The organism is Embleya sp. NPDC050154, from assembly GCF_044460165.1.
In the GTDB taxonomy this organism is placed as follows: domain Bacteria; phylum Actinomycetota; class Actinomycetes; order Streptomycetales; family Streptomycetaceae; genus Embleya.
This window is the reverse complement of the sequence record NZ_JBITJP010000019.1, coordinates 1-111,954: the sequence shown is the minus strand read 5'-3', so window position 1 is coordinate 111,954 and position 111,954 is coordinate 1. Positions and strand designations below refer to the sequence as shown.

The following is a 111,954-nucleotide window of genomic DNA, read 5'->3' as shown; positions in this document are numbered from 1 at the left end:
TAGCCGTCCTCGAGGGTGACCAGGTTCGCGGCCACGTCCCGGATCGGTTCGGTGAACCGGAAGTGGCCCTGGGCCTGCCCGATCTCCAGGATCGAGCCGTACATGGCGACCTGTCGGTCGTACAGGCTCTGCGCCAACGTGGCGTATTCGCTCTCGTCGCGAGCGGCGGCGCTGAACTCGTACAGGACGACCGCGAGTTCGTCCTCCGGACCGGCCGGCAGGCCGCGCCGTGCGCAGGCCACGAGCTTGTCGCGGGCGTCGGGCAGCCGGGAGGCGGTGTCGGTGCGGGACGTGTAGAAGCGGTCCGCGGCCTGTTGGTACACCTGCCGCAGCAGGTCGCCCAGGTCGCTGAAGTAGTAGCTGACCGACCCCCGGGCGACGCCCGCCACCTCGGCGATGTCGGCCACCCGCAACTGGGCCAGACCGTGCCGGCCGACCGCCGCGGTGGCCGCGTGGACCAGTTGCTCACGTCTCGCCGTCTGGTTCCTCGGTCGCGCCATGCATCGTTCCTTGTCCTGATTGCCAAATTATAGGGTGCCCATTGACGTGGAAGTCTTCCATAACGTTGACTCCGGCGTCAAAGAACTGACAAGGGAGCCTCATGGCCGATTCCGATGGCAGTCAGACGCCCGCCGGCACCTCGCCGGCACAGCCGGCGGCCTACGCCCAGGACCTGTCCCGCTCGCTCGGCCTGCGCGAGAACATGTTCATCACGCTGTCCTCGATCACGCCCGCGTCGAGCGTCTTCATCATCATGCCGTCGGCGATCAGTGGGCTCGGTGGCGCCGCGGCCCTGGCGTTCGCGCCGGCGGCCGTCGCCGGGATGCTGATGGCCCTGTGTTAGGCCGAGTTGTCCAGCGCGTTCCCGATCACCGGCGGCGAGTATGCCTTCGCCGCGCGCACCCTCGGCCGGTCCACGGGCTTCGCGCTGTTCGCGCTCGGCCTGCTCGGCGGAGTCCTGACGGTGGCGGTGATCGCGCTGGGCACCGGCGACTACCTGGGTGTGGTGTGGGGCTCGCTCGGCGGAAAGCGGACCGGGCTCGCCGTCATCGCCTTGGCCTCGCTCGTCGCCGTCCTGGGCATTCGCCTCGACGCCTGGGTCACCGGGGTCTTCCTGGCGGTCGAGCTCGCGGCGATCGCGGTGCTCGCCTGGCTCGGCCTGGTCCACGTCGAGCAGCCGGTGTCCACGCTGTGGACGGCGCACGCCCTGGGGGAGGGCAACATCCTGGTCGGCGCCTCGGCCGGGCTCGTCGTGTCCTTCGCCGCCACGGCACTGTTCGCCTACAACGGCTACGGCACCGCCGTGTACTTCGCCGAGGAAACCCGGCAGGTCTCCTCGATCGGCAAGGTCGTGATGTGGTCGCTCGGCATCACCGTGGTCGCGGAGTGCCTTCCGCTGGTGGCCGTACTCCTGGGCACGCCGAGTACGAGCGAACTCATGGCGGCCCCGTCCCCGATGAACTACTTCCTGCTCGAACGCGGCGGCGACGCGAGGAACACCGTCGTCAGCCTGGGCATAGCCATCGCCATCGTCAACGCGGTGATCGCGATCATGCTGCAGGTCGGCCGCCTGCTGTACTCCTCCGCCCGCGACCGGGCCTGGTCCGACGTGGTGGGCAGGCCGCCGGCCGCCGTGCACCCGCGGCTGCGCACTCCCGTCCTGGCCACCCTGGTGATGGGCGGCGCCGCGATCGTGGTCGCGTGGCTCGTCCCGCTCGACACCCTGATCCTGGCCACCGGAGCGAACCTGGTGGTGCTGTACATCTTCGTCGCCGTCTCCGCGCTGTACGGCCGGATCAGGGGGACCACCGCCCACGCGACCTACCGGATGCCGGCCTGGCCGTGGGTACCGCTGGGCGTGATCGGCGTGATGGCCTACGTGCTGTACGAATCGATCGACGCCGACCGGCGCCCGGTCGGGATCGCCGTGGCCATGGTCGCGGCGGGCTACCTCTACTACTACGCCTACCTGCACCCCAGGCGCGGGCACCGCTGGACCATGCCCGATCCCGTCCGCGACGCGACCGACCCGGCGATGCGCTAGCGAATCCCGCCCGGACGGAAGGACAGCCGGCCCCGCCTTTCGCCCAAGCCGGCCCCCCTGGCCGACCGGCCCGGCGGGGTTGCCACGCGCCCGACTTCCGCCGCGCATGTCGGTATCCTGACCGTGCGGCGGTCCGGTGGGCGGCCGCACGGCGGTGGGGCCCGCCGTACCCGAACCGCGACCCGGTCGCCAACGGTCCCTACCTGACCTTCCCCGTGCGTGCCCGCGCGCCACGGGGCCAAGTCGATCAGGTGGGAGCCTGAACGCCGTGCATCCTGACCAGCGCCCCGATCAACACGCCGAACCCGCCGCGCCGGGCGGGTGGCAGGCCGAGCCGGTCGACCCCGACACCGCGATCGACCCGTGGCCGCCGCCCGGGCCGCGCCGCCGGCAAGCCGAGATCCTCGCCGCGATCGCGACGGGCGGTGTGATCGGCGCGTGTGCCCGCTATGGCGCGACCCTGATCTGGCCGACCGCACCGGGCACGTTCCCGTGGACCACCTTCTGGATCAACGTCACCGGGAGCGCCCTGATGGGCGTGCTCATGGTGCTGATCACCGAACGCGCCACCGCCCACCCCCTGGTGCGGCCCTTCCTCGGCACCGGCGTCCTCGGCGGCTTCACCACCTTCTCCACCTACGCCGTCGACGCCCGACACCTGATCGACGACGGACGCGCCGGCGTCGCGTCGGCCTACCTCGCGGCAACCCTCGCCGCCGCCCTGTTCGCGCTGTGGGGTGCGGCCGGCCTCACCCGATGGCTCGCCCCGCCCCGCGCCGCCCGGAAGGCGGGCACGGCGTGAACTGGCTCATGGTCATCACCGGCGCCCTCGTCGGCGCGCCCCTGCGCTACCTGACCGACAAGGCCATCCAGGCCCGGCACGAAGGCGTCTTCCCGTGGGGCACGCTCGCGGTGAACCTGGCCGCCTGCACCGGGCTCGGCTTCCTGACCGGCGCCGCCACCGCCACCACCGTGCCCGCGGCCCTCCAACACCTGATCGGCCCCGGGCTGTGCGCGACGCTCAGCACGTACTCCACCTTCTCCTTCGAGACCGTCCGCCTGACCGAGACCGGCGCGAAAGCGTTCGCCGCCGCCAACGTGATCATCGGCATCGCGGCGGGCCTGGCCGCGGCCTACCTCGGTGCCACCCTGGCCGAAGCGACATTCACCTGACCCGGTGCGCCGACCCGGTGGCGCCGTGCGCGGTGCGGTTTCCGCCTCCGGGCGTGTCGCCGCCCCGGTCACACGGGACGTGTCCTCGGTCCGCCGGGCCGGCGAAGGGCCTCGTTTCGTCAGGATCGGGTTCGGCGTGACTCGGCGAGGAGCAGGCCCAGCAGATAGAGGCCGCCGAGGGATCCCGTGGCCACGCCCACCGGCAGCACGCCGGCGGTGAACAGGCGCTGTACGGCCAGGTCGCTCGCGGTGAGCAGGACGGCTCCCATGAGGGCGGCGTTGACCAGTCCCGGGCCGGGGGACCGTACCAGGCGGCGGGAGAGTTGCGGGGCGGCCAGCGCCACGAACCAGACCGGGCCGGTGGCGGCGGTGGCGACCGCGGCCAGTGCGACACCGACCAGCAACATGACTGGCTTTCGGATGCGGTGGATTTCACGTCTTGTCGACTCATGTGCAGGGACGCCCGACGCTCGACGCCCGGGACGAGGGTGGGGCGATGATGCGGGCATGGGTATCTCCGAGGCTCGTTGCGATGTGCTGGTTGCCGGGGCGTACTTCGCCGATCTGATCTTTCGTGAGCTGCCCCGGACGGTGGCCGTGGGGCGTGAGACGTTCGCCGGCGGGTTCGAGATGTTGCCCGGTGGCGCCTTCAACCCGGCGATGGCGCTGCACCGGCTGGGGGACGACGTGGTGTGGGCCACCGACTTCGGGAACGACGAGTTCAGTCGGCACGTCCTGGCCGGGGTTCGGGCCGCGGGGTTGTCCGAGTCCGGATTCCGGCACCATCCGCAGCCCGTGCGCAGTGTCACGGTCGCGCTCTCGTACACCGCGGACCGGGCCATGGTCAGCTTTCAGGACCCGGTGACACCGCGCCCGGTGGACGAACTGGTGCGCGTGCACCGGCCGCGGGTCCTCGTACTGCCCGAACTGCGGTATGGCCCGGGGGTCGTGGAGACGCTGCGTGCGGTGCGGGAGGCGGGCACGTCGATCTTCATGGACTGCCAGGATGTTCCGGTCACGCTGGAGACGCCGACCGTGCGTGAAGTCCTGGCGTGTGTGGACGTCTTCGCGCCCAACGTCGACGAGGCGCTGCGCCTTACCGGTGCCGCCACGCCGGACGACGCGGCGACGTTGCTGGGCGAGCTGGTGAGCACGGTCCTGATCAAGCGCGGGAAGCACGGTGCGATCGCGCTGCGGGCCGGGAATCGGATCGCCGTTCCCGCCGCGCCGGTTCGCGTCGTGGACACCACGGGTGCCGGCGATTGCTTCAACGCCGGGTTCGTGCACGGCCTGCTCGCCGGCTGGGATCTGCCCCGATCTCTGGCAGCGGCAGTGGCCTGCGGATCGGCGGCGGCTACGGCTCCGGGATCGGGCGGGGCCCTGGACGCCGACGAACTGTCCGCGTGGCTCGCCCCGGCTGAGCCGGTGCCGCCGCTCCGAGGGACGCAACTTGAGCATCACCCCTGGTAGTTGCGGTACTCCCCACGGTTGCGCGCGCGTGTTAGCGTTTCGAGGTCGTCGGTCGACCACATTCTCCGGCTCATCGGGCGGAGCGCGTTTTGCACGTGGGTCGATCGACATTCGTTTGTGTGTGGGGTGTTCGTGGCGTGCTCATCGGTCCGTCGGGGGGTGTGGTGAGAGTCCTGGTCACCGATCTGGACGGCACGTTGTTGGGCGGTACGGACGCCGAACGCCTGCGGCTGCACGGGATCCTGTCGCGTCATCCCGAGATCACGGTGGTCTTCGCCACCGGCCGCGGACTGGCCTCGGTGCGCCAGGTGCTGGCCGACCCGCTCGTGCCCAGGCCACGGTGGGTCGTCGCCGACGTCGGAGCCAGCCTGGCCGACGGCAGGGACCTGAGTACCGTCGCGGATCTGCAGTCCCGATTGCGCGCGGGCTGGCCCGGTGCGGCACGGGTGCGCGACGGGCTCTCCGGATTCCCCGCTCTGAGGTATCAGGACGGGGTAGCGCAGGAGGGACGGTGTTCCTTCGAACTGCCTCCCGGGGAGTTGACCGATGAACTCAGCGCGGCGGTGGCCGCGTTGGGGTGCTCGTGGGCGTACTCGGCCGATCGCTACTTCGACGTTCTGCCCCCGGGGGCGAGCAAGGGCGCGGCGGTGGAGGCCCTGGCGCGCTCGTTGCATTGGGAACGGGCGGACATGCTGGTCGCGGGCGACTCGCTCAACGACCTGTCGATGTTCGGAATCGGCGCGCACGGTGTGGTGGTCGGTGGCGCCGAGCCCGCCCTGGAACGGGCGGTGGCCGGCGACGAGAGGGTGTACCGCACCGAACAGCACGGCGCGGCCGGGATCGTGGCCGCGTTGCGGAACCTGGGTTGGGTGGAGCCGGAACACGCGTTGGTCGTGGGCTATCACCGACCGCCCCGGATATGGACCTCCACGGGGTGGTGCGCTCCGGTCAGCCCGAACGGGATCCTGCCGACGTTGTGTTCGGTTCTCGGTGCGGAACACGGGGACAGCTCCCAGGTGTTGCCGGCGCTGTGGGTTGCGGGGGCGGTGGGGGAGGGGGACCATCTGGCCGGTGCCGGTGCCGGTGCCGGTGCCGGTGCCGGCGTTGGTGTGGGTGTGGGTCCGGGTTCGGGTTTCGGTCCTGGGGGCGGAGACGACGATCTCGGTCTCGCGTTGTCCTTGCAGCGGTTCGAACCTGCGGCGTGGTCGGCCTACTTCCACCGGGCCTGCAAGGAAACGTTGTGGCCGGCGCTGATGTCGCAGCCGGAACGCGTGCGCTTCGACAGTGCCGCCTGGGTCGAGTACCGAACCGTCAACCGCCGCTTCGCCGAACACATCGCGGCCCGGGCGGCCGAGCGGGCGACCGTGTGGCTGCACGACTACAACCTGTGGCTCGTACCGGGACTCCTGCGCGCGTCGCGGCCCGACCTGCGGGTGGGCCTTTTCCATCACACGCCGTTCCCGCCGGCCCGGATCTTCGACTCGCTGCCGGTAGCGGCCGAGGTACGAACTTCGCTGACGGCACTGGACTGGGCCGGGTTCCAGACCGAGGGATTCGCCGCGAACTTCCGGGCCACACTGGGCGATGCCGGTAGGGCGCCGCGGGTGGGTGTGCATCCGCTGGGTGTCGACCGCGCGGCTATCGACGCGATGGTGCGGTCGCGCGGGCCGCAGGCTCCGTCCGCCGTGGGTCACTTGGTGCTTTCCGTCGAGCGCTTGGACTACGTCAAGGCCCCCGAGCGCAAGGTCGCCGCCGTCGCCGCGCTTCTGGCCTCCGACCCGGACCTGCATGGTCGCTTCCGGTTCCGTCTGGTCTGCCCGCCGCCCGAACCCGGCATCACCGCCCACGATTCGACCCGCGTCGCCCTCGAACGTCGCATCGCCGACGTGAACGCCCGGTTCGGCACCGCGACCTGGCAACCGGTCGAATACCTCCCGTACAACCTCTCGTTCGTCGAGGTCGTGGACCACTACCTCGCCGCGGACGTGTTCTGGGTGACGTCGCTCCAGGACGGGATGAACCTCACCGCGAAGGAGTATGTGGCGGCCCAATCGGCCGCGGGCGGCAACGGCGTGCTGGTGCTGTCCCGCTACGCCGGAGCAGCCGAGGAACTCGCCCACGGCGCCCTCCTCACCGACCCCCGCTCGCCGGCCGACCTCGTGTGGGCGCTCCGACGGGCACTGCGAATGCCCCGCCGCGAACGCCGCACCCGCATGATCCACCTGTCGACCGCCCTCGGCCACGACCACCCTCGAAACTGGGCGGCCGGGATCATCGCGGCCATAGAGACCGACGACGCCGTCGACGCGAACTCAGGCCCTGTCGCCGCCGCGCCCGCAAGCATCGCGTAGCGCCGCAGATGGTCGGCGCGCGTCCCTGTGGGTGAACGTCCGCCCTGTGTGCCGTGGGGACGGTTCGTGCATCGGCGCACCTCGACCGGTTCGGTGCGCGCGAGATCGGCGCAGGCGGCCGTCGGTGTCGTGAACGCCTGTCGGGTGTGGGCAAGTTGGACCCCGCCTGGCCGGTTGAGTTCGTGTGCTCAGCACCAGGAGAGCGAGACGCCAGTGGATAGGCAGATTGTATGGTTAACAGGCCCATGCGTGACATCACCGGAATCCATGGGCTCAGGCAGACCTTCACCCTCGACAGGTTGAAAATCAAGGTGGATCCGCAACAGTCGTGGGCGCGGGTGGGGGTTCGCGCCGATCCCGCACGGGGCGGCCGGTGAATCGGTCGGGTCATTCCTCGTAGGGATCCTCGAGGGTCGGGACGCACGGTGACAGCAGCGGCTCGGTGTGCTCGGTCACGTTTCCGCGAGCGAGCCCCAGGACGCGGAACTCGTTGTCGTGAGCGGGGTCCTCGTCGTCGCGGATGTGCACCGGAACGGTAAGTCCGTTGATGATGGCGGCAGTTGCGCGCGGGCCGCCCAGGTTTTGTCGGTGCCTTCGGGTGAGGGGGCTTCGGCCCGGTTTCGATGCCGGTGCTCAGTCGGTGCCGGGGGAGTCGGTCGGCGTGGTCTGGGCGAGGAGTCCGTCGACGAGGGCGCGCAGTCCCTGGGGGTAGCTGTCGCGGGCGCCCTCCTCGGCCCACAGGTGGGCGACGGCGGCGAGGTGGGGGACCCGGGTGGCGTCGAAGATTTCGCGGTAGGCGGGGTGCTCGTTGTTCTCCCGGGCCCGGGCGCTGTGGGCGCGGACGAGGACCTCGCCGATGGTGTAGTACCAGATGTCGCGGAACACGCGGACGGTCTGCGCGGGTGTGCAGCCGTGGTCGCGGGCGCCGCCGACGATGGCGTCGACCATCCACAGTGCCGATTCGTCGAGGAGGCCGACGAAGCCGTCGGCCGAGAGGATCTCCGCGGCCCAGGGCCAGGAGGCGAGCGCGTCGTGCATCGCGGTGGCGGCCGTGAGGATGCGCTCGCGCGGGTCCTCGGGGAGCGGTGGGCGTTCGATCTCGTCGATGTAGCCGTTGAGCAGCAGGACCAGCAGGTCGTCCTTGCCGCGGATGTGGTGGTACATGGTCGTCGCCCCGATGCCGGTCTCGGCGGCGAGCCGGCGCACGGTCAGTTTCTCCCAGCCGTCCCGGTCGATGAGCCGGCGCGCCGCCGTCAGGATCTGCGCGCGGGAGGTCACGGGCGGGCGGCCGGTGCGGCCGTGCGGTACGGGCGACGGGAGCGGTGAGGGCATCGCCCCATCATGCCGCTCCACCCTCTTGCGCCGCGAAACCGGTGCGGGGTCGGCCATGGGCGGTCGGCCGTTCCCGGGTCGACAGCGGCCTGCCTCGATGTTACTTTCGGAACATGTTCGAAAAGACATTCGGCGGCACGGGGGACGGAGTTCGCGATGACGAATAGGACGAATGCTTCGAGTGGCCGGCCGGGGCTCACGCTCGCCGTGGTGGCCGTCGTGCAGTTCATGGTGTCGCTGGACCTGTCCGTCGTGAACGTCGGACTTCCCGAGATCGCCGCCGGTCTCGGCTTCGGTGCGGTGGGCCTGACCTGGGTGATCCACGCCTACGCCCTCACGTTCGGCGGGCTGCTCCTGCTGGGTGGCAAGGCCGCCGACCGGTACGGCCGCAAACGGGTGCTGCTGCTCGGGCTGGGCCTGTTCGGCCTGGCCTCGCTTCTCGGTGGCTTCGCCCGGGAGCCCGGCCAACTCGTCGCCGCCCGAGCCGCACAGGGCATCGGGGCCGCCGCGCTGGCCCCGGCCGCGTTGGCGCTGCTGACGGCGACGTTTCCCACCGGCAAGGCCCGCGTCCGGGCCTTCGGGGTATGGAGCGCGACGAACGCCGCGGGGGGCGCCTTCGGCGTCCTGATCGGCGGCCTGCTCACCGAGTACGCCGGCTGGCGCTGGGTGATGTTCGTGAACGTGCCGATGGCGGCCTGCGCGCTGGCCCTGGCGTGGCGCGGCATCACCGAGAGTGCGCCGACCTCGCGAGGAGGGCGCCCCGACGTACTCGGTGCCGTCCTGGTCGCGGCGGGCATGACCCTGCTGGTGTTCGGTGTCGTGCGCACCGATCGGTATGCGTGGACCTCGCCGGTCACCCTGACCACCCTGGCGGTCGCCGTCGCGCTGCTGGTGGCGTTCATCCAGGTCGAGCGGACCACCGCGCGTGAACCCCTGATCCGACTCGGCCTGTTGGCCAATCGCGCCGTGGCCGGTGCGAACGCCTACAACCTCCTGGTGGGCGCGGCCATGGCCTCGGCCTTCTACTTCGCGTCCCTCTACCTGCAACGAGTGCTCGGGACGGGCGCGGCGCTGACCGGGACCATGTTCCTGCCGCTCGCCTTCGGCGTGATCGCCGGTTCCGTGGTCGCCGTCAAACTCGGCTACCGCTTCGCTCCGCGCCACCTGTTGGTGGCCGGCGGACTCCTGACCGCGACCGGACTCGCATGGTTCGGCCGGATCGGCCCCGACGGCAGCTTCGCCGGCGACGTCCTGGGGCCCTCGATCGTCGCCGGCCTCGGCTTCGGGTTGTGCCTCGGACCGGTCGTCTCCATCGCCACCGCCGGCGTCGCGCCGCACGAGGCCGGCACCGCGTCGGGCCTGCTCGCCAGTTCACGCCAGATCGGCGCTTCGCTCGGACTCGCCGCCCTGGGCACCGCCGCGCACGAGCGCACCGGTGACACCGGTACGCGCGAGGCCCTCAACGACGGATACGCGCTCGGCCTGACCCTCGGCGCCGTGCTCCTGGTCGTCGCCGCCGTCATCGCCCTCACCGTCCTGCGTCGGACCAGCCCGCCGTCACGAGTCGACCAGGTCGACCGAACCGACGACCGCGATCCCGTCCCCGCACGGGACTGACCGGAGGCGCGACGCGTCGAGAAGGGACGGGGAGTCGGATCCCCGTCCCTTCCTGATTGTTCGGCATCGAATCAATTGCTCAGCATATCTTGACCATTTGCGGCACGGGGGGCCGGCTGGGCCGCCGCCGCCCACGTGCCCAACTCGGCCGATGCGCACGGCGGGTGCGCGTCCGCGTGGGTGTTGTCCCGGTGTTCCGGTCCTGTTGCGCCGCCGCATGCACCCCTACGCGAGAGGATCGACATGCCGAAGATGCCTCATGGCGTACGCGTCGCGCTGGACGCGGAGTTGGCCGCCGCCCGCGCCGCCGGGCCGGGAACGCGGGGGTGGGCGCATCTGGAGCGGGCGCACATCCTGTCCCAGCCGTGGGCGTGGCCACACGTGCGTGCGCACGGAGCGATGCTCGCCCGCGCGGTGCGTACCCGCGACCCGCGCGAGGCGGTCGGCCAACTCGTCCGGCTCGCGGTCGCCGCGCCCGGGTCGGCCACCGGGCGCTACCCGGTCGGGAACACCGGCCGGGCGAACGTATCCATGAGCGCTCCGATGTCGACCCCTGCGGACCTCGCCGACCTGTTCGCCGCCGCTGTCGGTCTGGCGCGCACCCGCCCGCGATGAGCCCGCCCGTGCCGCCGACCGTGAACGGCCGTTTGTCCGGGGCCTTCGTCAACTCGCTTGCGCCGCCGCGCGGTTACAGCCGTCGGCGTTTTTCCTGGTGGTGCGAGAACGTGTGGTCGTTCGGGCGTGGTGGGTGAGATTTTGCGGTTTCGACTTGGACGCGGGATGCCCGGTGGGCGAGTTATGGGGTGAGAGGCCCTCGGGCCTCGTGGACGCCGCCGGGGACAAGCGCTTCGTCCCCGGCAGGGTCCGCGCCGGACTTCACGGAAGGATGCGCTGCCTTGAACGAAATTCTCGGCCCCGAGGCCAGACAACTGTGGCTGGTCATAGGCGTGCTGGTCGTCGTCGTGCGCGCGCCGCTCGGTGCCCTGATGCGCGGCACGGCGTTCCCCGAGCCGAACCACCGTTGCGGCTCCGGGCATCGCCGGACGCGCCCCGCGCGCGGCAAGGGCGGCGGACGATGACCGAACCGCTGCGCCCCGACCAGGCCCGAGTCGTGGAAATGGACCCGGTGGACCTGGTGGACCTCCTGCGCGTCGACTTCGTGGCCTTCTGCCACAGCCACCACCCGACCCTGACCCGCTTCGCGTACGACCACCTCGGATCGCGCCCCGAGGCCGAGGACATCGTCGCCGAGGTCCTCCTGGCCCTGTACCGGCGCTGGGACGACGTACTGCGCGAGCCCGCCCCGCCGGTCAAGCGCGCGTTCCGCATGCTGACCGACGCCCTCGAGGACCGTCGCCTGCGCCGCGACCTCGTCCGCGACTCGCTCGACCGCGACTCGCTCGGACGATGGCGTCCCGCCCCGGGCGGCCCGGTCCTCGACGCGCCCAAGGACTTCGTACGGTTCTGTCGCGAGCACCAACAGACGCTGACCGACCACGCCTGGAAACAACTGGGCTGTCCGCACGACGCCGACGAGGCGGTCGCCGACGTCCTGCTCGCCCTGTCCCGACGCTGGCCCGAGATCGTCCGTCATCCCGGGCCGCCGCTCGCGCTCGCCTACGAGATCCTGCGCCGGCGCGTCGTCGACATCCGCCGCCGCCGCGGGCGCAGCCTCGAGGTACCGATCGACTTCACCGCTCCCGGCGCCCCCGACGTCGCCTCCACGACCACCGCGGACCCGGCCGCCCTCGTCCCGCAGCTGGACACCCTCGACCGCACCATCGCCGCCATGCCCGCCAAACGCGCCACCTGCGCCCGCCTGCACCTGGTGATGCAACTGCCCCTCCAGGACGTCGCCGACTACCTGGGAGTGACCATCTCCACCGTCCGCAGCCACGTCCACGCGGCCCGCAAACAACTCGCCGGCGCCCTCGACCGAACCCGGCACGCCCCACCGGCCCCCACCCCACCGACCCCCACGCACCCTCGGGAACCCAACGCATGAACGACCTGACCCCGCTCGACCGCGCGCTCCAACAGCGCCGTCGCGACATGGACACGGCCTTCGCCGACTACGACCCCGCCGCCGCCACCCGCCGCCTGGCCGACCTCATCGTCCAGGAGGAACTCGTGGCCGCACTGGTCCGGCCCGCCGGCATCGGACGCCCGCGCGGCGCGGGTTTCACGGACGCCCACGCCGCGCAGAACGCCGCCGCGGCGGAACTCGAACAGTTCTGCCAGGCGATCGTCGCCCGACCGACCACCGGCCCCCTCCTCGGGGATTTCGTGCAAAGGCGCATTCCCGCGGGGGCGCTGGTGTTCGGATGTCTGCTGTACCTCACCGGGCGGCCCGCACCCGCCGCGTTCTGGTGGAGGTACGCCGCCGGCGCCGACACCGTCGAGGCGATGCGCCTGCTCACCCTGCACCATCGGGTCGAGGGCGAACCCGAGGACGCCCACCACTGGGCCGGCCGCCTGCACGCGGCCACGCCCGCCCCGGTGCCGGCCGAGATCGAGGGCGCGGGCGATCCGCAGGCGTACGTCGCGCGTGTGGAACCGGGCATCGAGGAGGTCGACGATCCCGACCTCGGCGAGATCTGCCGACCCAACGACCGCTTCCCCCGTCTGCTCGCCGCCGCCGGACACGTCTAGGCAGGTTCGGGGCGGGTTCGGGGGATCTCGACGCGGCGCGGGCGCCGCGCGGTCGCGGTGCCGGACGATACGGCCGCGCCGGGATCCCCCGGACCGGAGTCGGCCGACACCTCGCCCCGCCGACGCGGTGGGCGGTACCCGGAACCGCGCCGGGTTCCGCCCGCCACGTCCGCCATGCCCCGCACGCCCACCCGCCGCCAGGAAGGTCGCTTCCGCCATGACCCGCACGCACCGAGCCCTCGCCCGCCCGCGCCTGGCGACGCGATCGCACGGACTCCACCTCGTAGTCACCCCACGCGGTGAACTCGACGTGGCCACCGTGCTCCCGCTCACCCGCGCCCTGGACGCCCTGACCGGAATCGACCGACCCCACGTGATCGTCGACCTGGGCGAGGTGACCTTCCTCGGAGCCCGCGCCATTTCCGTGCTGGCCCGAGGCCGCGAGCGCGCCCACGCCCGCAACGGCGACCTGCGCCTGTTCCGGGTCGACCCGTTCGTCCGGCACGTTCTGCAACTTCCGGGCCTGCGAGCGGACTTCGACATCATCGACGCTCTTCCCGCGCTGCCGGGCGAGTCTTGACAGGGAGATCCGTGACCACGCGGGCCGGTACCCCGCGCACGGCGCCGGCCCACGCGGCGGGGTGTCGGCGGTGTCCGGGAAAACGACGAGGCCGGGGCGCCCGACGGCACCCCGGCCTTGCAAGTCGAGGGCGAGGAAAGCGAAGGGACTGGTTCAAGGAGTGAGAAGGAAGTCCGTTCATGGCCTCGCCGAGGCCAACGCTAGCACTACGCGGGGATCAGGTCGCGCAGGTTTTCCGGGGTGAAGATCCGGGAGTCCGGGTGCAGGCCGTCCGGGCGGGCCAGGCCGATGTAGGTGACGGGGCCGTCCGGGATCGTCTCGGGGTCCCACAGCGTGGTGGTCGCGGCTCGGTCGGCCATCAGGTCGGCGAGGTATTCGATGGTGAGATGCTCGCGCTCGAGCATGCCGCGCAGCAGGGTGGCGACGGACACCCGGTTCCCCTCGACCGTGTTGGAGTCGGGGGCGCCCTGGAGGTACAGGTGCAACCACTTGGCGCGCCAACGGCCGTCGCTCCCGCGCAGGAACGCCAGCGGCAGCGCGACCCGGCCCGGGCCGCGCAGGTCCGACTTCATCCGCACGGTGCGCGGCTCGAAGGGACGACCCTGCTGCTCGGCGTCGCGCAGCATGAAACCGAAGAACGACTCCTCGACCTGCTCGAAGCCCTCCCCCGAGTAGATGTCGACCTGCGGGACGATGTAGCTGCCGGTGACACCGCCCAGGCGCAGGTTGATGAACTCCGAGGCGCCGTCGGGCGCGTCGGTGATGTCGCCGGAGTGCTCGCCCTCGTACGAGGTGAGGGCGGTGAAGGACAGCCAACCGACCGTCGCGTACGCGTCGTCCAGCATCAGCGCCGACAGGTCGTAGTCGGTGCTGTGTCGGGTCTGCTTCCAGTACACGAAGAACCGCAGCAGTTCGCCGTCGACGGGGGAGAGCGAGCCGCGGGGCAGTACGCCCAGACCGGCGGCCGTCGCCTTCCCGCTGAGCGGGAGCGCGACGTCGAGGATGTCCGGGTCGATCAGCAGGTGCCCCGGCTCGGGGAGGCGGCGGCGCGTCTCGGCGTCCAGAGCGGCGATCAGCCGCTCGCGCTCGGGCGATGGCACCGGTGCGCGGGTGTCGGCGGCCGCCCAGGCGCGGCCGAGGCGGTTGACGAAGATGCGGCGTGCGGTGCTCTCGTCGCTGCGGTTGTGGAAGTGCTCGCGGACCGACAGCAGGACGCGCCCGGACACCCGCGCCGCGAGTTGCTCCGCGGCGGCCACGACGGCGTCGCGCTCCTCCTGGGTGCCGCACGTGCGCAGCAGGCGGTCCAGGGCGCGAAACAGCCTGCCGGGAGCGGCCGTCAGCAGGCGCGTCGCCCCGGTGACGTCGCCGGCGCGGAGCAACTCCTCGACGCGGCTGTCCAGGGACGGCGCCTTCAGTTCGCCCCGGGCCACGGCGAACACGTCGGCGGCGTGCGGCCAACGGGGGTACTCGTGCGGGTGCAGCCGCTCGCCGAGGCGCTTGAAGGGCTCGCGGTGCGCGGTGACGTCGGCGAGTTTGGCTGGGGTGGCGGCGACGAGCGTGTCGAGGGCGGCGAGCAGGGCCCGGCGTACGGGACGGGACAGGGCCTTGAACCGGGTCGGTTCCACGAGGGTCACGTCGCCGTCCGCGAGCGCGCAGGCCAGGCGGAGCACGTCGGTGACGGTGTCCACGAGGAGGTCCGCGCCGATGTCGAGACGGGCACGGTTGACGACGGCGCGGTTCTCCCGGATCGGGATCGCCTCGGGCCTCGGGCCGTTGGCGCAGTGCGCGGCGAGCACACCCAGGTCGCGCAGACCCTCGTCGCCCAGGGGGGTGGTGCTTCCCGCCAGGGCCAGGTAGAGGGCGGTGACCTCCTCGTCCGGGGCGCCACCGAGGTGCAGGATCGTCAGGCGGTCGCCCGCGGCGGCGATCAGCTCGTCGTGGGCCGCGAGCATCTCGGCATACGTGTGCCGGTAGTTGCCGTACGACGGCAGGGTCAGCAGGTCGACCACGCCGGTGCCGAGCCGGGCCGGTACGTCGTCGTGCGACGCCTCGTCGGCGAGCGCCTCGACTATGCAGCGTGTCCAGAACTCGACGGTGTCCGGCACGTTGGCCGGGAAGTCGATGAAGTAGCTGTTGTGCTCGACGTGGTCACCGACCATCTCGCGGACGGTCTTCAGCGTACGCGTGGCGATGTCGAGGACCGTGTCCTGGGCCAGTCCCGACAGCCGTTCCAAGAGATCCGCCGACATCTTGAAGCCCACGGTCAACAGCGCGGCGTCGAATTGCCGTGCGGCGACGTCGCCTTGCCCGGTGGGTCCGGAGGGGACCGGGAGGCGGCGGGCATGTCGGACGATCAGGGCTTCGAGAGAGTGGGCCATCCGGCATGGTCCCAGACCGCGCCGAGCGCCCGCACTCGGGTTTCCGGGCGCCGGCGGGCCGCGGCCGGGCCCGGCGTAGACTCCCCGGCCGAGTCGGAATGCCTTGGAGGCGCTTGTGATATCCCGCCCGTTGGCGGTGTTCGACCTGGACGGCACCGTGGCCGATACTCGTCACCGGTTGCACCTCGTCGAGTCGCGTCCGCGTGACTGGACGGCGTTCTTCGCGGCCGCGGCGCACGACGCGCCGCTCGCGGAGGGCGTCGCGCTCGCGAGGGACAGCGCCGAGACACACGAGGTGGTGTACGTCACCGGTCGCCCGGAGCGCTGCCGCCGCGACACCGTCGCCTGGCTGGACCGGCACGGCCTGCCTTCCGGCCGGCTGCTGATGCGCGCCGACCGGGACCGCCGTGCGGCCCGTGTCGCCAAACCCGAATTGTTGCGCAAACTGGCTCGGGGTCGGACCGTCGCCATGGTCGTCGACGACGATGCCCAGGTCTGCGACGCCTACGAGGCCGCGGGATTCCGCGTGGTCCGGGCCGACTGGATGCCCACCTCGGCGATCCTGCGGCAGGCCCAGAACGACGAAGGCCGCACCTGATCCTGTCCCGCGAACTCCCCACCGCAGCAAGGCTTTGGCGCCGCCGTCGCGTGAATTGGATATCCGTTGGAGGCGGGCAACGGGAAGGATGGGCCCGACCCGTTTCTCCCTTCGACCAAAGGAATCACCAGTGAGCAAGCTCGGTCGGAGCGCCGCCGCGGTAGTGGCGTCGGTGTCGCTCTTCACGGGTGTGGGCGTCGCGCTCGCGCCGTCCGCATCCGCCGCGAGCCACCCGGCGTGCTACCGGGATCTCAGCGATCACACCGCCAAGATCACGGGCAACAACGTCAGCCTGCGCAAGGCCAAGGGCACCTGGAACCCGATTCTGCGGGTGCTGCAGAAGGGCGCGAAGGTCACCGTCTACTGCCAGGGCGTGGTGTACCGGGACGGCGACGCCGAGGCCAGTGAGTGGTACTACGTCAAGCACCAGGCGTCGGGTATCAAGGGTTGGGTTTCGATCAAGTACGTCCGCTGACCGACCGTCCCGAACGCGGCCGCGTGCGGCCGGCCACCCGATCCCGGCACCCGGGATCGGGCCGCCGAAGCACGGTCGGCGCTCTCGCGCTCGGTCGAGACGGGGGAGCGACCTCGTCCGAGCGCGGGAGGCGGTCGGCCGCACTCCACCGGCACCGAGTGTGGGAGGCAGTCGGCCGGCCCCACCGGTACGCGGTAATTCGGGCTCTCCGCGGTGGCGCGACCCGGCCCTCGCTCAAGCCCCGTGTGGGCCCGGTCATCGACTCCCGGCCGCCGCCCCCTTGCCCCCGTCCGACCAGAGCTCGTACTGGACCAGGAGCAGCCAGGCGCTGAACCACGGCTCCTGCGGCAAGCCGGCGGGGGCGCTCGGACCGCCTTCCAGATGGCTCCGGTACGCGTGCGCGTACGTGTCCAGGACGAGATCCACCGCCGCGTCCCGATCACCGGCCAGCCGTACGGCGGCCAGGTACACCCGCTCCACGCTCCGCAGCGCCGCGTCCGTGAACTCGTCGGGTTCGTACGGGTCGCCACCGGAGGGCGTGGGCGGGTGAGGGAGTGCGGATTCGACGATTTCCAGGCTCATGACAGCTGCTCCCGAGGTGGTATGCCAACACCTCAACCCTCACGCCTACGACGTCGTCGATCAACGCCCGATGCCCGCCTCATCGTTTATCCCCACTCAACGAACCCCGCCTCCCGAAGCCCCGCCATCCGACGGGCGGGGTCGGTGGTGCGGTGGTGTGGTCGTGGGGGCGGGGTTCGGGGGATGCGGGGGCGGGGGTCAGGAGCCGGTGCGGGGAGGGTTGGGTTCCGTCGATCGGGGGGTGTCGGGTTCGGGGTGGTCGTTGGGGTCGGTGAGTTCTTGGAAGAGGGAGATGTGGAGGTCGGCGGGGGCGTCGAGTCTGGAGTTCAGGGAATTCCAGGGGGTGAGGGTGGGGGGTGCGATCTGGGTGGCGCCTGCGGCGACGAGGTGGGTCGTCGCGGTGCGGGTGTCGTCGACCTCGAAGGCGATGCGAATTCCGGGTGCGACCTGACGGCCGACCTCGACGTCGTCGATCATTCGCTTCTGTTCCGGGTTCGCGATCTCCAGGGTGGCGCGGCCCGCGTCGAGGATCGCGACGCGGGCGCCGCCGTCCCCGGAGAAGGCGGCCTGCTCGGGCAGGCCGAGGGCGTCACGGTAGAAGGCCAGGGCGGCCTCGAAGTCGTCCGCCTCGACGACCAGGCGTAGTTGACGTACCTGCGGTGTCTTCGGAGCCTCGGGGGGCGTCATGTTCTCTCCTGGGATGAGTCGACGGGATGTCTCGCCGCACGCCGAGCCGCCGTACGGGTCGACGTGCGACCCGGATGGATCGAATGCATCGAACGGCTCCACTATCGCGGTATCCGTCTCGGAGTCGGGCATTGATCCCGTGTCGCGCGACGGCTACGGCAGACGGCGTCCGGGGCGGGCGGCCCGGCGTTCGTCGGCGTCGAAGCGGGTCAGGGCGCGTGCTCCCGGTTCGAGCGCGCGGATCAGGGCACGAAGGTGCGCGCCGGGCAGGCCGCCCACCGCGTCGGCGATCTCCTCCGCCGCGTCGCGGGTGATCTCCTCCACCACGGCGTCGGCGGGGGCGCGTGGCCCGAGCTTGCTCACCGCCGCGGCCGCGCGAGTGGGGGTGAGCAGGGCCGCCGCCCGGACCAGGAGCCACGCGGGCACGCCGGTCGCGCCCTCGGGCGGCGCGAGGTACGGGCGGGAACCGGCGAAGCGCTCGTCCTCGGCGAAACCGTTCTGCTTGACCTTGGCCACCGGGCGGGCGCCGGAGCCCTTCGTTCCGGCGTCGCCGTGCTCCCACCAGTCCCCGGCGGGCTTGAGTACGTACCCCTCGGCGAGGTTGCCCACGAGTGCGGGCAGCCCGAACAGGCCCGGAACCAGGCTGGGATACGCGCACGGCAACCGCTGGAGCGAGTTGAGCGAACCGTGCGCGAGAGTCGGTACGCAGCGCAGCCCGGCCCCGGCCGCGGCATCGCGCAGAGCACGCTCGGAGATCCAGCAACGCCCGTTCTCGGTCTCGACCGTCGTGTCGAACAGCAACCAGTGCAGATCCGGTGTGTACCAGACGCCGGTCTGCACCGGCTCGACCGCGGAATCCGCGGGAACATCCGGATGCGGGTAGTGCCCGCCGGCCAGTTCACCATAGATGGTCACCAAGGCCGCGTCGCCCCACACACCGCGCAGCTCGGCGGCGAATCGTGCGGCGGACACCGACAACCCCGGCCAGATCCTGCTGACGCCGAAGAAGTCGTCGAGCAGGTCGTCGGAGAGCAGTTCGCGTCGCTTCGCGGGCCGGACCCCAAAACCGTCGCACACCACCGCGAAGTGCGCCCCGTGCACCTTCTCCTGCGCGAGCCATTCCCGACCCCCGGCCATCCCGAGCCGCGCCTTCGCGGAGATCTTGGGGTAGGGAATCCAAACGGAACTGTCGGACGCGGCCTCGGACATGTCGAAATCCTCCGGCGTACGCCCGATCGCGGGCAACAGGGTTTCCGGGCGGCGGCGGTACGACGACAAGCACCGGGTGCGGGCAACGATCCCACCGGTTGCGCCGCGTACGTGGCCGACGTCTGCGGCCATGAGGACTCGCGTCCCCGCGTCTCGTACCGCGCCCGCGCCCGTTGCCCCGCGCCCGTTGTCCCTGCGCCCTGTGCCCTGCGCCCTGTGCCCTGGGCGCGACGCCCCGGCCGCGCGTGGCGACCGCCGCGGGGGCACCGGACGCCGGCGCCTCTCGGGGGTGCCCCCGAGGCGGCACCGATCCACGGCCGTCGTATGTGAGACAAGTCATCTGACGGAGCGTCAGTTCCAGAGTGGCGGCCCTTGATCACGTGCACGGTACATGCGTGACTGTGATCGATAGTCGATCGATGACGGGCGCGGCTCGCCGAGTCTCAGGAGCAGCATGGAACAACCCCGTGACCATTCCGCGTCGCCCCCGACCGGGCCCGACGCCGGGCCCGAGGCCCACCCGGCCACACTCGGGGCGCGAGTGCGGCGGCGACTGCTGGTGCCGGTGCTCGCGTTCGGTGGTGTCCTGATGGCGCTGATGCAGACCGTCGTGGTGCCCATGCTGCCGGACCTGCCCCGCGCGACGGGTTCCTCGCCCTCGACGGTGAGCTGGATGCTCACCGCCACCCTGGTGACCGGCGCGGTGCTCAATCCGGTCCTGGGTCGGGCCGGGGACATGTACGGAAAGCGCCCGGTGCTGATCGGCGCACTGGTGACGATGACCGTCGGGTCGGCGCTGTGCGCGCTCACGTCCGACATCCGGGTGCTGATCGCCGCCCGTGCGATGCAGGGCGCGGCCGCCGCGGTGGTGCCGCTGGCCACCAGCATCCTGCGCGACGAACTCGCGGGGCACCGCATCGGATCCTCCGTCGCGCTGATGAGCTCCACCGTCGGCATCGGCGCGGCGCTGGGCCTGCCGCTGGCCTCGGTGGTGGTCGAACACGCCGACTGGCACGCGCTGTTCTGGGTGACCACCGCGCTGGGCACGCTCACCGCGATCGCCTCGTGGTGGGTGGTTCCGAACTCCCCGGTGCGTACCCGCGGCCGCTTCGACGTCGCGGGCGCGGTGCTGCTGTCGGTGGGTCTGGTGGCGCTGTTGCTGGCGCTGTCCAAGGGCGCCGTCTGGGGCTGGGGCAGCATGCCCGTGGCCGTGTCGGCGGCCACCGGCGTGGTGGCCCTGGGCCTGTGGGTCTGGCGCCAACTGCGGGCCCGTGAACCGCTGGTGGACCTGCGGCTGGCCGGACGCCGTACCGTGGCGCTGCCGCACACCGCCGCCCTGCTCACCGGCTTCGCGTTCTACGCGAACTGGTTGGCCACCGCGCAACTGGTCCAGGCCCCCACCTCGACCGGGTACGGCCTGGGCGCGTCGGCGCTGACCGCGAGTCTGTGCCTGGTGCCCGGAGGACTCGTCATGGTCTGCATGTCCTCCGTCTCCGCGCGACTGTCGGCCGCCCGGGGCGGCCGCTGGACGCTCCTGGCGGGATCCCTGGTGATCGCCGGAGCGTACGTGTTCCGGATCTTCACCAGCGGCACCCTGTGGACCATCGTCCTGGGCGCGACCCTGTGCTCGGTCGGCACCGGGCTGGTGTACTCCGCGCTGCCCACCCTCGTCCTGCAAGCGGTGCCGCAGGAGCAGACCGCCTCCGCGACCGGTCTCAACGTCCTGATGCGCACGATGGGCCAAAGCGTGTGCAGCACCACGGTGGTGGCCGTCCTGGCACAGTTCACCACCGACGTGCACGGCACCGCGTACCCCACCCTGCACGCCTACCTCATCGTCTTCGCCCTGGCTGCGGCGGCGGCCCTGGCCGCCGCCTGCACCGCGGCGGCACTTCCCGGAAGGCCCTCGGCGAAATCGGTCACCGACCCCGCACCCTCCGCCGCGCCTGCCGCCGGACCCGCCACCGGCACTGCTCGCGCGCGGGTCCCGGTGGCGTCGGCGCCGCCGAAGTGGCGTTCGGCACCGGCCTATTGACCGCTCGACCGCGCGACCGCCCGGCCGAGGGCGTGCGAAGGCCCCGGCGCATCGGGTGTCCCGTCCGATCGGACGGGGCCGGACGATGCGCCGGGGCCGGTCACGCGATGCCGCGCGAGCGGCGCGCCGGGGTGGTCACGACAGGGTCAGCGTGATCGTCCCGCCATAGGTGCCCGGTGCCGCGTACGCCGGTACGGTCAGCGCCAAGGCGGCGTCCGCGGTGAAAGTGCCGCCGGTCGGGCCGGCGCCCGGAGCCTGCGTGCACAGGGTCGCGCCGGACCCGATCGGGCCGGTCGATCCCGAGGACACGGTGGACGGGCTTCCCTGGGCCGCCGCGCAGGACGGCGTCCAGGCCACGTTCGCGGCCGGGATGGTGCCCCGGTCCGACGTCAGGTCGGACACCGACCCGGTCAACTGCCAACCGAGTTCGCTGCCGCGCGCGTCGACCACGGTCACCCGGTTCAACGCCGCGTGCATGGTCTGCACCCGGCCATTGAGGGTGGTCGTACCGAAGTCGATCCCCGCCGCGGTCTGGGTCATCGTCAGGCCGCCGGGGGTGATCGTGCCGGTGAGTGACTGCTCCAGGCCGCCGCCGCCGTCGGTCACCGTGAACGGCACCGACATGCCCTCGTCCTCGAAGCCCGCGACGGCGCGAATCGCGGCGTCCTCGGCGGCCCCGATCACGTACTCGGCGGCGAACTTGCCGTCGGGAGAGGTCATGACACTGATCGGGACGTCGGAGATGTTGCCGTCCGCGTCCACACCGCTGATCTGGAGTTCGTAGTTGGGAACCCAGTCGTGGCCCTCGAGCCTGACCACGGTGCCCACCGGACCCGAGGTCTTGTCGGCCGTGAGCACCCGTTGCCCCGGCACGAACGCCTTGATGGAGAGGGTGTCCGTCGCCTCCTTGGAACCGTCGGAGACGCGCACGACGTAGCGGCCGTCGTCGATGCCGAACGGGTACAACATCGCGGTCCCGGTCAGGTTGCCCTGGGCGTCGATGGCGAGCGTGTTCATCAGGAACTTGCCCGCATCGCATCCGCTGCCGTTCGCGTCGCACAGCGCCACCTGCGGAGTGCCGTTCGGCGCGAACCTGCTGCCGGTGAGCGTGATGGTCGAACCCGAGTAGACGTCACCGTCCGGTGCCTGGAGAACCGGCAGCTCCACCTCACCCGGCTCCACCGTGATCGACGCACCCACCGGCACCGTGGTCGTGGGCAGGCACCGGGTCTCGGAGTCGAAGCCGAACGCCTTGGTCCACGTCGAGTGCTGAAGCGGCGTCAGGTTCACGGTCCCGGCGTCGGTGAGGGTGACGGTGCCCTTCATGTCGGTGACGATCAACTCCTGGCCGAGCGGGGTCTCGGGATTCTTGCGTTCACCCTCGACGTCCATCTCTCGGATCTGCGCCCCCGACAACCCGATCCTGCCCTTCGGCAGCGTCGAGTCCTTCTCCACCTTGGTCACGATCGGCGTGTTCGGCGGCACGACGCCGTACGACAGCCACTTCCAGTTCACCGTGATCGTCTCGCCCACCTTGTACGTGGGTTTGACCGGGTCCACGGAGATGTCGACCTTGGTCTGCGACGGGTCGATCGGAAGGTCCGGCAGCGTCTGGTTCGTGCATTGCGACGTGTACTCGATGGGCGCGGCATGCGCGGCCGGCGCCAGTGCCGCGATCCCCGCCATTCCCAGCATCCCCGTCACCACGACGGCCGTGGCCCTGTGGGGAATCAATCTTCGTAACCCCAAAACCGTGCTCCTTCGTGAACTGATCCCCACCCGCCGGGGACGAGTGGGAGATCGCTTCCGCAAGTCGTCCCGGCTCCGGGCCACGCGCGATCGACATCCGTCGGATGCGGGGCGGCATGCGAAGGTCCAATGATGCTGGGGAATCTGTACGCAAATCGCTCGGAAATCAATAGCGGTGAACAGTCGATTCAGGTGACACGTGTCGACTCCGCGCGTGGTCTCAAATCCAAGATCATTCACCGGCGCCCGGATTTCACCGTCGTTACGGTTTCCTCTCGAAGGGTCTTGACCTGCGGGCGATCCTTAGGGAGCTTTGCTTTGTCGCATTCGCCGAACGGCCGGCAGGATACGCGACCGCACGGCTACGTCCGGGCTGCCCGGCCCGGTTCTCACGAATGGCAATCACTGCATCACGTTCGGCGCTCGGGGCCACGTGTGCGTTGCGCAGTCCCGCGCTTCGAGGTCGATGCGGAAGGGACTACTTCTCATGTCGAAGATCAGAAGCGCGGCCATCGCGGGGGTGTGCGCGATCGGCGCCACCGCCGCCATGGTCACCCCGGCCTCCGCGGCGGGTACCGGCAAGGCGACCTACGACTGTGGCATCTACGGCAGTTCGGTCGGCGCCACGTTCAACCGCAGCGCGACCAACCTGCTCACGCTGACGGCCAGCATCACCTACTGGGTGCCGACCGCCATCCCGGCGGGTGGCATCACGGGAACGCTCACCGGCAACCAGAGCGGCCTGGCCAACCCCACGGCGATCAGCGCGGGGGTGCACACCAGCATCGTCCTGCAAAAGGCGGCCAGTGTGGGCATCCCCAGCGCGCCGAGCAGCATCGTCATGACGATCACGCCGCCCGGGCTGACCGTCACCTGCACCCTGAAGGCGTCCCCGGCTCCGACCGGCTTCCCGATCTGATCGACTTCCGATCCGGTCACGATCCAAACGGACCGGACGCGGTCGAACGGGACACGCGTGCACGGTTGAACATCACGCGCGTGCGGACGAACCGAACCGGTTCGGTCGCCGGCCTCGGGTACCCGTGGTGGATGCTGTCCGTAGTGCAAGTACGGACAGAACCACGGGCACCCTCGGCCCCGGCCGAACCGCCACGCCAAGGCACCGCCCGGGACGCGGTGGGGCATACGGGAGTACGAACGTACAACACGCCCCGGTGCCCCACGCAAGCCTGGGAACACCGGGCCGAGTTCCCGCCCGAAGGCGGGGGCTCGGCCGCGTGCGGATACGCCGGGGACGGGCAATCGGTGATCGCGTGTCGAGGTCGAGCGCGAGTTGCGTGCCAGTCGAGTGCGACCCTCGGCGCGAACCGAGTCCGAACCGGGTGTGCGCCGACTCCGGGCCGGGCCCGATCCGATAGCGAGACGATTCCGAGTCGATACCGAGCCGGTACCGAGCCGATTCCGACAACAATCGAGCAGTATCAAATCGAGATCGTCCTCTTCGAATTGCGACGTCTTCGTGGTCCGCCTTCATTCGATGATCCACGGTGCTTCCGATGGCATATGCAAGCACACAATCGGGTTCTCCGAATATCGGACCGGAGGGGTGGTGTTCTCACCCGATCGGCGGAGTAACAATCAGTTCGGCGGTCATAACTTGGAGTGAGTGATTGGTGGACGCTCAGCTCTGGGGGTTTGACATGCCGACGAATCCGATCGAAGTGGGCTCCGGGGACGCGCGCTACGACGCCCTGCGCCGCGGGTTCAATCAGCGCTGGATCGCCCGGCCGGACTATGTGGCGGTGGCCACGACGGCGGACGACGTGGTGGCGGCGCTGAGAAAGTTCCTCGCCGACCCGGCCAATGCGGGTCGGCGGATCACCGTGCGCTCCGGTGGCCACTGCTACGAGAACTTCGTCTCGTCCCCGGACGTCGCGGTCATCATCGACGTGAGTGGGATGAATCGCGTCTACTTCGATCCCCGGGAGAACGCCTACTGCATCGAGGCGGGGGCGACGAACTGGCACAGCACCACCGGGCTCTACGCCTCTACCGGCATGGCGCTGCCCGGAGGTTCCTGTTACTCGGTCGGGCTCGGCGGCCACGTGTCCGGCGGCGGATACGGCCTGCTCTCCCGCTTGTTCGGCCTGACGGTCGACTACCTGTACGCGGTGGAGGTGGTCACCGTCGGGGACGACAGGCAGCCGAGGAAGACGATCGCCCGCAAGGACGCCGCCGAGGAATCGTTGCGCGACCTGTGGTGGGCGCACACCGGCGGGGGAGGCGGCAACTTCGGGGTGATCACCCGGTATTGGTTCCGCGACCTGCCGCAACCACCGGCCCGCGTGCTGCTGCGCTCCGTCGCGTGGAAGTGGTCGGACTTCGAAACGCATCCCGAACTCTTCACATCGCTCGTCCGGCGTTACGGGCAGTTCTTCGAGGCCGAGGCCGCGGGCACACTCCCGGCCGCCTTCGGCGACTACACGTACCGCGACATGTTCACCCTGCTCAAGCTCACCCACATGAGCAACGGCAAGGTCGGTCTGACGATCCAGCTCGACGGCACCAGGGCGGACTCCGTCGATCGCCTCGCGGCCTTCCTGAACTGGATCACCGAGGGATTCACGACGCCGGAGGGGCCGCTCGTGGAGGAGTCCGTGCTGGACCGACAGATGGGTGAACACCCGGCGCAGGCAGCGCTGTTCGTCCCCACCCGGCTGCCCTGGCTGACCGCCACCCAGAGCCTGAACGATTCCGGCCCCAACCGTTGCGGCAAGTACAAGTCCGCATACATGACGCGGGGCTTCACCGACGAACAGATCGACGCGATCCACGAGCACCTCACCGACCCGGACTACTGCAACCCGGATGCCTTGGTGCAAGTCGACTCCTACGGCGGGGCGATCAACGACGTGGCCCCCGACGCGACGGCCGTGCCGCAACGCTCCTCGATCCTCAAGCTCCAGTACCAGGTGTATTGGGCCTGGGGCACGGACGCCAACAGGGACGGCGTATTCGACTACCAGGACGCCGAAATGGACCCGGAGATCGCCGGTCCGCATCTGCGCTGGATCCGCAACCTCTACCGGGCGGTCTATCGGGACACCGGCGGAGTGCCCGTGGTGCCCGACCCGGCACTGCCCGAGACCCTGACGGCGAACACGGACGGCTGCTACATCAACTACCCGGACGTCGACCTCTCGGACCCGACCCTCAACGAGTCGCGCGAGCCGTGGCACCAGCTCTACTACAAGGACAACTACCGGCGCCTCCAGAAGGCCAAGAAGCACTGGGACCCGCACGACATCTTCCGCAACGAGCAGTCCATCCGGCTGCCACAGGCCCCGTAGACCCCGCAGGCCGAGGCGCCCGCGGCCTCGACGCGGCCGCTGATCCGGTCGAGGCCGCCGCCGGCGACGTGCGCGCGGGCCGGGGGAGTCGGCGGCACGTCGCGGGCGGGGGCGGCGAGAGAAGTCGATACGGGACGTCGGTGCGGCAGCCGCGCGAGCCCGGATCGGTCCGCGAGGACGGGTGTCGCCGTCCCGCCGCGCGCATGCGGCGCCGCCCCCGTCCCGACACGGCGAGATCATCGGTGATTGACTACGTCGCGTGGACATCGCGCGAGCGTTCCTTCATGCACGGAGGTGTCGATGAGGGGTTCCGATCGGGCTGCCGGCTGCCGATGTGCGTTCTCCCGACGGGATGGCCTGTCGTGAGTGTGGGAGCCGGCGTGCCGGCGGAGCCCGGACCGGTTTCGACGACCCGGGTCGCGCCCCCCTTCGACCCCGAACTGAGCGCGGCACTGGCGGCCTTCGGTGACGAGGGCAGGGAACCGCTCACCCCGGAGAACCTCGCCGCCCGGCAGGAGCGGGATGCCGCGACCCGGCCCAAGCCGACGGCCCGGGACCTCCGAGCCGACGGCCGTTTCGAGGTGGACGAGTTGCGCGTGCCCGGGGCGTCGGGCGGACCGGACGTCACGCTGGTGAGCGCACGCCCCGCCGGGATCGACGGGCCGCTGCCGCTGCTGTACTACATGCACGGCGGCGGCATGATCATGGGCAACGCGTGGTCCGTACTGCCGCAGTTGCTTGGCGAATGGGCGCTCCCGCTGGGGCTGGCCGTCGTCTCCGTCGAGTACCCGTTGGCGCCGCGGGCGCGGTACCTCGCCCCGGTGGAGGACTGCCACGCCGGGTTCGTCTGGGCGACCGCGCACGCGGCCGAACTGGGCATCGACGCGAGCCGCGTCGTCATCGGAGGAAAGAGTGCCGGTGGTGGACTCGCGGCGGCACTCGCCCTGCTCAACCGCGACCGGGGCGGGCCGACACCGATCGGGCAACTGCTGCTGTGCCCGATGCTCGACGACCGCGCCGACACCTTCTCCGCTCACCAGATGGCCGGCATCGACACCTGGGACCGAACGTCCAACGTGACCGCGTGGCAGGCGCTGCTGGGCGACCGGTACGGCGCCGCGGACCTGTCGCCCTACGCGGCGCCCGCCCGCGCCACGGATCTGTCCGGGCTGCCCCCGGCCTACATCGAGGTCGGGTCGGCCGAGACGTTTCGGGACGAGGACGTGGCCTATGCCAATGCGATCTGGCAGGCGGGCGGTCAAGCCGAACTGCACGTGTGGCCGGGGGCCTTCCACGGGTTCGACACGTTCGTGCCGGAGGCGGCGCTGAGCCGGGACGCCCGCGACGCGCGAATGCGTTGGCTTCGGCGTGTGCTCGTCCAGTCCGCGTCCGCGTCCGCGTCTGGGGCCGGGGCCGGGCTCGAAGGCGAGACCGAGGCCGGGTGAGGCGGAGCCCGAGTCCGATGTGGGCGGTGGGCGCGTCTGCCGAACGCGCGGCGGCGGCCGGACGATCGGGGTCCTGAGCGCGCCGGACGGGCCCTGCCCTGAGTGCGCCGGACGGGCGGGGACGCCGATGACCGGCGCGAGGGCCATGTGCCGCGCGCGGCTCTGCGTTCGGGAGAATGCGTGTCGGGGGTCTCGCTCACGCGCCCCGGTCGGTGCCGGTGATGTCGTTGCCGAAGGCGGCGGCGAGTGCTTTCGCGATCAGGTCGGGCAGTTCGGTGCGTCCGTCGTCCTCGGCCCAGCGCACCAGTGCCGTGTGCATGGCGGCCAGGCAGGCGCCGGCCGCCGCCTGGGCCCGAAACGCCGAGTCGGGGTCGCCGGCCTCGTCTCCGAGGGCGTCGACGATCGCCTGTTGGAGCGCGTAGTGGTTGTCCAAGTGTCTGGCGCGCAGGGCGGGCGTCGAGATCATCAGCCGGAGGCGGGCGAGCAGGAACCGCTTGTTCGCCGACGGATCGTCCCCGTCGCCGCGACCGGTCAACGTCGTGGCCGAGTCGACGAGTGCGGTGCCGATGCGGTGGACCAGGGGTTGTGCGGAGGGCGACGCGAGGATCCGTTCGGCGACGAGCAGGCCGTGGTGGTCGGCGAGCACGAGGTCTTCCTTGGTGGGGAAGTGCCGGTACACGGTCATCGGCGACACGCCGGCGGCTTCGGCGACGTCGGTCATGGCTGTGGCGTCGTATCCGCGCTCGGTGAACAGCCGTACCGCGTGCGCCTGGATCGTGCGCTGGGTCTCGGCTCGTCGTTGCGCTCGCAGGGTTGAGTGCTGGTCGGCCATGTGGTAGACCCTACCTGAGTGGTAGTGACTATCAAGTCGGTGGTTGCTACCAAGTCGGTAGTGACTATCCAATGATGGTTGCTGACATCACGGGGAGAACGGCATGACTGATCCGACCGGAAAGACGGCTCTGGTGACCGGGGCGTCGCGCGGCATCGGACGGGCGATCGCGACCCGGCTGGCGGCGAAGGGGACGGTGGTCGCCGTACATTTCGGCACGGACGAGGACGGCGCGCGGGCGACGGTCGACGAGATCGAGCGCGGCGGCGGGACCGCCTTCGCCGTAGGGGCGGAGTTGGGTGCCGACGACGACGTCGAGACGTTGTTCGCGGGAGTCGAGGCGGGTCTGGCCGGACGGCCGCTGGACATCCTCGTCAACAACGCGGCGGCCGCGCCCGCCGGCCCGATGGGAGTCACGACGCGGGCCGAGTTCGACCACCTCTTCGCGGTGAACGTGCGCGCGCCGTACTTCATCATCCAGCGAGCACTGCCCCTGCTCCGCGACGGTGGGCGCATCGTCACCATCTCGTCCGTGGCGACCCGGATGGCCAACCCCGGCCAGACATCCTTCGCGATGACGAAGGGCGCGGTCGAGACGATGGGCATGACGTTGGCCAACGAACTCGGGACCCGCGGAATCACGGTGAACGCGGTTGCCCCCGGCGCCACTCGGACGGCGAGCAACACATCGGTCTTCGAGGCGCCGGGCCTGGCCGAACTCATCGCCGCGAGCACGGCACTCGATCGGCTGGGCGGGCCCGACGACGTCGCCGACGTGGTCGTGTTCCTCGCCTCCGACGCCGCGCGCTGGATCACCGGACAGGTCATCGACGCGAGCGGTGGCCTGTTCCTGGGGCCGCGCGCCTGATCGCCGGTCGTCGACGCGAACTCTCCTGCGACGGACGCGACTTCGTCCGCGTGATCCGCCGCGGCGGGCTCGTGGGCCGCCACCGGGAGTACGGCGCGAACCCGGTCCGGTTCGTCGAACGCCTGGGTGCGAGGCAACCTGGAGTGGGGCGGAAACTCCCACCGCCATCTGATCGCGGACAAAGTCGGGGCTTCGATCCTGTCGGATCGCGACGCTGCGGGAAAGGGCCGGGCACGGGCGCGGACCGCGCCCGCGAAACTCGCCCCGAGCGGGGCACGCCGGCAGGGCCGGGAACCACCGACCACAGCAAGGGGATTCGTCGTGCTCGAAGGAATCGTGATCGTGTCCGGAACCGGGACCGGCGTCGGAAAGACCTTCACCACCGCGGCCGGATTGGGCACGCTCAACGACACCACGCTGACCTTGGAGGCGCCGGCCGCGCGAGACGTACGCTGTGCCGGAGCCGTGATCGGGGCCTGGCCGACGGAACCCGACCTCGCCGCCCGTTCCAACCTCGCCGATCTCACCCACACGATCGGCGAACCGCCGGCCGGCGCCCTCGCGCAGGGTGCCGCGACGGCGCCCGACTTCCGGCGGGTCGCCGAGGTGGGACTGGCACCACGTCTGGGCGGGACCCTGGACCCGGCCGACTTCGTCCGACGCAACCGGGAACCGGTCGGCGTCGACGCGCCGTGACGCGGGCGCAGCCGGTACCGCCGGCCCGCGACGGGTGGTTGTGAGGCCGGTCACAGGTCGCCCGTACGTGTCACAGCCGAGGGGGGAGGGCTGTCCTAGAGGCCATGACGAACTCGGAACAGACCACAGTGTTGATCACCGGCGCCAACAAGGGACTCGGCTTCGAGGCGGCTCGGCGCCTCGGGGAACTGGGTTGGACGATCTTTCTCGGCTCGCGTGACGAGGGCCGGGGACGGGCGGCCGCCGACAAGCTGACCGACGGCGGCGCGAAGGTGGTCATGGTCCCGCTGGACGTGACCTCGGACGAGTCGGTCACCGCGGCCGTACGGCTCGTTCGAGAGCACACCGACCGGCTCGACGTGTTGATCAACAACGCCGGCGCGCCAGGGAGGGGCATCGCGCCCGCGGACGCGACGGTCGAGGAGATCCATTCGGTCTACGACACCAACGTCTACGGACCGATCAGGGTCACCCAGGCGTTCCTGCCCCTGCTGCGGGCGGCGGAACAGCCGCGGGTGGTGATGGTGTCCAGCGGCGGCGGTTCCTTCGCGGTCGTGACCGATCCGGCCCAGCCCTTCTCGAAGATGCACGAGCTGGCCTACAGCTCGTCGAAGGCGGCGCTGAACATGCTCACCGTGCGATACGCACAGGCACTCCCGGGGATCAAGTTCAACGTCGCCACTCCCGGCGAGGTCGCCAATCGCAAGTTCGCCGCCACCGACATGAATCGTCACACCGGCGAGCTGACGGTCACCGAGGGCACCGACTCGATCGTCAGGCTCGCGCTGCTCGACGCCGACGGCCCGACCGGGACTTTCACCGACCGGCTCGGCCCCGTGGCCTGGTGAGCGCCACGCGACCTGCCCGGGGTCGACGCCGGACGGCCGGCACGTGCAGCCGGCATCGACCCCGGGTCGTTGCACCGCGGGTGATCGAGCCGCGTACGTCATGATCATCGGGCCGGCCGGCTTCGGATAGCCTGCCGAACGTCGCGCGCGATCGGAAGCGCCGTCGAGCCAGGGGGTGTGGAGATGAGTCGCGAGACGCCGGTCGGCGCGCGGGAATCGATGTCCGGGTCGGCGGACGAGGCGGACGACGCGGACGTGGCCCGGTACCGGCCGCTGCTGTTCTCCATCGCCTACGGGATGACCGGTTCCGTCGGCGACGCCGAGGACATCGTGCAGGACGCCTTCCTCGGCCTGACCCGGGCGCGCCGGGCCGGAACCACGATCGTCGATCCGAAGCCGTACCTGACGACGGCGGTGACGCGGCTGGGCATCAACCACCTGGGTTCGGCGCGGGTTCGGCGGGAGAGGTACGTGGGGGAGTGGCTGCCCGAGCCGGTCGTCACGCCCGCCGACGGAGCGGGTCCCGCCGAGCACGCCGAGTTGGCCGACTCGCTGTCGATGGCGTTCCTCGTGTTGTTGGAGTCCCTCTCTCCGGTGGAGCGAGCGGTGTTCATGCTGCGCGAGGTGTTCGGTTACGGCTATCCGGATGTGGCGGGGGCGACCGGCAAGACCGAGGTGAACTGCCGGCAGATCTTCACGCGCGCCCGGCAGCGCATCGCCGCCGCGGGGCGGGTGCGGGACAGCGTGCCGCCCCCGGCGCGGCGGGCCGAAGGCCGGGAACTGGCCCGCAGGTTCTTCGAGGCCGCCGACGGCGGCGACATGGACGCGCTGCTCGGCATGCTCGCACCGGACGTGGTGTTCCATGGGGACGGCGGCGGCAAGGCGCAGTCGATCGGCCGGCCGCAGACCGAACCGGGGCGTGTCGCACAGTTGCTCGTCGGCGGATTCCGTCGGGTTCGGATGCTCGGCGTCTCCGTCCGAGCGGTCCGGGTCAACGGCCGGCCCGGGGTGGTGATGTACGACGCCGAGGAACGCGTGGCCAGTGTGGTCGAGTTGCACATCGTCGACGGTGTGGTCCGGGCGATCCACTCGGTGGTCAATCCCGACAAGCTCGGCCACCTCGGACCGGTGTCCGATGTGGGGCTCCTGCCGAAGCGCGCCGGCGCCGGCGAGGGTGCCGACGCCTGAACCCGATCCGACCGTCCCACGTCCCATGTTCGCCGCGACCGCGAGCGGTCGCCCGTGGCGTCTCGCGACGCCACGGGCGACCGTCCTACCGGGGTGCGACCACCCACGCGACGTCCGGCAGGTAATTGGGGGCGGAGGTGAAACCGGAGAGCTTCTTGCCGTTGAAGGCGTAGATGCCGTCCATCCGCATCACGGACACGAACCAACCCTGGTCGACGACATAGCGCAGTACCTCCTCGTAACGCGCCCCCTGCCGGTCGGCGGGCGCCGCGGCGGCCTCGGTCAGCCGGCGGGTGAGCTCGGGGTCCTCGGAGGCGAACGGGTTGAACGCGGTGGCGTGTGGCAGCAGCCAGTCCAGCGACATCAGATAGGTGGGGGCCGCGCCGTAGCCGAAGGCGAGCACGGGGAACTTCTTGGAGGTGGCGTTGGCGAGCCACTGGCCGACGCTGGTGTCGGTGGTGACCTTGGCGTTGACGCCGATCTGTTTCCATTGCTCGACCACGGCCTGGGTGACCAGGTCCATGCCGAGCAGGTTCGTGGTCTCCATGTCGAACGAGAAGCCGTTGGGGTAACCGGCCTCGGTCAGCAACTGTTTGGCCTTCGCCGGGTCGTACGGATAGCGCCGATCGGTCTCCGCCGAGAAGCCGTCGGCCCCGGGCAGGGCGACCTGGGTGGTGGGCTGTCCGTACTGCCGGACCAGGGCCTTGGTGATCGACTCGCGGTCGACGGCGTGGTTGAGCGCCTGTCGGACCCGGACGTCCTTGAGCGGCGGCGCCACCGTGCCGGCCCGGTCGACCAGGTCGACGCCGAGGGTGAACAGTGGCGTGTTGCTGATCTCCAGGCCGCCGGATTTGGCGGTGTCGACCTGGCCGGCGGTGATGTTCAGGACGTCGGCCTGGCCGGTCTTGACCGTCTGGAGGGCGGAGTTGGGGTTGGGGATGACCTTGATGACCACCGTCTTCCAGTGGATCCTGCTCTTGTCCCAGTACCGGGCGTTGGGCGTGTACGTGTAGTGGTCGCCCGAGACCGTGCGGCCCGCGTCGAGGACGTAGGGGCCTGCGCCGAACGAGGCGGTACCCATCTTGGCGGGGTCCGCGAGGCCGGCCGGGCTGATCACCGAACCGACCAGGGACACGTGGTCCAGGAGCCGGGGCAGCACCGGGTTCGGGGTGGCGCAGTGGATGCGCACGCTCAGCGGGCCGGTCGCGGTGATCGACTCGATCGACGACAACCAGGAGACGTTGAGCCCGTTCTTGCGGGTGTAGTTCAGCGACGCGGCGACCGCCTCGGCGGTCAGCGGCGTGCCGTCCGCGAACGTCACGCCCTCGCGCAGCTTGAACTCGAAGTCGGTGTTGCCGGTGCCGACATAGCCCCATTCGGTGGCCGGCGCGGGTTGGGTCCTGCCGTTCGGGTCGAGCCGCAGAAGCGTGTCGTAGGTCAGGTTCACGAACCAGTTGTCGGAGCCGACATTGGCCTTGGCCGGGTCGAGGCTGGCCGGCGGGCCGAGCGAGACGAGGGTGAGCGTGTCGCCCTTGCTGCCGGAACTGCCCGTAGACGAGCCGCCACAACCGGCGGCGACGAACACGAGCGCGGCAACGGCCGCTACCGCATGGGCTATTCGGAGTCTTCGCAAGACGATCCCTCTCTCACGTGGTGACCGGTGGGAACCGGGTGCCGCTTCGCCGAAGGGTTCACGGCGACGGGATGGGGGTGCAGTTCGGCACTGCGGTGGCACGCGGCCGTGTGTGTCCGACGGGCCCGGGAGGGGCAGCGGTTCGGGGCGGACGGTGTGGCAGATGTCCACCGCGTGCGCGCAGCGGTGCGCGAAGACGCAGCCGGCCGTCGAGGGCGGGCGCGCCGGCTCGGCCGCGACGCGGCGCTGCCTGCGGGCGCGTTGCGCGCGCGGGTCCGGGGCCGGCACGGCGGCCAGCAGGGTCTGTGTGTAGGGGTGGACGGGGTCGGAGTAGACCTCGTCGGCGGTGCCGGATTCCATCACCCGGCCGCGGTAGAGCACGATGATGCGGTGCGACAGGTGCCGGACCACGGGCAGGTCGTGCGCGATGAAGAGATAGCTGAGCGCGAACTCCCGTTGCAGGTCCCCCAGAAGATTCATCACCTGGGCCTGGATCGACAGGTCGAGCGCGCTGACCGGTTCGTCGCAGATCACCAGCCGGGGCGAGATCATCAGGGCTCGGGCGATCGCGATCCGCTGGAGCTGCCCGCCGGAGAACTGTCCCGGGTAGCGGTCGGCGGTGTCGGCCGGCATGCCGACGCGTTCGAGCATCGTCGCGACGCGCTCGTCGATCGCGGCCCGATCCGACCGCCGCTGCGCCACCAGGGGTTCGGCCAGGGTCCGGCCGATGGTCCGGGCGGGGTTGAGCGAGGAGTACGGGTCCTGGAAGACCACCTGCAGGCGGTCGGCCAGGCCGCGGCGCGTGGCGCGGGCGGCGTGCGTGATGTCCGTGCCCTCGAAGTGCACCCGACCGGAGTGGATCGGGTTCAGGCCCAGGACGGCGCGCCCGATGGTGGACTTGCCGGAGCCGGATTCGCCGACCAGGCCGACGGTCTCACCTTCGCGGATGCTCAACGAGACGCCGTCCACCGCGCGCAGCGGAGGTGTGCTTCGGCCCTGGCGGAACTCGACCGCCAGGTCGCGGATATCGAGGACGAGGGGTGGTGTCATCGGCGGGATCCCTCCGTGAGCAGGTGCTCGGCATGCACGCATCGGGTGAGCCGCTCGGGTGCCGGTTCGACCAGGGCCACCGGCTCGCGCGTGCACGCGTCGCTCACGCGCGGGCAGCGTGCGGCGAACGCGCAGCCGTGCGGCCGGTTTCCGGGCGCCGGGACGGATCCGGGGATGGTCGGGAGCGGGCCGCGGGCGCCCGCGTGGTGGGGGTTGGCCGCCATCAGCCCGGCGGTGTAGGGATGCAGCGGTACCTCGAACATGGCGTCCACGCCTGCCTGTTCGACGACCTGGCCGGCGTACATGACCACCGCGCGTCGGCACAGGTCGGCGACCACACCCCAGTCGTGCGTGACGATGAGTACGGCCATTCCGGTCTCGGCCTGGAGGGTGCGCAACAGATCGAGGATCTCCGCCTGGACGGTGACGTCCAACGCGGTGGTCGGCTCGTCCGCGATCAGCAGCCTGGGTTCGCCGGCTGGCCGAACAGGGTCACGTTGCCGGGTCGCCGCCGAAGGCCGCGATGTTGTCGCGGACCCAGGCGAGCGCGGCGCGTTGGTCGAGCAGGCCGAGGTTTCCGGAGTGCCGGTAGCCCTCGCCGAGCAGTTCGCCGAGGTGGAGGAACCCGAACGCGCCGAGGCGGTAGTCGACGGTGACCACCACCACGTCGTGCCGCGTCGCCAGGCGGGCCCCGTCGAACACCGGGTCGCTTCCACTGCCGGTGAGGAAGGGTCCGCCGTGCAGCCACACCATCACCGGCCGCCGCGCGGTATCGGGGCCGGGTGTCCACACGTTCAGATTCAGGCACTCCGCCTCGTCCTGAACGAACGGCGGATGGCCGAACATGCGTTCCAGGACGGCGTCGTGATTCTGCGGCGCGGGCCGGACCGTACGCCCGGGCGTCGCGAACCCCGATCCAGGGCTCCGGGGGCTGCGGCGGGCCGAAGCGCCGCGTGCCGATCGGCGACGCGGCATAGGGAACGCCCTTGAAGGCGTAGGCATTTCCGTGCGCGGTGCCACGGATGGCGCCGTGCGTGGTCGACGCGATCACGTCGGGAGGAGAATCCTGCATGCCGATGGTTCCCTTCGGTCCGCGCCGGACACCCGAGCGGCGTCCGACGCGGAGGTCGATATGCCGTTGGCATGACGACAGTCAAGGAAACTCGATCGATTGTCTCGGGATGTGAATGCGCGAAGACGGCCGCCCGGTCGCCGCGCCGGCCCCCGGCCGCGCGTGGGGCGAGCGCGTACTCCGGCGTCGTGGGGGCGCCGCGGCTCCGCGGGATGGCGATCGGTGTGGGTCGGCGCCCGGTGCGAGGGCTGCGATTCCCCCGGCGTGGGAACGGCCGAGCGGCCGACCGCCGGTTGGGCGGGTCGGCCGCTCGCGCGGGAGGTTACGCCTTGACGGACGGCTCGGTGGCCTCCCGTCGGCCGCCCAGTGGAATCACCAGCGGTACGCCCGACACCGGGCACGGGATGACCGACGTGCGCAAGTCGAAGACCTCGTGGACCAGTTCGGGGGTGACGATGTCGGCGGGAGGACCCGCGGCCACGACGCGGCCGGCGCGCATCGCGACGAGATGGTCGGCGTAGCGGCACGCGTGGTTGAGTTCGTGCAGGACCATGACGACGGTGCGTCCGTCGGTGCGGTTGAGGTCTGCGACGAGTTCGAGCACGTCGACCTGGTAGGCGAGGTCGAGGTAGGTGGTGGGCTCGTCGAGCAGGAGCACGTTCGTGTCCTGGGCGAGCGCCATCGCGATCCACACGCGTTGCCGCTGGCCGCCGGAGAGTTCGTCGATCGAGCGCTCGGCGAGCGCGGTGGCGCCGGTGACCGCGAGGGCACGATCGACCACGGCCTCGTCGGCCGAGGACCACTGCCGCCACCAGCGCTGGTGCGGGGTACGGCCGCGGGCGACGAGATCGCGTACGGTGATGCCGTCCGGCGCGGTCGGCGTCTGGGGCAACAGGGCCAGGCGCAGGGCGAGTTCGCGACCGGGCAGGTCGGCGATGTCGCTCCCGTCCAGGTGCACGACACCCGCCGCGGGCTTGAGCAGGCGGGCCAGGGCGCGCAACGCGGTGGACTTGCCGCACGCGTTGGGGCCGACGAGCGCGGTGACCTTGCCGGCGGGGATGTGCAGATCGAGGTCGTCGGCGACGACGCGGTCGCCGTAGCCCAGACGCAGGCCGTGGCCGGACAGCCCCATGGTGTCGAGTGCGCTGGTGGTCACGTCAGCCTCCCTTTCCGGCCCGGTTGGTTCGGGCGAGCAGCCACATCAGGTACGGGGCGCCGACCGCGCCGGTGACGACGCCCACCGGCAGTTCGGTCGGCGAGAAGGCGAGCCGGGCGGCGAGGTCGGCGGCGAGCAGGGTCGCGGCACCGACCAGTCCGCTCGCGATCAGCGGGATGCCGGCGGTGCCGGCGAGTCGGCGGGCGATCTGTGGCGCGCCGAGCGCGATGAAGGCCACCGGTCCGGCCGAGGCGGCGGCCACCGCCGCCAGGCACGTGGCCACCACGAGCAGCGCGATTCGGGCGCGGCGCAGCGGCATTCCGAGGCTGAGCGCGGTGTCGTCGTCGAACTGCAGGAGTTGGTACGGGCGGGCCAGCGCGAGCGTGAGCGGCACCAGGACCAGCAGCGCGACACCCACCCAGCGCACGTGCGCGTAGTCGCGCCCGTTGAGGCTGCCGGTGAGCCACACCATGGCCCGGGATGCCTGGTCGATGTCGGCCCGCGCGAGCATCCAGCGGGTCAGGGCCATCAGCACGCCGTGCATCGCCAGGCCGACCAGCACGAACCGGTAGCCGGTGATGGTGCCGCCGCGATAGGCCATCACGTAGATGAAGACCGCAGTGAGCAACGCCCCGGCGAGCGCGCCGAAGGGGACGGCACCGAAGGACGCGGCGCCCGCCGAGGTGACGCCGCCGATCAGGATCGTGCAGACCGCGCCGGCGCTCGCCCCGGCGGAGATGCCGATCAGGTCCGGGCCGGCCAGCGGATTGCGGGTGACGGCTTGGAAGATCGCGCCGGACAATCCGAACGCGAGGCCGACGAGCAGTGCGGTCAGGGCGCGCGGCAGTCGCAGTTCGCGCACGATCAGGTCGGCGTCGCCGGAGCCGATACCCAGCAGCGAGTCGACGACGTCGGGGATCGGGATGGAGTACGTACCGATGGACACCGACGCCACCAGGCCGCACGCGATGATCGCGAGCAGCGTGCCGGCCACGATCGCCACGCGCGGGCGAACGGACATGCCGAAGGGGCCGAGTTCGACTCTCATCGGGCGTGCTCCTTGAGCTTGCCGCGCTTGACCAGCGCGATCAGGAACGGCGCGCCGAGGATCGCGGTGACCACGCCGACCTCGAGTTCGCCGGGGCGCGCCACCACCCGGCCGATCACGTCGGCACCGATGGTGAGCGTCGCGCCCGCGAGGCCGGAACAGGGGACGAGCCAGCGGGCGTCCGGGCCGGTGAAGGCCCGGACCACGTGCGGAACGACCAGGCCGACGAAGGTGATCGGGCCGGCGGCGGCGACCGCGGCGCCGGCGAGCAGGATGACCGCGAGGGCGCCGAGCGCGCGGGTGGTGCCGACCTTGACGCCCAGGGTGGAGGCGAGGTCGTCGCCCAGGGCGAGGGCGTTGAGCCGGCCGCACAGACCGAGGGCCAGGATCAGCCCGACGGCGACGAACGGCAGGAGGTGGACGCCGAGATCGGTGTCGCGTCCGGCCAGCGAGCCGACCGCCCAGAAGCGGTACTGGTCGAGGGTGCGGACGTCCAGCAACACGAGAGCGTTGGTGAACGCGTCCAACAGCGCGGTCACGGCGGCGCCGGCGAGGGCGAGTTTGGCGGGGGTGGCGCCGCCGTATCCGGTGCCGCCGACGACGTAGGCGAGCAGGCCCGCGAGCGCGCCGCCGAGGAAGGCGAACCACACGTACTGGTAGGGGCTGGTCAGTCCGAGCAGGCCGATGCTCGCGGCGACCGCGCAGGCCGCACCCGCGCTGACCCCGATCAGACCGGGGTCGCCGAGCGGGTTGCGGGTGATGTCCTGCGCGACCGCGCCCGCCACACCCAGCGAGATGCCCACCAACAGGCCCAGGAAGGTGCGCGGGACGCGCAGGTCCCGAACGATGATCGCGTCGCCCTCGCGGCTGCCGCCCAGCGCGTGGAAGACATCCGCGAGCGGGACGTTCTTGGCGCCGATGGCGAGCGACGCGAACAGGACGGTCGCCAGGGCGGTGAGCAGTACGGCCGTCACCGTGAGGCGGCGGCCGGCGCCGTGGCGCTCCGGCGCCGGTGGTCGTTCGGGTGCCGCGCGTGGGACGGCGAGATCGATGTTCGAAGGCACGAACGTAAGGTAAGGCACGCCTAAAATCCGGAAAACACGACCCTGTCGCTTGTGCCCGGATAGGCAAGGCTAACCTCATCCCCAATTCCCGGATGCGGATGGCCTCGCGCTGCGCCGTGCCCGGACATCCTGCCGAATCGCTCATCCATGGAGGGCACATGCTCACGCTCGGACGCCGCAGACGGAGCGCTCGTCTCGGCCTTGCCGCACTGGCCATCGCGCTGACGGCGGGCCTTGCCGCGTGCGGCGAGGACTCCGACGACAAGGCCGCGGGCACCGACAAGCCCGCGGCGGCGTCCTCCGGCGCAGCCGCCTCCACGGCCTCCTTCCCGCGCACCATCACGCACGACAAGGGCACCACCACGATCAAGGAGAAGCCCAAGCGCGTGGTGGCGCTCGACAACAGCCTCGTCGAGGCGGTCGCCGCCCTCGACGTTCCGCTGGTCGGCGGCATCGGTTCCTACCGCGACCAGAAGGGCTTCCCGCCCTACCTCGGCGACGCGGTGAAGAACACCAAGGACGTCGGCCCGCTCGACAGTCCCAACCTCGAACAGATCGCGCTGCTCAAGCCCGACCTGATCGTCTCCGCGACCGTGCGACACGACCAGTTGTACGCGCAGTTGTCCAAGATCGCGCCGACCGTCTTCGTCAAGACCACCGGTCCGATCTGGAAGGAGAACGTCAAGCTGGTCGGCCAGGCGCTCGGCGAGGACGACAAGGCCAAGGCCAAGCTGACCGCGTACGAGACGCGCGCCAAGAAGGTCGGCGACGCGATCAACGCGAAGGCGAACAAGCCGACGGTGTCCATCGTGCGCTTCGTGGACGGCCCGACGCGCATCTACCTCGGCAAGACGTTCAGCGGCATCATCCTGAGCGACATGGGCCTGACCCGTCCCGAGAACCAGCGCGACCCCGAGAAGTTCAACATCGAGGTCAGCGAGGAGCAGATCGGGCAGGCCGACGCCGACTACATCTTCCTGACGTCCTTCTCGGGCGGCGAGGAGCGCAAGGCCAAGTTCATGGCCAACCCGCTGTGGCAGCGCCTGAAGGCCGTGCAGGCCGGGCACGTGTACGAGGTCAAGGACGAGAGTTGGATGACGGCGGTGTCCCTCCAGGGCGCGGACGTGGTCCTGGACGACCTGGCCCGCACGTTCGGGGTCGACCCGGCGAAGTAGAGCCATCGATCCGGGCGCGGCGTGCCGATGCGTTGTGCGTCGTGTCGCGCGTTGCGCGTCCGCGACGGTGTGGCAAGGGAAGGCGTCGACCGCGGTGCGGTCGACGCCTTCCGACATGTTCGTCGTGGGCCGGGGTGCACGTGCCCGGCGCCGGGGTCGCCCGGCACGGGCGCGGGACGCGGGGGCACGACGGGCCCGCCGGGTCAGGCGTCCCGCTTCTCCAGGAGGAGGGCGCCCAGGAGCAGCAGGAGCAGGGTCTCGGCGACGAAGACCGCGAAGCCCGTCCACGGTTGGAACATCTTGTCCGCGGCCTCGACCGCCATGACCTGTCCGCCGGCGTTGGCGGGCATCAGCTTGGCGATCCAGTCACCGGTCTTGCCGGGGATCAGGCCCACCACGCCACCGACCACGAAGATCAGCGCGATGCCCAGGGTGATGGCGCCGGCGGTGTGCCGCAGCAGCACGCCCAGCGCCATCCCGAACAGGCCCAGGACGGCCAGGTACAGGCCCGTGCCGATCAGTGCCCGGAGCACGCCGGGTTCGCCGAGGCCGACACCGACGTCCTTGGCGTCGAGCATCAGGTTGGCCAGGAAGTAGCAGCAGAACGCGGTGATCGCCCCGACCACGAAGAGGACGAGGGCCAGGACGAGGGCCTTGGCGGCGAGCATCGAGGCGCGCCACGGCACCGCGGTCAGGCTGGTACGGATCATGCCGGTCGAGTACTCGGCCGTCATCGACATCACCCCGAGCACCAGGGCGGCGATCTGGCCGAAGGCGACGCCGACGGTGAGCAGGTCGGGAGCGTCGTTCTCCTTTCCCTCGGCCACGTCCTTGGCCACGTCGCCCGCCGCCAGGGCGGCGATACCCCAACTGATCAGGACGCTCACCGCGAACAGGGCGAGCAGCGTCCACATGGTCGAGCGCACGGTCTTGATCTTGGCCCACTCGGAGTCCAGGATCCGGGCGAAGGTCAGCCGCGGGGCGTGCCCGAGGGCGGTGGGCGCGGCGGGCGTGGTCGTCGTCATCGAGGCCTCATCCGATCCGGTCGGCGGTGGTCGGCGGACCCCAACCCGGGACCGTCGCGGCGGCCTCCGGGGGTGCGCCGCCGGTGTGGTATTCGACGCTGTCGGCGGTGAGCCGCATGAACGCCTCCTCGAGTGAGGCCTCGACCTTCGCCAGTTCGTGCAGGAACACCCCGTTGTGTCCGGCGAGGTCACCGACCTGGTCGGTACTCACGTCCTGGACCAGCAGCGCCCCCGCCTGATCCCGGGTCACCTGCCAGCCCGCGTCCGTCGCGAGCCGGGCGAGTCGATCCGCCTGCGGCGAGCGCACTTTCACATGGCTGATCGAGTTCTCCGCGATGAACCGGGCCACGCCCGTGTCGGCGAGGATCCTTCCGCGCCCGATGACCAGCAGGTGGTCGGCGGTCAGGGACATCTCGCTCATCAGATGGGAGGAGACGAAGACCGTGCGGCCCTCGCCGGCGAGCCGCTTCATCAGGTTCCGGATCCACAGGATGCCCTCGGGGTCGAGCCCGTTGACGGGTTCGTCGAACAGCAGCACCCGAGGGTCGCCGAGCAGCGCCCCGGCAATCCCCAGGCGTTGGCCCATCCCCAGGGAGAAGCCCCCGGAGCGTTTCCTGGCGACGGAAGTGAGGCCGACCGTGTCCAGCACCTCGTCCACCCGGGTGAGCGGAATGCCGTTCGACTTCGCCAGCACCACCAGATGGTCCCGGGCGGTGCGGCCGCCGTGCAGGGCCTTGGCGTCGATGAGGGCCCCCACCTCCAACATCGGCGCGGCCAGGTCCCGGTAGGCCCGACCGTCCACGGTCACCCGACCGGCACTGGGCCGGTCCAGGCCCAGAATCATCCGCATCGTGGTGGACTTTCCCGCGCCGTTGGGGCCGAGGAACCCGGTGACCCGTCCGGGGTGAACCTCGAAGCTGACGTCGTCGACAGCCGTCTTCGCTCCGTACCTCTTGGTGAGGCCTTCCGCAACAATCATGGATATATGCCGCCTTCTCCTCGGGCGGTCTTCATGATCACCCGTGTCGAAGGGATCCGCATCCGTACCACGCGACGGTGACGTGCGTCCGGCTCGGCCGTTCGGGGTGGGTTGTCGGTGGTCCTGATCAGGCGGAGCCGAGCATGCGCCAGAAGAGTCCGGAGTACCACCCGGCCGTGCGCTTGCTTCCGAGGCGGTCGTACGCCGCGTGCGCCTCGGCGAGGTGGCGTGCCGCGGCCTGGCGTGGCGTGATGAGGTACACCGCGCGGCGCGTACCGCACGCGTCGCACTCGACGAACACGTCGTATGTGAGTTGGTTCAGGCGGACCTCGTGCGTGCGACCGTCGCTCGAATGGGCCCAGTACCGGTGGGTCGTCGTCAAGGCCCTTCTCCTTCCGTTCGTGAGACCTGCCGACCAGTGTGGCGCGGTGATATCGCACCGGATACGGGGATTTCCCCCGGGCCGGGGCCGGAAGGCCGTTGCCGGGACGCATGGGAATCTCGAGTCCGGGACAGGGGCTCGTGGACGAAGTGAGCGGCGGGCCCGCCGCGAACGCACGAGCGAGGAGAACCGGCATGCCGCGCGCGCAGGTGAATGGCGCCGACCTGTATTACGAAGTCGCGGGCGAGGGCGAGCCGCTCGTGCTCGTTCACGGCTCGTGGACCGACCATCGCAGTTGGAGCCCGGTCGTTCCCGCGCTCGCCGCGTCGTACCGCGTGGTGACCTACGACCGTCGGGGGCACGGGAGGAGCACCGCCCCGGCCGGAGCGGGCTCCCGTACCCAGGACGAGGACGACTTGGCGGCGCTGGTGGAGCGGCTCGACGTGGCGCCCGCCCACGTGGTCGGAAACTCGTTCGGCGCGTCCACGGCGCTGGGGTTGGCCGCGCGTCGGCCCGAGTGGTTCCGCAGCCTCGTCGCGCACGAGCCGCCGCTGCTGGAGACCGTGGCGGGCGATCCGGAACTCGAGCCGCTGATGCGCGAGATGCAGGGCCGGATCGACGCGGTCGTCGACAGCCTGCGCGCGGGCGACGACCGGGGCGGGGCGTACCGCTTCGTCGAGGAGGTCGCGCTCGGACCCGGGATGTGGGAGAAGTTGACCGATGCGGTGCGCGACACGTTCATCGCCAACGCTGCCACGTTCTCGGACGAACAAGCCGATCCGCACTGGGCCGGGCTCGACCTCACCGGGGTGTCCGCGTTCGCCGCGCCCGTGCTCCTGACATACGGCACCGAGAGCCCGCCCTGGTTCCCGCGGATCGTCGGCAAGCTCGACGACACGATCCCACACGCGCAGGTGCGGACGTTCAACGGCGCCGGGCACGTCCCGCACTCGACCCACCCCGAGCAGTACGTCGCCACCGTGCGGGGCTTTCTGGCCGGTTCCCGCTGACCGGCCCTCCCGATGCGATCGACCCGATCGGCGAGGTGGCGGCTCAGCCTCGTCACCGGGTCCGACCCGGCCGTCCCTCAACCCACCGGGTCGCACCTGTGCGTGCTCCCGTGCCGCTTCCACCCGTTCTCGGCGGCCGTGCTCCGATGGGCGTGCCGGGTTACTCCCCGGGGGCTTGCGTACGTGCCTCCGTCGCGTGTGCCTCCGCCAATCGCTCCTCGATGACCAGGCGGATCGGAGCGTACGCCGCGTCGGCCGCGCGCATGCGGGCGGCGCAGCGTTCGAAGGAGGCGCGGGAGCGCTCGCGGCGGTTGGGCATCAGGTCGCCCCAGCGTCGGCGGATGACCGTGCGATCGGCGAACGGCCGTGACACATAGCGGATTCCGTGCTGGTATCGCACATCGGACTCGGCCGATCGCAGCTCGCCCTGGAAGGTCTCGAAGGCGTGGTACCACCGGGCGTACTCGTCCGGGAGGCACCGGACCGACTGCCCGCGCGGGACGACGTCGCCGACCTGGTAGAGGGTGTACTCCAGCCCTTCGGGGACCCGCACCCAGGCCATCGTGGTCCACGGCCACGGAATCAGCTTGAATCGGTGCCGCTGGATGTAGGCCACGGCCTGTCCTCTCCTCGGTTCGCGAAGCATTTCGGAAGCATCCCAAAGGTAGGGGCGCGAACCCGGGGGCGGAAGATCACCGCCGGGTCGGGGCCTAGTCTTCGTCGAAGTCGTGGTAGGCGACCGGTCGTCCCGGTTGCCACCCGCCCGCACACGGCCGGGCCGGGCGCGATGCACGCAGGGGCCGGACGGTGCGAAGGGGCGATGATGTCGGACGAGGACGCGGTGGTGAATGCCGAATTCCGCCGCCGCTACGGCGTGGGGTTCGTGGTCGCGTTGATGCGCAACAACTCCCACGAGGTCACCCTCGATCTGCCGATGTCGTTCGACGGCGCCGTGCGACATGTCGCGGCCATCCTGGCCGGCGTGGGTGTCGCACCGGAGTCGGGTGGAGGCGAATCGAGTCCGGGCCGGCGGACGATCCGGGTGGTCACGGGCGGTGGCCATCTGCGGATGAACCCGGTTCTGGTGACCGTCGCGCTCACGAGCGAATCCGAGACCACACGGGTCGTGGTTCGCGGCACGGCCAAGGAAGGGCTGATCAAACAGCGCGCGGGGGAGAAGACCGCCGAAATGATCGCCGGCCTGCTGAGGGTCGAGCGTCGATAGCGGTGGGCCGGTCGATGGGCGACGGCGTGCGGTGACCGACGCGGCGATCCGGCTCACGCGACCGATCCGTCGGCGCGCCTCGCCCCGGACCCCCGCGCACGCGCCGTGTCGGCGGGTGTCCGTAGGCTTCCGCCGGGACGAGGGCGGATCGGGAACGGAGCAGACCCTGATGAGTGTGTGGGAGCATCTCGCCGAGTTGGGCGGGCTCACGGTGCATCCGTTCCTGGCGGACGACGACATCGACACCTTCGAGACGGACAACGACGAGCACCTTGCCGAACTCGTCGCCTCCGCCCCCGAACCCGCGGCGGTCGCCTGGAAGATCGCCACCCACTTCGACGCCGAGCTCGAATTCCCGGAGGTGCTGGAGCTCTTCCTCAAGACCGTCGACACCACGCAGGTGCGGGCGCTGGTCATCGGCTACTGGGCCACCGACATCCTGGACGGCGACGAGGAACCCGTCATCGGCCTGCTGTGCGCGCATGCCGACAAGTTCCCCGCGCTGCGCCACCTGTTCGTCGCCGACATCACCAGCGAAGAGCACGAAGTCTCGTGGATCCCACCCGAGGACATCACACCGCTCCTGGAGGCATTCCCGAACCTCGAGGAATTGGGCTACCGGTTCGGCCAGTTCCGCACCGCGGAACCCGGACTCGTCCTGCGCCCGATCCGGCACGCGCGGCTGCGCAAGCTCGTCCTGCAGACCGGCGGCATGCCCGCGCAGTTGCCCCGGACGGTCGCGGCGTGCGAATTCCCCGCCCTGGACCACCTCGACCTGTGGCTCGGCGTGGACATGTACGGAGGCGACGCGACCCCGGCCGACCTGGCCGATCTCCTGGACGGCACCCGGCACCCCGCGCTGCGGCACCTGGGTCTGATGAACAGCGAGATCCAGGACGAGGTCGCGGCGGCAGTCGCCGCCGCCCCCCTCGTCGCGCGGCTGCGCTCACTCGACCTGTCCATGGGCACGCTCTCCGACACCGGCGCCGAGGCGCTGCTCGCCGGCCGGCCCCTCACCCACCTCGAACGCCTCACCGTCCGTCACCACTTCCTCGGTGACGGCGCCGTCCGACGGCTCCGCGAAGCCCTCGAACCGGCCGGGGTGGCCGTCGACCTCTCCGAGGCATGCACCCCGTGGGAAGCGGAGACCCCCGAAGAGGGCAGGTACACGCAGGTCGCCGAATAGCGAAGCTCGACCCGGGGGACGTGTCGGGCTGCCTACGGCCCTTGGTGGGGTACGGGATCGGCCGCGTCGGTGCTTCGGCGGTGTTCGTGGAGTTCGAGATCGATGAACGCGGCGATCATGGCCCGCCAGACGGCTTCCGCCACCTCGGGTGCCAGTCCCGCCGTGACGGCGCGGTCACGTACGGCCGCGATGACGCGTTCGACTCGATCGGGAGCCCTGACCGCCTGCTCGTCGCTCTTGAATCCGGCGGCCGTGCGCACCAATTCCTGACGTTGTGCGAGCAACCGGACCACTTCGGAGTCGAGTTCGTCGATCCGCATGCGGATCTCGGCGAGGTCTCGGGGTGCTGACATGACCACAGCGTCGCACATCTTCCCGGGACGACGGCCCGCTCCGCGTCGCGGCCGGGTCCGGTTCGACTTTCGGGTTGGGGCAGGCAACTTTCGTCGGTATCGAGGCCATGCCCCGGCCGGCATCGTCGGTCGGGGCCGGAGCAGGGCCGGATCGGTATCCGGATCGGCCCGTTCGGCATCGTCGCCCGTCACGGGCGGTGTGTACCCCGGTCGATGCTCATCCGGGTTTCGTCCCGGCATCGACCGCTGCCAATCCTCAACCGGAAGGATGCAACTCCTCGTGAAAATACGCCGCTTGATCGTCACGACCGTTTCCGCCGCCGTCCTGGCACCCGTATTCGTGCTGGCCACGGGAACTTCGGCGAACGCCACTCTGCCGCAGCACGGGCGGCTGCCGCAGTGCATGAAGGCGTACGACATGAATTACAACCTCGGCGGCAAGGCCTTTGCCACCGCCCAGTTGCGGGCGTGTCTGGGCGCTTAGGCGAGTCTTGGCGGCAGGTGCTCTCGATGGTGACGACAGCCCGCGCGACCCGGTCGGGTGGCAGAGGCCGTCGTCGGCGAGGTTTCCTCCCGTCGCCGAACCGTCGGGGTCTTCCGGGAATCGCGAACGCCCCGGACGCCCCCGGGACTCCGGGAGGTGCGGTTCTCGGACAGGAGTCCGGAGAGGGAAGCTGCGACGACCGCGAGCAGGGGCAGCAGGAGCAGGGCGAAGCGCAGCGTGATGTGGCCGGCGAGGAAGCCGACGAGTGGCGGTCCGGCCAGGAAGGCGAGGTAGCCGGTGGTGGAGACGGTGGCGACGGCGGGGCCGGGGGTGTCGGGGTACTGCCGGCCGACGCCGCCCACCACGAGCGGGAACGACGAGGCGATGCCCAGGCCGACGGCCGCGAACGCGGGTACCACCACCCACGGGTGAGGCGCCGCGATCGCGAGAGCGGCGGCGGATCCGGTCGCCAACGCGCCGAGGCGCACGACCCGCACCGGGCCGAAGCGCGCGGCCACACGATCACCGGAGAGCCGTCCGAGCGTCATGGCCAGTGCGAACACCGTGTAGCCCGCGCCCGACACACCGGGCCCCGCGTGGACCGAATCCGCCAGATACACGGTGCCCCAGTCGGTGACCACGCCCTCGATGAGCAGGACGCACAGCCCGAGCAGGCTGAGCCCCAACAGGCGTCCCCGCAGTCCCGGTCGGGTTCGGGATGTGGGTTCGGTACGCGCCTTCGGCACGTGGTGGACGGCCGGCCGCAGCGCCGCGACGGCCGGCGCCGAGGCGGTCAGGGCGACGGCGGCGGTGACCACGAACTGGGTGGCCGGACGGACGCCGGCCGCCGCCGCGACCGTGCCGATCAGGGCGCCGGTGAGCGCGCCCGCGCTGTACAGGCCGTGGAACGAGGACATGCGTGGGCGTTCCGCGTCGCGTTCGCCGTCGACGGCGTGGGTGTTCATGGCCACGTCGAGCGCGCCGACGGCGGCGCCGAGGACCGCGAGGCCTAGGGTGAGCGATATCAGACCGTCGGCCAGGGCGAGCAGGGCGACCGCCGACGCGTAGATCGGCAGCGCGACACGGGTGACGAGGCGGCTTCCGAATCGGTTGACCAGGACGCCGGCCGCCGGCATCGCCGGTACCGACCCGAGCGCGACGCCGAGCAGTGCGATGCCCAGTTGTCCGTCCGACAGGTGCAGATCGGCCTTGACCTGCGGGATGCGCGGCGCCCAACTGGCGAGGACCGTCCCGTTGAGGAAGAACACGGCGTACAGCCCCCACCGGCCGGAACCCGGTCGGTGTTCCCGGTCTCGGCGGCGTCGGCGCGACGCGCGGCGGGCAGCGGGTGCTTCGGGGCGGATGCGCATGGCTCTCCGTTCTCCGTTCTCCGTGTGGTTTCACGTCCTGCTCGGGCGGCGGTCGGCTACGGTCGCGACGACTCCGGGCGGGTCATGCGGGTCATGCGGGTCATGCGTGGCGGATGTGGGGGTGATCCAGGGCAGCGCGAGGTCGGCCGTCGTCGTCGGTGGATGGGCGCGGGCACGGGTGAACGCTTCCGCGTACGCGACGCCCACCTCTCGGCCGCGCAGCGCGGACTGCCGTCGGGCGAGGTCCACGAAGTCGTGGCCGCCGCGCCGGCGGCGGCCGTCGTTCTGACTCGCGTGTCGCGACACCATGGCCTCCTTGGTCGGCATGGTGTCGGTGATGTTTACCCACAGGTCCGGCGTACCCCCGTTCGCGCCGGTCAACGTATCCATCCGGAACAACGCCGGGACGGTGTCGAGGGCGGCGTGCCCGGTTTCGAGGCCCGGTTCGCGAGCCAGTAGCCGCGCGGCGCTCGCGAGGGCGCCCGCGGCCCGGTGGTCGGGGTGGTAGTCCTCGGGGTGATGCGCGAACAGCACGTCGGGGCGGGTGCGGCGCAGCACGTCCACGACGAGTAGGCGGGCCGCGGGGGTGTCGTAGAGGAAGCCGTCCGGCAGTCCGAGCATGATCGAGTCCGCTCCGAGTACGGACGCGGCCTCGCGGGCCTCGTGTGCGCGAACACGGGCGATCGGGGACGGGGACGGGGAGGCGGACGGGGATAGGGACGGAGACGGGGACGCGGACGGGATGGAGGGCGTGGCCCGGGGCTCGGTCGGTGCGCCCGGTGCGCCGTTGGTCAGGATGGCGATGGTCACGTGGGCGCCCTGCGCTCGGTAGCGCGCGAGGGTTCCGGCGCACAGCAGTTCGACGTCGTCGGGGTGGGCGCCGAGGGCGAGGATTCGCATGGCGATCGGTCCTTGGTGTCGGGGTGGACGTCGTGGTGGATGGCGTTGCGCGGGGTCCTGTGTTCACCTCGGGAGTGCGCCCGGTGCACCATGTCGTGCGGCGGTCCGGTCCATTCGGGGTAGGGGTTCGCCGCCGCCTGCTATGGGAGTTCGCAGAGAATCCGTGCGAACCCCAGCACGCCGCTGTCCGTGAGGAAGTTCGTGCGCACATGGCGGCGTCCGTTGTCGCCCAGCTCCCGGGCGTACGCCGGGTCGGCGAGCAGTCGGTCGATGCCGGCGCCGAGTCCCGGCAGATCGTGCGGGTGGTTCAGCAGCAGGCCGGATCGGCCGTGTCGGATCTGTTGTCGGATTCCACCCACCGGCGAGGCGATCACGGGCCGTCCCTTCCAGGCGGCCTCGGACACGGTCAATCCGAATCCCTCGGCGAGGCTCTTTTGGATCACCACGGTCGAACACCGTTGGATGGCGTTGATGGTCAACGCGTGCTCGGTCGGATGATCGGTGGGAATCTCGACCAGATGCACCCGGCCCGGCCGGTTCCGCCGACGTTCGCGGGCCTCGCGGCACTCCGCGAGCACCTGTTCGGCCTGCGCGTCGCCGGCCGCTCGTGGTCCCACGAGCAGCAGGTGCGCACCGAAGTCCGGGTCGACATGGTCGGTGAACGCCTCGATCACGCCCGGGATGTCCTTGACCCGGTCCCATCGACTCACCTGCGTGACGAGTGGCGTGCCGGCCGGCAACGCACCCGCGTGACGATCGATCCGCGCGGTATGGCGAAGGAGCGGATCGGCGAAGGCGAAACCACCGGACGGATCCGCGTCAGCGCCGCTCGGCTCTCGAAAGACGCCGATCCGCGCCATCAGGCGCGACGTGTCCACGGCGGGCCGCAGCGGCAGGTTCTTCGGTGACAGCGGGTTGATCGACGGTGACAGGATGCGGACCGGTACGTCGGGCAGCCCGACCGGCAGCGCTCCGTCGTACGACGCGATGAAGCCGTGTGCGGCGGACAGGTATCGACGCAGGAACTGCCAAGCGGGACCGGCTGGTTCGGCATGCAGAGGAGCGCCGATGTGGCATTGCCACAACACGGTGCACCCGGCCTCGCGCAGGTACGGGATCAGGCCCGCCGTCTGGTGATCGTGCAGGACGACCACGCTGCGTCGGCCCATGACGCCGAGCAGGCGCTCCGCGGCTGCGCGCGACATGCGTTCGTACAGGGCGCGGCCGCCTTCCGGGGTCGGCGGGTCCTCGTGTGCGTGCGCGGCGACGCCGCACATCCGGTAGTAGAGCGCCTTGGTCAGGGCGCGGAACGCGCGGCTGCCCTCGATCGTGGCCCACCGGGTATCGATGCCCTCACCGCGCATGTGGGGCAGCGTGGCGCGGAGAAGCTCGGCGACCCCACCGCGCGTCGGATTGTCACTCACGTGCCACACCTCGCGCCCGTCGAGGCGCTCGCGGGCCTCGCGCAGTGCGCCGTGCACCTCGGCGAGCCGTTCCGCGCCGACGAGGTGTTCGAGGCGGGCCAGGGGTGTCGCCGGCAGTTCGACCTCCGGCAGCGGCGAGGTCGGCCCGCGAGGCGGCGGGTGCGAGTCGTGGACACGGGGCCGGGTCGAGCGAGTCGCCGTTGTGCCGGTGCTCCCGGCGTTTCCGGTGCTGTTGATGGTGCCCGCGTTGCCCGTGCTGTCCGTATTGTCCGTGCTGCCCGTGGTGTCGGTGGGACGGCCGACGGGGCGGGGCAGGGATGGCCCGTGGCAGCGTTCGGTGCGGATCATTGCGGTTGCCTTGCTGTGCGTGGAGCGGTGGTGGGGGACGTACCGAGACGACACGCGGCCCTCGGGGCCGGTCCCGGATTCACCCTTCGACCCGAATTCGGATTCGGATCCGAGTCCGGATCGCGGCATCTGCCATTCACCATCGATCTCGCGCTGTCCCGGGCGCCTGAGCCGGCAGTCCCTGACCGGTCCCGCATCCACCCGAGCCACCGGCCACCCATGCGCGAGCGGCGGCGTGAGCGTTACGACGTTCCTGCACGAGCCCGAGGTCGGCACATCCTCGAGGAGCCCGGAATTCACCGACGCCCGACGCGGCCGAACCCGTCCCTGCCCCGCCCCGGCCGCCCCGGTTCCTCAAGCGATCGTCGACAGCCGACGCGCCACGACAGCCGCAGGTGTTCGCCCGATCGAGAATCGCCGTCCGGCCGGCCGCCACGGCGAGCACCGTGCCGGCTCGTCCGTCACCGTGGGCCGTCGAGGGCGACGCTGTCGGCGAAGGCTCGGGCCAGGGGGGTGAGGTCGTCCCAGCGGCGTACGGCCCAGCCGACCGACAGGGGTGGTAGGTCGGGGATGGGGAGGAAACGTATCGGGCCGGTTCCGTCGGTGCCGCGTTGGTCCGGGAGGGCCGGGACGACGGCGTGTCCGAGGCCGAGTTCGGCGAGCAGGATGGCGGTGTCCCAGTCGGCGACGCTGGTGTCGGATGTGACGTGAATGGCCAGCCTCGCGAAGGCCGCGTCGAGGTGCGCCCGCGAGGAGGAGTCCTCCGGAAGCCTGATGTGCCGGATGCCGACGAGCTCGGCGGTGTCGATGTGGGTGCGGTCGGCGAACGGATCGTCGGCGCGGACGGCCAACACCCAGGGCAGTTCGGCGACGCGGCGTTGTTGGATGCCCTGGATCGGGCCGCCGACGGTGATCCAGGCCAGGTCGAGGGTGTTGGAGGCGAGCGCGTCGAAGCAACTGCGACTGGAGGTCTCGGTCCGAAACTCCAGGCTGGCTTTGGGGTATCGGCTGCGGAAGGCGACGACGGCCCCGGACAGGAAGTGCCGCACGGTGGTGGCGCCCGTCGTGACCCGTACCGATCCGGCCTCGCCGTGGGCCAGTTCGTCGAGGCGACGCAGGGCCACGTCCAGGCCGGCGATGCCGTCGGCGGCGGCCGCTTGCAGCAGGCGTCCCGCCGCGGTGGGGGCGACGCCGCGGGGGTGGCGTTCCAGGAGTTGTAGCTTCGTCTCCCGTTCCAGCCGCTTCACATGCTGACTCACCGCCGACTGTGTGCACGAGAGTTCCCGGGCGACGGCGCTCAGGCTCCCGGCTCGGCACACCGCGACGAAGACACGCAGATCATCGAGAGTCATGGACTTAAGGTAACGCTTGGGTAGTTGGCATAAAACCCGAGGATTGACTTGGAAGTGCCCCGGTTCGATGATCGATCCGGGCGGCAACCTGCTCTCACCCACGCGCCCCCGTCCGGACGGGAGAGCCCGGTGGAGCAGGTGCCGACCCCGACCGCCATCGAGAGGAATATCCCGTGTCCGCTTCGACTCCCTCCGACAACGAACACGCCGGCGCGCGCCCGTGGACCGTGGCGGTACTCGGGCCGGGAGGAGTGGGCGGCCTGCTCGCCGCGCTCTTGTCCCGGGCCGGTCACCGGGTGATCTGTGTCGCGGGGGAGGAGACCGCACAGACTATGCGGCGAAGCGGGATTCGGGTGTGCAGCGGGCAGTTCGGCGACTTCACCGCGCACGTCGAGACGGATACCGAACTGCGCGATCCCGTCGACCTGTGCCTGATCACCGTCAAGCACACCGCGCTGAGCGGGGCGCTGGAACGCATACCGCCGCAGGCGGTCGGGAACGGCCTGATCGTGCCACTGCTCAACGGCATCGAGCACCCCTCGGTACTGCGTGGGTACTTCGGCGAACGGAACGTCGTCGCACCCGGCGTGATCCGTGTCGAGTCGACGCGCATCGCGCCGGGCGTCATCGAACACGGCAGCCCGTTCACGGAGATCGACCTGGCCGGATCGCGGGAGCAACTCGCTCCCCTGGCGGCCGTGCTCACGGATGCCGGCGTGCGCACGCGCACGGTGGCGGACGAGACCGCCGCCCTGTGGACAAAACTCGCCTTCCTCGCGCCCTTTGCGCTGCTCACCACCCGCTACGGGCTCACCATCGGCGAGGTGAGGGCCGAGCGCCGGGCGGAGTTGGTCGCTCTCGTCGAGGAAGCGGCCGCGGTGAGCGCGGCCTGCGGTGCGCCGGTCGATCCCGCGCGATCCCTGGCGCTGTACGACTCCTTTCCGGCGCAGACCAAGTCGTCCATGCAACGCGACGCGGAGACCGGCCGTCCCACCGAACTCGACGCGATCGGCGGCGCGTTGTTGCGCGCGGCCACGCGGCACGGCACGCCGGTACCCGTCGCGGTCCGGTTGATGGCCGAGCTCACGAGCGGGTGACCGCCCCCGCGTAGAAGACGTACCGCGTCACGGTCGGGCTCGGAGTGCCGGTGTCGACCGGGTGGAAGACGGGGCGCTCGGGGGCCGAACCTGCCGCGCCGGTGTGTGCGTCGGGGGCCGCGCGCCGTGCCGCGCCGCGCCGTCGGTCAGTGGTTCGCGTCGCCGGGTGTGCCGAGTACGCGGTTCAGGGCGTCGGGGATGATCCGCCGGATGGCGTCGGCGTCGTCCAGGTAGCAGCCGACCGCCAGGCCGTCGCGCAGCAGCATCAGGATGTCGGCCGTCGCGACGGGGTGCGGGTCGCCGGCGGCGGTCAGCAGGTCGGTCAGCATTGTGCGGAACCAGGTGCGGTGGTCGAGGACCGCCTTGCGCACCGGGTGGGACACGTCCGGGAATTCGGCGGCGGCGTTGATGAACGGGCACCCCCGGAAGCCGGGTTCGCGGCCGATCTCGGTCATCAGCTCGAAGACCCGCAGCAGCACGTCGCGCGGCGGTACGTCGGTCGAACCCGCCAACAGCGCCGCGGCACCGTCGCGCTGTGTGCGGTACTGCTCGTCCAGGTAGGCGTGGACCAACTCGTCCTTGGACGGGAAGTGGTTGTAGAACGTCGCCTTCGCCACGCCGGCCTCGGCGATGATCCGGTCCACGCCCACGGCGTGCACGCCCTCCGCGTAGAAGAGCGTGGTCGCGGTGTCGAGGACGCGGCGGCGGGCCGGGCTCTCGCGGCGGTGGTCGGAGGGTGTCGTACTCACACCTTGACTTTACCAGACAGGTCTGTCTACATTCGTTTCACGCCAAGACAGACCCCTCTGTCTATCTCTTCGAAAGGGCGGGACCATGAGCCTGTACACCGCGATCGCCACCTCCGCCGGACGCGACGGACGTGCGGTGAGCTCCGACGGACAGCTCGACGTCAAGCTGGGCATGCAGAAGGAACTCGGCGGGGACGGTGTGGGGACCAACCCCGAGCAACTGTTCGCGGCGGGCTACGCGGCGTGCTTCGCGAGCGCGATGCAGCTCGTGTCCAAGCGGCAGAAGGTGGACGCCGCAGACGCCTCGGTGACGGCCTAGGTCGGTCTGAACGCGAACGGCGACGGCGGCTTCGGCCTCAGCGTGACCCTGCGGGTGGAACTGCCGGAACACCTGTCCGCGGAGGAGGGACGCGCGCTGATCGAGGCCACCCACCAGGTCTGCCCGTACTCGAACGCGACCCGGGGCAACATCCCGGTCGAACTCGTCATCGAGTAGTCCATCGGCGGCGAGACGAGGAATCCGACGCGGACCACCCGGAACCGGAACGCGGTCCCGGAGGATCCCCGGAGCTGGGCTGGGCCCGCTGCGCGAGGGGTGCCGATGTGGTCGAAACGCGCCGGGCGCCGGGCGTCGGCGGCGCGTCTCGGGCCCGGCGGGACCTCGTTCACCACGGCCGTGTTCCCCGGTCCGGGTCTGTGCAACGACGGACCACCCGTTCGGCGGCGGTGCGCCCGGTGCTGCCGGCGGCGGGCCGTACACCGCGGCCGGCCCGGCGTCGTGGTCACGCCGCGCAGCAATCCTCGGCGCGGGTCCGACGTATTGCCTCGGGTCACGGATGCACCCGGCCCGGCAGGCGCATCCGGGCGTGTCCGGCGAGTCGTGGGTGCTCATGAGATGAATCCCCGAGCGATGTTCGGCGACGCGCGCCCTCCGCGGCGGCACCGGGCCGCCGGTGGGGGTGATCGGCTCTTCGATCGACCCTGCGTGCCCTTCGCTGCGGCACGGCGGAAACGGCGCGCCGACCGGTGTGGCGAAGTCGGATCCGGTCCCGGATTCCAGTCCCGCGCCGGGGGTCCCAGGGTCGGGGCGCCAGGGGCGAGGCCCAGGGTCGGGAGTCCCGGGGCTGCCTCGTCGGGACCGCGACGTTCCGTGGCTATTCGACCTCGATCAGAGTGTGCATGCCCTTGGCTCCCAGGCGTTTGGCGTCCGAGATGTCGTGGACCCACGTGATGAGCGCGTAGCGGCCCGCGTCGAGGGGAGCGTCGAGGACGGCGGAGCGGCCGGGGGACAGCGGGGTCATGCCCAGGCCGGCAGTCGTATCGAAGGGCGGTGTGCCCCATTCGCCTCGGTCCAGGGCGCGGAAGAACTCGGCGAGCCGTTCGTTCGTCGTGCCGGCCGGCACTGGGTAGAGGATGGCCTCATTGACCTGCCGGGGCAGGAGGTTGACCACCAACAGGGGCGCTCCGGAGCGGATCCGGTCGGGCGCGACGTAGCGGGGTCCCTCCCCCGTCCGGATGGAGGCGATCACGCCTTCGGGCGAGGGGCCGGGCGTGGCGTCCGGCCGGCCGGTCACGGTCAGCGTCCGCACCCGCTCGACGCCCGGCGGATTCGCCGTCTCGAAGTCGAGGAAGTCGACCCAGAAATACGTGCCGGGCCGAAGCGTCACCCCGAACGAGACCGAGCGCCCCGGGACGGTCGCCGCGCCGCCGAGGAACGTCGCCTCCCGCATGACCGCGTTGCCGCCGTCGCGAATCCCGTCCGGATCGTGCGACAGTGCCCGCACGAGATTCGGCACGAACGCCTCGACGGACACGCCGGGGTTCAGTCGCAGCAGCCCCACATGCCCACGACCCGGGTCGGAGGTGGCCACCCGGAACGTGGCGAATCCGGGCACCGCGGTGGCGGGTGCCGCGAGACCTCCGACGCCCGCGACGACATTCAACGCCTGCCCTTCCGCTGCCCGCCGGATCCCCGGCCCGGGCTTATCGCCGGCGGCCGAGCGATCGGCGGCGAACGCCGAGGGGGCGACGCACGCGATGAGCGTGCCGGTGGCCAGGACGGCGAGCGAACGATAGACCCGGGATATCCGGTGCACAGGCATGGCAACTCGCTTTCGACGATACGGATCAGCCGAGTCGTCCACGCGTGGGACCGACTGGCGTGGTCCGACCTGGTCCGACCTGGTCGGACTTCGGTGGATGTCCACAAGTCTCCGTCGCGATCGGCGCCACGACGTCGTGCCCGCGAACGATCGTCCGCCTCCCCGGCCGGTACGAGAGTGGCCGCCCGACCCAGGACCCGAGTTGTGGCCGCTCGCCCGGTAGCCGCAACCCCTGGGGTACGAAATCCGATCCCCATACCCTCCCGGTGGACGAACGGCACGGGACGGTGCGCGAGTTGCCCGACCCGCTCTCGCCGGCGAGTCCTCGGACGCGACCACGACCGAAGTACTGCCCACGGGCACGGCAGTGCTGTGCGGTGCGGATCACCAGGTCCGCGCCGTCGCGTTTCGGGGCGTGCTCCTGCGCCGACGCGTAGTGGCAGCGCGTGGGGGATCGGGGAGGGCGGAGGGTGGTCAGGTCACCGTGCTGATGACGGCCTTGCCCTCGGTGGCGGCTGCGGTGAGGAACACGATCAGATCCTCGAACGTGTTGTCTCCGGTGATCCCGTTCCACGGACGGGACGCGCCGGCGCCGGTGGCCCACCGCTCGTCGCGTAGTCCCTCCGCCACCGGCCCCACCTGCTCCGGAGGCAGGAAGTACGCCGGCTCACCCGCGAATTCGACACCCTCGACGATGTCGCAGCCGTACCCGACCGCCCTGGCCAACCAGGGATACTCCTTGGTCCAACGTTCCATACCGCCCTCGGCCTCCAGTCGGCCCTCGGCCGACATGGTCAGCACGCGATAGTCGCATCCGTAGCGGTCCACCCGCGGACGGAAACCGGAGACGACCGAGCCGCTGCCGCCCCTGTCGGCGAACAACCCGCCGACCAGCCCCGGAGCATCCGCGACCTCCCCGAGTGCCGCAGGCTCGATCTTCACCAGGGTCAACCACATCGACATGCCGCTTCCTCACCACTCCCGATTGCCTGCCACCAGCCACGACCCGACGCACCCCTCGTCGGCTCCCATCGGAAGTCCTGGCACGAGGTGGTTCACCCGGACGAACATGCTGCCTTCCATCGGGCGGGTCGGTACGGAACTACCGGGCCCCTGCCGAGTGTCGGCCGAGGACGGGTTCCGCGACGAGTCGCGCCACGCGGCACAACGTCTGGCCGTGTCGGGCGAAGAGTTCGTCGCGCGAGCCGAAGTGGCCCAAGTCTGCCAGGACATAGCCGGAGAGGTCGCACGCGGTGCGGGCATCGGTGGTCGGGCACAGCGTCGTCCCGTCCCAGTCGATCGCCGTCCTGGACAGCGCCTCGAAGAGGGTCTCCGGGCCGGTGTTGGTGAAGCCGCCACCAGGACCGTTGCTCAACTCGTCGAGGTTGCCGAAGAGTTCCGCGACGGTCAACCAGTGCGCCATGGGGTGCTCGCCGGTGGACGGGCCCGTCAGGTGGAATTCCGGCCAGGCCAGCACCACTTGGTCCGGGACGATCCGACGCAGGTGCGGGAACCTCGGATACCAGAACGCCCCGTCCAGGAGCAGACCGCGCACCCGCGTGGCCACTCCGGACGCGCGGGCCACGGCTTCGAGTACGGCCAGGCGCTGGCTGCACGATCCGCGACCCAGGCGCAGCACCTGCGACGTGGGCCGTTCGTCCTGCACGGAGTACACGGGTCGGACGGCTGTGGCGATCAAACGATGGGCTGTACGCAGGACTTGTACCCGACGGACGGCATCCCCGGCGATGCTCGGATCCTGGGCGTTCATCGTGCCTTCGGTGCTTACCGGGTTCTCGACCTTTCCCGGGTTCTCGACGCTTTCCGGGTGCCGGGCCGACGCCGTGCTCGCGGCACGCTCGGCCAGTGCGGTCACGCGCCGGTCCGGCCAGTCGAGGATCCGCGTCGGCGCCGTGCTTCCCGCGACCACTCTCCGATCGACGGTGTCCTCGTGGATTCGGCGCCTGGGCCGAAGCAGCGAACTCGTCATGCCATGGTCCCCTCATGGAGCATTCCCCGGATACCACGACGCATCATGTCAGAGGATTTGAACGTGTTCAATTATCCGGCGGCAGCGGCGATGGAGGACGCGGGCACGGCCCCCGGGAAGCAGCCGTCATCACGCGTCGCGCAGCGTGAGGATGTATGCCGCCGTGAGCGCGACCGCACGGTCTTCGTCACGGGACAGATCCGCCAGGGCGCGGGACGCCGTGGATCCCGGGATGTCCGCAAGTGCCTGGGTCAGCCGTCGACGTGCGGACGCTGCTGCGGTGCCCTGCGCGAGGCAGTCGACGAGCCTGGTGGCGATCTCGTCCGCCAACGCGGGACGACTCGCCAACGCGCTCAGCGCATCGGCCGCTTCGACGTCATTCGTGTCATGGACGATCATGTCCACGAGCGTCGGGACCGCGTCGGCCACTCCGCGCGGACCGAGCGCCAGAGCCGCACACCTGCGGACCACGAGGTCGGAGTGCGTGAGGGCGTCCCGCAGCAGTGCGGACGCCTCGTCGTCGGGAATCTCGGCGATGGCCCGGACGGCACGTTCGCGCACCTCGGCCGCCGGTGAGTCGAGGCCCTGCGCCAGTGGTTGCGCCCATTCGCCGTCGCCCGATCGAGCCAAGGCCCATCGAAGGGCCCCGGCGACGTTCGGGTCCGTCTCGCTCAACGCCGCCTCGACGAGGGCTTCCACCGGCACCGGAACCTCTTCGGCCGACGCCAACGCCGCGCGCTGGCGCTTCCCGGCGCTCTCCGACGTCAGGGCCTGGAGGAGTGCGACGACCTGGAGGACGTCCTCCCAGCCGACGGGTTCCGCGGCCTCGATCCGACGAAGTCGCGTCAGCAGCGCCGTCTCACGCGCGATGCGTTCCCGCGTCCGGAGGACGAGGTCGTCGACGAGATCCGCGGGCCGGAAGCCGGGATCATCCAGCGCGGACCCGACTTCACGCAGCGACAACCCCAGGGATCGCAGGCTCTCGATGTGGAAGATGCGCCGGATGTCCTCCCCCGAATACTCGCGATAACCGCCTTCGGTACGACCCGTCGGCCGCAACAACCCGAGCGATTCGTAATGCCTGAGCATGCGGGCGCTGACCCCGGACCGTCGTGCCACATCACCGATCAACACGGCCTGTCACTCCTTCTGGCCGGCCCTGCCGAGTGCCACGACACGCTTCGCCTCCTCGGTGGCGAACTCGAATCCCGCGTCCGGGTCGCGCAACAGCCGCTCCGTGGCGATCGCGTGCCGGCGCACGTCGGGGTCGAGATCCGTCATCGCCGCGCGCAGGGTCGGCACGATCGCCTCATCGAGCGCGATCAGCGCCCGACTGAGGCTCAGCCGGATCTCACGCCCGCCGCGCCCGAGTTGGGTTGCCAATACCGCGGCCAACGCGGGCTCTTCACCCTCTGGCACGAGTGCGACCGCCGCCCGCCAAGCGCTTCGCGCCACCTCGTCGTCCGGGTCGGACAGAAGTGCCCGGGTGATCGCCGGCCACGCCTGGCGATCCCCGATCTTGGACAGCGTGTGCAGCGCCTGGCTCCGGGCCTGCGCCCGCTCCGAGCCGAGTTCACCGACAAGTGCCGGGACCGTCCTCGTCGACGCGTGGCGGGTGAGTGCCCACGTGAGCATCTCGCGCACCTGGAAATCGGGCTCGATCGCGCATCGCTCGACGAGCCTGTCCACGAAACGCGGGTCCGGGGTCGTGCCGGCGACCATCGCCGCCCGCAGCCGCACCGGGGAGCGGCCGTCCTCCAGCGCCCGAAGGACGCGCGGCACATCCGCCTCCTGCTTCGGCAAGGTCATCGGGACCACCTCCTCGGCCGTAGTCAAGACCTTGTCACGGTGTCAAGGTCAAGGGGGCCGGCCGCGGGATCCCCGGACGGGACCCACGGCGGTGGCTTCGAAGCGCCGCCGAGGTCCCGTCCGAGGGGCGGCTCACGAGTCCGTGAGCACCCACAGTTGCCAGACTCCGGCAGGTCGGCACTCGTACCTGTTGGCTCCGTTGTCCAGGTACCACTGGCCCCTGGTGTGGCAGCCGCCCAGGTCTTCGGGGGCGAAGTCCTGCACGTGGTGCCAGCCGGGGCCGACCGAGGGGGCGGCGGCCGCGGGGCCGGTCGCCGGTCCCGTCGTCGCCACCGCCTGACTGACCGCCAGACCGGGCGCCGTCAACAGCGCTGCGGCGGTGGCGAGTACGGCGAACCTCTTTTTGCTGTTCATGGTTCTTTCCTTTCGAGTGATCGAGGGGAACTCCAGCGTCCCGTTTCCACCGGCAACGGTCTTCATGCGCAGGGCGGATCGGCTCGTACAACGAAATATCTACTCTTCCGCCCTTTTCCTACGACGACGCGCCGGTGTCCCTACCCGGACGCGGTGACCTTCGCCGCCAGGTCGCGGTTCAGGTCGATGCGTACCAATGCCGCCGCGAAGCGCGCCAAGTCGTCGCCGTCGACCAGTTCGGCCAACGCGGTGGCGGTCTCCGGCAGGCCCACACGGGTCGCCCCCGCGAGCGCCTTCTCGTCCAGAACCGGGCGCAGGAAGGGCCACACCTCCTGGGCCTCACGGCAGAAGATCAAGGCGCCGGACGGGCCGATGCCGGGGAATTCGCGCAACAGTTCCAGCACTCGTTCGCGGCGTTCGCCGGCGTCCCGCGCCAGGCGACGCAGGTCGCCCGCGTAACGGTCGCGGGCCAGGTCGGCGCATGCGCCGAGCCGTGTCGCGGTGCCTTCGTCGTAGCGCACGTAATGCGCCCGTCCGAGCGCGTCCACCCGTTGTTGCCAGGTCAGGTCTCCCATGCCCTTCGGTGTGCCGCCGCCCGCGTCGATCAGTTCCCGCGCCGCGCGCACCGCGATATCGGCCTTGATGCGCGTGGAGATCAAGTTGCTCAGCACGAGCAGCCGCCACAGCGGCGCGGGCTTGTTCGTCAGGCGGATGCCGGCCTGTCGGGCGTATGTCGTGCCCGCCTCGGCGAGCACCGCGCCGACGAGCTCGCGCCTCGTCTCGGCCGTCTTGGTCGAGCCGGGGGATGGGGTGCTCTTGGAAGGCATGGCCGGCCGCTCCGTGTCGCGAGGGTGATCGCCGTCGGCGGTGCCGTTACCCGCGACGGGGGCGGGGAATCGAACGATCGTCGGTGGGAAGCGGCAAGGACATGACGCTACGCATGGGATGTACGGTCATCACCACCACCGATCTGCCGCGAGCGATCGAGTTCTGGACGTCCGCGCTCGGGCTTCGCCCCCGTGATCGGGTCGCCGAGGACACCGACTTCGTCGTCCTGGTCGAACCGGACGGGAGCGGGCACGCCCTCTCGCTTCAACTCGGCGAGGTGCGCGAGCGCGTCGAACCGGTGCGGGTCCACCTGGACCTGTACACCGACGACCAGGCCGGCGAGGTCGAACGCCTGATCGGGCTGGGTGCCGGTCGACCCGAGTGGGACTATCCGGACGACCCGGATTTCGTGGTGTTGGAGGACCCGGACGGCCACCCGTTCTGCGTCGTGGCCCACGATCCCCACAAGAACTGAACCCCGAGTCGTCGGCAGGGACCCCGCCTGCGCGGTTCGCCCGGTCGGGCAGCCGGGCCCGGCCGGATCGGCCATTGCGCGGGTTCCGAGGTATCCGGTCGGCCGCGTTGCGGAGGAAACTCTCGAGGCCGCTGTCGACGAGGGCGCCCGGGACCCGCCGGCCGGCGGGTCCCGGGGAAGGTACATGCGGCGGTGAGTGGCCGGGTGTGCCGGCCGCGGAGGATGTTGCGCAGCCGGCGGGTGGGGGCGCGATGCCGCGCCCTATCCGCATCCTTGGCCACCGCCGTTCACCACGATCGCGTGGCGCCGCCGGTGAGGGCATGGCCCGGAGAGCCGCCGGCACCGCTCGTCGTCGGTTGCCGGCCTCGGCGCCGGGCCGCTTCGTCGTGCCGGACCCGGCCCTCGCGCCGCGGATCCGGGGGAGCGCCGGTTCGGCGTATGCACGGGTGGCACGGGACCGGGGCTCGGCGGCGGATCACCGGTGGCGACGCCCCCGAGTTCACGAGGCCGCTCGCGCCCGGTGGGCGCTTTCGCCGAGAAGCGCTCCTTCGTCCTTCTCGGTGGCAACCGCGGACGCGGAGAGGAGCGTCGCAGCGGCCAGGCTGCCCCAGAGCGCGGCCGGACCGTGCGGTGCGAGAGCGGTGAAGACCGCGGGGGAGACGGCGAGGCCGAAGCCCGTGGAGAGTTCGAAGCGGGCGAGGGATCGTCCCAGGACGTGGGCCGGGGCGAGGGCGGTGACGAGGGCGGTGGCACTGCCGGCGTAGAGGATCTCGCCGACGGTGCAGACCACGGACATCACCGCGACGGCCGGGGCGGCCCAGCCGTGCCCCAGTGAGGTGACCGCGAGGAAGCCCAGGTAGGACGCGGTGAGTACGACACCGGCCAGGGCCAGCACGGTGCGCCGGGAGAACCGGGACATCAGTACGGTGAGCGGAACCTGCAGCGTGACCACCAGCACCGTGTTGGCCACGAAGATGGCCGCCGACCACACGGGCGATGCGTGCAACTGCGTCACCAGCACCAGCGGGAGGGCGATCTCGGGGACGTTGAGGCAGAAGACGTACACCACGTTGGCGGCCAACACGGCGCGCATACGGGGAGCGGACCCCTCGTCCCGGTCCTCGACCGCGGTGGCGGCCGGACGTGCGTGCAGGTGGACCGACCACGCCAGGGCCGCCGCCGTGAGATAGGCGAGCCCGGTGACGGCGGCCAGTGCCTGCAAGGCGGTGGCTCCGCCCGCCAGGCACACGGTGGCGAGGAGCGCGCCCACCCCCAGGCCCGCGTTGCGCAGGGCACGGCCCGCCGCGAGAGCGGCGTCGCGTTCCCGGCCGTGGGCGATCGTGGCCACGAGAGCCGCGTGGGCGGCCGGCCACGCCTGGTTGCCGATGCCGAGGAACAGCGCCGCCGCCGCGAATACCCAGACCTGCCCCGCCGGGGTGGCCAACAGCAGCGCCACTCCCAGCACCCGCACCAGCATCGACGCCGCCACGACCGTGCTGCGTGCGCCCCGGTCCAGCCATCGACCCACGGCGGGCATGCACACCAGGCCCACGACGACGCCGACCGTCATGGCGATACCGGTGGCGGGAGCGGACAACCTCAGCACCGTCATCCCGTAGAGCAGCAGAAAAGGCCGCAACAGGCCGGTGCCGAGCGCGTCCACGGCCAGGGCGACGGCGTAGCGGGGGCCTCCGGAGGCACGGACGAGGGCGCGGGGCCGGATCTTGCTGGTGGTTGGCATGGCGACAACGGTGCTTTCGGCCGCCGGGTTCGCCCGCGTCGGTTGACGGACACCGTCAATCGACGCCGTCGCCGGTCGGACGGTCGGTGATGATGAGGGGGTGACCTTGAGGATCGACATCAGCGGCCTGCCGTCCGAGCGAGTGCGGTTCGCCGCATCCCCGCTGGCCGAACTGACCGCGATGCTGCACGTGCTGGCCGAACCCGGACATCATCCGCAGTTCGCCGCCTGGGCCGGGGACGTCTGGGCCGGGCTGTCACCGGAACTCGCCGAACGGTTGCGGGAGGCGGACTTCCTCTGGCGCTCCTCACAGGCCGACTTCCTGATCCCCGCCCGGCCCCGGCCGACCCTCGCCGAGGAGCTGCGCGACGTGGACCGGATCGACGACGAGAGATATGTGACCGCCGCACTCGTCACCACATGCGGCGGCAACCGGGTCCGCTTCGTCGCGCCCTCGCCGCTCACCGACGCCACCGCCCGCGAACGTGCCCTGGATCTGGCCCAGGCCCGCGGCGCACGACAGGAGGCCTTCGCGGAACGGCTGCTCGCGGACCCGGCCACCGTGCGGGTGTGGGTGCGCGAAACCCTCGAACAGTGCGCCGAGGCCTTCTTCGACGCCGCTTGGTCGGGCGTCGCCGTACAACTCGCCACCGACCTGCGCCTGAAGAACGACCTGCTGAAGCGCAAGGGCATCGGGTCGGCCCTCGCATCGGTCTCCGGCGCGATCGCGCTGGCACCGGACGGCGACCGCATCGTCATCGACAAGCTGCAGGACAAGGCGACCACCGCGCACGACACCGGGGTCACCTTCATCCCCACCGTCTTCAACCGCCCGCACCTGGTCGTGGTCCACGCGCCCGGGTGGCATCCGGTGGTGCAGTACCCCGTGGCCGAGTCGGGCCCTTCGGAACCGGTGCCACTGGAAACGGTCACCCTGCGCCTGGAGGCACTCGCCCATCCGGTACGGCTGCGCCTGCTGCGCACCCTGGCCCGCGGCCCGCACACCACCGGCGAACTGGCCCACGTCTGGGAGTTGTCAGCCCCGGAGGTGTCCCGTCACCTCGCCGTCCTACGCCGCGCGGGTCTGCTCACCGCCCGACGCCAGGGCCGTTACGTCCGCTACACCCTCAACCTGCCCGACGTGACAACTCTGGGCACCGACCTGCTGGCAGCCGTACTGCGCTGACCGACCCCGAATCGCCGAAGCCCCCGGGCGCCCTCGCCGCCGCGTCATCATCGGCGACGACCGCGCAGTTCGCTCATGTGGCCGCGGCGTTCCGGATTTCGATGATGTCCGGGAAGGTCCCGTACGGTCCCATGGCTCCCCAGGCGAGCCGGCCGGTGAACGGGACCGACAACTCCTGCGGCGGCACCGGCACCAGGACGTGGTCGCTCGTCTCGAGCACCGCCAGGGTTACGTGCGGGCGATAGTCCGCGCCCGCCGAGGTGAGCGTGCCCAGTGACAACTCGCGGGCGTGCCCGAGCACTTCGCGGTGTGCCGCGTCGAGGTCGGCGCTGCGGAGCGCCTCCGACCCGACGTACACACCGCCTTGCGGCACGTAGGGGTCGCCGGTCGCGAACGCGGCGATCTGCGTACCGGACAACACCACGGGCAACTCCGCCGGGACCGTCGCGCAGGTTCGCCCCCACAGCTCGGCGGCCTCCGCCCGACCACAGTCGACGTGCAGCAACGTCAGGTGCGGTCGGCGCACTTCGTCCACACACATGATCGTGGGCACATCGTGGGCAATGGAGCGGGCATACGCCACCAGGCGTGCCGATGTCCGCGTGTCGGGCAAGAGGATGATCCCGTAGGGCATCTGCCGTCACCTTTCGTTCTCCCGAGCCGGCGCCGTCCCCGCGGCCCTCGGCGCTCCTCATGCTGCCGTGCCGCTCCCTCGCAGACGGCCCCCGCGCGCAAAGCGGCCGACCACCGCGCGCACCGCACTCCCGGCCCGCCGCCGGACCCGCCGGCCAGGGGTCCTCACCCGTATGGGTGCCCCGGGTTGCGGTTCGGGGATTCCGTTCGCGTTCGCTCGCGATGAGGCGCACGATGGAAGTGGTGGACTCCGAAGGAGATGATTCACCATGCTTGCTGTGCGTTCGATCAACGAGGCCGACGAGAGCCGCGACATGCCGCACGGCCACCTCGACGTAGTCAGTTTGGAAGGCGTCGATTTCGGCGTTGCCCGATTCGAGCCGGGCTGGCGGTGGTCGCAGGATGTCGGACCCATCGCGGGGACCGACAGTTGCCAGTTCCACCACAACGGTTACGTGGCCCAAGGGCATCTGCACATCCGCATGGACGACGGTGAGGAGAAGGATCTCGGCGCGGGTGACGTCTTCGTCTGCGATCCCGGCCACGACGCGTGGGTCGTCGGCGACGAGACCGCGGTCGTCTTCGACTTCGCCGGCAACATCCACGAATACGCCACGCCCGCCAAATAAACGAGGTCACGACGGCACGAGCGGGTAGGTCGAGGTACGAGCGCTGCACGACGACCCGGCGGTAGGCGTCCCGCATGGCGGCCGCGGCCACCACGAAGTCCGCGGACTGCGGCCCGCCACGCGGGTCGGCCCGGTGGTACGGAGCCGACCCCCGGGTCGTGGGGCGCGCCGCGGGTCAGTCCTGCGGTTCTGCAGCGATGATGTCCAGCAGCCCCGGGAATCGCCGCTCGACGTCGGCTCGACGCAGGCTGGCCATGCGGCTGTTGCCCCGGTCGACCTGACGGACCAACCCGGCCTCGCGCAGCGTGCGGAAGTGGTGCGTCAGGGTCGCCTTGGACACCGGCAGCCCGAAGGAACTACAGGTCCGCGCCGTGGCATCGGGCTCGTTGGCCAACTCGCGCACCACCCGACGACGCAGCGGGTCCGCCAGCGCCGAGAGCACCCGGCCGAGTTCGATCTCCTCGACGTCCGGATGACCTTCGTCGTCGGGCATGCGGCCACCTCTCTTCCAGGTACGGCTTGCATCATACCTACTGTCTTGCTAGCGTCCACCGGGCACTAGGTACGAACTTCGTCTTACCTTCCGGAGGAGAATCCGATGCCCCAGCCGCTCACCCTCGTCGGCACCGCCCGGCCCAAGCCCGAACGCGCCGCCGAGTTGAAGCAGCTCCTGCTCTCGTTCGTCGAGCCCACACGAGCGGAACCCGGTTGCCTCGAATACCACTTCCATGAGGACCGCGACGAACCCGGAGTCTTCGTCTTCTACGAGGCGTGGCGCTCGCAGGCCGATCTCGACGCCCACCTGGCGCTCCCCCGGATGAGCGCCTTCTGGGAGAGCCGCATGGACTATCTCCAGTCCGATCTGGACATCCGTTTCCTCACCATGCACAGCCCCTACCGGCCCGACTTCTCGAACTGACCGCCGCCACCGCGCCGCCGCCGGTCTCGATCGGTGCCCCGGTCACAGGCTCGCGAGCAGATCGTCGAGGGGAGCGGGTACCCGCTCGGAGTCGAGGGCCTCGACCAACAGCCGGCCGTAGCGGATCTTGCGGCCCTTCTTCGTACCGAGAAAGCGCCGCAGCCGCTGGTGCGAGGGCCGATCCCGGTGTGCGGGTTGGCTCACGAAGGTCTGCCAGGCCCGAAGGTCGCCCTCGGCCGCGAGGATCTCCTCGACCCGTGCCACGCCCAGCGCGCGGACGAGTTCGTCCTCCAGGTCCGACACGCACACGAAGAACCCGCGGCGCGGTGCGCGGGCCCGCTCGAGAGCGCGGTCGTAGAAGCCCTGCTCGCCCTCGTCGCACAGTCCGGCCAGGCGCAGCCCCAGCCCCGGCGGCCCGAGCAGGCCCGCGTACCGGCCGACGCTCATCGCCCCGCCCATCGGCAGCGCGCACACCCCTTCGGAGGACAGGTCCCGGCCGCGCCGCGCGGCCAGCGTCTCGACGGCCGCGAGATCACTCGGCCCTTCCAGCAACACCGCGGTCCGCACGCGCAGTCGCACGGCCAACTCACCCGCAGGCCCGCCGGGGCCGCCCGCCGCCCAGCCGGTAACCGCATCCCGGAACGCTCGCATGTCCACCATGCGCCGATTCTTTCCCGGTGCGAACGGACACGGCACGCAGTTTTCCCCGGCGAGGGAAGGCCCGGGCATCGAACAAGCCCGTCATGGAGTAATCGGCCATGAAGGAGAAGGACGCTTTTGCCGGTCTCGTGTGGAGCCGGTCGGAACAGCGCGCGGCACGCGGCGGCGCCGGCTTCGTGCGCGGGCCGGGCGGGCAGTCGGCCGACAGGCATGCGGCCGCCGTCGAGCGGGTGGGGCCGCGGCCTGGGCCCGGGCCGTCCCTGGGAGCGCTACACGGCCGACCGATGACGACCGGTTCGACGGCGCGTCTTGTGCGGCTCGCCGTCGAAGCCGGGCGGCTGCCGGACGGGCCGTCGCCGGGAACGGGCCGTCGTCGGCCGTTCGGCGTGGCGTTCCCATTTGTACAAGACCGCGGTGGCGGTTTCGGGCACCCTCGTCGGTGTCCGCCCGCCGACGGGTGGTTCTTCGCTGCCCACCGGCCCGTCACCAGGAGCTGCCCATGTCCATTCGCCGCGTGATGCCCGATTTTCCCTCGCAGGCCATGGCGGAGAGCCGGGACTTCTACGGCCTCCTGGGCTTCGAGGAGGTGATGAACCAAGGCTGGGTGATGACGCTCGCCTCGTCGTCGAACCCCACCGCGCAAATCACCTTCATGACCCACGACAAGACCGCGCCGGTCGTACCCGACGTGAGCGTCGAGGTCGATGACGTGGACGCGGTCCATGCGGCGGTACGGGCGAGCGGCGCGGAGATCGTGCACCCCTTGCAGGACGAGGAGTGGGGAGTACGCCGGTTCTTCGTCCGCGACCCCAACGGCCGGGTGGTCAACGTGCTGACGCACCGCCAGGGTTCGGTCGGCGCCGAATGAGGGTCGCGCTGCGGATCGTGGGCCGCGAGGGTCCGTGCGTCGGCGGGTTCCGGGGTCGGCCGGCGCGCCGGTTGCGCGGACGCGCCTCGCCCCTCCTTCCTCGTGCCGTCGGGGTGGGCTCGGGTCTCGTGGTCGACACGGGAGAGGCTCGATGCTACTTTCGGAACATGTTCGGAAAGTCGATCGGGCCGCGCCCTGGACCGGAGTCCGCGATGACGGCGCAGACGGGAGAGCGATGAAGGCCACCGACCTCGCCCAGGCGGAGGCGCAGTCCATACCGCCGCCGGCGGCCCTGCCGCCATCCCCGCCATCCCCGCCGGAGGCCGATGCGGCGGCGGGGAAGAGCCTGGTGCGGTTGTTGCGCCCGTACGGATGGAGCTTCGCCGCCGTTGTCGTCCTGCAGGTCGTCGGCGCGCTCGCGGGTTTGGCGCCGCTGCTGGCGGTCGTCGAGTTGGGCCGCTCCCTGCTGTCGCCCGGCCCGACCGATCGTGATCACGTCCGGATGGTCGTGATCGCGGGCGCCGGCGGCATGTTGGTCCGGCTGGTGTTCACGGCGGCGTCGTCGGGGATCGGGCACATCCTCGACGGCGGGGTGCAGCTGATGTTCCGTCGGGAACTGGCCGCACGGTTGGGGCGCGTTCCGATCGGTTGGTTCTCCCGGCGGCGAACCGGCGAACTGGCCAAGGTGGTGGGGGAGGACGTGAGCGCCGTGCACCCCTTCATCGCGCACGCCCCCGGCGAACTCGTCTCCGCGTTCGTGGTGCCGCTCGCGTCGCTGATCTACCTGTTCACCATCGACTGGCGACTCACGCTGATCACGTTGATCCCGGTGGCGCTCGCCGTGGCGATGGTCCCGTTGATGATGACGCCGACCCGGCTGGGCGAGCAGCAGGAGTTCGACGCGGCCATGGGGCGGATCTCCAGTTCCGTCGTCGAGTTCGTGCAGGGCATCTCGGTGGTCAAGGCGTTCGGCGGATCCGGGCGCGCCCACCGCAAGTTCCGCACCGCCGCGGACGACTTCGTCGACACCTTCCACCGCTGGGTGCAGGGGCTGTCCCGGATCGCCGCCGCGATGCAGCTGGTGTTGTCGCCGCCGTTCGTGCTGCTGGTCGTGCTCGTCGGCGGCGCGGCGCTGATCACGAACGGCGGCATGGACCCGGCCGATCTGCTGCCCTTCCTGCTGCTCGGACTGGGCCTGACCGCGCCGGTGGCGGCTCTCGGCCACGGCTTCGACGACATGCAGGCCGCCGGGCGCGCGGTCGGCCGGATCCGGGACGTCCTCGACGCGCCGGTGCTACCGGAGCCCGATCACCCGGTCGCACCACGCGGCCACCGGGTGGAACTGCGCGACGTGCGATTCGGCTATGAAGCCGAGCACGAGGTGCTGCGCGGGATCGACCTGGTGCTCGAACCGGGAACGGTCACCGCGATCGTCGGGCCGTCGGGAAGCGGAAAGTCCACGCTGGTCCAGTTGTTGCCGCGATTCTTCGACCCGACCCACGGATCGGTCGCCCTGGGCGGCGTCGATCTGCGCGAGCTCGACAGCCGGGAGCTCTACCGGATGGTCTCCTTCGTCTTCCAGGACGTCCGCCTGTTGCGCGCGTCCGTCGCGGAGAACATCGCGCTCGCCGTACCGCAGGCCGACCCGGACGACGTCGTGCGTGCCGCCCGACTCGCGAACATTCACGATCGCATCCTCGAACTGCCGCGCGGATACGACTCGGTGATCGGTGCGGACGTCGGACTGTCGGGAGGCGAGGCGCAGCGGATCTCGATCGCCCGCGCCCTGCTGGCCGATACACCCGTGCTGGTGCTGGACGAGGCGACCGCGTTCGTCGACCCGCAGACCGAACACGCGGTGCGCCGAGCCCTGGCGACGCCGGGCAGCGATCGCACCATGCTGGTCATCGCGCATCGCCTGGAGACGATCGCGGACGCCGACACCGTCGTGATGCTGGAGAACGGTTCGATCGTCGAACGCGGCAGCCCCACCGAACTCTTGGCGCAGGACGGAAAGTTCGCCGCGTTCTGGCACACCCACCGATCGGCTGTCGCCGACGAGGGGGGCACCCCCGAAAACGCGGCGCAAGGAGACGAGTCCCGATGATCCGAATGTTGCTGCGTGTGCTGGGCAACGAGCACGCCCGGCCGATGCGCCGCACCGTGGCGCTGATGACGACGGCCGCGCTGGCCGAGGGCCTGTCGTACGCACTGCTGGTCCCGGTGCTGCGGGCGTTGTTCGGCAGCACACCCGAGGACGCCTGGCCCTGGTTGATCGCGTTCGGGGGCGCGGTCGCGGTCTACGCGGTGCTGCGCTACAGCGGCGACCTGTCCGGATTCCGGATCGGGACCACGGTGTTGCGGGGCACGTACCACCGACTCGGCGATCACATGGCCCGGTTGCCGATCGGCTGGTACAGCGCGAGCCGCGTCGGGGAGGTGTCCACGCTGGCCAGTCGGGGCGTCCTGGAGGCCATGGGCGTGATCGCGCATCTGCTGGCACCGCTCGTCTCCGCCTGCGTGACCCCACTGACCATCGCGGTCGTGATGCTCGCCTTCAACTGGCAGATGGGGCTGGCCGCGTTGGCCGCCGCACCGATCGTGGCGGCGATCCAGATCCGGACCGCACGCTCGATGGCCGCCGCCGACGCGGAGCGCACCGAACGCGACCACGAGGCCACCGGGCGGGTGATCGAATACCTCCAGGCCCAGCCGGTGTTGCGGGCCGGCGGCCGGACCGTCGAACGCTTCCGGCTGCTCGACGACTCGTTGCGGGAGGTGCGGCGCACGTCCCGCCGTTCCACGCTGTCGGCGCTGCCCGGCGTGGTGGGACTGACACTCGTGGTGCAGGCGATGTTCACCGTGCTGCTGGTCCTGGGCGCCTACCTCGCGCTCGAAGGGGACGTCGGCGCGGCGGAGGTCCTGACGATCCTGGTGTTGGCGGCCCGCTGCGCGGATCCGTTGCTGTCGCTGACGGACATCGCCGGCAAACTCCGCGGCGCGCGTTCCGTGCTGGCGGGCCTCGATGCGGTGCTGCGCGCCGAGCCGCTGCCGGAAGCCTCCGAACCGATGCAACCGGTGGGCCACGGCCTGGAGTTCGAGTCCACGGTCTTTCGACACGGCGACCGTACGGTGATCGACGACGTGTCGTTGTCCGTGCCGGAGGGACAACGACTGGCCGTCGTCGGACCGTCGGGATCAGGCAAGAGCACCCTGCTCCGGCTGCTCGCACGGTTCCACGACGTGGACGCGGGCGCGGTGCGGGTGGGCGGGGTGGACGTGCGCGCGATCGATCCGCGCGTGTTGATGGAGCGGTTCGCCATCGTCTTCCAGGACGTCTATCTCTTCGACGGCACGATCGAGGAGAACGTACGCCTGGGCCGTCCGGACGCCGACGACGCGGAGGTGCGGGCGGCGGCGACCGCGGCCCGGCTGGACGAGGTGATCGAGCGACTGCCCGGCGGATGGGCGACGCACGTCGGCGAGGGTGGAGCGCTGTTGTCCGGCGGCGAGCGCCAGCGCGTCTCGATCGCGCGCGCACTGCTCAAGAACGCGCCGATCGTGCTGCTGGACGAGGTGACCTCGGCGCTGGACCCGGTGAACGAGGCCGCAGTCCACGACGGCATCGAACGCCTGATGGCGGGCCGGACGGTGGTGATGGTGGCGCACCGGATGCGAACCGTGCAACGCGCCGATCGCATCGTCTTCCTGGACGCGGGCCGGATCGTCGAATCCGGCAGCCACGACGAACTGCTGCGCCACGGGGGTCGCTACGCCGAGTTCTGGAGTGTCTCGCCTGCTCCTGCGGTGAGTTGACGCGTCGAGCCGGCCCGTCGGCGCGGGCCCGCCGCCCGCCCGTTGTCGGCGGGCGGCGGGCGGCGTGCCGGATGCCCGCGACGACGCGAAAGTGTGTACCATCGAGCCCGTTGCGCGACGCGCGCAACCAACACGAGGAGGTGAGCCCGATGAACAACCGCATGGCATGTGTCGGTATGAACCGGGCCCTCCCGTTCGCCGCGTCCGTATGACGCATTCGGGAGTGCCCCGCGCGTGAGCGCGCTCTCGAAACGAAGGAACCATGACAGTCGAGACCTTCCGGATCTCCGTGTCCGACGACGTCCTGCACGACCTGCGGACCCGTCTGCGCCGTACCCTGTTCACCACCGCCTCCGACTCCACCCGCTGGGCCGCCGGTGTCGACCCCGGGCAATTGCGCGACCTGGTCGCCTACTGGGCCGACGACTTCGACTGGCGCGCGGCCGAGACGGCACTGAACGCCCATCCCCAGTACACCGCCCAAGTGGCCGGAAAGCGTGTGCACTTCGTGCACCTCAAGGCCAGGCGGGCGGAGGGGGCACCGGCGGCGATGCCGCTGATTCTCACACACGGCTGGCCCAGCAGCTTTGTGGAGATGTTGCGCGTGGCCGGGCCGCTGACCGATCCGGCGGCCTACGGCGGCGACCCCGCCGACGCGTTCGACGTGGTGATCCCCTCCCTGCCCGGCTTCCTGTTCTCCGAGTTGCCCCGGGGGCCGTTCACCCGTCGCGGCGTCGCCGAGATCTGGCACGAGTTGATGACCGAGACGCTCGGCTACCCGCGCTTCGGCGCGTTCGGCGGGGACATCGGCGGTGGCGTCACCCAGTGGCTCGGCGCGCTGTACCCGAAGGAGGTCGCCGGCGTGCACCTGACCTCGGCCGTGATCTCCGCCGACTTCGGGACCGTCCCGCCGACTGCCGACGAACAGGCGTTCCTGGACGCGCTGGACGCGTACGACCAGGGTGATCAGGGCTACAGCGAGATCATGTGGACCAGGCCGGACACGATCGCCGCCGCCCTGGCCGACTCACCGGCCGGGCTGTTGGCCTGGATCGCCGACAAATACCGGGACTGGAGCGACTGCGGCGGGGACCTGGAGACCCGCTGGGACCGGGACACGCTGCTGACGGTGGCGACCCTGTACTGGGCCACCGGGAGCATCGGCTCGTCGTTCCGTCAGTACTACGACTACCCGAAGAACACTCCCGTCCCGCCGATTACCGCCCCGGCGGCGATCACCCTGAGCAATGAGCCCGCCTTCCGCAACTACCCGCGCAGCCTCGCCGAACGTGTGCACACCGACCTGCGCCACTGGCACATCCCGGAGCGCGGCGGCCACTTCATGGCGCACGAGGAACCCGACCAGGTCGTCGCCGACCTGCGGTCCTTCTTCCGGCCGCTGCGGTCGAGCGGCGGGTGAGCGGGTGCGCGGGTGAGGGATTGAGCGGGTGATCGACGCGGGGCGCTCGGCCGAAGGTTTCCGGTCGGGCGCCCCGCGCGGCTCCGCGCATCTCCCCGCCCCGACGGATGGCCGGTCGGCCGATACCGGCCTCGCACGGGTCGCCCCGGTGGGGCGGTCCCGGGTCGGCAGGGTCGGTGGGTACCGTGTTTCCGGTGACCCCAGTCGACGCGGGCGTGGACGCCCTTGACCGCCGTATCATCGCCGCCCTCCAGGTCGACGGCCGCGCCTCCTGGCGTCGGATCGCGACCGCCCTCGGCGAACCCGAGCGCACCGTGGCGCGCCGAGGGCTGCGCCTGCTGGAGACCCGATCGGTGACCGTGACGGGCCTCGTCGCCGGCGGTGACACGGTGATCGTGCGGCTGAACTGCCGGCCGGGGCAGGTCCGCGAGGCGGCCATCGCCGCGGCGTCCGGCAGCGGCACCGTGTTCGCGTACGTGCTGGCCGGCTCGGTGGACTGCGTGGCCGAGGTGCAGTGTCCGCCCGATCGGCTCGCGCGTTTGATGTTGGAGGAACTGCCCACCCTGCCCGGCCTGGTCTCCCAACAGGTCGCGCCGGTGCTGCGGTACTTCCGCACCGTGCACGAATGGCAGCCGGACATCCTCGCCCCGGACGAGGCGAGTGCGCTCGCGCGGTTTCCCACGCCGACCGAGCACGTCGAGCCGGCGGACGCCGACGTCGGCCCGGAGGAGTGGAGCATTCTGCACGCGCTCGCCGAGGACGGCCGGCGAACGCACGAGGAACTCGCCGCCATCGCGGGTGTCTCCGAGGCCACCGCGCGCCGCCGGGTGGAGGCGCTCACCCGTTCCGGCATGGTGAGCATCCGTGCCTCGACCGAACCGGCCCTGCTCGGCTTCCCGGTGGAGGCCATGTTGTGGATCCGCACCCGGCCCGACGACGTCGAGGCGGTGGGTCGGCTGCTCCTCGACTCGCCGTTGGTGCGCTACGCGGCGGTGGTGATGGGGGAGTACCAGATCCTGGTCGACGTCGTGCAGCCGTCGAAGCAGGCGCTGCACGAGTTCCTGACCACCTCGCCGTGGGTGCGGCGCGTGGAGGCGGTGCAGTCGCACCTCGTGGTCGAACCCCTGATGCGCAGCGCGACCCCGACCCCACGATTGCGCGAACTGCTCGGTGCGCGGGTCGGGGTCGGGGCCGGGCGCGGGGCCGGCGTCGGCTGACTCGCAGGCGGTACGGCCGGGTTCAGCGGGCCGCTCGGGCCTGGGCGAACTCCTCGGCGATCGCCGTGCCGAGTCGGTCGAGGAAGTCGCCCGGCGCGAGCGACCCGGGTTCCGCGACCTCGGCGACTCCGGCGGCTCCGGCGATTTCCGCGACTCCGGGGGCTCCGGCGATTTCCGCGACGACGCGATGCACGATTCCGGCTGCCAGCAGGGCCCGGGCGCCGATTCGTTGTTCGTCGGCGAGTTCGGCGGCCCGGGTGGTGTCGCGATGCACGATCGCCGACGCGCCCTCGGGCGGTAGCGGGGCCAGCCACGCGTGTTCGGCCGCGATCCGGCGCACCGCCGGTATCAGCGCCAGCGCGGCGCCGCCCGCACCCTCGCCCAGCAGCAGACCGACGGTCGGCACGGGGGAGGACCCGAGGTCGGCCACACAGCGGGCGATCTCGCCGGCCAGGGCTCCCTCCTCGGCGGCCGGGGTCAGCGCGGCGCCGGCGGTGTCGATCACGGTCAGCAGCGGCAGGCCCAGTTCGGCGGCCAGCCGCATCCCGCGCCGCGCGGTGCGCAGGCCGCCCGGTCCCACGGGGCCGCCCACGGCCGCCCGTTCACGATCGTGGCCGACCACGACACAGGCCGTACCGCCGATCCGGGCGAGGGCGATCCGCATCGCGTCGTCGCGCTCGCCGGCCCCGGTCCCCGACAGCGGTACGAGCGTTTCGGCGCGGCGCAGCAGGTCGGCGAGCCCGACACGGTCCGCCCGGCGGGTCCGGACGACGGACCGCCAGACGCCGTGTGGCGCGCGGGCCGGACGAGGACGCTGGTTCGGGGGCGCCTGGACGGGACTCCCGTACCGGTCCGCGGGCGCCGCGCCGGGATCCGGCCCCGAGCCCGAGTGCGCCGAAGTGGTTCGTGCCGTGGTGGTGGCTCGTTCCCCGGACAGCAGGTCGAGCGTCCGCGCCGTGCGGCGGCGCAGTTCGGGTGTGGTCGCCACCGCGTCCAGGACGCCCCTGCGGTACAGGTTCTCCGCCCGCTGCACATGCTCCGGGAACGGTGCGCCGTGCAGCGCCTCGTACACGCGCGGCCCCAGGAACCCGATCAGCGCCCCGGGCTCGGCGGTCGTGACGTGTCCGAGCGAGCCCCAGGATGCGAACGCCCCGCCGGTGGTGGGGTGGCGCAGGTGGACCAGGTAGGGCAGGCCCGCGGCCTTGTGCGCGACGATCGCCGCGGTGATGTCGATCATCCGCACGAACGCAGGCGTGCCCTCTTGCATCCGGGTGCCGCCCGAGACCGGTGAGGCGAACAGCGGCAGTCGTTCGGCGCCGGCCCGACGGATGGCCGCCACCAGGCGGTTCGCGGCGGCGTCCCCGATCGATCCGGCCAGAAAGCCGAATTCGCCGAGGAGCACGGCGATCCGGTGCCCGGCGATGCGCCCCTCGCCGGTTCGTACCGACTCGTCGCTCCCGCTGCGCGCGCGGGCGTGCGCGAGGGCATCGGCGTACGGGCCCGGGGCGGCGTTCGGCGGGATCGGTTCGTCCCAGGAGCGGAAGCTGTCGGGGTCGAGCAGGTCGGTGGCGAAGTCGAGGGCGGTGGGCCGACCGCGGGTCGCGGCGGCGGGTGTCATCGGCGCGTCCCCACGTTGGTGCGCGGGGCTCGGTGCACGTCGGCCGCGACGACGTGCCCCGCGTCGCGATGCGCGTCGTCGGCGGCCCGGGACGGGTCGCAGGGGTGCGCGTCCGAGGGGTGTTCGTCCTCGGCGTCCCGCGCGTCCAGCCACGCCCGCACGCTCGCGTCGTGTTGGCCGAGGGTGGGCGGCGCGGTGTGCTCGCGGCGCCCCCCGTCGTCGAAGCGCCAGGGCGGTCCGGGCAGTTCGATCGCTCCGAGCGTGGGGTGCTCCACCTCGACGACCAGGCCCTGCTGCCGGGTCTGCTCCCACGCGTACACCTCGTCGATGCCGCGCACCTTCCCCGCGGGCACCCCGGCCGCGTCGAGCCGGGCAAGCCAGTCGGCGGCGCTCGCGCCGGCGAAGACCGCCGTCAGTTCGGCCGCCAGCTCGTCGCGCCGGCGGACCCGGTCGCCGTTGCCGGCGTAGCGCGGGTCGTCCGGATCCAGGCCGGTGACGGCGGCGAGGGCCCGCCACAGCGCCGGGCTGCCGGCGGCGAGTTGGATGTCGCCGTCGGCGCAGTGGAAAAGCCCGTAGGGAGCGATCGAGGGATGCTGGTTGCCGGTGGGCTCGGGGAGGTCGCCGGCGACGGTCCACCGGGTGCCCTGGAAGCTGTGGATGCCGATCATCGAGGACAACAGCGAGGTCCGCACCACACGTCCCCGGCCGGTGGCCTGTCGTTCCAGCAGCGCCGCGAGTACTCCCGAGACGCCGAAGATCCCGGCGAGCAGATCGGCGATCGGGGTACCGACCTTGGTCGGCTCGCCGGGCTCGCCGGTCAGGCTCATCAGGCCGGCCTCGCCCTGCGCGATCTGGTCGTAGCCGGCCCGCCCGCCGTGCGGACCGTCGTGGCCGAATCCGCTGATCGACAACACGACCAGGCCGGGATTGAGTTCGTGCAGGCGCTCGACGGTGAAGCCGAGGCGGTCGAGCACCCCGGGCCTGAAGTTCTCGATCAGTACGTCGGCCCGACGGGCCAGCCGGGTCACCAGGTCGCGGCCCTCGGCACTCTTGAGGTCGGCGGTGACCGACTCCTTGTTGCGGTTGCAGGCCAGGAAGTAGGTCGACTCGCGGGCGTCCGCCGGACCGACGAACGGGGGACCCCAGCCCCGGGTGTCGTCGCCGCCGCCGGGTAGCTCGACCTTGATCACGCGGGCCCCGAGGTCACCGAGCATCATCGCGGCGTGTGGGCCGGCGAGGGCTCGGGACAGGTCGAGGACGAGGCGGCCGTCGAGCGGGCCGCGGGTACCGGACGGATCGCCGGACATGGGACCCCTTACGTGTGCGATGTTCATTGACTGAAACAGTCAGAAGATAAACATGCATGGCCGAATTCGTCTAGATCGGACCGTGTGTTTTCTTGTTCGATCCACAAGCGCAAGGTCGTGAACATCCGGACGGCTACTCGTCGGCCGAAAAGTTCATGCTGCTCAAACCCTTGACTGAATTCGTCAACGATCCGCAGACTGGCCCGGCCGCACCGGAGGCGAACCGCCTCCGGCCGCCACCCCACACCTCCCGCTTCCGCCGCCGCTCGCACCAGGACACCCATGACCGACGACATCCCCGACCTCGACGCCACCGACCTCGCCGCCCGTATCCGGCGGCGCGAGCTGTCCAGCCGCGAGGTCGTCCAGGCACACCTGGACCGCATCGCGGCGGTGAACCCCGCGATCAACGCGATCGTCACCCTCGACCCCGAGGGCGCCCTCGCCGCCGCCGACGCGGCCGACGCGGCGCTCGCCCGCCGGGAGGCCACCGGCCCGCTGCACGGACTGCCGATCGCCTTCAAGGACACCCACCACACCCGGGGCATGCGCACCACCCACGGGTCCCCGCTGCACGCCGACGACGTGCCCGACCACGACGACCCGCTGGTGGCCCGGGTCACGGCGGCCGGCGCGATCCGGATCGGCAAGACCAACGTCCCCGAGTTCGCGGCCGGCTCGCACACCTTCAACACCGTCTTCGGCACCACCCGCAACCCGTACGACCCCTCCCGCTCGGCGGGCGGCAGCAGCGGCGGGGCGGCCGCGGCCCTCGCGGCGGGCATGCAGCCGATCGCCGACGGCAGCGACATGGGCGGCTCGCTGCGCAATCCGGCGTCGTTCTGCAACGTCGTCGGCCTGCGCCCCACGCCGGGCCGCGTCCCGCAGGCCCCCTCCGGTAGCAGTTGGCAGACGCTGGCGGTGGCCGGCCCGATGGCCCGCACGGTCGCCGACACCGCGCTGCTGCTCTCGGCGATGGCCGGGCCCGATCCACGCGACCCGATCGCCCTGGAGACACCCGGCTCGGCGTTCGCGGCGCCCCTGGACTTCGACCCGCGAGGGCTGCGGGTCGCCTGGGCACCGGACCTGGGCGCCGACGTGCCCGTCGACCCGGAGGTGCTCGACGTCCTGGCGGACGCGGTCGCGGTGTTCGCGGACCTCGGTTGTCACGTCGAGTCGGACAGCCCCGACTTCCGCGGCGCCGACGACGTCTTCCGCACCCTGCGCGCCCACGAGTTCAACCTCGGCCTCGGCCACGTGCTCGATTCCTCGCGCGCGGCGCTCAAACCGAGCCTGGTGTGGAACATCGAGGAGGGCCGCAGGCTCGGCCCGGACGATCTCGCGCGCGCGACGATCGCGCACAGTCGGCTGTACGCGCGTGGCATCGACTTCTTCGATCGCTACGACGTGCTGCTGGCCCCGGTGAGCCAGGTCGTGCCCTTCGACGCCGACCTGGAGTACCCGCAATCGGTCGCCGGACTCGCGCAGCACACCTACCTCGACTGGATGCGTTCGGCGTACTACATCACGCTGCTCGGCGCCCCCGCGCTGTCGGTGCCGGCCGGATTCACGCCCGGCGGCCTTCCGGTCGGCCTGCAGATCGTCACCGCGCCGCGGTCGGACCTGACCACGCTGCGGATCGGCGCGGCGTTCGAGGCCGCGACCCGACACGGGCGCCGACGCCCGCCCCGGGGCTGACCCTGCCCTCGTCCCCGCCGCGTTCCGTCCCCTCCAGGGAGCCCCGATGAGAAAACGCCACGCCGCATGGGCCGCGCTGCCCGTGCTCGCCTTCTTCGCAACTCCCTACCTGCCGTTCGTCAACGGCCCGCACCTGTGGCTCGGCCTGCCCTCGGTACTGGTCTGGGCCGTCCTGTGGACCGTCGGCTGCACCGTCGCGCTGTTCGCGATCGAGCGCTACGCCGATCACCCCGAGGACGACGACGAGGACGTCGAGCACGAGGTCGACGTCGAGCACGGGGACGACCTCGAGCACGACGGCGCCGGGTCCGCCACGAAGGCCGCAGCCGCATCGGAGATCACGTCGTGAACAGCACCATGGTCATCACCGTGCTCGGCATCGTGGCACTCGCCGCGATCGGCGTCGGCGCCCGTCGGCCGGCCAAGGGCGAACTGGGCGAATGGACCGTCGGCAACCGGCGCTTCTCGGCCATGACCTCGTGGTTCCTCCAGGCCGGCGAGTCCTTCACCACCTTCAGCTTCCTGGGTCTGGCCGGTCTCGCCTTCGGGGGTGGCGTGGCGGCCACCTACGCGCTCGGCTATCTCGCCATTTCCCTCGTCACGATGTACTTCATCGGCCCGCGGACCTGGCGACTGGGCCGCGACCGCGGCTACCTGACCCAGGCCGACTTCTTCGCCGACCGCTTCGCCAGCCCGCTGCTGGGCAAGGTGGTCGCGGTGGTCGGCGCGGTGTTCCTGCTGCCGTACCTGCAGTTGCAGATCACCGGCCTGGGGCTGATCGTGCAACTGGCCACCGGCAGCAAGGCCGGCGGCCACCTGAGCATGGTGCTCGCGACCGTCCTGACCGCGGGCTTCGTATTGTGGTCCGGCATCCGGGGCATCGCCCGCGTGGCGTACGCCAAGGACGTGCTCATGGTCGTCGCGCTCGTCGCGCTCCTGATCGCGGTGCCGATGTCGGTCACCGGCGGGTTCGCGCACATCTTCGACACCGTCCGGGACAGCCACGCGTCATTGCTGACGGTCGGCGGCGACTACGACAAGACCTGGTACACCACCGCGCTGCTGATCAGCGCGATCGGATCGGGCCTGAACACGATGCCGCACCTGTGGCCGCCCGTGCTCTCCGCGCGCAGCGCACGCGCCCTGCGGCAGAACTACATCTGGCTCCCGCTGTACCAGGTCGCCTTGGCGGTCCCGGTGATCGTGGGATTCGCGGCCGTGCTCGAACTCTCGCCGGACAGCGCCGGCAACGGCGTGCTGCTGACCATGGCCGGGCACTCGATGCCCGGTTGGCTCGTCGGCGTGGTCGCGGTCGCCGCGGCCGCCGCCGCGATGGTGCCGTCGGCGGCCATCGTGATGGGCATCTCGACCCTGGTGTCGCACAACCTGGTGCCCGTACGCGGCGAGCGCAACCGACTCCGGGTCAACCACGCGTGCGTAGTGCTCGCGTCCGGCCTCGCCCTGATCCTGGCGCTGGGCCGCCCGGGACTGCTCGCCAACCTGCTGCTGCTCACCTACGGCGGTCTGTCGCAACTGGCGCCGGCCACGGTGATGGCGCTGCGCCGGCGCAACCCGCAGGCCGCGATGCCCGCGCTCCTGGGCATCACGACGGGCATCGGCGTACTGAGCTGGCTGACGTTCGCCCATGTCGACGTGGGGAGTTGGGACGCGGGGTTGATCGCCCTGGCACCCAATCTCGCGGTCACCCTCGCGGCGCACCTGCTGTGGCCGCGGCGCCCGGTCGCGGAGTCGATACCCGAGCACGCGGACCGCGCGCCGCGGAAGCCGAGGCCGGCCGCCGCGGGAGTGTGAGCGCACCCGATCGAGACCCGCCGTGACCGGATCTGCCTTCCGGTCACGGCGGGTTCGCCACGACGACGGGGCGATCTCGCCCGCTTCGTCTACTTCGCGTCCGTGCACCGTGTTCCGGCCGCCGGGAGGCTGCCGTCCACGAGGTAGGCGATGACGTTCGCGTCGACGCACTTGCTGCGGCCGAACGCGCCGTGGCCTTCGCCCTCCAGGGTCAACAGCGTCGCGTGCGCGAGATCCTTGGCCAGCTTCTCGGAAGCGGCGTACGGGGTGGCCGGGTCGCCCGTCGTGCCGACGACCAGGATCGGCGCGGCGCCCTCGGCCCGGATCACGTGCGGCTTCTCGGGCGTCCGATACGGCCAGAACTCGCAACCGGGACCCTCGATGTCGGATGCGACGGTGTCCTTCGAGAACAGCGGTGCGTCGGCCTTGAGCTTCGCCAGGACCTGCTGGATCGCCTCGGGGGAGGGAGCGGGAGCGGCGCCGTCGGCACAGCGGATCGCCGCGCGCGAGTCCGAGCCGTTGTCGTAGTGACCCTTCTTGTCCCGGCCCAGGTAGTTGTCCGCGTAGAACAACAGCGCGCTGCCGTCCTTGCCGTTCATGGCCACGGTCAATGCCTCGCGCAGGTACTTCCACGAGGTTTCCTTGTTGCCGTACAACAGGCTCTTCGCGCCCGCCCAGCCGAGACTGGAGGTGAGTTTGCGGCCCTGGCTCGCGGTACGCAGGGGGTTGTCCTGCAACTTGTCGAGGAAGTCGGCGCCGATCTCGGCGGCCCGGTCCGGGTTGCCGCCCAGCGGGCAGCCCTTGCGGGCGGCGCAATCCGCGGCGAACGCGCGGAACGAGCGCTCGAAGCCGATGGTCTGGTCGATGGCCGCGTCGAGTTTGTCGGCCGCCGGGTCCACCACGGCGTCCAGGACGAGGCGGCCCACCCGGTCGGGGAACTCCTCGGCGTACAGCGAGCCGAGGTAGGTTCCGTAGGAGACGCCGAGGTAGTTGAGCTTGTCGTCACCGACCGCACCGCGCAGGACGTCCATGTCGCGAGCCGCATTGCGGGTGCCCACGAACGGGAGCAGGTCACCGGACTTTTCCTGGCAGGCGGCGGAGAACGCCTTGCCGCTCCGCTCGCCGTGCGCCTTGCGCTCGATCGGATCGTGCGGCGAGTCCTGGGCGTTGCGCTCGTCCCGGGTCTTGTCGTCCAGGCAGCGCACGGGCGAACTGTCGGCGACACCGCGCGGGTCGAAGCCGAGGACGTCGTAGCGGTCGTGCAGGACGCCGTCGAACTCGGTGAACGCGTACTTGACGAAGTCCTGGCCGGAGCCGCCGGGGCCGCCGGGGTTGAGCACGAGCGAGCCGATCCGCTGATCGGGCTTGGCGGCCGGATGTTGCATCACGGCGATGTCGAGCGACTTGCCGTCGGGAGCGGTGTAGTCCAGCGGGACCTTGAAGGTCCCACACCGGAATTCGCCCTCGTCCTTCTTGGGAGTCGCCGGATCGTCCTGGCACGCCTGCCACGAGATCTTCTGCTCGTAGAAGGAACGCAGCGCGGGGTCCGCCGCTCCCTTGGGCTTCGCCGGCGGTGGGGTGGGCGCCGGCGGCGCGGTCGTCACCGGTGTGGGAACGGGCTTCGCGACGGCGGTGTCGGACGCCCTGTCGCCGGCGCCGGAGGTGCACCCCGCGGCCACGAGCAAGGCCACGGCCACGGGTATGGAACGGCGGAAGGACGCCGCTCGAAAGGGAGTGATCACAGCTCAAGGACTACCACTCGGCGCTTCGGCGGCGCACGGCGATATCCCGCGTCGGACGAACGCATCGCTCGGGGCGGCGTGCCGGCACGCGGCCGGATGCACTCGACCCGGCGTACCGCGACCCGTGCGCCGGGCTGCACGGCCACGGTGAGCAGTGGGTGATCGAAAAGAAGTTCCGGGATGGCGATGAGTTTTCCGGGTGGGCCCGGTCTGATCAATCACAGCGTTCGCAGCGGGAACGAGAGCGACGCGAGACGCCGGAACACAGACACGGGAGCTTCCATGGCCACCACGCACACCGTCACCTCCGCCGACGGCACCACCATCGTGTACGACCGGCACACGCCCGCGGGTGACAGCAGGGGGACGGTGATCCTCGTCGGCGGCGCCTTCAGCTACCGGGGGTTCCCGAAGATGGTGGAACTGGCGCGGTTGTTGGTCGCTTCGTACGGGCTGACCGTCGTCGACTACGACCGTCGCGGTCGTGGTGACAGCGGCGACACCCCGGGGCGCCACGATGTCGCGCAGGAGATCGACGACCTGGCCGCGGTGGTCGCCGCCGAGGGTGGCTCGGCGGCGCTGTTCGGCTGGTCCTCGGGCGCGGGCCTGGCGCTGCGGGCCGCCGCCTCGGGGCGAATTCCCGGGATCGGTCGGGTGGTTGCCTTCGAGCCGCCGTTCGTCGTCGACCGCACCCGCCATGTGCCGCCGGCGGACCTGGGCGAGACCCTGCACGCACTGGTCGCCGCCGACCGACGCGGCAAGGTCGTGCGGTACTTCATGACCAAGGCGATGGGCATTCCCGCCCCGTTCGTGGGGCTGATGCGGATCACTCCGATGTGGTCCAAGCTCACGGCGGTGGCCGGCTCCACGCCGCACGACTGGGCGGTGATGGGCGAGTACATGCGCGGCGAGCCGCTCGACCCCGCCGACTGGGCGGGCGTACGGGTGCCGGTGCTGGTGCTCTCCGGCGCGCGCAGCGACGCGCTGCTGCGTACCGCGGCCCGGGCCGCCACCGCGGTGCTGCCCGATGCCCGGCACATCGAGATCCCGAAGCTCAGCCACAACCCGAACGTCGGGCTGCTGGCCCCGCCCGCCGGCGAGTTCCTCACCAACCAGTCGGCGCCGACGGGCTGATCGCCACAGCCCTTCCCGGGGGCGTTCAGCGACAGGTCATTGCAACGTTTGATGTGTAGTGTTTGCGTTCGGCGGCATTTCATTGCAACGATGTAACCTGCGATGACCTGGGAAAATAGTGGAAACTGGCGGTCTTGTCGATTGACCTTCCGGTGAATGCAACTTAGCGTTTCCCCAGCTGGAAAACGGAAGGTCCCGGATCGCGAGTTGCGGAGGCGGCGCGATCCAACGCGCCCTGGCACCCGTCCCGGTGACCACCGCACCGACTACCCGATGTCGCCACCACGAGAAAAAGCGAGATGCTCAAATGCGCATTGTGATTGCCGAGTTCGTCAGCCTCGACGGTGTCGTACAGGCACCGGGCCACCCGGACGAGGACACCGACGGCGGCTTCGCCCACGGCGGTTGGACCCACCCCTACTTCGACCCGGCGGTGATGGGCAAGGCCCTGGCCGAATGGAGTGCCGGTACCGGGGCCATGCTGTTCGGCCGCAACACCTGGCAGGTCATGGCAGCCGCCTGGCCGGAGCGCGCGGGCGACCCGTTCGCCGACCACATGAACAACGTCACCAAGTACGTGGTGACCAATACGCTCACCGACGACGACCTGACCTGGAACAACACCATCCGCATACCGGGCGACCAGGCCCTGGAGCAGATCGGGAAGCTGCGCGAGATCGACGGCGGCGACCTGGTCGTCACCGGCAGCGCCTCGCTCGCCCGTACTCTCATCGCCGAAGGACTCGCCGACGAACTCCGCCTGATGATCATGCCGGTGCTGCTCGGTGGCGGAAAGACGATCTACCCGGCCGACGGCGCCCTGCGCGCCTTCGACCTCGTCTCCACCGTCACCAGCGGCACCGGTGTCCACGTGGCCACCTACCGGGCCAAGGCCGCCGGCGCCTGACCGCCGATCACCCGTCCTGGGGACGGGTGATCGGCGCCGGGCCGAACCGGGGCCCTCCCGCGCGGCATGCGCTCGCGCATGGCCGCACGGGAGGCCCCTTCTCGGTTCCCGGCTCGGAAAACACACCGGTGGTCCGATACCCGAGTTCGAACCGGTGGGCCGCCCGGCCCTCCGCTCAAAGGTTGCGGTCCTTGCGCAGCGCCTGGAGCAGCCAGGTGAAGTCCGGGAGCAGACCGGGCAGCACGTGCCAGTCGTTGATGACCCACACCAGCCGCCAGTACCGCTCCACGCGCGGATCATCGATCCGTTCGAGGTGTCGGATCGTCCAGGCCGGCAGTTCCGCGTCGGGCACGTGCGGGTACGCGCGCGCGAGCACATGGAGGATGCCCTCGACGACGGGTTCGGCCGCCGCGCCGAGTGGGTCGATGCCCGCTTCCTTCGCAGCGGTGATCCGCTCGCGGAGGGCCTCCAGTACCTCGTCGGAGATGCCGGTATCGGCCCGGTCGCCCTCGCGTGCGGCCGACTTGCGCATGCGGTCGCGGAAATCCTCGTCGCCGATGAGCTCGTTGAGCTCGACCCACGCCCGAACCTGCTCGGGAGAGGGATCGTCGGGGAGGTCGGGGGCGGCGGCGCGCACCATGGTCGCCAGATCGAGGTAGGCGGGTTCGGTGCCGAAGGTGGCGCCGATGAAGTCGTCGATCAAGCGTCGGCGTTCGGTCGCGGTCAGTCGGGTGAGCTTGTGCATGAGGTTGGTCTCCTCCGGGCTGGAGCCATGGGTGGCCACGACTCGCAGGACACTTCGACGCAGCCGCAACGTCCGGATCTGTACGTCGACGGCGTCGAGGTGGACCGCCGCGACCTCCGCCACCGACACCTTGCGGTCCAGCACCCGACGGATCGTGGCGAGGTCCAGGCCCAACTCCCGCAGCGTGCGGACCAGGTCCAGGCGCAGCAGTGCGTCGAGGTCGTAGAGCCGGTAGCCGGCGGGGCTACGACCCGAGAACGGCACCAATCCCGAGTCGGAGTAGAAGCGGATGGTCTTCACCGACAGTCCGGTGCGTCGGGCGACTTCCCCGATCGCATGCAGGGCCACGTCGTTCATGTCCCTCATCCTGGCGTCTCCCCTCACTGGAGACTCAAGGACTTTTTGCCACCGCCCCGCCGGGCCGGCTCGCGTATTGCGCGTGCGACCTCGGCTTCGGGAGGTCAGGGAGGAGGGTCCAGGATCAGGTCGAGGGACAACGTGCCGCCCGTTCCGGTAAACGTGCCGACCGGACGGAAGCCGGTCTTCATCGGGACCGGGCTGATCGCGGTGCTCGGTCGGGCCGAGTCGTCGTCTGGTGTCGCCGTCTCGGTCATGGCTGCGGGGCTGGTTGCCCCGGCCTGTGGGTGACCGGGGGCCAGGGGTTTGTCGCCGGAGATGGGCAGGGTGCGGATGGTGGTTTTGCGCTGTGCGGGGGGCGGGGCTGCGGAGGGAAAGGGTTCTTGTGGCGCTATGGGACCCGGGACTGTGCGGTCACCGATTCTCGATGGTCAGGGTGACCGGGAGTCCCTTCCGGATGCGGCGCAGCAGGCGGCCGCCGTGTACCCTCGGCGCGTCGAAGCCGCGGCGGTCGTCGGCATCGTCGGGGTCCTCGTCGGTGACCAGGACCTCGGGGACGAGCAGCGCGGCCGGATCGCGGTCCTGGGCGAGTTCGAGGTACGAGGGGGCGATCACGCCGCCGTGTAGTTCGCCGCCGACGAGGTCGGGGGAGAACTCGGCGGACAGGACCGTCACGGTCGCCCGCAGGTCGCCGTGGATCATGACGAGTTTGTCGGTCATGTTGCCGATGAAGGCGTCCACGTGCACGGTTCCCTGGACCAGGAGCTTGGCGTCGCCTTCGAGGTAGATGTTCCCGGCGCGTAGATCGCCCAGCACGATCAGTGCCGGGCAGCCGTCGTCCACATTGACGACATTGCCGTCGACGGTCAGATCGCCGTCGATGACGTAGCCCGTGCCGGTGGGTTCGGCCTCGTCCAGGTCGAAGTGGCCGGGTATCGAGGCGTTGCCCTCGTGTACGTCGTACGTCTCGTTGTACAGGTTCCCGTACGAGGATTCGGGGAACTCCCGCCGCTCGAAGAGTGCGACGGTTTCCGTCCAGTCGTGCGGGGTGCTTCGCAAGGTCATGGCGCGCACTGTTGCACACCTCCCGGACAGTCGGGGGTCGCCGGAGCCGGGGCTTCCTTCGATCGGCATCCGCGTTTCGCGTTGGGTGTCCCTCGGTACGCCACGCCGCTTTCGGTCGGCTCTCGGTTCGGGCTCGGCGGGCTCGCGGCGCGTCCGGCTCGTCCGGGTCGGCTTGTGGTTCGGTTGCCGGTCCGCTTCCGGGCTCGTACCGCGCGGCTCCCGCCCTTCCGCGCCGGCTCCCGACCCGTGCTCGGCGCTCGCCGCGCCGTCCCGTCCGCCGCCGGGTGCCGTCGACTAACCTGGCCGTATGCGTTTCGGGGTGCTGGGTTCGCTCGGCGTGTGGTCGGATGACGGCTCGGAGAGCAAGGTCCCCGAGTCGAAGGCCCGCGCCCTTCTCGCGTGTCTCCTGGTGCATCGGGGGCGCCCGGTCTCCGCGGACCGACTCGTCGAGGACCTGTGGGGGGCAAGGCCACCGAGCGATCCCCCGGGAGCGCTGCAGACGAAGGTGTGGCGACTGCGGCGCGCGCTGGAGGACGCCGAGCCGGGCGGACGGCTCCTGGTGGTCTCGCGCCCGCCGGGGTACGAGCTGCGGGTCGGACCCGACGCGGTCGACGCGGACCGTTTCCAGGAGCTGCTCGGGCGGGCGCGGGCGGTCGCCGATCCGCGGACCCGGGCCGCCGTGCTGGCGGACGCGCTGGCGCTGTGGCGCGGTCCCGCGTTCGCCGACTTCGCCGACGAGGAGTTCACCCGCACCGCGGCGACCCTGCTCGAGGAGCAGCGGCTGACCGCGTTGGAGGAACAAGCCGAAGCCCGCCTCGAACTCGGCGAACACGCCCTCGTCGCAGACGAGTTGAGTGACCTGGTCGTCCTGCACCCGCTGCGCGAGCGGATGCGCGCCGCACACGTGCGGGCGCTGTATCTGGCCGGTCGCCAGGACGCGGCCCTGCGCAGCCACGCGGATCTGCGTACCCGGCTGGCCGAGGAACTGGGGCTCGACCCGGGGCCCGAACTGACCGCCCTGCACCACGCGATCCTCACCCAGGACCTCGCCCCGGCCGCCCCACCCGCGCCGGCCGCCCCTTCCAGCCGCCCGCCGAACAACGTGCCGGCCCTGCCGGCCGCACTGATCGGCCGCGACGAGGCGGTCGCCGAACTGCGACTGCTGTCGGCCGCGCACCGGCTGGTGACGCTCACCGGCCCCGGCGGCGTCGGCAAGACGCAGCTCGCGCTGGCGACCGCCGCGCAGCTCGGCGCGACGTTTCCCGCCGGCATCCACCTGGCGGAGTTCTCCGCGCTCGAACCGACATCCGCCACCACTCGGACCGGTGCGTGGGCCGAGGTCGACGAGGTGGTCGGTGCGGTGCTCGGAGTGCGGGACGACACCATCCGCCCCGGGGACGAGCCGCTGTCGTCGGCCGCGCGCGTCGCGCACGCGCTGGGGGACCGGCCGGCCCTGTTGATCTTCGACAATTGCGAGCATGTCGCCGAACCCGTGGCCGAGTTGGCCGAACAACTGCTGAAGGCGGCCCCGGGCCTGCGCATCCTGGCCACCAGCCAGGTGCCGCTCGGCATCACCGGCGAGCAGCTGTGGGAGGTACCGCCGCTGCGGCAGCCTGCGTCCGCCGAAGGGCTGAGCGCGGCAGACGTACTCCGGTTCGGCGCGGTGGAGTTGTTCGTGGCGCGGGCCACCGCGTCCGCACCCCGTTTCGTCCTGGACGACAGCACCCTGGACGCGGTGGTGTCGATCTGCCGGCGCCTGGACGGCCTTCCGCTGGCCTTGGAGATGGCCGCGACGCGGGTACGGGCGCTGGGGGTACACGAGTTGGCCGCCCGCCTGGACGACCGTTTCCACCTGCTGGCGGTGGGTGCGCGCCGCGCCCCGGCCCGGCAGCGGACGTTGCGGGCGGTGATCGACTGGAGCTGGGACCTGCTCGGCGACCGGGAACAGGCGGTGCTGCGGCGCCTGGCCGTACACGCGGACGGGTGCACGCTCGCCGCCGCGGAGGAACTCTGCACCGGGGACGGCGTGGACCGGGCGGAGGTGCTCGACCTGGTGGCCCGGCTGGTGGACTGTTCGCTGGTGGTGATGACCGAGAGCCCGGGCGCCGAAGGACCCCGCTATCGGATGCTGGAGTCGGTGGCCGCGTACGCCGCGGAACGACTGGTGGAATCCGGCGAGTCCGCGGTCTACCGGCGCAGGCACCGCGCCTACTACACGGCGCTGGCCGAGCGGGCCGAGCCGCACCTGCGCGGCCACGAGCAGCGCCGATGGCTGCGCCGGCTGGACATCGAGAACGCGAACCTGCGCTCCGCGCTGGACGGCGCCGTGCGGGCCGGGGACGCCGACTGCGCGCTGCGCCTGGTGAACGCGCTGGCCTGGTACTGGTGTCTGCGTGGACGCAACAACGAGGCCCAACGCTCCCTCGCCGCGGCCCTGTCGGTCGATACGGATGCCCCCGCCGGGTCGGTGGCCGAGGCGACGGCCTGGCTGGGCGGTGTCACGCTGGCGCTCCGCGGCAGCGCGGACCCCGTCGGCGAGTACCGCGCCGCGCTGCGGCCGTACGAAACCGTCGACGACCCGCCGGCCCGGGCCCGGGCACAGTGGTTCGTGGCGTCCAACCTGTACGGCGTCGGTGATTCCTCGCCGAGCCTGCACCTGGTCGAGTCCGCGCTCGCGACGTTCCGATCGATCGGCGACCGGTGGGGCACGGCCGCGGCGCTCGCCGGCCTGGCCTTCCACGCGAAGCTGCGTGGGGACTTCGGCGTGCTGCGCGGCCATGGTGAGCGGAGCCTGGAGCTGTTCCGGGAACTGGGCGACCAGTGGGGGCAGTTGCGGGCCATGGTGCCGCTGCAGACGCTGGCCGAGGTGATGGGCGACTACGAACGCGCCGGGCGGCTGCACCGCGAGGGGCTGCGGATGGCCGAGGACCTCGGGCTGTGGCCGGAGGTGTCCTTCCAACTCTCGGGCCTGGGACGCGTCGCCATGCTCACCCGGGACTACCCGGGAGCCCGGGAGTTCCACGAGCGGGCCAAGCGGGTCGCGGTCGCGCAGGCGGACACCTTCGGCGAGCAGTACGCGGAGATCGGACTCGGGATGGGGGCCCGCCGCGCGGGTGACCTGGACGCCGCCGAGGAGCACATGCGGAATGTGCTGGAGGTGCACCGGCGGATGGGGTACGAGCCGAGCCTGCCGGCGTTGATCCTGGCCGAGCTCGGGTTCGTCGCCGAGCTGCGGGGCGAGACGGCGACGGCCCTGGAGTTGCAGCTCGAGGGTCTGTCCGCGGCCCGAGCATCCGGGGACCCCCGGGCGGTTGCGCTGGCGCTGGAGGGCCTGGCCGGCGCACAGGTGTCGGGGGGCCACGCCGACCACGCGGCGCGGCTGCTCGGCGCGGCTGCGGCGGCCCGCCGCTCGGTCGGTATCCCGTTGCCCGAGGGCGAACAGGACGACGTGGTCCGCATCACGGCGCGGGCCCGCGACATCCTGGGCGACGCGCGCTTCGACGCCGCGTACGGCACGCATGTCCCCTGGGACGGCACGTCGAGCGTGGACGCCCTCCTCGCCGACCCGTCCCTCCCCGACACCGCCCGAACGCGGACACCGAGCGACGAGTGAAGGCGGTCGAAGGCGGCCACGCCCCACCCGCCGATGGAACACGGCGGTCCGACACCCGCCGGGAATTCGGCCGTTGTCGCCCGCCGTGGCGGGATTGCGGCCGGGACGCCCGACACCCGCCGACCGGACCCCGTGTCGGGGGCGGTCGGCGGGTGTCGGCGCGCGGGGCGGTCGGCCGGCGGCGGGCCGGACGAGAGGACGAGGTCGCAGACCTGCTGCGCGCGGTGCGGAAGGAGATGGGTGCCGAAGCACCGCTCGACTGCTTTCCGCCGAGTACGGGAAACCCGCCGAGGTGGCCGGCCTGGTCCGGCGTGTGCGCACCGCGACGGACCGGATCGATCTGCTCGTCGACAACGCCCGATGCCCCGGAGCGCGCACCCGGACCGTGAACGTTGCGGGCACCGAACCCACCTTCCGGACCAACTACCCGGCTCCCGCGCAACCGACGGACGGGCGGTGGACTCTCCCCCCGTGGGAGAGTCCACGATGGTGGTGTGCACGACGAACTTCTCACCATCGGGCGCTTCGCCCGCCTGTGTCGGCTCAGTGTCAAGCAGCTCCGGCACTACGACGAACTGGGACTGCTGGCACCGGCCCACGTGGACGCCGGCTCCGGGTATCGCTACTACGCGCCCGAACAGGCCCGGGACGCCCTGACCATCGGCCTGCTGCGGGACATGGATCTGCCGCTGGCCGTCATCGCCCGGGCGCTGGTTGCCGAGCCCGCCTCCAGGGCGCGGATCCTGGGTGCGGAACGGGATCGGCTGGCCGAGCGGATCAGCAGGGACCGGGCACGGCTGGAGATGCTGGAACGCCTGGTCGAAGGCGGCCTGCCCGGCTATGAGGTGACGATGGGCAGCGAGCCGGAGCGCCGGTTGGCGGTGGTACGAGCGGTCTGTGCCCCGGAGGGGATCGGAGCGACGATCGCGGAGTGCGTGGGTCGGTTGTTGCCCGCACTCGTCGGGGCCGAAATCGCCTGGGAGCCACCGTTGTGGGCCCTGTACCCGCTGGATTTGGAAGACCGGATGGAGATCGCCCTCGGGGCGCATACGCCGCACGGGAAGGGCGTGCCCGGTCCGGAGTTCGAGGTGTTGCCCGGCGGCCCGGTGGCCGAGACCGTGCACATCGGGCCCTACACCCAACTGCCGCTGGCCTACAACGCGCTCTTCGCCGCCATCCACGAGCGGGGGCTGCGCCCGCGGGCGCCCGTACGCGAGGTCTATCTCGTCGCGCCGGCCGAGGCACCGCAAGAAGAGCTGATGACCCGGTTGATCATCCCCGTCCAGGAGGACACGGCATGACCACGCTCGAAGACATCGACATCCGCGGAATGCGGCACTGCGAGACGACAGCCCTGGGAGTGCTGTTGCGGCACCAGGGACTCGATCTGTCCGAGCCCATGCTCTTCGGGCTCGGCTCGGGTCTGTCCTTCATCTACTGGGACGGCAAGAATCTGGACTTCCCGTTCCTCGGCGGACGGGTCAAGCCCTTCGAGCTCACCAGGAACCTGGCCGAAAGACTCGACCTGGAACTCCTGGTCCAGGAGACCACCTCGCCGCGCAAGGCATGGGAGAACGTGGCTGCCTCCATCGACGCGGGTCGCCCCGTCGGATTGCAGCTGGACAGCTACCACCTGGACTACTTCGCGTCGAAGGTGCACTTCGGCGCCCATGTCGTGGCGATGTACGGCTACGACGACCACGACGCGCACCTGGTGGACACCGACCAGCAGGGCGGAGCGGTATCCACCAGCCTGATCAGCCTCGCCCGGGCCAGAGCCGCGCGCGGCCCGATGACCGCCAGGCACCGATCCTTCACCCTCACCGTGCCCGAGAACCCGCCCTCGGTGCAGGACCTGGTCATTCCCGCCATCACGGTCTGCGCCCACGCCTTCCTCAACCCGCCGATCGCCAACCTGGGTCACCGGGGCATCGAGAAGGCAGGCAAGCTGATACCCGGTTGGCTCCAGCGCACGGACACCCCGCGACGGGATCTGCCCCAGGCCGCCGTCCTGATGGAGAGGGCCGGGACCGGCGGCGCGCTGTTCCGCAATCTCTACCGCGACTTTCTCGCCGAGTGCGCGCAATGGATCGACAGCGGCCGGCTGCGCACCGGCCTCGCGCTGTACACGGAGGCAGCCATCATGTGGACGGAAGCGGCGGAACTGATCACGAAGGCCGGTGAATCGGGCGACGGAGGATGCCTTGCGCAGGCCGGCGCCGTCGTCGGCGATCTGGCCCGCATCGAGCGTGAGGCCATGCAGGCGCTGAGTCGCCTGCGGGAGTGAGGCGTCGGCCGCGGCGTGCCGCTGCCCGCGTTCTACGCCGGATGCCCGATGCCCGATCGGAGCAGAGGCCCGGCGCCCGATTGGACTGAGCGTCCAATGTTAGACTTCCCGTCCAATGCGAGGAAGGTGAACATGGACGTCTATCTCGACCCCCGCTCCGGCCGGACCTACCCACTCGACGCGCTGCGTTGGCAAGGCGACGACGGCGCGCCGCTGTTGGTCGGGCCGCGGCCGGGCATCGGGCCGAAGGACATCGAGACCTCCACGCGCTCCCTGTGGCGCTACCGCGCCGCGCTCCCGGGAGACGTCACCCGACCGGTGTCGCTCGGCGAGGGGTGCACCCCGCTGATCGAAAGGCGCTGGGGGGAACGGGAGGTGCACTTCAAGCTCGAATGGTTCAACCCGAGCGGCAGCTTCAAGGATCGCGGAACCAGCGTGATGATGTCGCTGCTCGCCCAGCGCGGAGTGCGGTCGGTACTCGAGGACAGCTCCGGCAACGGGGGCTCCTCGGTGGCGGCCTACTGTGCCGCCGCCGGCATCCGAGCCCGGATCCTGGCCCCGGAGGGCACGTCCGCGGCGAAGGTGTTGCAGGCCCGTGCGTACGGTGCCGAGGTGGTGCTCGTGCCGGGCGGTCGGGCGGCCGCCGGGGAGCAGGCGATGCGCGAGGCGCGAACCACCGCGTACGCCGGCCACAACTGGCACCCCCTCTTCCTCGAGGGCACCAAGACCTTGGCGTACGAGATGTGGGAGGACCTGGGCTTCGCCGCACCGGACGTCGTCGTCACCGTCGCCGGCGCGGGCAGCATCGTACTGGGATGCGATCTGGGCTTCGGCGAGTTGCTCGACGCGGGTCACATCGACCGGCGCCCTCGGCTGCTGGTCGCCCAACCCGAACGATGCGCGCCCATCCACGCGGCGTTCCACGGCGGCCCCGCCGTCGACGTCGGGCCCACGATCGCCGAGGGCACGGCCATCGAGTCGCCCATCCGTCTACCGGAAATCGTGGACGCGATCCGGCGATCGGGCGGCGACACCGTGGCGATCCCGGAGGACGACATCATCGGGGCGACCCGCCGACTGGCGGGCATCGGCCTCTACGCTGAGCCGACCTCGGCCTCGGCCGCCGCCGCGATCGACGCCTTCACCGCCAAGGGCGCGATCCGGCCCGGCGACAGGGTCGTGGTCGTCCTGACCGGATCGGGCCTCAAGGCCGCCGCCGCGATGGCGAGTGTGTTCCCGTGACCGAGACGAACCGCTGCCCTGCGAGGCCGAGAGAACGACCCCCGGCCCCCCCACACAGTGACTGATGCCCACGCCGGCGGCGTCCAGCAGGCACAACAACTGCTGCGCGCCGCTGCACGCACCCGCGACGACACCCTCCGATCCGGGCCGCGCCGCGTTGGCGAAGCCGAATCCGACCCCGCCCGGCACCGCCGTCCCGCGATCGGGACCGATCACCGACAACCTGCGTCGCGCCGCCTCCTTCCATGAGCCGCACCTCGTGCGCAAGCCCTCGCTGTTCCGTGCCGGCGGTTACCGAAAGTGCGACCCGAAACGGCGGCCGGCCCACGCCTCTCGGGGGTCGGCCGCCATTCCGGAGCGGAGCCGGAACGCGTCGGCCCGCCCCGGCGGGTCGCCGGGGCGGGTGCGGGCTCGGGCCGGTGACCCTTCGTCGGGGGCGCCGGGTGATGCGGTATCCGGGTTTCGGGACCCTGGGCGGGAGGGTCAGGTGACGGGACGCGTGCGGGCGGCGATGAAGTCGGGGCGGGGGGCCGGGGCCGCGTAGGGGGTGGTCAGGGCGTTGTCGACGCTGTTGTAGACGATGAACAGGTTGCTGCGGGGGAACGGGGTGATGTTCTCCGCGGAGCCGTGCATGCAGTTGCTGTCGAACACGGTCGCCGAGCCCGCCGGACCCGTGATCACCGAGATGCCGTGTCGGTCCGCGAGTTCGGTCAGCGAGTCCGGGTCGGGTGTGCCGATCTCCTGGCGACGCAAGGAGGTTCGGTAGTGACCGTGCGGCGTCTCGCCCGGACACGCGACGAACGTACGATGCGAGCCCGGCATGATCATCAACGCGCCGTTGTGTACGTGGTTCTCGGTCAGCGCGATCGAGATGCTCACGGCCCGCATCGCGGGCATGCCGTCCTCGGCGTGCCAGGTCTCGAAGTCGGAGTGCCAGTAGAAGCCGGAGCCGTCGAAGCCGGGCTTCAGGTTGGCGCGGCTCTGGTGGATGTACACGTCCGATCCGAGGATCTGGCGGGCCCGGCCCACCAGCCGTGGATCGTGGACGAGTTCGCGCAGCAGCGGACTGATCCGGTGGACCTCGAAGATCGACCGCACCGCCTCGGATGCGGGCTCGATGACGGTACGTTCGTCCGCGCGAACCTCGGGATCACCGCATAGCCTGGTCAACTCGGCGCGCAGCGCGACGATTTCGTCCGGTTCGAGCAACTGCTCGACCGTGACGAATCCGTCCCGCTCGTAGCCGCGGAGTTCGTCCCGGCCCATCGGGCCCTCGAACGAGTCGGCCCACACGACGGGTTCGCGTCGTTCGAGGCGCAGCGAGTCGGTGACCTGCCGGGTGGGATAGAGGTCGACCGAGGGATGGTTGAGCGGGTGGATCGTCATGCGCCCGCCTCCTCGTGCAGCAGCGGGTACACCCCGTTCTCGTCGTGCGTCTCGCGGCCCGTGCACGGCGGGTTGAACACGCACACCATCCGGATGTCGGTCTTCGGCCGCATGGTGTGCCGTTCGTGACCGTCGAGCAGGTAGGTCGTGCCCGGTGTGATCAGGTACGTCCGGCCGGTCTCCTCGTCGGTGAGTTCGCCCTCGCCGGAGGTGCAGAAGACCGCCTCGATGTGATTGGCGTACCACATCGAGGTCTCGGTACCTGCGTACATCACCGTTTCGTGCAGGGAGAAGCCGACGCCCTCCTTCGCGAGGACGATGCGGCGACTGCGCCACGTGTCCGCGACGACGTCGCGGTCGGTGCCGTCGAGTTCGTCCAGTGTGCGAACGATCATCGTGCTGGTCCTTCCGTTGTGGTCGGTGGCGTAAGGGGGTTCAGTTCAGGCGGCGGCACGGACGGCGCGGACGGCGTTCGCGAGGATCCCCATGCCCTCGTCGAGTTCGTCCTCGGTGGTGGTCAGGGCGGGCATCAGCTTGACCACCTCCGACTCGAAACCGGAGGTCTCGACCAGTAGTCCGTCCTCGAAGGACCGTGCGCACACGGCGTCGGCGAAGGAGGTGTCGGCGAAGGTCAGGCCCTGGATGAGGCCGCGACCGCGTCGGGAGGCGCCGAGCTCGGCATGTTCGGTGACGATGTCGACGAGGTGACGCTCGATCAGTTCGCCCTTGAGCGTGGTCTGTTTCTCCAGCGATCCGTCCGCCCACAGATCCAACGCCGCGGTGGCGGTGACGAAGGCAGGGTTGTTGCCGCGGAAGGTGCCGTTGTGTTCGCCGGGCTCCCACACGTCCAGGTCGCGGCGGAACAGGGTGAGTGCCATCGGCAGGCCGTAGCCACCGATCGACTTCGACAGGCACACGATGTCCGGGGTGATCCCGGCCGGTTCGAAGCTGAAGAACGGACCCGTGCGACCACAGCCCATCTGCACGTCGTCCACGATCAACAGGATGTCGTGGCGCCGACACAGGTCGGCCAGTGCGCGCAGCCACTCGAAACGGGCGACGTTGACGCCGCCCTCGCCCTGCACAGTCTCCACGATCACCGCGGCGGGCAGGTTCAGGCCGCTGCCGCCATCGGTGAGCAGGCGTTCCAACCAGATGAAGTCGGGCAACTGCCCGTCGAAGTAGTTGTCGTACGGCATCGGTGTGGCGTGCACCAGCGGAATACCGGCTCCGGCGCGCTTCTTCGCGTTGCCCGTGACCGCGAGCGCGCCCAGGGTCATGCCGTGGAACGCGTTGGTGAACCCGATCACGGCCTCACGCCCGGTCACCTTGCGGGCCAGCTTGAGCGCGGACTCCACGGTGTTGGCGCCGGTGGGGCCGGGAAACTGCACCTTGTAGTCCAGGCCGCGCGGCTCCAACACCACCTCGTCGAAGCGCTCCAGGAACGTGCGTTTCGCCACGGTGGACATGTCCAGGCTGTGCGTGACCCCGTCGCTCTCCAGGTAGTCGAGCAACGCGCGCTTGAGCAGTGGGTGATTGTGGCCGTAGTTCAGCGCGCCCGCTCCGGCGAAGAAGTCCAGGTAGGTGCGGCCGTTCTCGTCGTGCATCCGGCTGCCGCGCGCGTGGGTGAACACCGTCGGCCAGCTCCGGCAGTAGCTGCGGACCTCGGACTCGAGAGTTTCGAAAACAGTCATGTTTCTCCTGGATCGCATGGTCGAGGGCAGCGGCGAGCCACGTCCGACGGTGCCGCCCCCTCCGGTTCGGGGCCTGTCGGGGGTCAGGCGGCTGCGGTGAACGGGCCTACCCGAAAGAGGACTTCGTCGGCGTGCCCATCCGGGAAGAGCGCCGCGCGAAAGAGTTCGGTACGACTCACGCCCGCCCCGTGTTCGCGTCCCAGCGCGGTGAACAGCGCGATGGACGCCGAGTTGTCGAGGGTGATCGTGGTCTCCAGGCGGGTTTGCCCATGCGGTAGGCGCCGCCGCATCAACGCGGTCAGCATGCGCGTGGCCAGTCCTTGCCCCCGGGCGGATTCGGCCACCGCGACCTGCCACACCATGAGCGTGTCCGGCAGACCGGGTCTGACGTAGCCGGTCACAAAGCCCAGGACCCGGGAGTCGTGGTCACGGGCGACGATCGAGGTCGCCGCGAAGTCCCGGCACCAGAGCAGATAGCTGTACGAGGAGTTGAGATCCAGCGATCCGCTGTCGCGGGCGAGCTGCCACAGCGCAGCGCCGTCGCGCAGCTCGGGTGGACCCATCGAGACGACGGGATGTGCGGATTCCGTTTCGGCGAAGAATTTCGTTTCGGCGGACATGCGGATCGAACCTACCGAGGCGCTCTCGGTGGACCGGAAGGACGGACCTTCCCCGCCTGGGCACCTCTTCGTAATCTTCGGGTGCACGCGCGCACGTTGCCCGGAAGTCGGAAGCCAAACCTCCGGTCGGCGCGCGCTCGACAGCGCCTGCCCTCGGACCGCAGATACTTCGAACTCGGTGGCGATATGCTGGAAGATCTTCTCCGGAATCGGAATACGGCGAGAGATTCTGCGTGAATACCCAAGGATCACCATCGGGCAACACGTCGATAACGTGTCGTGATCATCGCAGAGAGCAAGGATTGGCGATGACGGCGCCGGCGATTGTGAGCATGCTCATAATCTTGACTGCGGCAACGACTGTCGGCGCTCGTCTCGCTCTCGCCGGCGCTCGGTGCCGTCGCGCTCGCCTCGCCCCTTTTTCGCGGCTCCCAAATTTCCGAGGCCCGCGGGACATGCCGAGCGACCTCGGAGGGCGTGGGGTTGCGGACGCTGCGGGCACGCGGATGGCGCCCCACCCCGCCGAGCGGGGGGAGCGCCATCGATTGGTCCGGTGGTCCGGTGGTCCGAAAGCCGGATGTCGCTGATGCCGGGAGGTGGTTCGCGCTTCACACCCGGCGCGTCGACCCGAGGTCGGACATCGTCAGGGCCGCGTCGATCTGGTGCACGAAGTCCTTGAGGTCATCGGGCGTGCGGGAGGTGATCAGTACATAGTCGCCCGTGTCGTCCCGCACGACCGGCTCGTCGAGCCAACGGCCGCCGGCGTTGCGGATGTCCGTCTCGACGGACGCGTACGAGGTCAGCGTGCGGTCGCGTACGACGTCGGCCTCGACCAGCATCCACGGGCCATGGCAGATGGCGGCGACGGGGCGGCCCGAGGTGGCGAAGGAGCGGACGATGCCGACGGCGGTGTCGTTCAGGCGCAACGAGTCGGCGTTGAGCGTGCCGCCCGGCACGAGCAGGAGGTCGTAGCCGGACGGGTCCGCGTCGGACAGGGTGAGCGTCGGCGCGACGCTCACGCCCGGGTCCTTGTCGCCGACGAGGGTCCGGATCGGTTCCGTCGAAGGTGCCGCGATGTCGACCCGGGCACCGGATTCGCGGAGACGGCGGACCGGGACGACCAGTTCGTCCTGCTCCACGCCGTAGTTGGTGACGATCGCCAGGATGCGTCGGCCGGTCAGGTCGGAGTCGTTCATCGAGGTCGGCCTTTCGGTTCGCGGTTCACGACAAGGGGAAGAGGGCCGCCGATCGGTTGTGCGGCGACCCACCGCCCCTGCTGCCCACGCGCATTGTCGACAAACGTCGCGTTCGCAGCCGAACCGCGCCAAGCCGGGTGGTCCCGTCGGATGCCGTCCCGGTCCTCCCTGTGCGGGTCGGCCGCCCGGGATCCGAGATTGCCGAAACCGGGCATGTCGTGCGGGCCCCTCCGGTGCCCGTCCCGGGGCATCTCGGCGGACTCCCGCCGCCCGCCTTCGGTCGGCGCCTCGGACGCGGTGGTGGGAATCCCCTGCGGAGGCGCGGGCGGCGGCCGGCGCCGGCGACGCACTCCGCTCACCACGGGAATGATGAGCAGGACGGCGGCCAGGAGTGCGGCGGGGATGGCCACCGCGGCCACGGTTCCCGCCGAGGCCGATTCGAGCCGAGCCAGGGCGATCATGTGCAAACCGCTACCCCGACTCGTGCCGGTGATGCTTCGGCGCCCGGGCCCGGCGCACGCGCGACCCCATGCGCCGTGGCGGACCCGCGCCGGGCGCGGCGAGGGTGGTGTTCGGCGCAACGAAGTCCGGCCTTGCCAAGCTGGTTTGCATCACGCGTGAACAGTTCCGAGCCGCTGCGCACAGGAGCTGCCGTACGGGTGGCAGTCCTTGACCCCCCCGCCAGTCGGCAACGGGTCTCGGTGTCTGTCGGCGCAGTTCGCCGGTGGGCGGCCGGGCGTAGGGATGCCCGGGAACCGGCATTCCTCGCCGGTGACTTGGCCGCGAACTCGGCAGTTCCCGGTGCCGACCGGGACGGCCGACACGGATGGGCAAATCCCGAGCTTCGGGTTCCGCGCCGGTCAGCCTGGCCATTTGCCCGACACGCGGCGGACGGCGGTTGCCCCTCCGCGGTCGGTGGCGGCCTTGACGGCTGCGAAGATCGCCCCCTGTAGCGCGGCGGCGATGAGCACCTCGCGCCACCCACGGTCCTCGTCGGTGGCATCCGGGGCGTCGTCCTCGTGCCCCAGTACCTTCCACATCTGCTTGAACACGGCACCCGCGACCATTCCGCTCAGTGCCCCCGCGAGCAGGCCGATCGGCTTGTACGCGATCTTCGCGGTGTTCATCACCGGCTCCCTTCGTGCGATGACATGATTTCCAATACCCGCGAGACGGGCATCCAGCCTTCGATCAGGTCCGATCACGTCGACGGCCGCGTCATGTCACCCGTCCCGGGTTTCCGCGACCGGCGGGCGCACCGCCTCGCGCATGCCCGCCGCCTCCGCCCGAGATGTAGCCGGAGTGGGCTACTTCCACATCATGAAGAGGATCACCGGGACGAGGAATAGCAGGACCCACGGTTCGATCAGGACCAGCAGGCCCAGACCGGTGTAGGCGGCCGCTTCGGTCAGGCGGTGCTTGGTGGACTTGCGCTGCTTGCCCTTGCCCTTGCCCTTGTTCTTGTTCGTGGGCTTGCCCTTGCCCTTGGCGCCCGTGCACCGCCCGGTGTCGTCATGGGTGGACTCGGCGGGTGCTTCGAGGTGGTGTTTGGTGAGGGAGATCGGGGGGCTGGTCAGTGCGTCGGCAGGGTTGCTCATGGTGGTCTCCGTGAGTTGTTCGGCGGTGGGTGATGGGTGGTGGGTCGGCGGGCCGGGTGCATCGACCGCAGCGGCGGAGTTACTGCTGCCGTCGCTCGGCGTGGTCCTTCAGGTGCCGCAGCCATTGGCGCAGCGAGTGGTCGAGCGCGTGGCGCATGTCGTCGGGGGCGGCGTCGACCGGTGCGCCGCTCCAGGATTCGTCGGTGCGAACCGCCACGACGCCGTCCTGCTCGTGGAACGTCCAGACGTGGACGCCTTCGATGCCCTGCACCGGGCCACCCCAGACGATGCGCTTTCCGGGGACGACCTGGTACACGGTCGAGGTGATGTCGAGGCCGTGAGTGAGCCACCGGAACCGCCCGCCGGGGGCGAGCGGGGCGTCGAGTTCGGCGCGGTCGATGTCCGGGTTCCAGTCGGCCCAGGCGTCGATGTTGCTGTGCAGGGCCCAGACGTCGGCGAGCGGGGCGTTCACCGTGATGGAGAGCCGCACGATGACGGGGGCGTCGGCGTCGACGGCCTCGATCGGGGGGAGGGCGGCGTTGGGTGTGCCGGCGGCGAGGGGGGTGGCTCCGGTGCTCATGGCGAGATCTCCTCGATGAGAAGGGTTCATGAGTGATTGATCACTCAAAGTTTGGATCACAGAAATGTCGGGCAAGTTCGCGCAAATTCAACCGATATGCCGACGTTGTCTTGATGTACTCCTACTGTCAGTCGAGATGTGAGTAGCTAATCACTCACATTTTCGTTCGTCAAGGATCCGCGATCGGAGCAAACGAGGTCGACGTGCCTTGGGCGCGGTCTCGCACTCCGACGCCGCGGCCGTCGTCTTCGCCGCCTGGGCGCGTCGGCGGACCGCGCTGCTCACCGCGCACGGTCGGTGGGGCCGCCTGCGTGGGCGTGGCTTGCCGGGTGTCGGGTCAGCGAGGTTGGCGCAGGCCCGCGACGAGGAGTGCGACCAGGGCGCGTGCGTCGTAGCGGGGGTCCGTCTCGGCGCCGATGCACAGGTTTCCGATGCCGCGCATGAGTTGGTACGCGGTGAGGTCGGAGCGGACCTCGGCCGCTGCGACGGCGGCGTCGAGGAGTAGGGCGCACACCGGTAGGAGGCGGTCGAGGAAGTAGGCGTGCAGGGCCTCGAAGCCGGCGTTGTCGGCCTGCATCGCGGCGGCCAGGCCGTGTTTGGTGACCAGGAAGTCGACGAAGAGGTCGACCCACCGTTCGAGGGCGACGTGGGGCGTCGGGCCGGCGGCCAGGAGGGCGGGGCCGGCCTCGGCGCAGGCGTCGACCTGGTGGCGGTAGACGGCGATGACGAGGTCCGCCCGCGTGGGGAAGTGGCGGTAGACCGTACCCACGCCGACGCCGGCCTTGGTCGCGATGTCGCGTACCGGGGCCTCCACGCCCGAGGCGACGAAGACCGCGGCGGCGGCGTCCAGCAGGGTCTTCTGGTTGCGCCGGACGTCCTTGCGCTTGGATTCGGCCGCGCTTCCCTGCCGGTTGCCGTCGTTCATCGCCGTGCGTCCTTTCGTGCCGTTGCAAAGCGGAACCATGTTCCGTATCGTTGGCGGAGCGAGGTTCCGTTTCGTCCATGATGGCAGATCGAGAGACCGCGGCCCATGCCGTCCGACGGGCTCACGCTCCGTCCGGGGAAGGGCACACGACCTCGACAGGCGGTGTCGGCGTGCCCGCGTGTCGGGGACGGCCCTCGCCTCCAACCCCACCCGTCCCGCCGCCTGCGAGGCGAGCGGCGGTTGGCCCCACCGAACCAAGAGTGCGAAGAAGCCGAACGGAAGGCAGTGCCATGTCCGACTCGAACACCACAGACTTCACAGCAGCTACAAACATCCCGAGCACCACGGTGGTATCCGCGAAGCCGATCGTCCTGCCCGCCCCGGGGCGCGGTGAGGACCTCCAGGTGCGCGTGTCCGCCCCCGCGACCGGCGGCGACCTGCCCGTCATCGTCTTCTCGCACGGCTTCGGCTGGTCGATGAACGGCTACGCGCCGCTCGCCGATCACTGGGCCGCCAACGGCTTCGTGGTCGTCCAGCCCACCCACCTCGACTCCCGCACGCTCGCCATCCCGCACGAGGACCCGCGTACGCCCCGGATCTGGCGCATTCGGATCGAGGACCTCACACGCTTGCTGGACGGGCTCGACGTCCTCGAAGCTTCCGTGCCGGGCCTCGCCGGCCGCGTCGACCGTGATCGCATCGCGGTCGCCGGCCACTCCTGGGGCGCCCAGTCGGCGAGCGCGCTGCTCGGGGCGCGTGTCCTCGACGCCGACGGCGTTCCCGGCGAGGACATGGCCGACCCCCGCGTCAAGGCGGGCGTGCTGTTGGCTCTGACCGGCCTGGGCGACGACCTGACTCCCTTCGCCGTCGAGCACCTCCCATTCCTGAGGCCGTCCTTCGACGCGATGACCACCCCGGCCCTCATCGTCGCCGGGGACCACGACCAGTCCCACCTGTCCACCCGCGGACCGGACTGGTTCACCGACCCCTACACCCACAGCCCGGGAGACAAGAGCCTGCTCACCCTGTTCGGGGCGGAGCATTCGCTCGGCGGCATCCCCGGGTACGAGGTCGCCGAGACGACGGACGAGAGCCCCGCGCGCGTCGCCCTGATCCAGCAGTTCACCACGGCCTTCCTCCGCAGCGCGCTCCGCCCCGAGGACACCGGCTGGAAGACCGCGGTCGCCGCACTGGAGGACGCCGCCGACCCACTGGGGATGTTGCGCAGCAAGTGAAGGCCCTGTTCCCGGCGGACGTTCCGACACGATCGTCGGCGCCGCACGGGCTCGACCTCGACTACGTGAAGGACACCGGGTGCGCCGCCGCCCTTCTCCAACTCTCGGTCAAACTGAACCGCCTTACCTACAACGCTGGTTAGGGTCGGTTCATCACCAACGCCGTGCTCGTCGGTGCGATCGGGAAGGTGGTTCCCGACGCTCGGATCGACCTCCCGACCGGAGGCGGGGGACAGCGCATGGACCTCGACATCGGACGTCTTTGGGAAGACACCGACTACCAGGCCGAGTACGACACCGACCGAGCTGCCGGCGACTACATCGCATGGCTGCGCGCAGACGACAAGGATCTGAGGCCGCGCCCGCCGCCCGCCGGGCACCCGCGACCCACACAAGGCGGTGGCGGGGGCCCGGCGGAGCCGGAAGTGGACGGCGGGGGTTCAGCGTTCGCTCACCCGCAGGGTGGTGATGCGGCGGAAGGCCAGGCGGGGTTCCCAGTTCGGCTCGGTGACGACGCGAAGGGTGGGCAGGCGTCGCAGGGTCTTCTCCAGGAGGACGGTGGCCTCCAGACGGGCCAGACCGGCGCCGATGCAGTAGTGGATTCCGCCGCCGAAAGAGATGTGTCGGCCCCGGCGCGTGACGTCGAAGTCGTCCGCGTCGGGTGTGGCCGCCGGGTCGTGGTTCGCCGCGCCGAGCATGGTGTGCACCACTTCCCCGCGGGCGATGGACACTCCCGCGAGTTCGGTGTCCTCGCCGGCCAGGCGGGTGGTCACGTGGATCGGCGGGTCGTAGCGGAAGACCTCCTCGATCGCGTCCGGTACCGCGTCCGGTCGTCCGCTCAGCCAGGACCGCTGGGCGGAATGTCGGTGCAGGATCCACATCATGGTGGACAACAGGGTCGACGTCGTTTCCAGCGAGGCGATGACGATGAACATGACCAGGAAGTAGACCTCCTCGTCGGCGACTTCCCGGTCCGGCTCGATGGAGTCCCAGGTACGCAGCCAGGTCGAGATCACGTCGTCTCCGGGCTTCGCGCGTCGTTCCGCGACCAACGCGGTGAAGTAGTCGCGCAGTCCGATCGCGGCGGCGTCCGCCTCGCGGAGTTGGCGTTTGGTGGGCAGTAACTCCTGCGAGTACGCTTGGGCGTGCGTCAGAGCGCGTAGGAGATCGAAGTCCTCGGCCGGCACGCCCAGCCAGTGCCCGACCGTCGCCACCGGGAGTTGCTCGCCGACGGTGTCGACGAAGTCGGCTTCGCCCGCCGCCATGCGTTCCACGAGGAGGTCGATCAATCCGTCCGTGATCCGCTCGACGGCGGGTCGCATCGCGTCGAGGGTGCTGCGGTCGAAGATGTTGCTGATGGATCGGCGCCGCCGGGTGTGTTGCGGCGGATTGAGTGCCACCAGGGTATGGGCGAGCTCCCGGGACGCGGGCGTCGTCCAGCGGGAACCGTCGGTCTGAGCGGCGCGCCACGCGCCGTCCAAGGCGAGCCAGGCCGGACTGCGCAGCACCTGATCGCAGGTCTGATAGGACGTCAGCAGATATCCGCCCCAGGGCGCGGGCACGACTTCGCCCATCGCTCTGAGTTCCGCGTAGATGGGCAGGGGGTCCGCCTGTCCGCCGACCGAGCGCAGGCGGGACAACAGGCCGACGACGGTCCGGCGGTCAATCACGGTGGCGGATACTGAGGACTGCATGACGTCTCCTTGGTGGAACTCAACAGGATGTCAACTAGACGCTCGGCACAGGCGTGATCGGTCGGCCGCCCGGATGACCGGGCGGCCGACGCTTTTGGACTTCTTCGGTTGGTGTGGCCGGTGGGGCAACCTCGGGAAGTGGCCGATCGGGCCGGGAGGTTCGGTGAATCAGGCGGCGGTGCGGCGGGTTATTGGTTGCGCCACCAGTTCAGGAAGGAACTCCACACACCCGGCTTGCGAACGTCCTCACCGCGGTCGGCTCGGCCGGCGGCGACGCGCGGGGCGGCGGTCGGTACGGGGGGTGGTGTACTCGCCGCGCGGTGGGTGAGGACGGGGGTGTAGCGCGCCGGCAGCGCGTTCAGGGCGCGGTGGAAGGGCCCCGGCCGCCAGTCCAACTCCTGAACCGGGATCGCCAGTTCGAGATCGGGGAGGCGGTTGAGGAGCTTCTCGATCGCGGCGGTGGCGATCAGCCACGCGGAGTCCTTGGCCGGGCAGGCGTGCGGCCCGGCGCTCCAGGCGAGGTGCGAGCGGTTGTTCGGGCGCTGTCCGTGCGCGAAGAGCGTGGGGTCGGTATTGGCGGCGGCGAAACTGATCACCACCGGCGTTCCCTGGCGCACCACGACGCCGGACAGGTCGACGTCGCGCACGGGGTAGTGCACGGCGTAGTTCGCCATCGGCGGGTCGGTCCACAACACCTCTTCGAGCGCGTCCTCGACGGAACCCCCGGCCCCGAACAGGCTGGCCGAGAAGCGTTCGTCGGACAGGATCAGCCGCAGCCCGTTGGCGATAAGGTTCCGTTGCGGTTCGGTGCCCGCACTCATCAGCATGACGAGTTGATGGATCATCTCCTCGTCGTTGAGCCGGTTGGGATGCGCCATCAGCCACGACGTGACGTCGGGTCCGGGATGGGCGCGCTTGAGCGCGACGAGTTCCACCAGGGCGCCGGTGAGCACCGCGTTGGCGTTCTCCGCGTCGACGCCCTCGAAGATTCCCGAGATGCCCGCGACCAGCCGGTCGCCCAACTCGGCCGGGCTGCCGAAGAGTCGGCTGAAGACCAGGAGCGGCAGGGTCTTGGCGTAGCCGTGCAGCAGGTCCACCGAGCCGCTGTCGCCCCACTGGTCGATGAGGTAGTCCGAACTGCTCTCGACGAATCGACGCAGCTCGTACGGATCGATCCGATTCAGACTGTCGGTCACCGCCTGACGCAGCCTCAGGTGCTCGGAACCGTCGGTGAACAGGCAGTTCGGTCGGTACATCATCATCGGCACGACCGGACTGTCGGCCGGCACCGTACCGTCCGCCAGTGCCCGCCAGCGACGCGGGTCCTTGGCGAAGACTTCCGGCGAGTGCAGTACGTGCAGCGCGGCGGCGTGCGAGGTCACGAGCATGGCGTCGACGCCGGGCGCCAACTCCACGGGTGCGGCAGGTCCCTGGCGGCGCAGTTCGGCGTACACGGCATGGGCGTCCATGGAGAACGCCTTGCCGTGCAGCGAAGTCGCGCCGTTGCCGGCGTGCGCGGGGCAGCCGGGGGGTGGCGCGGACGGATCATCGGGACGAGAGTTCACGCGGGTTCCTTTTGCGCACGGGCCTGGAGGTAGCGGACAAGGGTCATCAAGGCCTCCTTCGACGAATCGCGATCACGGGCGTCGCACGTGATCAGCGGCGTCTCGGGAAGGAGGTCGAGGGCGTCGCGGAGCCGGTCCATGGGGTAGGTGGGGGATCCGTCGAAGCGGTTGATCGCGACCGCGTACGGGATGTCGTGTTCCTCGAGCAGTCCGATCACGTCGAAGGACTGATCGAAGCGCTGCGGGTCGATCAGTACCAGGGCGCCGAGGGCGCCGATGGTCATGTCCTTCCACACCTGCGCGAATCGCTGCTGCCCGGGGGTGCCGAACAGGTACAGGACCACGCGCTCGCTGAGGGTGAGCCGGCCGAAGTCCAATGCCACGGTGGTGGTGGTCTTGCGGCCGGCGCCGGTGAGGTCGTCCACGTCGACGCTCGCCTGGGTCATGGTTTCTTCGGTGCTCAGCGGGCGGATCTCGGACATCGTGCCGACGAAGGTGGTCTTGCCCACCGCGAAGTGCCCGACGATCAGGATCTTGGCCGCGACGCGCACGCTGTCCGAGAGGTAGACGTCTGCCACGGTGACGGGGGGGCCGGCACCGGGGCGGTCGTCAGAGACGAGCGAGTCCATCGAGCACCTCCTGGAGGAGTTCACGCCGCGGCAACTCGGCCGGGGGTATGGGTTGCCGAGTGGCGACGATGCCGCTGTCGATGAGGTCGGACAGCAGCACCTTGACGACGCCGATGGGCAGTTCGAGATGCCCGGCCACCTCGGCCACGGAGAGGATGCCGCCCCGGCACAGGGCGACCAGGCGCTTCTTCTCGGGATCCAGGATGTGCGGGGACATGTCGCCGGGAAGCGCGATCACCAGACTGACCAGGTCGAGGCCATCACGGGTGGGATGCCCGCGGCCCTGGGTGATGACGTAGGCACGGACTAATTCGGGAGTGCCGGGCTCCGGCTTGTCGGGCGTCGTCATACGGCGTGATCCACGTCCTGTCGGGGCGGGCTGGTCAGTTCCTTTCCTAGCTGACGGACCAGCTGTTGCATGCGAAACGTGATGATCTCCATATCGACGTGTTCGGTGGCGGACACCGCCAGATAGGCTCCGGGGCCGGCCGCCACGAGAAAGATGAATCCGTCACCGAACTCGACCAGGGTTTGCCGCCACGGTGTTTCCGCGTTGCCGGTGAACTCCGCGGTGCTGCGACTGATCGACTGGAGGCCGGAAAGCGCCGCAGCCTGTCGATCCGCCTCATCGCGGGAGATTCCGTCGGAATGCGCCCGCAATATCCCGTCGGCGGACAGGAGAATCGCGTGTCGGGCCTCTGGAAGCTTGAGTGCGTCGTTGAGCATCCAGGCCAGGTCGTTGTTCATCGAGATTCGTGCCCTTTGGTGTCTGTGTCGGGGACGCGGCCGGAACGGGTGCCTCGTTGGAAGGCACCCATGAGTCCCGCGACTTCCGCGTCCGATCGGGCGGGGGCGTCCGGCGGGTCGGCCTGCTCGGACCGCGCGGCCGGGAGCGGCGCTCTGCGCCGGCGCTGCGGCAGGTCGTCCTCCGAGGGTGCGGACGCCGGGGCCGGCTGCGCGGCTCGCGGGGCGGCCGGCGCGACTTCCCGGGGCTGGGCCGCGACCCTGCGCTCGCGTCGAATCGGCTGCTCGGGCGACGGCCCCGTGTCCACAGCGGTGGTGAGCAGTTCGGGAGGCAGCATGACCACCGCGCGGGTACCGCCGTAGGGGGAGCGGGTGTCCACCGAGACGGTGAACCCGTACTGGGCCGCGAGCATGCCGATCACGGGGAAGCCGAACTGCGGGGGATGCCCCAGCCGGGTGATGCCGACCGGCTCGTCCGCGGTCAGGAAGCGCGCGGCGCTTTGCCGGACCTCCTCGTGCATGCCCACACCCGCGTCGTCGACCATGATGCAGACGCCGTTGGGCACGGTCTGGAAGTTGATCTCGACGGTCGTGTGCGGGGGCGAGTAACTGGCGGCGTTGTCCAGGAGTTCGGCCACGGCGAGAGCCACCGGCTCCACCGCTCGGCCGATGACCGCCACGTTGGACTGCATCCGGATCTCGACCCGCAGATAGTCCCGGATCCGACCTTTGGCGCCGCGCATGACGTCGTAGAGCGGTGTGGCGTTGCGTTGCCTTCCGGTCCAACCGCCGCACAGCGCGGCGATCACCTGGGCCCGCCGGCCGAACTGCGAGTTCATGTGGTCGATTCCCAGCAGGTCCTGGAGGAGTTGGGAATCGGCGTAGTTCTTCTGCATCTCGGAGATCGCGAGCTGCTGCTCACTGGCCAGACCCTGCAGGGTCCGCATCGCGGCCTTGAGAGCGGTCTTGGCCGAATGATCGGCGCGGTTCCGGGCGTCCTCGACCGCGGTGGTGAACATCTCCACGACCGTCTCGATGCCCTGTGCGTAGGGGGTGTCGCGTAGCTCCTCGTGCAGCAGGACGGAGCCCTTGAGTCGTTCGCCCGATTCGGCCAGGGCGGGCAGCAGAGTTCGCGCCACGTTGAGAATCTCGTCGTCGCGCATATTCACATTCTCGGCGAGTGTGCGGTTTCTTTCACGCAAACCCTTGACAGTTCTTCGGCTTCGCGCCGCGTATATCCCGGCGGCGCCCGTGCCGATCACCCCGTACCAGAGTGCGGGGTCGTGCATGAAATCCATTTACAAGATCCTCGTCACGCGATAAGGCAAGCCCGGGTGGCCGGCTCGGTTCGGCGGGTGCATCGACAACACGAGCGGTCGGCCATGGTTCGACCCGACCTCTCCGTACGCGCCGAATATGTCTGATTGACACCAAGCGTCACTTTTGGCATTGCTCTCTCGGTTGTAGGGCCTTGTGATTCTAATGGCGTTGAGTTGCCCAGATCGAATCCTCGTCACGCGGCGCTTTCCAGCCATTCCGTTCTGCGACGGACTTGACGAAGTACGCGATTATGTCCCGAAGTATCGAGACATGCTGCTTTATCCCGATCAACGGTACGACCGGTGGTCGGCGACGGATTTCGAGTGGGAAATCGGCCGATTGGAGAGGTCGGTGAGGATTGCGATCCGGAATGCGCGAACCGGATGGCTGGAATGCGTCATATGCATGGACGCCGGTGGCCGATATGCCGGGCCGACGCCGTGCCCACGTCGCGGGGCAGGGGTGGAACGCGGGACGCGGCTCCCGCGGCGGGCGCGGCACGCACGGTGCGCTCGAACCAGCCCGGCGTGGCACGCGGCGGACGGGTGGATCCCGTGTCGATGACGCGCCCGTCGCGACGACGACCGACGCCGGGATGCGTCGGATTCACGCCAAGTGGCCACCGAGGCATCCGAATCCACCGGCCGCGGATGACGGCCGGGCATGGGTGTGCCGGTCAGCCGCCGGTGGTCTCGCCGACCGCGACGGCGAGGAGGTGGCTGTCCAGAAGCCCGACGTCCGCAAGCCGGGACGGGGCGGAGTACGCGTGCAGGAGCGCCTTGCTCGTGCGCAGCGCCGAGGCCGACCTGCGCAGTGTCGGCCTGATCCAGCCGTCGACCACCCGGTCGATGTCGGTCGAGGGCACCACGCGATGCAACAGGCCGATTCGGTGGGCGGTTTGCGCGTCGAGGGCGTCGGCGGTCAGTACCAGTTCCCGTACCCGCGACATGCCCAGTTCGCTGATCAGCCGGGCGAGCGCGCCGCCCCAGGTGGTGGGGAGCCCGAGCGCGAGTTCGGGAAGCCGGAAGCGACTGTCCTCGGTGCCCACACGCAGGTCGCAGTGCAGTGCGAGGGCCACCCCGGCTCCGATCGTTCTGCCGTGTACCCGGGCTATCGTGACGACTTCGGCCGCGGCCAGCGCCTCGCACACGGCCCGGGCCCGGTCGCCCAGGCGGCGAAGCGCGAGGCCCGTGGGGTCGGCCGCCAACAATTCGGCCATCTCGGCCCGACCTCCACCCAGGCAGAAGTCGTCACCCGCACCCGAGAGCACCAGGACACGAACGTCGGGGCGTTCGCGGAGTCCGGCAAGAAGGGTGCCGAGCTCGGACAACATGGTCTCGTCGAGCGGGTTGCCCTTGTCGGGGCGGTCGAGACGAACCCGCAGCACGCCGCCCTCGTCGGTCACGGCGAGGGTCTTGTGGTCGTGCGACATGAACGGCTCCATCGGTGTCGACTGGCTTCCTCTGGCTTCCTCTGGCTTCCTCAAGGGCAGGTCGACGAAGCGCAGGAGCACTCTCCGCAGCGGGATCGTTGCTTCGAGGCCGTCCGGGACCGGCAACGAGACAGTAGTGGAGTCCGCGGCTCAAGGCCAGGTCACGGCCCTGCCCGAGACGGAGGCCGCGGCAGTCGGGATCATGGCGATGTTCCGGACGTGCTGCTGCCCGGTAGGCCGGGCAACCGGCCTACCGGGCAGCATTGTTCGAAGACGGACCGATCAGGGCCGAAGTCGCGCGGACCGGTCGCGTGCGGCTTTGCTCAGCAGGCGCCGAGGTCGACCCACACTCCCCATTGGCCGGTGGTTCCCGGGACTTCGCCCTGGGTCCACCACTTGGCGCGGTAGGTGTGGCCGTTGTACGAGACCACGTTGCCGTTGGTGTAGACCGTGTTCGCGTTCCACGCGGGTGCGGTGCAGCCACCGGGGCCGTTGCCGACGGTCAGCGTGTATTGCGCGGTATGGGTGGTGGTGCCGGTGGCGGTCACCGTCACCGGGTACGTGCCCGGAGTCGCCGACGAACTCACCGAGAACTTCAGCGACGAGTTGGCCCCCGACTGGATGGTGCCCGGCGTGAACTCCGAGGTCACCCCACTGGGCAGGTTCGAGGTGGTCAGGGTGAGGGTTTGCGCGGTGCCGCCGGTGGTCGTGGTGCCGACCGTGGTCGTGACGTCGCCACCGGGCGGCGCGTTGCCCGACGTCGGGTTGAGCGTCATCGAGAAGTCGGGGTCGCTTGGACCCGAGGTGCAGGTGGGGTCGTTCGGCTGCGCCGGCAGGCTGACGGCGTCCCACGCGGCCTTGGTCTTGTTGAACAGGGCGCAGGTGGGGTCGAGGGTCTTG

The 111,954-nt window shown here is 70.7% G+C and carries 109 protein-coding genes and 3 pseudogenes (1 of these 112 only partly in view); 50 read left to right on the top strand and 62 right to left on the bottom strand.

What is annotated here, in order from left to right; genetic code table 11:
* On the bottom strand, positions 1–500 hold the 5' portion of the coding sequence (locus tag ACIBSV_RS33575; RefSeq protein ID WP_395869814.1) for a TetR/AcrR family transcriptional regulator. The gene continues 256 nt to the left of window position 1, outside the view; 500 of the gene's 756 nt are visible here — the first part of the coding sequence; the start codon lies at positions 498–500; the stop codon falls past the left edge of the window.
* Between the two features lie 101 nt (positions 501–601).
* Here ACIBSV_RS33575 and ACIBSV_RS33570 point away from each other — a divergent pair, with 101 nt between their 5' ends.
* The 4 genes from ACIBSV_RS33570 (at position 602) to ACIBSV_RS33555 (ending at position 3,217) form a co-directional block, all read left to right on the top strand.
* Complete coding sequence (locus tag ACIBSV_RS33570; protein WP_395869812.1) at positions 602–844, top strand: hypothetical protein; 243 nt, start codon at positions 602–604, stop codon at positions 842–844.
* A 6-nt stretch (positions 845–850) separates the two neighbouring features.
* Positions 851–2,044: an APC family permease gene (locus ACIBSV_RS33565; protein WP_395869810.1), complete on the top strand. Its 1,194-nt coding sequence runs from the start codon at positions 851–853 to the stop codon at positions 2,042–2,044.
* Between the two features lie 268 nt (positions 2,045–2,312).
* Complete coding sequence (locus ACIBSV_RS33560) at positions 2,313–2,846, top strand: fluoride efflux transporter FluC (protein ID WP_395869808.1); 534 nt, start codon at positions 2,313–2,315, stop codon at positions 2,844–2,846.
* Positions 2,843–3,217: a fluoride efflux transporter FluC gene (locus tag ACIBSV_RS33555; protein ID WP_395869806.1), complete on the top strand. Its 375-nt coding sequence runs from the start codon at positions 2,843–2,845 to the stop codon at positions 3,215–3,217. The genes ACIBSV_RS33560 and ACIBSV_RS33555 overlap by 4 nt, the downstream gene beginning before the upstream one ends.
* A gap of 119 nt (positions 3,218–3,336) precedes the next feature.
* Here ACIBSV_RS33555 and ACIBSV_RS33550 read toward each other — a convergent pair whose 3' ends face one another.
* Complete coding sequence (locus tag ACIBSV_RS33550; RefSeq protein ID WP_395869804.1) at positions 3,337–3,624, bottom strand: iron chelate uptake ABC transporter family permease subunit; 288 nt, start codon at positions 3,622–3,624, stop codon at positions 3,337–3,339.
* Positions 3,625–3,724: 100 nt separating this feature from the next.
* Between ACIBSV_RS33550 and ACIBSV_RS33545 the strand changes: the two genes are divergently transcribed.
* The 3 genes from ACIBSV_RS33545 (at position 3,725) to ACIBSV_RS33535 (ending at position 7,415) form a co-directional block, all read left to right on the top strand.
* Positions 3,725–4,687 carry a carbohydrate kinase family protein gene (locus ACIBSV_RS33545; RefSeq protein WP_395869802.1) on the top strand — a complete coding sequence of 321 codons (963 nt, stop codon included), beginning with the start codon at positions 3,725–3,727 and terminating at the stop codon, positions 4,685–4,687.
* Positions 4,688–4,824: 137 nt separating this feature from the next.
* Complete coding sequence (locus tag ACIBSV_RS33540) at positions 4,825–7,038, top strand: trehalose-6-phosphate synthase (protein WP_395869800.1); 2,214 nt, start codon at positions 4,825–4,827, stop codon at positions 7,036–7,038.
* Between the two features lie 245 nt (positions 7,039–7,283).
* On the top strand, positions 7,284–7,415 hold the full coding sequence (locus tag ACIBSV_RS33535; RefSeq protein WP_395869798.1) for a hypothetical protein: 132 nt from the start codon (positions 7,284–7,286) through the stop codon (positions 7,413–7,415).
* A 10-nt stretch (positions 7,416–7,425) separates the two neighbouring features.
* Here ACIBSV_RS33535 and ACIBSV_RS33530 read toward each other — a convergent pair whose 3' ends face one another.
* Both ACIBSV_RS33530 and ACIBSV_RS33525 read right to left on the bottom strand, forming a co-directional pair.
* Positions 7,426–7,566, bottom strand: coding sequence for an Imm7 family immunity protein (locus ACIBSV_RS33530; RefSeq protein WP_395869796.1), 141 nt, complete (start codon positions 7,564–7,566; stop codon positions 7,426–7,428).
* Between the two features lie 105 nt (positions 7,567–7,671).
* Positions 7,672–8,370 carry a TetR/AcrR family transcriptional regulator gene (locus ACIBSV_RS33525; RefSeq protein ID WP_395869794.1) on the bottom strand — a complete coding sequence of 233 codons (699 nt, stop codon included), beginning with the start codon at positions 8,368–8,370 and terminating at the stop codon, positions 7,672–7,674.
* A gap of 156 nt (positions 8,371–8,526) precedes the next feature.
* Between ACIBSV_RS33525 and ACIBSV_RS33520 the strand changes: the two genes are divergently transcribed.
* From ACIBSV_RS33520 to ACIBSV_RS33495, 6 genes are all read left to right on the top strand, one after another.
* Positions 8,527–9,987, top strand: a complete 1,461-nt coding sequence (locus ACIBSV_RS33520) for an MFS transporter (protein ID WP_395869792.1) — start codon at positions 8,527–8,529, stop codon at positions 9,985–9,987.
* A 243-nt stretch (positions 9,988–10,230) separates the two neighbouring features.
* Positions 10,231–10,602 carry a DUF3703 domain-containing protein gene (locus ACIBSV_RS33515; protein ID WP_395869790.1) on the top strand — a complete coding sequence of 124 codons (372 nt, stop codon included), beginning with the start codon at positions 10,231–10,233 and terminating at the stop codon, positions 10,600–10,602.
* A 281-nt stretch (positions 10,603–10,883) separates the two neighbouring features.
* Positions 10,884–11,066 carry a hypothetical protein gene (locus ACIBSV_RS33510; protein ID WP_331772050.1) on the top strand — a complete coding sequence of 61 codons (183 nt, stop codon included), beginning with the start codon at positions 10,884–10,886 and terminating at the stop codon, positions 11,064–11,066.
* On the top strand, positions 11,063–11,992 hold the full coding sequence (locus tag ACIBSV_RS33505; protein WP_395869788.1) for a sigma factor: 930 nt from the start codon (positions 11,063–11,065) through the stop codon (positions 11,990–11,992). Before ACIBSV_RS33510 ends, ACIBSV_RS33505 begins: the two co-directional genes overlap by 4 nt.
* The gene (locus ACIBSV_RS33500) at positions 11,989–12,639 is read left to right on the top strand and encodes a hypothetical protein (RefSeq protein WP_395869787.1); all 651 of its coding nucleotides are present in this window, start codon (positions 11,989–11,991) and stop codon (positions 12,637–12,639) included. The genes ACIBSV_RS33505 and ACIBSV_RS33500 overlap by 4 nt, the downstream gene beginning before the upstream one ends.
* A gap of 217 nt (positions 12,640–12,856) precedes the next feature.
* Positions 12,857–13,219, top strand: coding sequence for an STAS domain-containing protein (locus tag ACIBSV_RS33495; RefSeq protein ID WP_395869785.1), 363 nt, complete (start codon positions 12,857–12,859; stop codon positions 13,217–13,219).
* A gap of 206 nt (positions 13,220–13,425) precedes the next feature.
* Here ACIBSV_RS33495 and ACIBSV_RS33490 read toward each other — a convergent pair whose 3' ends face one another.
* Entirely contained in the window at positions 13,426–15,597 is a 2,172-nt protein-coding gene (locus tag ACIBSV_RS33490) for a hypothetical protein (RefSeq protein WP_395869783.1), read from the bottom strand.
* 115 nt (positions 15,598–15,712) lie between these two features.
* Between ACIBSV_RS33490 and ACIBSV_RS33485 the strand changes: the two genes are divergently transcribed.
* Together ACIBSV_RS33485 and ACIBSV_RS33480 are read left to right on the top strand one after the other, a co-directional pair.
* The gene (locus ACIBSV_RS33485; protein WP_395869781.1) at positions 15,713–16,195 is read left to right on the top strand and encodes a hypothetical protein; all 483 of its coding nucleotides are present in this window, start codon (positions 15,713–15,715) and stop codon (positions 16,193–16,195) included.
* A gap of 130 nt (positions 16,196–16,325) precedes the next feature.
* Positions 16,326–16,670: an SH3 domain-containing protein gene (locus ACIBSV_RS33480; RefSeq protein WP_395869779.1), complete on the top strand. Its 345-nt coding sequence runs from the start codon at positions 16,326–16,328 to the stop codon at positions 16,668–16,670.
* A 255-nt stretch (positions 16,671–16,925) separates the two neighbouring features.
* Here ACIBSV_RS33480 and ACIBSV_RS33475 read toward each other — a convergent pair whose 3' ends face one another.
* From ACIBSV_RS33475 to ACIBSV_RS33465, 3 genes are all read right to left on the bottom strand, one after another.
* On the bottom strand, positions 16,926–17,252 hold the full coding sequence (locus tag ACIBSV_RS33475) for a hypothetical protein (RefSeq protein ID WP_395869777.1): 327 nt from the start codon (positions 17,250–17,252) through the stop codon (positions 16,926–16,928).
* A gap of 198 nt (positions 17,253–17,450) precedes the next feature.
* Positions 17,451–17,939: a VOC family protein gene (locus tag ACIBSV_RS33470; RefSeq protein ID WP_395869776.1), complete on the bottom strand. Its 489-nt coding sequence runs from the start codon at positions 17,937–17,939 to the stop codon at positions 17,451–17,453.
* Between the two features lie 153 nt (positions 17,940–18,092).
* On the bottom strand, positions 18,093–19,148 hold the full coding sequence (locus tag ACIBSV_RS33465) for an RNA ligase family protein (RefSeq protein ID WP_395869774.1): 1,056 nt from the start codon (positions 19,146–19,148) through the stop codon (positions 18,093–18,095).
* A 454-nt stretch (positions 19,149–19,602) separates the two neighbouring features.
* Here ACIBSV_RS33465 and ACIBSV_RS33460 point away from each other — a divergent pair, with 454 nt between their 5' ends.
* Complete coding sequence (locus tag ACIBSV_RS33460) at positions 19,603–21,183, top strand: MFS transporter (protein ID WP_395869772.1); 1,581 nt, start codon at positions 19,603–19,605, stop codon at positions 21,181–21,183.
* 135 nt (positions 21,184–21,318) lie between these two features.
* On the opposite strand, the gene ACIBSV_RS33455 is transcribed toward ACIBSV_RS33460, so the two are convergent.
* Positions 21,319–22,878: a hypothetical protein gene (locus tag ACIBSV_RS33455; RefSeq protein ID WP_395869770.1), complete on the bottom strand. Its 1,560-nt coding sequence runs from the start codon at positions 22,876–22,878 to the stop codon at positions 21,319–21,321.
* Between the two features lie 541 nt (positions 22,879–23,419).
* Here ACIBSV_RS33455 and ACIBSV_RS33450 point away from each other — a divergent pair.
* The 3 genes from ACIBSV_RS33450 (at position 23,420) to ACIBSV_RS33440 (ending at position 27,688) form a co-directional block, all read left to right on the top strand.
* Positions 23,420–23,851, top strand: coding sequence for a hypothetical protein (locus tag ACIBSV_RS33450; RefSeq protein WP_395869768.1), 432 nt, complete (start codon positions 23,420–23,422; stop codon positions 23,849–23,851).
* A 742-nt stretch (positions 23,852–24,593) separates the two neighbouring features.
* On the top strand, positions 24,594–26,243 hold the full coding sequence (locus ACIBSV_RS33445) for an FAD-binding oxidoreductase (RefSeq protein WP_395869766.1): 1,650 nt from the start codon (positions 24,594–24,596) through the stop codon (positions 26,241–26,243).
* A gap of 362 nt (positions 26,244–26,605) precedes the next feature.
* Positions 26,606–27,688 (top strand): alpha/beta hydrolase, encoded by a 1,083-nt coding sequence (locus ACIBSV_RS33440; RefSeq protein WP_395869764.1) that lies wholly within the window; start codon positions 26,606–26,608, stop codon positions 27,686–27,688.
* 196 nt (positions 27,689–27,884) lie between these two features.
* On the opposite strand, the gene ACIBSV_RS33435 is transcribed toward ACIBSV_RS33440, so the two are convergent.
* The gene (locus ACIBSV_RS33435) at positions 27,885–28,520 is read right to left on the bottom strand and encodes a TetR/AcrR family transcriptional regulator (RefSeq protein WP_395869763.1); all 636 of its coding nucleotides are present in this window, start codon (positions 28,518–28,520) and stop codon (positions 27,885–27,887) included.
* A gap of 103 nt (positions 28,521–28,623) precedes the next feature.
* Here ACIBSV_RS33435 and ACIBSV_RS33430 point away from each other — a divergent pair, with 103 nt between their 5' ends.
* The 4 genes from ACIBSV_RS33430 to sigJ all read left to right on the top strand — a co-directional run bounded on the left by ACIBSV_RS33430 (position 28,624) and on the right by sigJ (position 32,120).
* Positions 28,624–29,388, top strand: coding sequence for an SDR family oxidoreductase (locus ACIBSV_RS33430; protein ID WP_395869761.1), 765 nt, complete (start codon positions 28,624–28,626; stop codon positions 29,386–29,388).
* Positions 29,389–29,709: 321 nt separating this feature from the next.
* A complete protein-coding gene (locus ACIBSV_RS33425) occupies positions 29,710–30,084 on the top strand; it encodes a hypothetical protein (protein WP_395869759.1) in 375 nt (124 codons plus the stop codon).
* A gap of 104 nt (positions 30,085–30,188) precedes the next feature.
* Positions 30,189–30,932, top strand: coding sequence for an SDR family oxidoreductase (locus tag ACIBSV_RS33420; protein WP_395869757.1), 744 nt, complete (start codon positions 30,189–30,191; stop codon positions 30,930–30,932).
* A gap of 219 nt (positions 30,933–31,151) precedes the next feature.
* Positions 31,152–32,120 carry an RNA polymerase sigma factor SigJ gene (gene sigJ, locus ACIBSV_RS33415; RefSeq protein ID WP_395870003.1) on the top strand — a complete coding sequence of 323 codons (969 nt, stop codon included), beginning with the start codon at positions 31,152–31,154 and terminating at the stop codon, positions 32,118–32,120.
* A gap of 85 nt (positions 32,121–32,205) precedes the next feature.
* Here the strand turns inward: sigJ and ACIBSV_RS33410 are convergent, their stop codons facing one another.
* The 7 genes and pseudogenes from ACIBSV_RS33410 to ACIBSV_RS33380 form a co-directional block, all read right to left on the bottom strand.
* The gene (locus ACIBSV_RS33410; RefSeq protein WP_395869755.1) at positions 32,206–34,803 is read right to left on the bottom strand and encodes an oligopeptide/dipeptide ABC transporter ATP-binding protein; all 2,598 of its coding nucleotides are present in this window, start codon (positions 34,801–34,803) and stop codon (positions 32,206–32,208) included.
* A complete protein-coding gene (locus tag ACIBSV_RS33405; protein WP_395869753.1) occupies positions 34,800–35,237 on the bottom strand; it encodes an oligopeptide/dipeptide ABC transporter ATP-binding protein in 438 nt (145 codons plus the stop codon). Before ACIBSV_RS33405 ends, ACIBSV_RS33410 begins: the two co-directional genes overlap by 4 nt.
* A 58-nt stretch (positions 35,238–35,295) precedes the next feature.
* Positions 35,296–35,778, bottom strand: coding sequence for a carboxylesterase family protein (locus ACIBSV_RS33400; RefSeq protein ID WP_395869751.1), 483 nt, complete (start codon positions 35,776–35,778; stop codon positions 35,296–35,298).
* Positions 35,696–35,875, bottom strand: a pseudogene (locus tag ACIBSV_RS33395) (carboxylesterase family protein); the annotation flags it as partial. The gene ACIBSV_RS33400 and the pseudogene ACIBSV_RS33395, both read right to left, overlap by 83 nt.
* 322 nt (positions 35,876–36,197) lie before the next feature.
* Entirely contained in the window at positions 36,198–37,007 is an 810-nt protein-coding gene (locus ACIBSV_RS33390; RefSeq protein ID WP_395870001.1) for an ABC transporter ATP-binding protein, read from the bottom strand.
* A 25-nt stretch (positions 37,008–37,032) separates the two neighbouring features.
* Positions 37,033–38,079, bottom strand: a complete 1,047-nt coding sequence (locus ACIBSV_RS33385) for a FecCD family ABC transporter permease (RefSeq protein ID WP_395869749.1) — start codon at positions 38,077–38,079, stop codon at positions 37,033–37,035.
* Positions 38,076–39,143 (bottom strand): FecCD family ABC transporter permease, encoded by a 1,068-nt coding sequence (locus ACIBSV_RS33380; RefSeq protein ID WP_395869747.1) that lies wholly within the window; start codon positions 39,141–39,143, stop codon positions 38,076–38,078. Before ACIBSV_RS33380 ends, ACIBSV_RS33385 begins: the two co-directional genes overlap by 4 nt.
* A 158-nt stretch (positions 39,144–39,301) precedes the next feature.
* Between ACIBSV_RS33380 and ACIBSV_RS33375 the strand changes: the two genes are divergently transcribed.
* Positions 39,302–40,318, top strand: a complete 1,017-nt coding sequence (locus ACIBSV_RS33375; protein ID WP_395869745.1) for an ABC transporter substrate-binding protein — start codon at positions 39,302–39,304, stop codon at positions 40,316–40,318.
* Between the two features lie 203 nt (positions 40,319–40,521).
* On the opposite strand, the gene ACIBSV_RS33370 is transcribed toward ACIBSV_RS33375, so the two are convergent.
* The 3 genes from ACIBSV_RS33370 to ACIBSV_RS33360 form a co-directional block, all read right to left on the bottom strand.
* A complete protein-coding gene (locus ACIBSV_RS33370; RefSeq protein WP_395869743.1) occupies positions 40,522–41,343 on the bottom strand; it encodes an ABC transporter permease in 822 nt (273 codons plus the stop codon).
* 7 nt (positions 41,344–41,350) lie between these two features.
* Positions 41,351–42,322: an ABC transporter ATP-binding protein gene (locus tag ACIBSV_RS33365; RefSeq protein WP_395869741.1), complete on the bottom strand. Its 972-nt coding sequence runs from the start codon at positions 42,320–42,322 to the stop codon at positions 41,351–41,353.
* 127 nt (positions 42,323–42,449) lie between these two features.
* Positions 42,450–42,704, bottom strand: a complete 255-nt coding sequence (locus ACIBSV_RS33360; protein WP_395869739.1) for a hypothetical protein — start codon at positions 42,702–42,704, stop codon at positions 42,450–42,452.
* Between the two features lie 194 nt (positions 42,705–42,898).
* Between ACIBSV_RS33360 and ACIBSV_RS33355 the strand changes: the two genes are divergently transcribed.
* Positions 42,899–43,714, top strand: coding sequence for an alpha/beta fold hydrolase (locus ACIBSV_RS33355; RefSeq protein ID WP_395869737.1), 816 nt, complete (start codon positions 42,899–42,901; stop codon positions 43,712–43,714).
* 160 nt (positions 43,715–43,874) lie between these two features.
* On the opposite strand, the gene ACIBSV_RS33350 is transcribed toward ACIBSV_RS33355, so the two are convergent.
* Positions 43,875–44,330, bottom strand: coding sequence for a hypothetical protein (locus tag ACIBSV_RS33350; protein WP_395869735.1), 456 nt, complete (start codon positions 44,328–44,330; stop codon positions 43,875–43,877).
* Positions 44,331–44,537: 207 nt separating this feature from the next.
* Between ACIBSV_RS33350 and ACIBSV_RS33345 the strand changes: the two genes are divergently transcribed.
* Both ACIBSV_RS33345 and ACIBSV_RS33340 read left to right on the top strand, forming a co-directional pair.
* Positions 44,538–44,939, top strand: a complete 402-nt coding sequence (locus ACIBSV_RS33345; RefSeq protein WP_395869734.1) for a hypothetical protein — start codon at positions 44,538–44,540, stop codon at positions 44,937–44,939.
* Between the two features lie 169 nt (positions 44,940–45,108).
* Positions 45,109–46,125, top strand: a complete 1,017-nt coding sequence (locus ACIBSV_RS33340) for an STM4015 family protein (protein ID WP_395869732.1) — start codon at positions 45,109–45,111, stop codon at positions 46,123–46,125.
* Positions 46,126–46,157: 32 nt separating this feature from the next.
* Here the strand turns inward: ACIBSV_RS33340 and ACIBSV_RS33335 are convergent, their stop codons facing one another.
* On the bottom strand, positions 46,158–46,478 hold the full coding sequence (locus tag ACIBSV_RS33335; RefSeq protein ID WP_395869730.1) for a chorismate mutase: 321 nt from the start codon (positions 46,476–46,478) through the stop codon (positions 46,158–46,160).
* Positions 46,479–46,773: 295 nt separating this feature from the next.
* Between ACIBSV_RS33335 and ACIBSV_RS33330 the strand changes: the two genes are divergently transcribed.
* A complete protein-coding gene (locus ACIBSV_RS33330) occupies positions 46,774–46,962 on the top strand; it encodes a hypothetical protein (protein WP_395869728.1) in 189 nt (62 codons plus the stop codon).
* Here ACIBSV_RS33330 and ACIBSV_RS33325 read toward each other — a convergent pair.
* The 4 genes from ACIBSV_RS33325 to ACIBSV_RS33310 form a co-directional block, all read right to left on the bottom strand.
* Complete coding sequence (locus ACIBSV_RS33325) at positions 46,959–48,332, bottom strand: MFS transporter (protein WP_395869726.1); 1,374 nt, start codon at positions 48,330–48,332, stop codon at positions 46,959–46,961. The two genes, ACIBSV_RS33330 and ACIBSV_RS33325, sit on opposite strands and share 4 nt — an antisense overlap.
* Positions 48,333–48,362: 30 nt before the next feature.
* Positions 48,363–49,232, bottom strand: a complete 870-nt coding sequence (locus ACIBSV_RS33320) for a PIG-L deacetylase family protein (protein WP_395869724.1) — start codon at positions 49,230–49,232, stop codon at positions 48,363–48,365.
* A gap of 140 nt (positions 49,233–49,372) precedes the next feature.
* On the bottom strand, positions 49,373–51,004 hold the full coding sequence (locus tag ACIBSV_RS33315) for a glycosyltransferase (RefSeq protein WP_395869722.1): 1,632 nt from the start codon (positions 51,002–51,004) through the stop codon (positions 49,373–49,375).
* Positions 51,005–51,465: 461 nt separating this feature from the next.
* Positions 51,466–52,356 carry a LysR family transcriptional regulator gene (locus tag ACIBSV_RS33310; RefSeq protein ID WP_395869719.1) on the bottom strand — a complete coding sequence of 297 codons (891 nt, stop codon included), beginning with the start codon at positions 52,354–52,356 and terminating at the stop codon, positions 51,466–51,468.
* Between the two features lie 173 nt (positions 52,357–52,529).
* Here ACIBSV_RS33310 and ACIBSV_RS33305 point away from each other — a divergent pair, with 173 nt between their 5' ends.
* Positions 52,530–53,453, top strand: a complete 924-nt coding sequence (locus ACIBSV_RS33305; RefSeq protein ID WP_395869717.1) for a ketopantoate reductase family protein — start codon at positions 52,530–52,532, stop codon at positions 53,451–53,453.
* 146 nt (positions 53,454–53,599) lie between these two features.
* Here the strand turns inward: ACIBSV_RS33305 and ACIBSV_RS33300 are convergent, their stop codons facing one another.
* Complete coding sequence (locus ACIBSV_RS33300; RefSeq protein ID WP_395869715.1) at positions 53,600–54,202, bottom strand: TetR/AcrR family transcriptional regulator; 603 nt, start codon at positions 54,200–54,202, stop codon at positions 53,600–53,602.
* An 85-nt stretch (positions 54,203–54,287) separates the two neighbouring features.
* Here ACIBSV_RS33300 and ACIBSV_RS33295 point away from each other — a divergent pair.
* Positions 54,288–54,698: pseudogene (locus ACIBSV_RS33295) on the top strand (organic hydroperoxide resistance protein).
* A 658-nt stretch (positions 54,699–55,356) separates the two neighbouring features.
* On the opposite strand, the gene ACIBSV_RS33290 reads toward ACIBSV_RS33295, so the two are convergent.
* The 7 genes from ACIBSV_RS33290 to ACIBSV_RS33260 form a co-directional block, all read right to left on the bottom strand.
* Positions 55,357–56,304 carry a hypothetical protein gene (locus tag ACIBSV_RS33290; protein ID WP_395869713.1) on the bottom strand — a complete coding sequence of 316 codons (948 nt, stop codon included), beginning with the start codon at positions 56,302–56,304 and terminating at the stop codon, positions 55,357–55,359.
* A gap of 474 nt (positions 56,305–56,778) precedes the next feature.
* A complete protein-coding gene (locus tag ACIBSV_RS33285) occupies positions 56,779–57,267 on the bottom strand; it encodes a hypothetical protein (RefSeq protein WP_395869711.1) in 489 nt (162 codons plus the stop codon).
* Positions 57,268–57,406: 139 nt separating this feature from the next.
* Positions 57,407–58,294 carry a transglutaminase domain-containing protein gene (locus ACIBSV_RS33280; protein ID WP_395869709.1) on the bottom strand — a complete coding sequence of 296 codons (888 nt, stop codon included), beginning with the start codon at positions 58,292–58,294 and terminating at the stop codon, positions 57,407–57,409.
* 129 nt (positions 58,295–58,423) lie between these two features.
* Positions 58,424–59,428 (bottom strand): HEAT repeat domain-containing protein, encoded by a 1,005-nt coding sequence (locus ACIBSV_RS33275; protein WP_395869707.1) that lies wholly within the window; start codon positions 59,426–59,428, stop codon positions 58,424–58,426.
* A gap of 6 nt (positions 59,429–59,434) precedes the next feature.
* On the bottom strand, positions 59,435–60,103 hold the full coding sequence (locus tag ACIBSV_RS33270; protein ID WP_395869705.1) for a HEAT repeat domain-containing protein: 669 nt from the start codon (positions 60,101–60,103) through the stop codon (positions 59,435–59,437).
* 132 nt (positions 60,104–60,235) lie between these two features.
* Positions 60,236–60,517 carry a hypothetical protein gene (locus ACIBSV_RS33265; RefSeq protein ID WP_395869703.1) on the bottom strand — a complete coding sequence of 94 codons (282 nt, stop codon included), beginning with the start codon at positions 60,515–60,517 and terminating at the stop codon, positions 60,236–60,238.
* Positions 60,518–60,657: 140 nt separating this feature from the next.
* Positions 60,658–61,344: an endonuclease gene (locus tag ACIBSV_RS33260; RefSeq protein WP_395869702.1), complete on the bottom strand. Its 687-nt coding sequence runs from the start codon at positions 61,342–61,344 to the stop codon at positions 60,658–60,660.
* A gap of 101 nt (positions 61,345–61,445) precedes the next feature.
* On the opposite strand from ACIBSV_RS33260, the gene ACIBSV_RS33255 reads away from it, so the two are divergent.
* Together ACIBSV_RS33255 and ACIBSV_RS33250 are read left to right on the top strand one after the other, a co-directional pair.
* Positions 61,446–61,820, top strand: coding sequence for a VOC family protein (locus tag ACIBSV_RS33255; protein ID WP_395869701.1), 375 nt, complete (start codon positions 61,446–61,448; stop codon positions 61,818–61,820).
* A 232-nt stretch (positions 61,821–62,052) separates the two neighbouring features.
* A pseudogene (locus ACIBSV_RS33250) lies at positions 62,053–62,127 on the top strand (DinB family protein); the annotation flags it as partial.
* 192 nt (positions 62,128–62,319) lie between these two features.
* On the opposite strand, the gene ACIBSV_RS33245 reads toward ACIBSV_RS33250, so the two are convergent.
* On the bottom strand, positions 62,320–63,561 hold the full coding sequence (locus ACIBSV_RS33245; protein ID WP_395869699.1) for an MFS transporter: 1,242 nt from the start codon (positions 63,559–63,561) through the stop codon (positions 62,320–62,322).
* A gap of 100 nt (positions 63,562–63,661) precedes the next feature.
* Here ACIBSV_RS33245 and ACIBSV_RS33240 point away from each other — a divergent pair, with 100 nt between their 5' ends.
* Positions 63,662–64,747 (top strand): DUF5937 family protein, encoded by a 1,086-nt coding sequence (locus ACIBSV_RS33240; protein WP_395869697.1) that lies wholly within the window; start codon positions 63,662–63,664, stop codon positions 64,745–64,747.
* A gap of 73 nt (positions 64,748–64,820) precedes the next feature.
* On the opposite strand, the gene ACIBSV_RS33235 is transcribed toward ACIBSV_RS33240, so the two are convergent.
* Entirely contained in the window at positions 64,821–65,381 is a 561-nt protein-coding gene (locus ACIBSV_RS33235) for a hypothetical protein (protein ID WP_395869695.1), read from the bottom strand.
* 268 nt (positions 65,382–65,649) lie between these two features.
* Here ACIBSV_RS33235 and ACIBSV_RS33230 point away from each other — a divergent pair, with 268 nt between their 5' ends.
* Positions 65,650–66,009 carry a cupin domain-containing protein gene (locus ACIBSV_RS33230; protein ID WP_395869693.1) on the top strand — a complete coding sequence of 120 codons (360 nt, stop codon included), beginning with the start codon at positions 65,650–65,652 and terminating at the stop codon, positions 66,007–66,009.
* 175 nt (positions 66,010–66,184) lie between these two features.
* Here the strand turns inward: ACIBSV_RS33230 and ACIBSV_RS33225 are convergent, their stop codons facing one another.
* Positions 66,185–66,502: an ArsR/SmtB family transcription factor gene (locus ACIBSV_RS33225; protein WP_395869692.1), complete on the bottom strand. Its 318-nt coding sequence runs from the start codon at positions 66,500–66,502 to the stop codon at positions 66,185–66,187.
* Positions 66,503–66,607: 105 nt separating this feature from the next.
* Here ACIBSV_RS33225 and ACIBSV_RS33220 point away from each other — a divergent pair, with 105 nt between their 5' ends.
* Positions 66,608–66,928: a putative quinol monooxygenase gene (locus tag ACIBSV_RS33220; RefSeq protein WP_395869690.1), complete on the top strand. Its 321-nt coding sequence runs from the start codon at positions 66,608–66,610 to the stop codon at positions 66,926–66,928.
* A 42-nt stretch (positions 66,929–66,970) separates the two neighbouring features.
* On the opposite strand, the gene ACIBSV_RS33215 is transcribed toward ACIBSV_RS33220, so the two are convergent.
* Positions 66,971–67,588, bottom strand: a complete 618-nt coding sequence (locus tag ACIBSV_RS33215; RefSeq protein ID WP_395869688.1) for a TOPRIM nucleotidyl transferase/hydrolase domain-containing protein — start codon at positions 67,586–67,588, stop codon at positions 66,971–66,973.
* 499 nt (positions 67,589–68,087) lie between these two features.
* Between ACIBSV_RS33215 and ACIBSV_RS33210 the strand changes: the two genes are divergently transcribed.
* From ACIBSV_RS33210 to ACIBSV_RS33190, 5 genes are all read left to right on the top strand, one after another.
* Complete coding sequence (locus ACIBSV_RS33210; RefSeq protein WP_395869686.1) at positions 68,088–68,456, top strand: VOC family protein; 369 nt, start codon at positions 68,088–68,090, stop codon at positions 68,454–68,456.
* Positions 68,457–68,802: 346 nt separating this feature from the next.
* Entirely contained in the window at positions 68,803–70,563 is a 1,761-nt protein-coding gene (locus ACIBSV_RS33205) for an ABC transporter ATP-binding protein (protein WP_395869999.1), read from the top strand.
* Entirely contained in the window at positions 70,560–72,272 is a 1,713-nt protein-coding gene (locus ACIBSV_RS33200; protein ID WP_395869684.1) for an ABC transporter ATP-binding protein, read from the top strand. The genes ACIBSV_RS33205 and ACIBSV_RS33200 overlap by 4 nt, the downstream gene beginning before the upstream one ends.
* A 262-nt stretch (positions 72,273–72,534) precedes the next feature.
* A complete protein-coding gene (locus tag ACIBSV_RS33195; RefSeq protein WP_395869681.1) occupies positions 72,535–73,692 on the top strand; it encodes an epoxide hydrolase family protein in 1,158 nt (385 codons plus the stop codon).
* Positions 73,693–73,886: 194 nt separating this feature from the next.
* The gene (locus ACIBSV_RS33190) at positions 73,887–74,909 is read left to right on the top strand and encodes an Lrp/AsnC family transcriptional regulator (RefSeq protein ID WP_395869679.1); all 1,023 of its coding nucleotides are present in this window, start codon (positions 73,887–73,889) and stop codon (positions 74,907–74,909) included.
* 22 nt (positions 74,910–74,931) lie between these two features.
* On the opposite strand, the gene ACIBSV_RS33185 is transcribed toward ACIBSV_RS33190, so the two are convergent.
* Together ACIBSV_RS33185 and ACIBSV_RS33180 are read right to left on the bottom strand one after the other, a co-directional pair.
* Complete coding sequence (locus ACIBSV_RS33185; protein ID WP_395869677.1) at positions 74,932–76,527, bottom strand: carboxyl transferase domain-containing protein; 1,596 nt, start codon at positions 76,525–76,527, stop codon at positions 74,932–74,934.
* A complete protein-coding gene (locus tag ACIBSV_RS33180) occupies positions 76,524–77,834 on the bottom strand; it encodes a CaiB/BaiF CoA transferase family protein (RefSeq protein WP_395869675.1) in 1,311 nt (436 codons plus the stop codon). Before ACIBSV_RS33180 ends, ACIBSV_RS33185 begins: the two co-directional genes overlap by 4 nt.
* A 282-nt stretch (positions 77,835–78,116) precedes the next feature.
* On the opposite strand from ACIBSV_RS33180, the gene ACIBSV_RS33175 reads away from it, so the two are divergent.
* The 3 genes from ACIBSV_RS33175 to ACIBSV_RS33165 are packed head-to-tail and all read left to right on the top strand — an operon-like array spanning position 78,117 to position 81,344.
* On the top strand, positions 78,117–79,532 hold the full coding sequence (locus ACIBSV_RS33175; protein WP_395869673.1) for an amidase: 1,416 nt from the start codon (positions 78,117–78,119) through the stop codon (positions 79,530–79,532).
* 46 nt (positions 79,533–79,578) lie between these two features.
* On the top strand, positions 79,579–79,881 hold the full coding sequence (locus ACIBSV_RS33170; RefSeq protein ID WP_395869671.1) for a hypothetical protein: 303 nt from the start codon (positions 79,579–79,581) through the stop codon (positions 79,879–79,881).
* A complete protein-coding gene (locus ACIBSV_RS33165) occupies positions 79,878–81,344 on the top strand; it encodes a sodium:solute symporter (protein ID WP_395869669.1) in 1,467 nt (488 codons plus the stop codon). The genes ACIBSV_RS33170 and ACIBSV_RS33165 overlap by 4 nt, the downstream gene beginning before the upstream one ends.
* 89 nt (positions 81,345–81,433) lie before the next feature.
* On the opposite strand, the gene ACIBSV_RS33160 is transcribed toward ACIBSV_RS33165, so the two are convergent.
* Positions 81,434–83,035 carry an alpha/beta hydrolase gene (locus ACIBSV_RS33160; protein WP_395869667.1) on the bottom strand — a complete coding sequence of 534 codons (1,602 nt, stop codon included), beginning with the start codon at positions 83,033–83,035 and terminating at the stop codon, positions 81,434–81,436.
* A gap of 333 nt (positions 83,036–83,368) precedes the next feature.
* On the opposite strand from ACIBSV_RS33160, the gene ACIBSV_RS33155 reads away from it, so the two are divergent.
* On the top strand, positions 83,369–84,220 hold the full coding sequence (locus tag ACIBSV_RS33155; RefSeq protein WP_395869665.1) for an alpha/beta fold hydrolase: 852 nt from the start codon (positions 83,369–83,371) through the stop codon (positions 84,218–84,220).
* Positions 84,221–84,527: 307 nt separating this feature from the next.
* Positions 84,528–85,127: a dihydrofolate reductase family protein gene (locus tag ACIBSV_RS33150; RefSeq protein WP_395869663.1), complete on the top strand. Its 600-nt coding sequence runs from the start codon at positions 84,528–84,530 to the stop codon at positions 85,125–85,127.
* A gap of 175 nt (positions 85,128–85,302) precedes the next feature.
* On the opposite strand, the gene ACIBSV_RS33145 is transcribed toward ACIBSV_RS33150, so the two are convergent.
* The 3 genes from ACIBSV_RS33145 to ACIBSV_RS33135 all read right to left on the bottom strand — a co-directional run bounded on the left by ACIBSV_RS33145 (position 85,303) and on the right by ACIBSV_RS33135 (position 87,294).
* Entirely contained in the window at positions 85,303–86,229 is a 927-nt protein-coding gene (locus ACIBSV_RS33145) for a MerR family transcriptional regulator (protein ID WP_395869661.1), read from the bottom strand.
* A 104-nt stretch (positions 86,230–86,333) separates the two neighbouring features.
* Positions 86,334–86,486 carry a hypothetical protein gene (locus ACIBSV_RS33140; protein ID WP_395869659.1) on the bottom strand — a complete coding sequence of 51 codons (153 nt, stop codon included), beginning with the start codon at positions 86,484–86,486 and terminating at the stop codon, positions 86,334–86,336.
* Positions 86,487–86,643: 157 nt separating this feature from the next.
* Positions 86,644–87,294, bottom strand: coding sequence for a hypothetical protein (locus ACIBSV_RS33135; protein WP_395869657.1), 651 nt, complete (start codon positions 87,292–87,294; stop codon positions 86,644–86,646).
* A gap of 307 nt (positions 87,295–87,601) precedes the next feature.
* Between ACIBSV_RS33135 and ACIBSV_RS33130 the strand changes: the two genes are divergently transcribed.
* From ACIBSV_RS33130 to ACIBSV_RS33115, 4 genes are all read left to right on the top strand, one after another.
* Positions 87,602–90,907, top strand: coding sequence for a BTAD domain-containing putative transcriptional regulator (locus tag ACIBSV_RS33130; RefSeq protein WP_395869655.1), 3,306 nt, complete (start codon positions 87,602–87,604; stop codon positions 90,905–90,907).
* A 494-nt stretch (positions 90,908–91,401) separates the two neighbouring features.
* Positions 91,402–92,208 carry a MerR family transcriptional regulator gene (locus tag ACIBSV_RS33125; protein WP_395869653.1) on the top strand — a complete coding sequence of 269 codons (807 nt, stop codon included), beginning with the start codon at positions 91,402–91,404 and terminating at the stop codon, positions 92,206–92,208.
* Entirely contained in the window at positions 92,205–93,194 is a 990-nt protein-coding gene (locus tag ACIBSV_RS33120) for a BtrH N-terminal domain-containing protein (RefSeq protein ID WP_395869651.1), read from the top strand. The genes ACIBSV_RS33125 and ACIBSV_RS33120 overlap by 4 nt, the downstream gene beginning before the upstream one ends.
* A 132-nt stretch (positions 93,195–93,326) precedes the next feature.
* Positions 93,327–94,436 (top strand): pyridoxal-phosphate dependent enzyme, encoded by a 1,110-nt coding sequence (locus ACIBSV_RS33115; RefSeq protein WP_395869649.1) that lies wholly within the window; start codon positions 93,327–93,329, stop codon positions 94,434–94,436.
* A 483-nt stretch (positions 94,437–94,919) separates the two neighbouring features.
* On the opposite strand, the gene thpD is transcribed toward ACIBSV_RS33115, so the two are convergent.
* From thpD to ACIBSV_RS33065, 10 genes are all read right to left on the bottom strand, one after another.
* On the bottom strand, positions 94,920–95,822 hold the full coding sequence (gene thpD / locus ACIBSV_RS33110; RefSeq protein WP_395869647.1) for an ectoine hydroxylase: 903 nt from the start codon (positions 95,820–95,822) through the stop codon (positions 94,920–94,922).
* Positions 95,819–96,217, bottom strand: a complete 399-nt coding sequence (locus ACIBSV_RS33105; RefSeq protein ID WP_395869646.1) for an ectoine synthase — start codon at positions 96,215–96,217, stop codon at positions 95,819–95,821. The genes thpD and ACIBSV_RS33105 overlap by 4 nt, the downstream gene beginning before the upstream one ends.
* Positions 96,218–96,262: 45 nt before the next feature.
* Positions 96,263–97,516, bottom strand: coding sequence for a diaminobutyrate--2-oxoglutarate transaminase (gene ectB, locus ACIBSV_RS33100; RefSeq protein WP_395869644.1), 1,254 nt, complete (start codon positions 97,514–97,516; stop codon positions 96,263–96,265).
* A gap of 83 nt (positions 97,517–97,599) precedes the next feature.
* Complete coding sequence (gene ectA / locus ACIBSV_RS33095; protein WP_395869642.1) at positions 97,600–98,136, bottom strand: diaminobutyrate acetyltransferase; 537 nt, start codon at positions 98,134–98,136, stop codon at positions 97,600–97,602.
* Between the two features lie 608 nt (positions 98,137–98,744).
* Entirely contained in the window at positions 98,745–99,332 is a 588-nt protein-coding gene (locus ACIBSV_RS33090) for a type 1 glutamine amidotransferase domain-containing protein (RefSeq protein WP_395869640.1), read from the bottom strand.
* Positions 99,329–99,793, bottom strand: a complete 465-nt coding sequence (locus ACIBSV_RS33085; RefSeq protein WP_395869639.1) for a DUF6479 family protein — start codon at positions 99,791–99,793, stop codon at positions 99,329–99,331. The genes ACIBSV_RS33090 and ACIBSV_RS33085 overlap by 4 nt, the downstream gene beginning before the upstream one ends.
* Before the next feature lie 399 nt (positions 99,794–100,192).
* A complete protein-coding gene (locus ACIBSV_RS33080) occupies positions 100,193–100,459 on the bottom strand; it encodes a DUF4235 domain-containing protein (RefSeq protein WP_395869638.1) in 267 nt (88 codons plus the stop codon).
* Positions 100,460–100,639: 180 nt separating this feature from the next.
* Complete coding sequence (locus ACIBSV_RS33075; protein WP_395869636.1) at positions 100,640–100,930, bottom strand: hypothetical protein; 291 nt, start codon at positions 100,928–100,930, stop codon at positions 100,640–100,642.
* Between the two features lie 79 nt (positions 100,931–101,009).
* Positions 101,010–101,510, bottom strand: coding sequence for an SRPBCC family protein (locus tag ACIBSV_RS33070; protein ID WP_395869635.1), 501 nt, complete (start codon positions 101,508–101,510; stop codon positions 101,010–101,012).
* Between the two features lie 337 nt (positions 101,511–101,847).
* Positions 101,848–102,435, bottom strand: coding sequence for a TetR/AcrR family transcriptional regulator (locus tag ACIBSV_RS33065; RefSeq protein WP_395869633.1), 588 nt, complete (start codon positions 102,433–102,435; stop codon positions 101,848–101,850).
* Between the two features lie 290 nt (positions 102,436–102,725).
* Here ACIBSV_RS33065 and ACIBSV_RS33060 point away from each other — a divergent pair, with 290 nt between their 5' ends.
* A complete protein-coding gene (locus ACIBSV_RS33060) occupies positions 102,726–103,670 on the top strand; it encodes an alpha/beta hydrolase family protein (protein ID WP_395869631.1) in 945 nt (314 codons plus the stop codon).
* A gap of 440 nt (positions 103,671–104,110) precedes the next feature.
* Here ACIBSV_RS33060 and ACIBSV_RS33055 read toward each other — a convergent pair whose 3' ends face one another.
* The 8 genes from ACIBSV_RS33055 to ACIBSV_RS33020 all read right to left on the bottom strand — a co-directional run.
* Positions 104,111–105,364, bottom strand: coding sequence for a cytochrome P450 (locus ACIBSV_RS33055; RefSeq protein WP_395869629.1), 1,254 nt, complete (start codon positions 105,362–105,364; stop codon positions 104,111–104,113).
* Between the two features lie 188 nt (positions 105,365–105,552).
* Positions 105,553–106,929: a cytochrome P450 gene (locus tag ACIBSV_RS33050; protein WP_395869626.1), complete on the bottom strand. Its 1,377-nt coding sequence runs from the start codon at positions 106,927–106,929 to the stop codon at positions 105,553–105,555.
* Complete coding sequence (locus ACIBSV_RS33045; protein ID WP_395869624.1) at positions 106,926–107,558, bottom strand: GTP-binding protein; 633 nt, start codon at positions 107,556–107,558, stop codon at positions 106,926–106,928. The genes ACIBSV_RS33050 and ACIBSV_RS33045 overlap by 4 nt, the downstream gene beginning before the upstream one ends.
* Positions 107,539–107,907 (bottom strand): DUF742 domain-containing protein, encoded by a 369-nt coding sequence (locus tag ACIBSV_RS33040; RefSeq protein ID WP_331772153.1) that lies wholly within the window; start codon positions 107,905–107,907, stop codon positions 107,539–107,541. Before ACIBSV_RS33040 ends, ACIBSV_RS33045 begins: the two co-directional genes overlap by 20 nt.
* The gene (locus ACIBSV_RS33035) at positions 107,904–108,305 is read right to left on the bottom strand and encodes a roadblock/LC7 domain-containing protein (protein ID WP_395869622.1); all 402 of its coding nucleotides are present in this window, start codon (positions 108,303–108,305) and stop codon (positions 107,904–107,906) included. Before ACIBSV_RS33035 ends, ACIBSV_RS33040 begins: the two co-directional genes overlap by 4 nt.
* Entirely contained in the window at positions 108,302–109,465 is a 1,164-nt protein-coding gene (locus tag ACIBSV_RS33030) for an ATP-binding protein (RefSeq protein WP_395869620.1), read from the bottom strand. The genes ACIBSV_RS33035 and ACIBSV_RS33030 overlap by 4 nt, the downstream gene beginning before the upstream one ends.
* 833 nt (positions 109,466–110,298) lie before the next feature.
* The gene (locus tag ACIBSV_RS33025) at positions 110,299–111,054 is read right to left on the bottom strand and encodes an enoyl-CoA hydratase/isomerase family protein (protein ID WP_395869618.1); all 756 of its coding nucleotides are present in this window, start codon (positions 111,052–111,054) and stop codon (positions 110,299–110,301) included.
* 323 nt (positions 111,055–111,377) lie between these two features.
* Positions 111,378–111,954: carbohydrate-binding protein (locus ACIBSV_RS33020; protein WP_395869616.1), on the bottom strand; the 577-nt coding region annotated here is incomplete at its 5' end.

Coding starts and splice junctions, on each gene's coding strand:
- ACIBSV_RS33570 (WP_395869812.1), top strand. CDS start 602: ATGGCCGATTCCGATGGCAGTCAGACGCCCGCCGGCACCTCGCCGGCA.
- ACIBSV_RS33550 (WP_395869804.1), bottom strand. CDS start 3,624: ATGTTGCTGGTCGGTGTCGCACTGGCCGCGGTCGCCACCGCCGCCACC.
- ACIBSV_RS33545 (WP_395869802.1), top strand. CDS start 3,725: ATGGGTATCTCCGAGGCTCGTTGCGATGTGCTGGTTGCCGGGGCGTAC.
- ACIBSV_RS33535 (WP_395869798.1), top strand. CDS start 7,284: ATGCGTGACATCACCGGAATCCATGGGCTCAGGCAGACCTTCACCCTC.
- ACIBSV_RS33525 (WP_395869794.1), bottom strand. CDS start 8,370: ATGCCCTCACCGCTCCCGTCGCCCGTACCGCACGGCCGCACCGGCCGC.
- ACIBSV_RS33520 (WP_395869792.1), top strand. CDS start 8,527: ATGACGAATAGGACGAATGCTTCGAGTGGCCGGCCGGGGCTCACGCTC.
- ACIBSV_RS33515 (WP_395869790.1), top strand. CDS start 10,231: ATGCCGAAGATGCCTCATGGCGTACGCGTCGCGCTGGACGCGGAGTTG.
- ACIBSV_RS33505 (WP_395869788.1), top strand. CDS start 11,063: ATGACCGAACCGCTGCGCCCCGACCAGGCCCGAGTCGTGGAAATGGAC.
- ACIBSV_RS33500 (WP_395869787.1), top strand. CDS start 11,989: ATGAACGACCTGACCCCGCTCGACCGCGCGCTCCAACAGCGCCGTCGC.
- ACIBSV_RS33495 (WP_395869785.1), top strand. CDS start 12,857: ATGACCCGCACGCACCGAGCCCTCGCCCGCCCGCGCCTGGCGACGCGA.
- ACIBSV_RS33490 (WP_395869783.1), bottom strand. CDS start 15,597: ATGGCCCACTCTCTCGAAGCCCTGATCGTCCGACATGCCCGCCGCCTC.
- ACIBSV_RS33475 (WP_395869777.1), bottom strand. CDS start 17,252: ATGAGCCTGGAAATCGTCGAATCCGCACTCCCTCACCCGCCCACGCCC.
- ACIBSV_RS33470 (WP_395869776.1), bottom strand. CDS start 17,939: ATGACGCCCCCCGAGGCTCCGAAGACACCGCAGGTACGTCAACTACGC.
- ACIBSV_RS33465 (WP_395869774.1), bottom strand. CDS start 19,148: ATGTCCGAGGCCGCGTCCGACAGTTCCGTTTGGATTCCCTACCCCAAG.
- ACIBSV_RS33460 (WP_395869772.1), top strand. CDS start 19,603: ATGGAACAACCCCGTGACCATTCCGCGTCGCCCCCGACCGGGCCCGAC.
- ACIBSV_RS33455 (WP_395869770.1), bottom strand. CDS start 22,878: ATGCTGGGAATGGCGGGGATCGCGGCACTGGCGCCGGCCGCGCATGCC.
- ACIBSV_RS33450 (WP_395869768.1), top strand. CDS start 23,420: ATGTCGAAGATCAGAAGCGCGGCCATCGCGGGGGTGTGCGCGATCGGC.
- ACIBSV_RS33445 (WP_395869766.1), top strand. CDS start 24,594: ATGCCGACGAATCCGATCGAAGTGGGCTCCGGGGACGCGCGCTACGAC.
- ACIBSV_RS33435 (WP_395869763.1), bottom strand. CDS start 28,520: ATGGCCGACCAGCACTCAACCCTGCGAGCGCAACGACGAGCCGAGACC.
- ACIBSV_RS33430 (WP_395869761.1), top strand. CDS start 28,624: ATGACTGATCCGACCGGAAAGACGGCTCTGGTGACCGGGGCGTCGCGC.
- ACIBSV_RS33420 (WP_395869757.1), top strand. CDS start 30,189: ATGACGAACTCGGAACAGACCACAGTGTTGATCACCGGCGCCAACAAG.
- sigJ (WP_395870003.1), top strand. CDS start 31,152: ATGTCCGGGTCGGCGGACGAGGCGGACGACGCGGACGTGGCCCGGTAC.
- ACIBSV_RS33410 (WP_395869755.1), bottom strand. CDS start 34,803: ATGACACCACCCCTCGTCCTCGATATCCGCGACCTGGCGGTCGAGTTC.
- ACIBSV_RS33400 (WP_395869751.1), bottom strand. CDS start 35,778: ATGCCGCGTCGCCGATCGGCACGCGGCGCTTCGGCCCGCCGCAGCCCC.
- ACIBSV_RS33390 (WP_395870001.1), bottom strand. CDS start 37,007: ATGGGGCTGTCCGGCCACGGCCTGCGTCTGGGCTACGGCGACCGCGTC.
- ACIBSV_RS33385 (WP_395869749.1), bottom strand. CDS start 38,079: ATGAGAGTCGAACTCGGCCCCTTCGGCATGTCCGTTCGCCCGCGCGTG.
- ACIBSV_RS33375 (WP_395869745.1), top strand. CDS start 39,302: ATGCTCACGCTCGGACGCCGCAGACGGAGCGCTCGTCTCGGCCTTGCC.
- ACIBSV_RS33370 (WP_395869743.1), bottom strand. CDS start 41,343: ATGACGACGACCACGCCCGCCGCGCCCACCGCCCTCGGGCACGCCCCG.
- ACIBSV_RS33365 (WP_395869741.1), bottom strand. CDS start 42,322: ATGATTGTTGCGGAAGGCCTCACCAAGAGGTACGGAGCGAAGACGGCT.
- ACIBSV_RS33355 (WP_395869737.1), top strand. CDS start 42,899: ATGCCGCGCGCGCAGGTGAATGGCGCCGACCTGTATTACGAAGTCGCG.
- ACIBSV_RS33345 (WP_395869734.1), top strand. CDS start 44,538: ATGTCGGACGAGGACGCGGTGGTGAATGCCGAATTCCGCCGCCGCTAC.
- ACIBSV_RS33340 (WP_395869732.1), top strand. CDS start 45,109: ATGAGTGTGTGGGAGCATCTCGCCGAGTTGGGCGGGCTCACGGTGCAT.
- ACIBSV_RS33335 (WP_395869730.1), bottom strand. CDS start 46,478: ATGTCAGCACCCCGAGACCTCGCCGAGATCCGCATGCGGATCGACGAA.
- ACIBSV_RS33325 (WP_395869726.1), bottom strand. CDS start 48,332: ATGCGCATCCGCCCCGAAGCACCCGCTGCCCGCCGCGCGTCGCGCCGA.
- ACIBSV_RS33320 (WP_395869724.1), bottom strand. CDS start 49,232: ATGCGAATCCTCGCCCTCGGCGCCCACCCCGACGACGTCGAACTGCTG.
- ACIBSV_RS33315 (WP_395869722.1), bottom strand. CDS start 51,004: ATGATCCGCACCGAACGCTGCCACGGGCCATCCCTGCCCCGCCCCGTC.
- ACIBSV_RS33310 (WP_395869719.1), bottom strand. CDS start 52,356: ATGACTCTCGATGATCTGCGTGTCTTCGTCGCGGTGTGCCGAGCCGGG.
- ACIBSV_RS33290 (WP_395869713.1), bottom strand. CDS start 56,304: ATGCCTGTGCACCGGATATCCCGGGTCTATCGTTCGCTCGCCGTCCTG.
- ACIBSV_RS33285 (WP_395869711.1), bottom strand. CDS start 57,267: ATGTCGATGTGGTTGACCCTGGTGAAGATCGAGCCTGCGGCACTCGGG.
- ACIBSV_RS33280 (WP_395869709.1), bottom strand. CDS start 58,294: ATGACGAGTTCGCTGCTTCGGCCCAGGCGCCGAATCCACGAGGACACC.
- ACIBSV_RS33270 (WP_395869705.1), bottom strand. CDS start 60,103: ATGACCTTGCCGAAGCAGGAGGCGGATGTGCCGCGCGTCCTTCGGGCG.
- ACIBSV_RS33265 (WP_395869703.1), bottom strand. CDS start 60,517: ATGAACAGCAAAAAGAGGTTCGCCGTACTCGCCACCGCCGCAGCGCTG.
- ACIBSV_RS33260 (WP_395869702.1), bottom strand. CDS start 61,344: ATGCCTTCCAAGAGCACCCCATCCCCCGGCTCGACCAAGACGGCCGAG.
- ACIBSV_RS33255 (WP_395869701.1), top strand. CDS start 61,446: ATGACGCTACGCATGGGATGTACGGTCATCACCACCACCGATCTGCCG.
- ACIBSV_RS33245 (WP_395869699.1), bottom strand. CDS start 63,561: ATGCCAACCACCAGCAAGATCCGGCCCCGCGCCCTCGTCCGTGCCTCC.
- ACIBSV_RS33235 (WP_395869695.1), bottom strand. CDS start 65,381: ATGCCCTACGGGATCATCCTCTTGCCCGACACGCGGACATCGGCACGC.
- ACIBSV_RS33230 (WP_395869693.1), top strand. CDS start 65,650: ATGCTTGCTGTGCGTTCGATCAACGAGGCCGACGAGAGCCGCGACATG.
- ACIBSV_RS33225 (WP_395869692.1), bottom strand. CDS start 66,502: ATGCCCGACGACGAAGGTCATCCGGACGTCGAGGAGATCGAACTCGGC.
- ACIBSV_RS33220 (WP_395869690.1), top strand. CDS start 66,608: ATGCCCCAGCCGCTCACCCTCGTCGGCACCGCCCGGCCCAAGCCCGAA.
- ACIBSV_RS33215 (WP_395869688.1), bottom strand. CDS start 67,588: ATGGTGGACATGCGAGCGTTCCGGGATGCGGTTACCGGCTGGGCGGCG.
- ACIBSV_RS33210 (WP_395869686.1), top strand. CDS start 68,088: ATGTCCATTCGCCGCGTGATGCCCGATTTTCCCTCGCAGGCCATGGCG.
- ACIBSV_RS33200 (WP_395869684.1), top strand. CDS start 70,560: ATGATCCGAATGTTGCTGCGTGTGCTGGGCAACGAGCACGCCCGGCCG.
- ACIBSV_RS33195 (WP_395869681.1), top strand. CDS start 72,535: ATGACAGTCGAGACCTTCCGGATCTCCGTGTCCGACGACGTCCTGCAC.
- ACIBSV_RS33185 (WP_395869677.1), bottom strand. CDS start 76,527: ATGACACCCGCCGCCGCGACCCGCGGTCGGCCCACCGCCCTCGACTTC.
- ACIBSV_RS33180 (WP_395869675.1), bottom strand. CDS start 77,834: ATGTCCGGCGATCCGTCCGGTACCCGCGGCCCGCTCGACGGCCGCCTC.
- ACIBSV_RS33175 (WP_395869673.1), top strand. CDS start 78,117: ATGACCGACGACATCCCCGACCTCGACGCCACCGACCTCGCCGCCCGT.
- ACIBSV_RS33170 (WP_395869671.1), top strand. CDS start 79,579: ATGAGAAAACGCCACGCCGCATGGGCCGCGCTGCCCGTGCTCGCCTTC.
- ACIBSV_RS33155 (WP_395869665.1), top strand. CDS start 83,369: ATGGCCACCACGCACACCGTCACCTCCGCCGACGGCACCACCATCGTG.
- ACIBSV_RS33150 (WP_395869663.1), top strand. CDS start 84,528: ATGCGCATTGTGATTGCCGAGTTCGTCAGCCTCGACGGTGTCGTACAG.
- ACIBSV_RS33145 (WP_395869661.1), bottom strand. CDS start 86,229: ATGAACGACGTGGCCCTGCATGCGATCGGGGAAGTCGCCCGACGCACC.
- ACIBSV_RS33140 (WP_395869659.1), bottom strand. CDS start 86,486: ATGACCGAGACGGCGACACCAGACGACGACTCGGCCCGACCGAGCACC.
- ACIBSV_RS33135 (WP_395869657.1), bottom strand. CDS start 87,294: ATGACCTTGCGAAGCACCCCGCACGACTGGACGGAAACCGTCGCACTC.
- ACIBSV_RS33130 (WP_395869655.1), top strand. CDS start 87,602: ATGCGTTTCGGGGTGCTGGGTTCGCTCGGCGTGTGGTCGGATGACGGC.
- ACIBSV_RS33120 (WP_395869651.1), top strand. CDS start 92,205: ATGACCACGCTCGAAGACATCGACATCCGCGGAATGCGGCACTGCGAG.
- ACIBSV_RS33115 (WP_395869649.1), top strand. CDS start 93,327: ATGGACGTCTATCTCGACCCCCGCTCCGGCCGGACCTACCCACTCGAC.
- thpD (WP_395869647.1), bottom strand. CDS start 95,822: ATGACGATCCACCCGCTCAACCATCCCTCGGTCGACCTCTATCCCACC.
- ACIBSV_RS33105 (WP_395869646.1), bottom strand. CDS start 96,217: ATGATCGTTCGCACACTGGACGAACTCGACGGCACCGACCGCGACGTC.
- ectB (WP_395869644.1), bottom strand. CDS start 97,516: ATGACTGTTTTCGAAACTCTCGAGTCCGAGGTCCGCAGCTACTGCCGG.
- ectA (WP_395869642.1), bottom strand. CDS start 98,136: ATGTCCGCCGAAACGAAATTCTTCGCCGAAACGGAATCCGCACATCCC.
- ACIBSV_RS33090 (WP_395869640.1), bottom strand. CDS start 99,332: ATGAACGACTCCGACCTGACCGGCCGACGCATCCTGGCGATCGTCACC.
- ACIBSV_RS33085 (WP_395869639.1), bottom strand. CDS start 99,793: ATGATCGCCCTGGCTCGGCTCGAATCGGCCTCGGCGGGAACCGTGGCC.
- ACIBSV_RS33080 (WP_395869638.1), bottom strand. CDS start 100,459: ATGAACACCGCGAAGATCGCGTACAAGCCGATCGGCCTGCTCGCGGGG.
- ACIBSV_RS33075 (WP_395869636.1), bottom strand. CDS start 100,930: ATGAGCAACCCTGCCGACGCACTGACCAGCCCCCCGATCTCCCTCACC.
- ACIBSV_RS33070 (WP_395869635.1), bottom strand. CDS start 101,510: ATGAGCACCGGAGCCACCCCCCTCGCCGCCGGCACACCCAACGCCGCC.
- ACIBSV_RS33065 (WP_395869633.1), bottom strand. CDS start 102,435: ATGAACGACGGCAACCGGCAGGGAAGCGCGGCCGAATCCAAGCGCAAG.
- ACIBSV_RS33060 (WP_395869631.1), top strand. CDS start 102,726: ATGTCCGACTCGAACACCACAGACTTCACAGCAGCTACAAACATCCCG.
- ACIBSV_RS33055 (WP_395869629.1), bottom strand. CDS start 105,364: ATGCAGTCCTCAGTATCCGCCACCGTGATTGACCGCCGGACCGTCGTC.
- ACIBSV_RS33045 (WP_395869624.1), bottom strand. CDS start 107,558: ATGGACTCGCTCGTCTCTGACGACCGCCCCGGTGCCGGCCCCCCCGTC.
- ACIBSV_RS33040 (WP_331772153.1), bottom strand. CDS start 107,907: ATGACGACGCCCGACAAGCCGGAGCCCGGCACTCCCGAATTAGTCCGT.
- ACIBSV_RS33035 (WP_395869622.1), bottom strand. CDS start 108,305: ATGAACAACGACCTGGCCTGGATGCTCAACGACGCACTCAAGCTTCCA.
- ACIBSV_RS33030 (WP_395869620.1), bottom strand. CDS start 109,465: ATGCGCGACGACGAGATTCTCAACGTGGCGCGAACTCTGCTGCCCGCC.
- ACIBSV_RS33025 (WP_395869618.1), bottom strand. CDS start 111,054: ATGTCGCACGACCACAAGACCCTCGCCGTGACCGACGAGGGCGGCGTG.